The sequence below is a fragment of the Pseudomonas sp. FSL R10-2189 genome, from assembly GCF_009600325.1.
GTDB classification, from domain to species: Bacteria; Pseudomonadota; Gammaproteobacteria; order Pseudomonadales; family Pseudomonadaceae; genus Aquipseudomonas; species Aquipseudomonas helleri.
In genome coordinates, this window is the sequence record NZ_WIVZ01000011.1 from 1 (window position 1) to 115,343 (window position 115,343).

The following is a 115,343-nucleotide window of genomic DNA, read 5'->3' on the forward strand; positions in this document are numbered from 1 at the left end:
GTGGGTGATGACGGGATCGAACCGCCGACCCTCTGCTTGTAAGGCAGATGCTCTCCCAGCTGAGCTAATCACCCTTTGCTTCGTTGAGGCCGCGAAATTTACGCAGGTATTGAACCTAAGTCAAGGACAAGGTTGAGTTTTTTTCAAAAAAAGCAAAAAAACTCAGTTACTCGTCATAAACCATTTTCTTGCTCATGCCACCGTCCACGACAAATTCCTGCCCGGTGACAAAACCGGCATTGCGCGACAGCAACCAGGCGACCATCGCCGCTACGTCTTCAACGGTACCTACCCGGCCAGCCGGGTGCTGCGCGTGATCGGCGTCGGTTAACGGCTCAGCGCGACGCACAGATGGGTCACGTGCGTCGATCCAGCCTGGGCTGACAGCATTGACGCGGATCTCCGGCCCAAGGCTGATGGCCAGCGCATGGGTCAACGCCAACAACCCGCCCTTGCTCGCCACGTAAGCCTCGGTGTCTGGCTCTGACTGGCGGGCGCGAGTGGACGCCAGGTTGACGATCGAACCACAATGCGCGCGCAAATAAGGCGCGCAGTGCTTGGCCAACAGCATCGGCCCGGTCAGGTTGACGGCCAGTACGCGGTTCCAGTGATCCAGATCGAGGCTTTCAAGGGTCTTGTTGTGCGGATCGGCAATCGCGGCGTTGGAGACCAACGCATCGAGACGCCCGAACTGCCCCAACACTTGGGCCACGCACTGAATCACGTCGGCCTCGACCGACACGTCCATGGCCACGAACCAGGCGCTGTCACCCAGCGCCTTGACCACTTTGGAGCCACGCGCACGATCAATGTCGGTCAGCACCACTTGCCAACCTTCACTGATCAACCACGCCGCAATCCCCAGGCCAATGCCGCGTGCAGCACCGGTCACCAGTGCTACACGGCCATTGCCCTCAATCGCTGATTCAAGCGCCCATTCGGTCACAGTACGGCCAAGCCTCGCGACAAGTCAGCTTGCAGGTCAGCCACGTCCTCCAGGCCGACCGCAATGCGGATCAGGCTGTCACGAATGCCGGCCGCTTCGCGCTCTTGTGGCGCCAGACGACCGTGGGAGGTGGTCGCCGGGTGGGTGATGGTGGTTTTGCTGTCACCCAGGTTGGCGGTGATGGAAATCAGGCGGGTGGCGTCGATAAAGCGCCAGGCGCCCTCTTTGCCACCTTTGACTTCAAAGCTGACCACTGCACCGAAACCGCGCTGCTGGCGCTGGGCCAATGCATGCTGCGGGTGGCTTTTGAGGCCCGCGTAGTGAACTTTCTCGACGCCGTCCTGCTGCTCCAGCCACTCGGCCAGGGCCAAGGCGCTGGCGCAGTGTGCGCGCATACGCAGGTTGAGGGTTTCCAGGCCTTTGAGGAAGATCCAGGCGTTGAACGGGCTCAGGGTCGGCCCGGCAGTGCGCAAAAAGCCGACGACTTCTTTCATCAGTTCGCTGCGCCCCGCCACGACGCCGCCCATGCAACGGCCCTGGCCGTCGATGAATTTAGTCGCCGAATGCACAACGATGTCAGCGCCCAGCTTGACCGGCTGCTGCAACGCAGGCGTGCAGAAGCAGTTGTCGACCACCAGCAGCGCACCCTTGGCGTGGGCAATTTCTGCCAGCGCGGTGATGTCTACCAGTTCTGCCAAGGGGTTGGACGGCGACTCTACAAACAGCAATTTGGTGTTCGGCTTGATCGCCGCGTCCCAGCCTTGCAGTTCGGCCAGCGGCACGTAGTCCACCTCAATGCCAAAGCGCTTGAAGTATTTTTCGAACAGGCTGATGGTCGAACCAAAGACGCTGCGCGAAACCAGCACGTGGTCTCCAGCGCTGCACAGACTCATCACCACCGACAATATGGCGGCCATGCCGGTTGCTGTGGCAACGGCTTGCTCTGCCCCTTCCAATGCCGCGATACGCTCTTCGAACGCACGCACGGTGGGGTTGGTGTAACGCGAGTAAACGTTGCCCGGGACCTCACCCGAGAACCGCGCCGCCGCATCGGCAGCCGTGCGGAACACGTAGCTGGAGGTCAGGTACATTGCATCACCGTGCTCGCCTTCTGGCGAACGGTGCTGGCCAGCACGCACAGCCAAGGTGTCGAACGCTACGCCCTCGAGGTCGCTGTCCAGCCGACCGGCATCCCAATCCTGACTCATGCTGCCCACTCCTTGCCTTGTATATAAATGCTTTTAAGTAAGAACAATGCAAACCGGCCCATCAGGGCCGGTGTGTTGAAGCTTAGTTGTTGTACAAGCCTATCGTTGCACCGACGCCTTGAGCAATCACCTTGGAGGCATCATTGCGCGCACGCTCGATGCGGTCCAGATAGTTCTCGTCAATGTCGCCGGTCACGTACTTGCCGTCAAACACCGCGCAGTCAAACTTCTCGATCTTGATCTTGCCGCCACCGACCGCTTCGATCAGGTCTGGCAGGTCTTGATAGATCAGCCAGTCAGCGCCGATCAGGTCAGCCACGTCCTGGGTGGTACGGTTGTGGGCGATCAGTTCGTGGGCGCTTGGCATGTCGATGCCGTATACGTTCGGGTAGCGTACAGCCGGGGCTGCCGAGCAGAAGTAAACATTCTTCGCACCCGCTTCACGGGCCATCTGAATGATCTGCTTGCAGGTGGTGCCACGTACGATCGAGTCATCGACCAGCATCACGTTCTTGCCACGGAACTCCAGTTCGATGGCGTTGAGCTTCTGGCGCACGGATTTTTTACGTGCAGCCTGGCCCGGCATGATGAAGGTACGGCCGATGTAACGGTTTTTAACGAAGCCTTCGCGGAACTTGACGCCCAGGTGGTTCGCCAGCTCCAGCGCAGCGGTACGGCTGGTGTCCGGAATCGGGATGACCACGTCGATGTCGTGGTCTGGACGCTCGCGCAGGATCTTCTCGGCCAGCTTTTCGCCCATGCGCAGACGCGCCTTGTACACCGAAACACCGTCGATGATCGAGTCAGGGCGCGCCAGGTACACGTGCTCGAAGATGCACGGGGTCAGTTGCGGGTTTACTGCGCACTGACGGGTGTGCAGCTTGCCGTCTTCAGTGATGTAAACCGCTTCGCCCGGCGCCAGGTCGCGAATCAGGGTAAAGCCCAGCACGTCGAGCGACACGCTTTCGGAAGCGATCATGTATTCGACGCCTTCGTCGGTGTGACGCTGGCCGAACACAATCGGGCGGATGCCGTTAGGATCGCGGAAACCGACGATGCCGTAACCGGTGATCATCGCCACCACGGCATAACCACCGCGGCAACGGTTGTGCACGTCAGTCACGGCGGCGAAAACGTCTTCTTCGGTCGGCTGCAACTTGCCACGCTGCGCCAATTCATGGGCGAAGACGTTGAGCAGTACTTCCGAGTCCGAGTTGGTGTTGACGTGACGCAAGTCAGATTCGTAAATCTCCTTGGCCAGCTGTTCAACGTTGGTCAGGTTGCCGTTGTGCGCCAAGGTGATGCCATACGGCGAGTTGACGTAAAACGGCTGTGCCTCTGCTGAAGTCGAGCTACCTGCTGTTGGATAACGCACATGGCCGATGCCCACGTTACCAACCAGGCGCTGCATGTGGCGCTGATGAAACACATCCCGCACCAACCCGTTGTCCTTGCGCAGGAATAACCGGCCGTTATGGCTGGTTACAATACCGGCAGCATCCTGGCCGCGGTGCTGGAGGACGGTTAGCGCGTCATACAGCGCCTGATTGACGTTCGACTTACCGACGATACCGACGATGCCACACATGCGACGCAACCCCTACTTAATGGATCTGAACTGAACACCGCTCACTTGGGCTGAATAGCCGGCAAGAGGTGCTCCTTGAACGGTAGATCAGCAGGTGCGCTGATACCGCTGGCCAACCATTGGCTACTCCACCCCAAAATGAGGTTTTTCGACCAATCGGCAACCAATAGAAATTGTGGCATGAGCCTGGACTCCTGCCACCACGAGTCTTGCTGCACCGGCCCCAGGCTCAAAAGCCCGACCCCCACGACCACCAGCAACGCGCCACGCGCAGCGCCAAAGGCCATGCCGAGAAAACGATCGGTCCCGGACAACCCGGTGACGCGAATCAGTTCGCCGATAAGAAAGTTGATCATTGCGCCTACCAGCAAGGTGGCGACAAACATGATGGTGCACCCGGCAATGATGCGGGCGGAAGGTGTTTCGATGTACCCGGCGAGGTACTGTGACAGCGAACCGCCGAACATCCAGGCGACAACCCCGGCAATGATCCAGGTGCACAGCGACAGCGCTTCTTTTACGAAGCCGCGCTTCAAGCTGATCAATGCAGAAATGGCGATGATTGCAACGATCGCCCAGTCAACCCAGGTAAATGGCACAGTTCAGTCTACAGACAGATAAGGCGGCGCATTTTAGCAGAGCGCCGCCTCTCAAGTCAGGCGATTTATCAGTGCATTGGCTATCAGATCCAACCTTTTTATGCGCTTAGCCACGCTCAGGCTGGAAGCGCACCACAAAACCCTTGAGATTTTGCTGCTTGTCGAGAATGTCACGCATCCGATCGGCCTCTGCACGCTCCAGCAACGGCCCTACAAAAACCCGGTTCATCCCGCCAGACGATCGAACGTAAGCGTTATAACCTTGATTACGAAGGGTTTTTTGCAAGTTGTCGGCGCTGGCACGATTGGACAGGCTCACCAACTGGATCGACCAACTGATGGGCAAACCGTTAGGGTCTACACGCTTTTGCGTAGTGTCGAGCTTGGCTGGCGGCTGCGCCACTGCTTGCGCTGGCGTGACTGCAGGCGGCTTGGCTGGCGCTACCGGCTTGCTGACCACGGGTGCAACCGGTGCCGGAGCCGGCGCAGGTTTTGGTGCTGCAACCACGGCCTGCTCGACCGGCAGCTCCGGCTCTTGCTCAATCACTTGCGGCTCCGGCACCGGCACAGGCTCTACCTGAACCTGCGGCATGACGGGCGCTTGTGGCGCCGTCGGTGCATCGACCTGAACCTGGCGCTGTTCATCCTGACGCGAAAACAGCATGGGCAGAAAAATCACCGCCAGAGCGATCAGCACCAGTGCGCCGACCATCCGCTGCTTGAATACCTTATCCAGCAAAGCCATTTGCAGCCTCCTCCTTGGCGCGCCGCTCCAGCCATTCAAGCGCCTGAGCGACACAATAAAATGACCCGAACAGCAAAATTTCGTCTTGCGGCGTAGCCCGTTCGCACTGCGCCTCAAGTGCTGCATCCACACTGTCGTACGGGGTAACCGATGTGCCCAAAACTTGCAGCGCAGCCTGCAACTCAGCCGCAGGGCGCGAACGCCCGGTGTTCAGTGGCGCGACTGCCCAATGTTCGACGACATCAGTGAGTTGCGACACAACGGCATCCAGGTCTTTGTCGGCCAACAGACCAAACACCGCCAAACGCTTGCCCGCCAACGGTCGTTGTTGCAAACGCTTGCGTAAATACTCGGCAGCATGGCCGTTATGGCCGACATCCAGCAACAGGCTCAGCGGCTTGCCGTTCCAGTTGATCTGGCGACGGTCAAGACGCCCGGTGACCTTGGTCGCCAACAGCGCCTCGGTAACCGTCTGCGGTTCCCAAGGCCACTGTGTCAGGGCATAGGCCTGAAGCGCCAGCGCTGCGTTTTCCATAGGCAGATCCAGCAGCGGTAAATCGCGCAGCTCGAGCGTTTGCCCTTGTGCGTCACGCCCCTGCCAATGCCAGACCGTGTCGGCAATGGTCAGGTTAAAATCGCGCCCGCGCAGCAACAGCGGGCACGCCAGCTCTTTGGCTTTGTCGAGCAAAGGCTGAGGCGGGTCAAGATCACCGCACAAGGCCGGCTTGCCCTGGCGGAAAATCCCGGCCTTTTCATAGGCAACGGATTCACGGGTATTACCGAGGTACTCCACATGATCGACGCCAATGCTGGTGACCAACGCCATGTCAGCGTCAACCAGGTTGACCGCATCCAGCCGCCCGCCCAGCCCGACTTCTAGCACCACAACATCCAGTTGCGCGCGCTCGAACAGCCAGAACGCAGCCAGCGTACCCATCTCAAAGTAGGTCAGGGATGTTTCCCCGCGACCGGCGTTCAACGCCTCAAAGGCTTCGCACAGCTGCGAGTCCGAGACCTCAACTCCGTCGATCTGCACACGCTCGTTGTAGCGCAGCAGATGCGGCGAGTTGTAGACCCCGACCTTGAGCCCTTGTGCACGCAGCAACGAGGCAACGAATGCACAGGTCGAACCTTTGCCGTTGGTGCCAGTGACTGTCACCACCCATGGCGCGGGCTTTTGCAAGCCCATGCGGTTCGTTACCTCTCGTGCGCGGTCCAGCCCCATGTCGATGGCAGCCGGATGCAACTGTTCAAGATAGGCGAGCCACTCGCCAAGGGTGCGCTGGGTCATAGGTTTGCAGGTGCCGGCGGGACAACGATGGTTTCAACAGGCGCAGCCACAAACACGGGTGTTGGCAGGCCCATCATTTGTGCCAGCAGGTTGCCCAGACGCGGACGCAGTTCCTGACGCGAAATGATCAGGTCAATGGCGCCGTGCTCCAGCAGGAATTCGCTGCGCTGGAAGCCTTCTGGCAGTTTTTCGCGAACGGTTTGCTCAATCACTCGCGGACCGGCGAAACCGATCAGCGCTTTTGGCTCAGCCACGATCACGTCACCCAACATCGCCAGACTGGCCGAAACACCGCCGTACACCGGGTCAGTCAATACCGAGATAAACGGAATGCCTTCTTCACGCAGACGCGCCAGTACCGCAGAGGTCTTGGCCATTTGCATCAGGGAGATCAGCGCTTCTTGCATACGCGCACCGCCGGAAGCGGAGAAGCAGACCATTGGGCAGCGGTTTTCGAGGGCGTAGTTGGCGGCACGAACAAAGCGCTCACCAACGATGGCACCCATCGAGCCACCCATGAAGGAGAACTCAAACGCCGACACCACAATCGGCATGCCTAGCAGAGTACCGCTCATGGACACCAGGGCGTCTTTTTCGCCGGTCTGCTTTTGCGCGCCGACGATGCGGTCCTTGTACTTTTTGCTGTCGCGGAACTTGAGGCGGTCTACAGGCTCCAGATCAGCGCCCAATTCGTTGCGACCGTCAGCGTCCAGGAAGATATTGATGCGTGCACGTGCGTCGATGCGCATGTGGTGATTGCACTTGGGGCAAACGTCCAGGGTCTTTTCCAGCTCTGGACGGTAAAGCACAGCGTCACAAGACGGGCATTTGTGCCACAGGCCTTCAGGTACCGAGCTCTTTTTGACCTCGGAACGCATGATCGAAGGAATCAGCTTGTCTACCAACCAGTTGCTCATGCTTTTTTTCTCCAGTACCGGCGACCTGAACACTGCGGTTCAGGCCCCGTGTATGCCCTTGAGCTTAATTCAATAAGTGTGTGGCGATGATTGTCCGGGAACAGCGGTCAGCCATGGCAAACCAGCGCATCCCTTTCAACCCTCAGCCTTCCCGACAACACGCCCTGAAGCGGTTGGCGCTTTAATTTCTGCCCGTCTTGTCACCGGGCCCACCCGTATCACTGAGCGGTAATGATGGACGGTGGCAGGCTGCCAACCGTCACATCGAGTATCAGTTTGTTGCGCGTACAGCCTGCATAAAGGCCCGAATCTTATCGTGATCCTTGATGCCTTTGCTCTTTTCTACCCCACCGCTGACGTCAACAGCGTAAGGCTGCACCTGAGCAATGGCTTGCGCCACGTTCTGCACGGACAGGCCACCAGCCAAAATAATCGGCTTGCTTAACCCTTGAGGTATCAGAGACCAGTCAAAGGCCTGCCCGGTTCCACCCGGCACGCCCTCAACGTAGGTATCGAGCAAAATCCCGCTGGCCGAAGCGTAAGCTGCACACGCGGCAGCAATGTCGTCCCCGGCTTTGACCCGCAGCGCCTTGATGTAAGGCCGGTGATAGCCCTCGCACTGCTCCGGGGTTTCATCGCCGTGAAATTGCAGCAAGTCCAGCGGCACAGCGTCCAGCGTTTCGTTCAGCTCACAGGCGCTGGCATTCACAAACAGGCCCACGGTGGTCACAAACGGCGGCAGCGCGGCAATGATGGCCCGCGCCTGCGCGGCAGTCACCGCTCGCGGGCTTTTGGCGTAAAACACAAAGCCAATCGCATCAGCCCCGGCGGCCACGGCGGCCAGTGCGTCATCTATGCGGGTAATCCCGCAGATCTTGCTGCGAACGGCTGACATGTTAGCGATACCCCTGAGCACGAGCGTGAAAGTGCCGGATGTTAACAAATGCTTACCCGTGCGTCAGCCGTCGAGTTCGCTAAAACCGGTCAAGAAATGTGGGCCAATGTAACGCTCGGGCAACGGGAACTCGTCGCGGTATTCCACCTGCACCAGATACAGCCCGTAAGGATGCGCCGTCACGCCGCCTGAGCGACGCTCACGGCTCTCCAGCACTTCTTTGATCCATTCCACCGGACGCTCGCCAGAACCGATGGTCATCAGCACCCCGGCAATGTTGCGCACCATGTGGTGCAAAAAGGCGCTGGCGCGGATATCCAGCACGATCATTTGTCCATGGCGCGTCACACGCAGGTGATGCAGCTCTTTGATCGGCGACTTGGCCTGGCATTGCCCGGCACGGAAGGCACTGAAGTCGTGCACACCAAGCAGGTATTGCGCGGCTTGCGCCATGCGCTCGACGTCCAGCGGGCGGTGGTTCCAGGTGATTTCCTGGTTGAGATGCGCGGGACGAATAGGATCGTTGTAGATCACATAGCGATAACGCCGGGCGATTGCCTTGAAACGTGCATGGAAGTTCGCCGGCATCACCTTGGCCCAACTGACACTGATGTCGTGGGGCAAATTGATATTGGCGCCCATGACCCACGCCTTCAGCGAGCGCTCGGCCTGAGTATCAAAGTGCACCACCTGCCCGCAGGCATGTACCCCGGCGTCAGTACGCCCGGCGCACATCAACGACACCGGCGAATCGGCGACTTTTGACAGCGCGTTTTCCAGGGTTTCCTGAACCGTCAGCACGCCATTGGCCTGACGTTGCCAGCCGCTGTAGCGCGAACCTTTGTATTCCACGCCCAGGGCGATGCGGAAAAAGCCTTCGGCGGCCATTTCGGCTGCCGGGTTATCTATATTTGCCAAGGAGTTACAGCCTGCTCATAAACGCAAAGGCGGCCATTATAAGGCCCACCCGCGAAGACGCCATGAATCAAATGACCGGCGTGAGCAAAATGAGCGTTGTAGGAGCGAGCTTGCCTCGCGATCTTTTGATCTTTTTAAAAGATCGCGAGGCAAGCTCGCTCCTACAGGAGGGGTCAGGCCAGGCGGGAGAGCAGTTCGATGGCCTCGGCCTGTTGCTCCGGGCTGCCCTCGCCCATGACTTCGGTCAGGATGTCACGTGCGCCTTCGTCGTCACCCATGTCGATGTAAGCCTGGGCCAGGTCAAGCTTGGTCGCGGCTTCATCGGCGCCCGACAGGAAGTCGAACTCCGGTTCTTCGTCAGCGCCTGCTACAGCCCCGGCAAACGGCTCGGCCATCGCCGGCTCTTCCAGGCTCTGGGACAAGCGCTGTAACTCGGCGTTAACTTTGTCCAGTTCCATTGAGAAGCTGTCCGGCACGTCTGGCACCGCTGGCGCTTCTTCTGACAGAGACAAATCAAAGTCATCCGGCAGGTCGAGGTCAAAATCTGCTGCCTTGTCCAGCGCTGCCTGGGCTTCAGCCTGCTGCTGAAGCACCGCATCGAAACTCTGCTCGTTCGTCTCAATCAGGTCATCAAGACCCTGCTCGGGTGAGACCTGGGTCGGCGATACCGCTTCCAGATCATCGAGACTCAAGTCAAAGTCGTGGTCAAACTCTTCGGCCGGTGGCGTCACCACCGGTGCCGGCTTGAGTTCGGGCTCAGGCTCGACAACCCGGTCGTCGCGCATCATTTCTTTGACAAAATCAGCCTGGAACTGCGAAGCCACTGCTGCCGCGACAATCCCTGCCGCTACTGCAGCCATGGCCGGGTAGCGCACCTTGAGTTGCGCCACTTCGGCGTAGTTTTTGCCATTGGCAACCAGTTGGCGCTCTTGCGCGATAAAGGCCTCACGCTCACCCAACTCGCCATAGACCTGCATCAATTTCAAACGCAGGTCGCTGCGCTGCGGTGCATGGCTGATGGCACTTTCGAGCAGCCCGGCCGCTTCATGGAACTGGTGCTGCTGAATCAATTGCTCCGCTTCAACCAGTACTTCAGCGCCTGACTTGGCGGGTGCCGCCACCGGCGTGACAGGTGCGACTACTGCGGCCGGAGCCGGGGTCGGCGCGGGCGCTGGAGCGGCGTCCAGATGAACGTTCGGCGATGCCACTTCAATGCCTTCAAAGCTGCTTTCTGGCAGGTCGAAGTCTGCCGCGAACTCAGGCTCTTCTTCCAGCGCCCGCGCCATACGCGCATGGCGCTCGGCCGCTTGCTGGGCCTTGCGCCGACGTACCAGCAACAGCAACAAGAGCAACAGCAACAAGACCGCTGCACCACCCACGGCGGCCGTCAGCATCGGGCTGGCGAGCAGGTCCTGGATCTTGCGTTCATCACTGGGCGTATCGCCCGGTGCCGGTGCTACAGCGGTTGCCGGCGCACCTTCAGTGGCCGGGGCGATGTCGTCTTCAGGTGTGTCTGCCGCCTCACCCACCAAGCTGGCTGGCAACGCAGCGCTGGCGTCGAGCGGCGCGGGAGCTTCGCCCTGCAACTTGGCCAGCTGGTTGTTTTTCAATTCGATCAAGCGTTGCAACTTGTCGACCTGGCTTTGCAGGTCTTGTACCCGGCTTTGCAACTCGGCACTTTGCCGACGGCTGCTGTCGAGGCTTTCCTGGGTCATCGCCAGCTTGTCGCTGACATTCTTGGCGTCACTGCCCGCGCCCTTGCCCGCCTGCCCTGCAACCAGGCTCAAGCCATCTTTGACTTCAGCTTTGGGTTGCGCCGTGGCTGCCGGTTTGCGCGCGGTGGCATCCAGCTGCTGAGCGCGTGGCGCGGTACGCCGACCACTGCGCCAGTCAGCGTTTTGCGTCGCGACTTCGGCAACAGCCTTGGACTGGGCCAACTCGACACTTTGCGCGGCCGTCGGCAAGCGCAGCACCTGGCCGGTTTTCAGGCGGTTGATGTTGCCGCCGATAAAGGCATCGGGGTTAAGTGCCTGAATCGCCAGCATGGTTTGCTGCACCGAACCGCCATTGCGCGCCTTGGCGGCAATTTCCCACAAGGTGTCACGGGCAGACGTGGTGTATTGCCCTGCTTCCCCGCCGGCAGTGCTGGCTGCGCTGGCCGGAGCTGTCGCCGCGGCGGCTGCGGTTTGTGGCGAATACTTGGCGGGGTCCAGCAGGACGCTGTAGTCACGCATCAAGCGGCCATTGGGCCACATGACTTGCACCAGAAATTTTACGAAAGGTTCCGACAACGGCTGGCTGGAGGTAACCCGCAGCACGCTCTTGCCGTTGGGATTAATCACCGGGGTAAAACGCAGGTCTTTCAGATACGCCGGATGCGGCACCCCGGCTTTGGTGAATTCGTCTGCCGGCGCCAGGCTGGGCACTACTTCGGCAGCGCTCAGGTCCTTGACGTCCAGCAGCTCGATCTCGGCCAGCAGCGGCTGGTTCTGCGTCGACTTCAGGGTCAGCTCGCCGAGCCCAAGCGCCTGCGCCATACCGGATGACAGCGCCGAAGCGGCGGCTATTGCTAACACTAATTTGCGAACCTGAACCATAGCCTCTTCCTTATTGGTACAGGCCTCGTCCCACGAGACCTGTAAAGCTGCTGCCTGACGACAGTCGAGGACTGTCATCGGCCCGCGCATTGCCTCATTGAATCTGTAAGCCCTGACAGCAGCTTGACTGCGACGCCGCCTCGGCAAACCTGCCAAATAGCGACGCCAAGTATCTTTTACAGTGGGTCTTTTATCAACAACTCAGCCAGTTGTACGGCGTTCAATGCCGCGCCTTTGCGTACGTTATCTGACGCCAGCCACAGATTTAGTTCACTGCTGTCGTCGACACCGTGGCGAACGCGGCCGACATACACCACGTCTTGCCCCACCGCATCGCCTACGGCTGTCGGGTAGTCATCAGCCTCTACCCACTCAATACCCTCACCGGCTTCAAGCGCAGCATTGACGGCCTGCAGGTCAACCGGCGCAGCCAGTTGTAACGACACACTATAGCTATCGCCAAAAAATACGGGAGCTTGAATGCACGTCACGGAAACTTTCAGGCCCGGCATGCCGAGCACTTCACGCAGCTCGGTGACCAGGCGTTTTTCCAGCGGTACATGGCCCTGCTCATCCGGCTTGCCCACCTGCGCAAGCAGGTTAAACGCCATCTGGCGGTCGAAAAAACGGGTTTCCAGGGGGTGCATGTTCAGCAGTGACGTGGTTTGGCGAGCCAATTCAGACACCGCTTCGCGACCTTGGGCCGAGACCGCCAGGCAGGCGGTGACCGTGACGCGCTGCAAGTCCAGCAGTTGACGCAATGGCGCCAGCACTACCGCCAGCGCGGTGGCCGAAGGGCTTGGGCTGCTGATCTGGAACGGTTGCGCGAGCCCGGCCAGGATATGCCCATTGGACTCAGGCACAATTTGCGGGGCCTCGTCAGTTGGCAATGCGCCGGACAAATCGATCACGCTGCAACCGGCCGCACGGGCCTTGGCGGCAAAGCTCAAGGTCACGGCAGGGCCAGCGGCAAAAAATACGAGCTTGGCTTTGCTGAAGTCGAATTCGTCGACTTCACGCACTCGAACGTTTTTACCCCGAAAAGGCACCGAACTGCCGGCCGACTCGCTACTGGCCAGCAGATGCAAGTTGGCAACCGGGAAGTCGCGCTCTTCAAGGATTTGCACAAGTGTTTCGCCGACAGTGCCGGTGGCGCCGACGACGGCGATATCAAAGGACTGGTTCATGTGTCTACCTCAGGCGAAACGTGGGGAGCGGCACTGTACCGGGAGCCACCGATGGAGGCAACGGACAGCGCCTTGTAGCGCCATGGATGACAATAGCGCATGGATAAAAAAACCCGCGGCCCTTGCGAGACGCGGGTTTTGATTGCAACCAGGGCGATTAACGCTCCAGCAGAATCCGCAGCATGCGTCGCAACGGCTCAGCCGCGCCCCACAGCAACTGGTCGCCCACGGTGAATGCACCGAGGAACTGCGAACCCATGTTCAGCTTGCGCAGACGGCCAACTGGCACGTTCAGGGTGCCTGTAACCTTGGTCGGGCTCAGCTCTTGCATGCTGATTTCACGCTGGTTCGGCACCAGCTTGACCCACGGGTTGTGCTGGCTGATCAAGCCTTCGATGTCCGCAATCGGCACATCTTTGTTCAGCTTGATAGTCAAGGCCTGGCTGTGGCAACGCATCGCACCGATACGCACGCAGATGCCGTCAACCGGAACCGGGCTTTTGAAACGACCCAGGATCTTGTTGGTTTCAGCCTGCGCTTTCCACTCTTCGCGGCTCTGGCCGTTTGGCAGCTCTTTGTCGATCCACGGGATCAGACTGCCAGCCAATGGCACACCGAAGTTTTCGGTCGGGTAGGCATCGCTGCGCATGGCTTCGGCCACACGGCGGTCGATATCAAGAATGGCGCTGGCCGGGTCAGCCAGTTGATCGGCGACCGCAGCGTGGGTCGCGCCCATCTGCTTGATCAGCTCACGCATGTTCTGCGCACCGGCACCGGAAGCCGCCTGATAGGTCATGGCGCTCATCCACTCGACCAGACCGGCCTCGAACAGGCCGCCCAGGCCCATCAGCATCAAGCTGACGGTGCAGTTGCCACCGATGTAGTTCTTGGTGCCTGCATCCAGTTGCTGGTCGATGACCTTGCGGTTGACCGGATCCAGAATAATGACCGCGTCATCCTGCATGCGCAGGCTCGACGCCGCATCGATCCAGTAACCTTGCCAACCCGCCTCACGCAGCTTTGGGAACACCTCATTGGTGTAGTCGCCGCCCTGGCAGGTCAGAATCACATCGAGGGTTTTTAACTCTTCAATGCTGTAAGCATCCTTCAGCGGGGCAATGTCTTTGCCCACGGAAGGACCCTGCCCACCGACATTGGAGGTAGTGAAAAACACCGGCTCAATAAGATCGAAATCCTGCTCTTCCAGCATCCGCTGCATGAGCACGGAACCAACCATACCGCGCCAACCGACAAGACCTACACGTTTCATCGCAACTACACCTTTAACAAAAAGTGGGGTCGTTACTTCCACCAACAGGAAGTAACGGGCCCGAGAGATTACAGATTCTGTAGCGCCGCGACTACTGCATCGCCCATTTCCTGTGTACCGACCTTGGTGCAACCGGTCGACCAGATGTCACCGGTACGCAGCCCCTGGTCCAAAACCAGGCTTACGGCCTGCTCGATGGCGTCAGCGGCAGCCTGCTGATTGAAGCTGTAACGCAGCATCATCGAGACCGACAAAATGGTCGCCAGCGGGTTGGCAATCCCTTTACCAGCGATGTCCGGTGCCGAACCGTGGCACGGCTCGTACATGCCTTTGTTGTTGGCATCCAGCGAGGCCGACGGCAGCATGCCGATGGAGCCAGTGAGCATCGAGGCTTCGTCAGACAGGATGTCGCCGAACATGTTGTCGGTCACGATGACGTCAAACTGCTTGGGCGCACGCACCAGTTGCATCGCCGCGTTGTCGACATACATGTGGCTCAGTTCTACGTCCGGGTAGTCCTTGGCCACTTGCTCGACCACTTCGCGCCACAACTGGCTGGAGGCCAATACGTTGGCTTTGTCGACCGAGCACAGCTTTTTACCACGCACACGGGCCATGTCGAAACCGACGCGAGCAATGCGGCGGATTTCGCTTTCGCTGTACGGCAGCGTGTCATACGACTGACGCTCGCCGTTTTCCAGCTCGCGGGTGCCGCGCGGCGCGCCGAAGTAGATACCGCCCGTGAGCTCACGAACGATCAGGATATCCAGACCAGCAACGATTTCAGGCTTGAGGCTCGATGCGTCAGCCAGTTGCGGGTACAGAATGGCCGGGCGCAGGTTACCGAACAGGCCCAGTTGCGAACGGATTTTCAACAGGCCGCGCTCAGGGCGAATGTCACGCTCGATGGTGTCCCACTTCGGGCCACCCACGGCGCCCAGCAACACAGCGTCAGCAGCACGAGCACGTTCCAGGGTCTCGTCAGCCAGCGGCACGCCGTGCTGGTCGATGGCTGCGCCGCCGATCACGTCGTGAGTCAGCTCAAAGTCGAGCTGAAACTTGTCATTGGCCAGTTCAAGCACTTTGACTGCCTGAGCCATGATTTCTGGACCAATACCGTCGCCTGGGAGAATCAGAATCTGCTTGCTCATGTGTTCCTCTGTCTTGTCGGTTGATGCCCCCGCAGGCGCATCCTGAAAATTTTAAAAAAACCGTGGGAGCGGGCTTGCTCGCGATTCAGGCGCCTCGATTCAAGAGACAAACCGGGGTTTATCCTCGCGAGCAAGCCCGCTCCCACACTTCAAAAAATACGCTTATCAAGCGTCACGGAACAACCATGGCTGGCTTGCGCGGTGCTTGCTTTCAAACGCTGCAATCGAATCGCTGTCCTGCAAGGTCAAGCCGATGTCATCCAGGCCGTTGAGCAGGCAATGCTTGCGGAACGCATCGATCTCAAAGTTCAACACTTTGCCGTCTGGACGGGTCACGGTCTGGGCTTGCAGGTCGATGTTGAGCTGATAACCCGGCGTCGCTTCAACCTGGGCAAACAGCTCATCCACTTCAGCGTCGCTCAAAATAATCGGCAACAGGCCGTTTTTGAAGCTGTTGTTGAAGAAGATGTCGGCGTAGCTCGGCGCGATGATGCTGCGAAAGCCGTACTCTTCCAGGGCCCAAGGGGCGTGTTCACGGCTGGAGCCGCAACCGAAGTTTTCACGGGCCAACAACACGCTGGCGCCCTGATAGCGCTCGGCGTTGAGCACGAAGTCCTTGTTCAAGGGGCGCTTGGAGTTGTCCTGATAAGGCTGACCCACGTCCAGGTAGCGCCACTCGTCAAACAGGTTCGGGCCGAAGCCGGTGCGTTTGATCGATTTCAAAAACTGCTTCGGGATGATCTGATCGGTGTCGACGTTGGCGCGATCCAAAGGTGCGACAAGCCCGGTGTGCTGGGTAAAAGCTTTCATGCTGCGCTCCTTAAATCAATTCACGGACGTCGATAAAGCGACCGTTTACTGCGGCGGCGGCGGCCATGGCCGGGCTCACCAGGTGAGTGCGACCACCGGCACCCTGACGCCCTTCGAAGTTGCGGTTGGAGGTCGAAGCGCAGTGCTCGCCCGACTCCAGGCGGTCCGGGTTCATCGCCAGACACATCGAGCAGCCTGGCTCACGCCATTCAAAACCGGCTTCAAGGAAGATTTTGTCCAGGCCTTCAGCCTCGGCCTGCTCTTTAACCAGGCCCGAACCTGGAACCACAATCGCTTGCTTGATGGTCGAAGCCACTTTGCGGCCTTTGGCAATCACTGCCGCAGCGCGCAAGTCTTCGATCCGCGAGTTGGTGCACGAACCAATGAACACGCGGTCCAGCTGGATGTCGGTGATCGCCTGATTGGCGTTCAAGCCCATGTACTTCAAGGCACGCTCAATCGAGCCACGCTTGACCAAGTCAGCTTCCTGCGCCGGATCCGGCACGTTCTGATCCACGGCCAAGACCATTTCTGGCGAAGTACCCCAGCTCACCTGCGGCTTGATCTGGGCAGCATCGAGTTCAACCACGGTGTCGAACGTGGCGTCGGCATCCGACACCAGGTCTTTCCAGGCTTCTACGGCCAAGTCCCACTCAGCGCCTTTGGGTGCGAACGGACGACCTTTGACGTACGCCACGGTTTTTTCGTCGGCAGCCACCAGGCCCACACGGGCACCGGCTTCAATCGACATGTTGCAGATGGTCATGCGGCCTTCTACCGACAGGTCGCGAATCGCGCTACCGGCAAATTCAATGGCGTGGCCATTACCGCCAGCGGTGCCGATTTTGCCAATCACGGCCAGCACGATGTCTTTGGCAGTCACGCCGAACGGCAATTGCCCTTCGACCAAGACCAGCATGTTCTTCATTTTTTTCGCGACCAGGCACTGCGTGGCGAGCACATGCTCAACCTCGGAGGTGCCGATACCGTGAGCCAATGCGCCAAACGCGCCGTGGGTCGAGGTGTGCGAGTCGCCGCAAACGACGGTCATGCCCGGTAAGGTGGCGCCCTGCTCCGGGCCAATCACGTGCACGATGCCCTGGCGGACGTCGTTCATTTTGAATTCGGTGATGCCGTACTCGTCGCAGTTGTCGTCGAGGGTTTGCACCTGCAAACGGGAAACCTGGTCAGCAATCGCTTCGATCCCGCCCTTGCGCTCTGGCGTGGTCGGTACGTTGTGGTCCGGGGTCGCGATATTGGCATCGATGCGCCAAGGCTTGCGCCCGGCCAGACGCAGGCCTTCAAAGGCTTGCGGCGACGTCACTTCGTGAATGATATGACGGTCGATGTAGATCAGCGCCGAACCATCGTCGCGCTGTTTGACCAAATGCGAATCCCAGAGCTTGTCGTAGAGCGTTTTGCCGGCCATCAGACGGTTTCCTCATCAGCTACTTTCTATGCCAATAACCACTTGGCTTGTGAGGTCGATGCTATGGCGTTACAGTGAATAACTCAAATTCATAATTTTTATGCTTTGGATAACCGACAGGAATTCATACAGATGGATCTCGCGAATCTCAACGCTTTCATCGCCATTGCAGAAACCGGAAGCTTCTCTGGCGCTGCCGAACGGTTGTTTTTAACCCAGCCGGCGATCAGCAAACGCATCGCCAGCATTGAGCAGCAACTCAAGCTGCGGCTGTTTGACCGGCTGGGGCGCGAGGTCAGTTTGACCGAGGCGGGCCGGGCCTTGCTGCCACGCGCTTACCAAATTCTTAACGTGCTGGATGACACCCGACGGGCGCTCAACAACCTTAATGGCGAGGTCAGCGGACGCCTGACCCTGGCCACCAGTCACCATATCGGCCTGCACCGCTTGCCGCCGTTGCTGCGTGAGTTCACGCGCACTTATCCCAAGGTTGCGCTGGATATTCAGTTCCTGGATTCAGAAGTTGCCTACGAAGAAATTCTCCATGGCCGCGCCGAATTGGCGGTTATCACTCTGGCGCCGGAACCCCATTCGCTGATTCGCGCGGTACCGGTGTGGGACGACCCGCTGGATTTCGTGGTGGCGCCCGAGCACAACCTCACTCAGCAAACCAGCGTGAGCATGTCGGACATTGCCCACCACCCGGCGGTGTTTCCGGGCGGCAACACCTTTACTCACCATATCGTGCAGCGCCTGTTTGAAGGCCAGGGCCTCACGCCCAATATCGCCATGAGCACCAACTACCTGGAAACCATCAAGATGATGGTTTCCATCGGCCTGGCATGGAGCGTGTTGCCGCGCACCATGCTCGATGAACAAGTGGCCTCAATCGCCTTGCCGGGCATACAACTGACACGTCAACTAGGCTATATCGTGCACACCGAAAGAACTTTGTCGAACGCCGCACACGCTTTCATGACACTGCTGGATGCCCAAGTCGACACGCTGCACACTGAGCAACCCTGAAAACACTGGTTCAGGCATGGATCGTTTTCAAGATTTTCAGCCCAAGGACTGCAGTTAATGTCAAACCCCACGGATGCGCTGCACCCTGCCCCTGATGCGTCTGATATCGACCTGTCAGCCTTGGACAATTACGCGCTGAGTGCCACACAACTGCTCACGGCCATGAACGCAGCCCAACTGGGCGCCTGGTGCTGGGAACTCAACAGTGGCGACTTGCATTGGTCGAATGGTGCGCACGTTTTTTTTGGCTTTGACTCAGCCCGAGCACTGCCCGGCAATCTTCAGCAATTGGCCACCCTGCCCTTTGATGACTGGCCCAAGGCCCAACAGGCGTTCGAGGCGATCATCAACGGCGAGCCGCTGCTAAAGCCCGTTCATTACCGGGTGCGCTGGCCTGATGGCAGCCTGCACTGGCTGGAGATCCACGGCAGCCAGGTGCCCGGCGATGACCCTAACCCACGGATCATGGGGGTGATTCGCGACGTCACCCTGCAACGTCAGCGCCAGCAAGCGCTGAACAGTTCAGAGCAACGTTTTTCGACGCTGTTTCAGTTGTCACCACACATGGTCCTGCTGGTGCGCATCGAAGACGGCCTGATCAGCGAGGCCAACCATAGCTTCGAAAGCCAGCTGGGCTGGACCGCCGCCGAAGCCATTGGCCGCACCACGGTTGAACTTGGGATCTGGCCCGACCCGGCGCAGCGCCTGCAATTCACCAAGGCCATCAGCCAACAGAACGCCCCGATCACCCTCGAAGTGCAATTGGCCGACCGTCACGGCCACTACCATGAAGGCATGCTGAGCGCGCAAAAAGTCGAACTGGAGGGCGAGGCATACCTGATCAGCACCTTCGTCGACAACCGACTACGCAAAGAAGCCGAGCAAGCGCTGATTGAAAGCCAGGAACGCCTGGACCTTGCACTCGACTCGGCGCAACTGGGCACCTGGGACTGGCACATCCCCACCGGCCGCCTGTATGGCTCGGCCCGCGCCGCGCAGCTGCATGGTTTGCCCGCAGAGCCGTTCAACGAATCATTTGATGCGTTTTTTGAGGGCGTGCCCGAAGAAGAACGCTTCAACATGCGCAATGCCTACCGCTCGCTGCGCGAAGGCCCGGCCGGTAATTACCAACTGACCTACCGCGTACCGCTGGCGCACGGCGCCTCGCGTTACCTGGAAAGCCGTGCCCGGCTGTACCGCGATGCAGCGGACAAACCGCTGCGCATGGCCGGCACCCTGCTCGACATCACCGACCAGGTGGAACGCGAACAGCGCCTGAGCGCCTCAGAAGAAAAGTTTGCCAGTGTCTTCCAGACCAGCCCCGACCCCATTTGCGTGATGCTCGCAGACAGCGCGCACTTCATCGAAATCAACACCAGCTTCACCCAGACGTTTGGCTGGACCGTGGCCGACCTGCAAGAAGGCGCAGACACCAGCAGCGCCCTGACCGATGCCAGCGCCCAGCACCTGCGCCAGTTACAGCGCATTATCCGCGCCCCGGCACAGACCAACCCGGCGTTGACCTTGCACCACAAAAATGGCGAACCGCTGACCTGCGTATTGTCCAGCCGCCATATCGAGGTCAATGGCCAGCCGTGCATCGTCACCACCCTGCGCGACATTACCCAGCAACAGCGGGCAGAAGCCGCGCTCAAGGCCAGCGAAGAAAAATTCGCCAAGGCTTTTCACTCAAGCCCCGACGCCATCACCATCAGCGAACTGGTCAGCGGTCGTTACCTTGAGGTCAACGACGGCTTCACCCGGCTGACCGGCTACAGCAGCGACGAAGTGATTGGCCGCAGCCCGTATGAGCTGGGGATTTGGGGCGACAGCTCGAAACGTCAGGCGCTGCTCGATGAACTGCGTGAAAAGGGCCGCATCAGCAACCGCGAGGTGCTTGGACGGGCCAAGAACGGCAGCCCGCTGACCGTAGAAATTTCAATTGAACTGATTACCCTCAAAGAGGCGCGCTGCCTGCTGTTGACCGCCCGCGACATCAGCCAATTGAAAAGCGCCCAGGCGCAAGTCCGGCATCTTGCCTACCACGACCCTTTGACCAACCTGCCGAACCGGGCCTTGCTGATGGACCGCCTGAGCCAGCAGACCTCACTGCTCAAACGCCATGATTTGCGCGGCGCGCTGTTGTTTCTGGACCTCGATCACTTCAAGCACATCAACGACTCACTGGGGCACCCGGTGGGTGATTCGGTGTTGCGCATCATCACCGCGCGCCTGGAAGCCAGCGTGCGCAGCGAAGACACCGTGGCGCGCCTGGGTGGTGATGAATTCGTGGTGCTGCTGACCGGGCTTAAAGGCTCGCAGCAAGAGGTCACCGACTCGGTGTGCCATATCGCCGACACCATTCGCCAATTGCTCGCCGAACCGATGTTCCTCGACGGCCAGCGCCTGCAAGTGACCCCCAGCATTGGTATCGCGCTGATTCCCGACCACGGCGCCAACCCGGCTGATCTGCTCAAGCGCGCCGACATTGCGCTGTACCGGGCCAAGGATGCAGGGCGCAACACCACTCAACTGTTTCACTTTGAAATGCAGACCGCCGCCAGCCAGCGCATGCGCATGGAAAGCGATTTGCGCCAAGCGCTGGCCCGCAGCGAATTCAGCCTGCACTTTCAACCGCAAGTGGACGCTCGCAGCAACCGCATCGTTGGTGCTGAAGCCCTATTGCGCTGGACGCACCCGGAGTTAGGGCCGCAGTCACCCAGCGAGTTTATTAAGATCCTCGAAGACAGCGGTCTGATTCTGGAAGCGGGCACTTGGGTGCTCGATGAGGCGTGCCGTGCTTTCAGCGAACTGCTCAAAGAAGGCCTGCTCGACCCGGAGGGTTTCAGCCTGTGCGTCAACATCAGCCCACGGCAATTTTTGCAGAGCGACTTTGTTGAACGGGTACAACGCAGCCTGTTGAACCACCACCTGCCCTACTCGATGCTCAAACTGGAAGTCACCGAAGGCATCGTGATTCAGAACCTGGAAGACACCATCGAAAAAATGCACCAGTTGATCGCCCTGGGCGCCAGCTTTGCCATGGACGACTTTGGCACCGGTTATTCCTCCCTGACCCATCTCAAGCGCTTGCCGGTCGACACCCTGAAAATTGACCAGTCGTTTGTACGTGACGCGATCCAGGACCCTAACGATGCGGAGATTATCCGCGCCATCGCCGCCATGGCTCACAGCCTCGGCCTGACCGTGGTGGCAGAAGGTGTTGAGCAACTGGCGCAGTTAACGTATTTGCAAACACTGGACTGCCATTTGTACCAGGGCTATCTGCACAGCAGGCCGGTGCCCCTGGCGCAATTTCGCGAGCTGTTACAAAAAACCCTGTAGTCGCTGACGAGGCACGAAGGCTGCGATGCGGGCCGCAGGACCGCCGATTGGGGTCGCTGCGCAACCCATCGCAGCCTTCGTACCTCGTCAGCGGCTACAAGATCCTGAGTTACATCCGGCCAAACTTGCCCGACTGGAAGTCCCTGAACGCCTGATGAATCTCAGCCTCGCTGTTCATCACAAACGGCCCGTGACCAACGATGGGCTCGTCGATCGGCTCACCGCTGAGAATCAACAACACGGCATCGTGACTGGCGTGCAGTTTTATCTGCGTACCTTCACGTTCGAACAGCGCCAGTTGACCTTCGCCCACTGTTTGCGCGCCATTGACCTCGACCGTGCCGTGCAGCACAACCAGCGCCGAGTTGCGGCCCGCAGGCAGGTCGAAGGTTGCCGACTTACCCGCGTTCAGGCGTATGTCCCACACATCGATATCTGTGAACGTACGCGCCGGGCCATGTGTGCCGTCGAACTCACCGGCAATCAAACGCAAGGTACCGGCATTGTCCTTGAGCGCCAACTGCGGAATCTCGCGGTCCAGAATGCCTTGGTAACCCGGCTCGGCCATTTTGTCCTTGGCGGGCAGGTTCACCCACAGCTGGACCATTTCCAGAGCGCCGCCACTGCGGGCAAACGCCTCGGAGTGGAACTCTTCGTGAAGGATGCCGGACGCTGCCGTCATCCACTGCACATCGCCGGGCCCGATGATCCCGCCGTTGCCGGTGGAGTCACGGTGTTCAACCTCGCCTTTATAGACGATGGTCACCGTCTCGAAGCCTCGATGCGGGTGTTGCCCGACGCCACGACGCTCAGTGGTCGGCGTGAACTCGGCTGGGCCCGCGTAATCCAGCAAAAGGAACGGGCTGATGTGCTTGCCCATAGAGTCGTAGGAAAACAACGTGCGCACCGGGAAGCCATCGCCGACCCAATGACCTCGTGGAGCGGTGTAGAGACCCATAATGTTTTTCATGTTGCACCTCCTGTCATGCATGGCAATCACTATAGATTCGCATCACTCATATCACTAGATGTCAATTTTGAATTAGATCGTTCCACAAATAGAACGATCACTCCAACGCCCCAAACCCCCGTCTAAATTTCTGCGTCATCCCCTCGTCCCCTCCTGATAGCAAAGGCCGTATAGCGGCGGATTTCTACTGAGATGGCGATGACTAAATCACGCAGCAAAAAAGCCCTGTTTATCGGTATTCCTCTGGCGCTGGCCGTGGCCATCGGCGGCGGATTTTTGGCCTGGGACGCGTTTTACAAAGGCAATGCCAGCTACCCGCTGAGCATCGTCAAACAGGCCGATGAACTGCAAAACCGCCTGCTGTCATTCGACAGCCATATCACCGTGCCGCTGGAGTTCGGCAGCGCAGGCAATGAAGCCGACAAAGACGGCCCCGGCCAGTTCGACCTGGTCAAAGCGGCCAAAGGCCGGTTGTCGGGCGCCGCGCTGACGATTTTCGGCTGGCCAGAAATCTGGAACGGCCCGAACGCCCCGCACCGTCCAACCGCAGGCTTTGTCGACGCCGCGCGTAATGATCAAGAGGTGCGCTACACCATCATCAGCGCCATGGTGCGTGACTTTCCCGAGCAAGTGGCCATTGCCTACACCCCGGATGATTTTCGGCGACTGCACGGCGAAGGCAAGTTTGCGATTTTTATCAGCATGCTCAACGCCTACCCATTGGGTAATGACCTGAATCAGCTGGACAAATGGGCTGCGCGCGGCATGCGCATGTTCGGCTTCAGCTATGTCGGCAACAACGACTGGGCCGACTCCTCACGGCCGCTGCCCTTTTTCAATGACACCCCCGACGCCCTCAACGGTCTGTCAGACACCGGCAAGCAGGCCGTCAAGCGCTTGAACGATCTGGGCGTGATCATCGACGTTTCGCAAATGTCGAGCAAAGCGCTGGAGCAAGTCAGCCAGCTCAGCCGCACCCCGCTGGTGGCGTCGCACTCTGCACCCAGGGCGCTGGTCGACATCCCGCGCAATCTCAGCGACAAAGACATGCAACGGATCAAAGACACCGGCGGCGTGGTGCAAATTGTCGGTTTCGGCACTTACTTGCGCCCGCTGAGCCAGGCCAGCCAGGACAAACTCAATACCCTGCGCAGCCAATTTGATTTGCCGCCCTTGCACAACCTCGAAATGGCCCTGATGCCCGGTGACGCGATCATTACCGTGTGGCCAGAACAACGTTTCGGCCAATACGCCAGCGGGCTGTACGACATCGTCGAGCATGAACCCAAAGCCACCTTGAAAGACTACGGCGATGCCATTGACTACGCGGTGAAAAAAATTGGCATCGACCATGTCGGTATCAGCTCTGACTTCAACGATGGCGGCGGCCTGGAAGGCTGGAAAGACGTGAGCGAGACCCGCAACGTCACCGCTGAGTTGCTCCAGCGCGGTTATTCAGAAGCCGACATCGCCAAGCTTTGGGGCGGTAATTTTCTGCGGGTCTGGGACACCGTGCAAAAAGCCGCCAACCCTATCTCCCAGTGAAGTGTTTAACCATGCCCACGCTAAAACCGCTGTATTGCCTGTTGTTCGCCAGTGCCCTGCCCGCCCTGGCCCACGCCGCTCCGGCTGCCGAACCGGGCACGGTCTTTCAAGACTGCAAAAACTGCCCGCAAATGGTGGTGCTGCCGGCGGGCAGTTTCGTCATGGGCACCCCCGACGATGAAGTCGGCCGTGAGCCCGATGAAGGCCCGATGCACACCGTGACCTTCAGCAAGCCGGTGGCGATCAGTCGCTTTCAAGTCACGGCAGGCGAATTTGATGCGTACATCAAGGAAACCGGGGTCAAGATTGCCGACGGCGACGACCGCCCCGGGCGCAAGTGCACCGCGAGCAAACCCAGTTACCCGCAAGGGCCACGTCAGCCTGCGGTGTGCATGGACTTTGAAGACGTGAAGCATTACGTCAGCTGGCTGGCGAAAAAGACCGGCAAGCCGTACCGCATGGTCAGCGAGGCCACCCGCGAATACGCCGCCAGGGCCGGATCGACCGGGCCTTTCCCGTTCCCGATGGATGAAGGCAAGCCCTACAGCATCGCCAAACATGCCAACACCTATGGCCCAGCGGATGGCTACAGCTACAGCTCGCCGGTGGGCAGTTACCCGGCTAACGCCTTTGGTGTGTACGACATGCACGGCAACGTCTACGAATGGCTCGCAGACTGCAAACACAACGACTACGTGGGCGCACCCACCGATGGCAGCGCCTGGGTGACTGAGTGCGCGGGCGAACTGATGCAGATCCGCGGCAATGACTGGGGCGAAGCCCCGGTGTTCTCACGCTCGGGCAATCGTAACGACATCTACCCGCAAACCCGTGGCGACTGGATCGGCTTCAGGGTTGAGCGCGATCTTTAAAGCCCATAACCTTATTGTAGGAGCGGGCTTGCTCGCGATACGGGCGGCTCAGTTTGTCTGTCGTCCCCGGTGATGCTATCGCGAGCAAGCCCGCTCCCACAGGTTCATTCTCAACCTGTTACAGCGGCTAAATCCCCACCCCAATCACTCGTTCACAAGAGACTGCCCTTCCCTTGAGCCAAGGAACTCTTGTTTATGAGCCAGCCTGCCACGCCCCGGACCTCGCCCGGGGTTCTTCGAGAACTGTTTATTCTGCTCAAGCCTTTTCGTTTGATCGTCAGCCTGTCGATCGTGCTGGGCATGATCGGCGGGTTAAGCGTGACGGTGCTGCTGGCGACCATCAACAGTGCCCTGCACGCCGACAGCGGGCTTACCCAACAGGTGGTCGCGCTGTTTGCCGGGCTCTGCGTGCTGGCGCTGATCAGCAGTATTTGTTCAGACATCGGCAGCAATTATGTCGGCCAGCACATCATCGCCACCCTGCGCCGAGAACTCGGCGAAAAGGTGCTTTCGGCACCCATCTCGCACATTGAACGTTACCGCAGCCACCGGCTGATTCCGGTACTGACCCATGACGTCGACACCATCAGCGACTTCGCCTTTGCCTTCGCCCCACTGGCGATTTCGCTGACCGTGACCCTGGGCTGCATGGGCTATCTGGCCATGCTGTCGTGGCCGATGTTTGTGATGATGCTGGTGGCCATTGCCATCGGTACGGTGATCCAGTACATCGCCCGCGGCTACGGCCTCAATGGGTTTGCCGAAGCCCGTGAAGCCGAAGACGAGTTGCAAAAGCATTACAACGCGATTGCCGAAGGCGCCAAGGAACTGCGTATTCACCGCCCCCGTCGGCAACGGATGTTTGTCTCCGGCATTCAGCGCACGGCGCAAAAAATCTGTGACATTCAGGTGCGCTCGATCAACACCTTCGTCATCGCCAAAAGCCTCGGTTCCATGCTGTTTTTCGTGGTCATCGGCCTGGCCCTGGCCATGCAGTCGTTTTGGCCCAGCGGCAACCCCGAGGTCATCAGCGGTTTTGTCCTGGTGTTGCTGTACATGAAAGGCCCGCTGGAACATTTGATCAGCACCCTGCCGATCATCAGTCGTGCGCAAATCGCCTTCCGGCGCATTGCCGACTTGTCCGAACAGTTCAACTCGCCCGAGCCGCACCTGCTGCTCAACGCACAGGACGCCCCTGACAAGACCCTCAACAGCCTGCAACTGGTGGACGTGAGCTACAGCTTCCCGCCCGTGGACGGCAGCGCCCCGTTCCGCCTCGGCCCGGTGAACCTGACGATCAAGCAAGGCGACATTGTATTTATCGTCGGCGAAAACGGCTGCGGCAAAACCACCCTGATCAAGTTGCTACTGGGCCTGTATGCACCGCAACAGGGTGAGATCCGCCTTAATGGCCAGCCCGTGTCAGCTGAAACCCGCGATGACTATCGGCAGTTGTTCACCACCATTTTTGCCGACTACTACCTGTTCGATGACGTGGTGCAAGGTGACATGCACATCCCCCAGGACGCCGAGCAGTACCTCAAACGCCTGGAAATTGCCCACAAGGTCAGCATCACCGACGGCCGGTTCAGCACCACCGACCTCTCGACCGGGCAACGCAAGCGCCTGGCCCTGGTCAACGCCTGGCTGGAAGAGCGCCCGGTGCTGGTGTTTGACGAATGGGCGGCCGACCAGGACCCGACCTTCAGGCGGATTTTCTACACCGAACTGCTGCCGGACCTTAAGCGCCTGGGCAAAACCATCATCGTGATCTCCCACGACGACCGTTATTTCGACGTTGCCGATCAATTGGTGCGCATGGACAGCGGCAAGGTCAGCACGGCGCTGGACGTGGCGTAATTCGCCGTTCCAATAGTTTTGGGAGGTCGACTTATATTTTTCAGGAACTTTTATCCGGTTTTTCAATCGTGCTGCGTCTAATAATTATTCCCATTAACAAGAAAGCATTTTTCTACGGAGCCTAGGCACGACATGCAACGACCAACCTTGAGCCGGACACCTCTCGCGATCGCTACCCAGCGTCAGACTGTGCGCCGCACCCTGTTGTCCAGCGCCTTTGTGGCATCGGTTTTACTAGGCTCTTCACTGGTGCAGGCCGCCCCGGTCGCGGTGAACATTCCGGCACAATCGCTGGCTAGCGCACTGAACGAGTTCGGCAAGCAGGCCAATCTGCAAGTGCTGTACAGCCCGGATCAAGTGCAAGGGATCAAATCGCATTCTGTGTCGGGTTCGCTTGAGCCTATCCAGGCACTGGAAACCCTGCTGCAAGGCAGCGGGATTTCCTATCAGCTCAATGGCAATACAGTGATTATCAACACCCACCAGGGCAAAGGCCTGGAGTTAGGCGCCACGACCATTACCGGCAAGGGCCTGGGCGACACGCTGATCACTGAAGACTCCGGCTCTTACACCACGGGCGCTACGGCCAGTTCGACCAAGTTGCCGTTGTCGATCCGAGAAACCCCGCAGACCGTGACCGTGATCACTCGCCAGTTGATGAACGACCAGGCCGCACAAAGCATCGGTGATGTGCTGCGCAATGCGCCGGGTATTTCGACCCAGGCTTACGACAGTGACCGCATGGAATACTCGGCACGCGGCTACGCCATCACCAACTTCCAGTACGACGGCGTCAACAGCCTGTACGACGGTGTATTCGATGAGGGCGCGACCAAGGTCGACATGGCCTTGTACGACCGCGTCGATATCACCAAAGGGGCGACGGGCCTGTTGTCCGGCTCGGGCGAACCTTCGGCCACAGTCAACCTGATCCGTAAAAAACCGACCCGCGAATTCAAGGCATCGGTCAGCGGCAGCGTCGGCTCATGGGACGACTACCGCACTGAAGGCGATATTTCCGGTCCGTTGAATGAAGACGGCAGCGTGCGCGGCCGTGTGGTGGCGGTGTACCAGGACGCAGACTCGTACCGCGACCATTACTCCAAGAAAAACGACGTGTTCTACGGCATCATCGAAGCCGATCTGACCCCCGACACGCTGTTCACCTTTGGCATGGACTATCAAAAAATAAAGCCGCGCGGCTCGTCCTGGACCGGTAACCCGTACTACTTCTCGAACTACAGCAAGACCGACTTCAGCCGCTCTTTCAACCCGGCCACAGACTGGAGCCGTCGTGATGTCGTCGCGCAAACCACCTTCGCCTCCCTTGAACACACCTTTGCCAACGACTGGAAAGTCAAAGGCACGCTGAACCAGCAAACCAACGATCACGACACCCAACTGGGCTCGGCCAGTGGCGGCACCCCGGACCCGGTGACTGGCGAGGGCATGTTCTTTTACTGGGGCAAGTGGGAAGGCCATCGCGTACAAACCACCGCCGACATCAATGCGACAGGCCCTTTCACCCTGTTCGGCCGCGAACATGAACTGGTTGTTGGCGCCACATCACAATCGTCACGCCAAACCGGCGCGACCTTTGATGGCAGCGCGTTCGGTGAGGTTCCGGGCAGTATCTTTGACTGGAAGGGCCATTACCCGAAACCGGACTTCCCAAAAAACGGCAAGTACGAGAAAAACACCAATCAGAACAGTGCCTATATCGCTGCCCGCTTCAAGCCTGCGGACGACTTGTCGGTCATTGTGGGCAGCCGCCTGAGCGACTTCCAGTACAACGAAACCTACAAATATTACGTGCAGTCGTCTGCATTCAGCGACAACAAAACCAGCTCCAAGCAGCACGGTAAAGTCACGCCTTACGCCGGTGTGGTGTATGACCTGAACGACACCTACTCAACCTATGCCAGCTACACCTCAATCTATAAGCCGGTGACCGAGCGCAGCCAGTCCAACACCAACCTGCCACCCACCGAAGGCAACAGCTACGAAATCGGCTTGAAGGGTGAATACTTTGGTGGCCGCCTGAACGCGACGGTGGCGGTGTTTCGCACCGAGCAGAAAAAACTGCCGATCTTCGCCGGCACAGACGCGGATACCGGTCGCGACTACTACGAGTCGGTTGACGGAGCAAAAACCAAAGGCATCGAGTTTGAACTGGCCGGTGAGTTGATGCCGGACTTGAACATCATGGCGGGCTACACCTACGCCCAGACCAAAACCGATGACGGCAAGCGCCTGTATGGCTTCCCGCTGGAAACCACCAAGCCTGAAAACGTGGCACGGGTGTTCACCACCTATCGCCTGCCAGGCGCGTTGAACAAAGTCACCGTGGGCGGTGGCGTGAACTGGCAGAGCCCGTTCTACGGCCGGATCTGGAACGACCCGAAAGGCGACTACGACATCATCGAGCAGAACAGCTACGCGTTGGTTAACCTGATGACCCGCTACGATTACAACGAACACCTGTCGTTCAACCTCAACGCCAACAACGTATTCGACAAAAAGTACCTGTCCGGCCTTGGTAACTTCAGCACCGTTTACTACGGCGAGCCACGCAGCCTGTCGCTGACGACTAAATACACCTTCTAACCCCGCAAAAAATCTGTAGGAGCGAGCTTGCCTCGCGATCTTTTGATGGTTTAAAAGATCGCGAGGCAAGCTCGCTCCTACAGTGCCAATGTGTTTTTCGCACATTGCCCTTACACTGAGCACCCCTTGCTCACAGGCACGATCATGGACCTCGACCTGGCCCGTACCTTCCTCGAAATCGTCCGCTGCGGCAGCCTCGCGGCAGCCGCCGAAAAACTGCACATCACCCAGACCGCCGTAACCGCCCGCGTGCAAAAGCTCGAAAGTCTGCTCGGCGCCGGATTGTTTGTGCGTAACCGCGCCGGTGCCAAGCTGACCCCGGACGGCGAAGCCTTTGTGGTTTATGCCAATCAACTGATGCAAACCTGGGAAGCCGCCCGCCGTGATGTACCGCGCCCCGAAGGCTTGCACAAAATGCTGCACATCGGCGGCGAAGTCAGCCTGTGTAACCCGCTGATTCTGAGCTGGGCGAAAACCTTGCGAGAACACCTCACGCAGCACGCCTTGCGGATTCAGATTCGCGACGGTGAGTTTCTGTTACGCCAGATCGAAATGGGCCTGCTGGATGCCGCGCTGGTGTATCAGCCTGAGTATTGGCCGGGGATGCAGGTTGAGCAGTTGCTTGAAGAGAAGCTGATTCAGATTCGCCGCCCTGCCCTGCCCGAGCCTTATGTATACGTGGACTGGGGTGAAGACTTCCGCCGTCAGCATGACGCCGCTCTGCCTGACAAAGCCCGGGCGCCGATCAGTTTTAATCTGGGGCCGGTGGCCTTGCATTTCATTCTGGAAAACGGCGGCAGCGGCTACTTTCGCACCCGGGTGGTCAAAAGTTACCTGGACAGCGGCGCCCTGGAGCGCGTGCCCAAAGCCCCGGAATTCAGCTACCCGACCTACCTGGTGTACTCACGCGAACGCGACAGCCCGGCGTTGCAACATGCCATCGAACTGCTGCGCGAACTGGTCAAGGAGGACGGCGACTGGTCGCAGCGCTGGGGCCCGGAGATTTAACCCACGGCGGTGCGACAACCGGGCGTCTTGTGAAGATGAAAGCTTTCAGCTTTTGAGCCAATCTCTTAATCTGCGAGCGCTGAATAACAAGAACCCCACAGGTGGCACATGACCAATCTCACGCGTACCAACGAAAGCTGGCTGACTTCTGCCTCCCATCTACAGTGGCTGCACGACCAGGGGCAAGCGCTGGTGGATTTCGCCAAGGCTGCGCGCGTGCCGCTGGGGTTTGCCGGCCTCGACCGCTTCGGTCAGCGCCCGAACGATGCGCAGGTTGATACTGTGACTACCGCACGGATGGTTCACAGCTTTTCCCTGGCGCATATTCAAGGCCTGCCGGGCTGCGGACCGTTGATAGATCATGGCCTCTCGGCCCTGGCCGGCGCGCTGCAAGACGCCAATCACGGCGGCTGGTTTGCGACCCCCAATGGCGAAGATGGCAACCGCCGCAAGTACGCCTACCTGCATGCGTTTGTCGCCCTGGCCGCCAGCTCTGCGGTGGTCGCCGGACGTCTGGGCGCTGCTGAATTGCTCGCAGAAGCCGTGGGTGTACTGGAGCGTCATTTCTGGTGCGAAGAGCAAGGCGCCTTGCAGGAAAGCTTTGCAGAAGACTGGAGTGACTGCGAGCCGTACCGTGGGGCCAACAGCAACATGCATGGCACCGAAACCTTTCTGGCACTGGCCGATGTGCTCGACGAAGACCTCTGGCTCGACCGCGCCTTGAGCATCGCTGATCGGGTGATTCATCAACACGCCGCGCAGTCCGGCTACTTGCCCATTGAGCATTTCGACGCGCAATGGCAAGCGCTGCCCGACTACAACATCGATAACCCGGCTGACCCTTTCCGGCCTTTTGGCAAGACACCGGGCCATGCGTTTGAATGGGCGCGCCTGTTGCTGCACCTTGAAGCCGCACGCAAGCAGCGTGGCCTGGAAAACCCTGAATGGTTGCTGGACGATGCCCGCCATCTGTTCGCCAGCGCTTGCCGCTATGGCTGGCAGGTGGACGGTGAACCGGGGATTGTTTACACGCTGGACTGGAACCATCAACCGCAGGTGCGTGAGCGCCTGCACTGGACCCTCGCCGAAGCCGCCGCGGCGGCCACGGCCCTGATCCAACGCACCGGCGAGCCTGAATATGACGTGTGGTATCAGCGTTTCTGGGACTACATCGACCTGCACCTGATCGACCGTGAGAACGGCAGTTGGCACCACGAACTGGGCCCGGACAACCTGCCGTCGGCCACTATCTGGCCCGGCAAGGGTGATTTGTACCACGCTTACCAGGCCACGTTGTTGCCGCGCTTGCCACTGGCGATCAGCCTGGCCAGCGCCCTCAAGCTACGTCGTTGAGGACGGGGGGCATCACCAATCGTATTTGACTTCCAGGGCTGCCGTACGCTGTTGGCCGTAGTAGCAGCCAAAGCTGTAGTTACACGACGACACGTACTCGCGGTCAAACAGGTTTTGCACGTTGAGGCTGGTGCTGACGCCTTTGAAGCTTGGGTCCAGCGCCACCAGGTCATAGCTCAGTGTGGCGTCGACCACCACAAATGACGGGGTTTTGAAGCTGTTGGCCGAGTCGCCATAACCTGAGCCGCTGTAGCGCGCACCGCCGCCCAACGTCACGCCCCGCAACAGGTTTGCCGTGAAGTGATAGTCAGCCCACACGCTGGCCGCCCAGGGCGCCTGGGCTTCGCTGCGGTGGCCTTTGTCACTGTAGTTGGATTTGCTGTAAAACGCATCGATGTACGACAGCGAGGCAACCAGATCGACAGCGTTGACGCTGCTCTTGGCTTCCAGCTCGATGCCGCGCGAGCTTATTTCTCCGTTCTGAACCTGATACTCCTGGTATTCCAGGTCGCCGGTCAGCACGTTTTGCTGCTTGATGTCGAACACCGACGCCGTGAGCAACGTGGCGTCGTTGGGCTGGTATTTGACCCCCACTTCATATTGCTTGCCGGTGATCGGTACAAACGACTTGCCGCCACGCTGCGGCGCGGTAGTGCCCACCGACGGCAGGAACGATTCGGTGTAGCTGATATACGGCGCCAGGCCGAACGAGGTCAGGTAGGTCAGCCCCACGCGACCGGTGAATTTATTGTCGCTTTGCGGCTCCCGGGTATGGGCCAGCAGATCGTTGTTTTCAACTTTGGCCCAGTCCTGGCGGCCACCCAGGGTCAGAATAAAGTTGTCGACCTTGATCTGATCCTGAACATACAACCCCGTTTGCTTGACCACGTTGTCCCACTTGGTGGTCAGGGTTGGCACGCCCGTGGTGCGGTAATTGCTCGGGTTGTACAGGTCAATAACTTCGCTGCCGTACAGGTTGTAGCCCTGGTATTTACGGGTGAAGTGGCGGTAATCGAGGCCCACCAGCAAGGTGTGCTGCAACGGGCCGGTGGCGAAGTCGCTTTGCAGGTGGTTGTCAAAGGTGTACGAGTTGTTCTGCTGACGCCAATCGAGCTTGGTACGGCTGGCGTGGGTATCAGACACTCCGTTCACGGTGACAAAACGGTTCAGGTAAAAGCCCTTGTAGCGATCATTGACGTCGATATAGCTGAGGCTCTGGCGATAGGTCATAGCCTCGTTGAAGGCGTGGGAAAACTGATACCCGACCACGTACTGATCGCGCTTGTAATCGTTCCACTTCGAATCGCCGAGGAACGCATCGCGATGAATTTTATTGCCCTGCGAGTTTCGATACAGGCTGCCCACGGCTGGCAGGGCCTGATAATCGGCCAGGCCGTCATCACGCTGCAGTTGCGCGTACACCGTCAGGTCAGTGCTGTCATTGGGCGCCCAGCGCACACTGGGAGCCAGCAGCTTGCGCGAGTCCTTGGTGTGATCCACTTGCTCGCCGCCGGTGTTGCCGACACCGATCAGGCGATAGCTGAGGGTTTTCGCATCGTCCAGCGGCCCAGTGGCATCAAACGCCAGGTTGTACCGGTCAAAACTGCCGGTACCGACTTTGATCTGCTGTTTGGCCTCGGTACTCGGGCGCTTGGACACCAGGTTGATCAAGCCGCCTGGCTGGTTTTGCCCGTACAGCACCGATGAAGGCCCCTTGAGCACTTCGATGCGCTCCAGGGTGTACGGGTCGATTTGCGGCGCGCCGCCCAGGCTGCCGGCTGACGGCAAGTAGGCACCGTCTAGGTAAAGCAGGGTCGGCGCAAAGCCACGGCTGGTGATTTCGTCCGCGATGGTGTTGCGGTCGGTGAAGCCATTGGTGCTCAGGCCCGGCGTGTAACGCAGTGCCTGGGTCAGGTCGCGAGCGCCCTGGATCGCCACTTGGTCAGCGGTGACCACGTTGATGGTTTGTGGGATCTCCAGAATCGGCGTGTCGGTTTTGGTTGCGGTGATTGATCGGGTCGCGACAAAACCGTCCACCGGGCCACGGCCATCTTCGGCCTGATGCGCCGAAACCGTAGTCGCGCCGAGGTTCAAGGCGCCCGTCTCCACCAACGGATAAACACTCAGCGCGCCATTTTCGGTGACATTCAACCCCAGCCCCGTGCCCGCCAGAGCTCGCTCTGCTGCCTGTTGCGGGGTATACCTGCCATGCACCGGTGCCGAAGTCTTGCCTTGCAGCAAGTTTGCCGGGATAGACAGGGTCAGGTTGTTGTCGCGAGCAATCCGGCTCAAGGTCACGCCTAAGGGCGCCGCTGGCAGATCATAAGCCTGGAAGGCATTTTGCTCATTGGCCAGCGACTGCGCCACCGCACTCAGCGGGTGCCCGGCAATGCTCAGGGTGATGGTCAATGCCAGCAGGCACGGTCTTAGAGGGGCGTACGACATGTGGGGTCCTTTCTCGTTGTAGTGAAGGCAGTTGTAACCTTGACTAACGAGCAGGACGTTCCCCTCACGCCATTTGAAAATAATTCGTATTTATTGGTTTTTTAGCGACGCACGTCAATCACCGTCAACCACGGCCCATAGCGCGTGACTTTGAGCGGCAGGGTTTGCGCCAGTGCACTCAAGGTATGCGCGGTATTGTCCAGCGGGAATACCCCAAAAACCCGCAACCGCGCGGCGTCCGGGCTGATGCGCAACAAGCCGGTCTGGTAAGGGCGCATGGCATCGACCAAGGCTGACAGCGGCTCATCGTGCAGCTCGACCCGGCCTTCCAGCCAATCGGCCTGACTGCGTGAGGTCGGGGTTTGCGGGTCGATCTGGTTGGCAGTGAACGACACCGCCTCGCCGGTTTCGATTTTCCGTTGCAGCCCACCCAAGGTGTCGAGTTGCACGCTGTGCTGCTGCACGCTGGCCAGGCTTTCGTCGATGCCTTGGCGAACCGTAAAGCGCGTACCCAGGGCTCTGACCTGGCCTTGGTCGGTCGCCACCACAAACGGGCGTTTGGCATCGGCGGCAACATCTACCTGCAATTCGCCTTCTCGCAGCCGCACACGGCGCTGGCCGGCACTGAACTCGATATCGACCGCACTGCGGGCATTCAACGTGAGGCGGCTGCCATCGGCCAGCTCGATGGTTTTGCGTTCGCCGGTGCCGGTGTGTTGATCGGCCATCAAGCCTGCCAATGGCACCACGCGATCTACCACCCCGGCGGCGCCCAGCCCGAGTAGCAACAGCAGCACACCGCCTTGCAGGGCTTTTTTGCGCACCGGCGAAGGCGTATCAAGCAAGGCCTTGCGTGCCGCCTGCAACTGACCGGGGCTTCGCCGATCAACCGATTGCAAGTCGGCCAATGGATTTTTCAGCAGCCCGGCGACCCGTTGCCAGGCGGCCTTGTGCTCCGGGTTTTCGGCCAGCCAGGCTTTGAACACCTGGCGCTCGGATGAACAGGCGTGGCCTGACTCAAGGCGCAGAACCCAGTCAATGGCATCACGGGTGATGGGGTCGAGTTTGGTTTTGCTCATGAGCATTACGCCGTGTGTGACAAGCAATGAACAAAGGCACGGCGTAGATCACGTTCTACCGTCGCCAGCGAGACGCCCAATTGATCCGCGATGGCCTGCTGCGGCATGCCCTCCAGGCGGTTCAGCAAAAAGGCCCGTTTAACTCGACGCGGCAGGCCTTCGAGGACCCGATCAATAGCCTCAATGGCTTCGCGCACCAGGGCAATGTCTTCGGCTGAAGGGGCGTAGCCTTCTGGCAGTTCAGCCAGTTGCTCAAGGTACGACTGCTCCAGCTTGCGTCGCCGCCAGAGCGTGCACAGCAGGCGCCGGGCCACGGTGCTGAGGTAGGCGCGGGGTTCTTTGATACGGTCCAGTTGCTGCGCGTCGAAGGCGCGCAAAAAAGTGTCTTGGGTCAGATCCGCGGCATCTTGCGGGCAACGCACCTGACGCGACAGCCAGCCGCGCAGCCAGGCATGGTTGTCATGATAGAGGCTCGCCAGCAGGGCTTTAGGATCTAGAGGTGCAGACACGATAGATAACCAGACTTAAATAGCAATAAGTCGCATTATCGGCAGATTGAACGCAATTGCAATCCGCTTGTTTAGAACAAATCGTGCGCCCCGCGATCTTTTGATCGTTTAAAAGATCGCGGGGCAGGCTCGCTGCTACAGTCGTTTAACGCCCGCCGCCCAAATCCAGGAAGGTGCCGGTGGTGTAGGAGGCTTTGTCCGAGAGCAGCCAGATGATGGCTTCGGCCACTTCTTCCGGGCGCCCGCCTCGGCCCATGGGGATGAGGGGTTCGAGTTTGCTCACCCGACCCGGGTCGCCACTGAGGGCGTGGAAGTCGGTGAAGATGTAACCCGGCCGCACGGCGTTGACCCGGATCCCCTCGCCGGCCAGTTCTTTGGACAAGCCCAGAGTGAAGGTGTCGAGCGCGCCCTTGGAGGCCGCGTAATCGACGTACTCGCTGGGCGAGCCCAGTCGCGCGGCCACCGATGACACGTTGACAATGTTGCCGCCCTGGCCGCCGTAGCGCGGTGACATGCGCAGCACCGCGTGCTTGGCGCACAAAATCGGGCCCAATACGTTGGTTTTAAGGGTATGCATGATGCGCACTTGCGACATTTCGTCGACCCGGGATTTTTGCCCCACGGTGCCGGCATTGTTGACCAGCGCCGTGACCGGGCCCAGTTCCAGGTCAACCCGCGAGAACAGGCTGATGACTTCATCTTCGTCGCTGACGTCTGCCCGAACGGCAATGGCTTGTGCCCCCAGCGCACGCACCTCGTCCAGCACTTGATGCGCCGCGGTGTCGTCAGACTGGTAGTTGATACAAATCCGGTAACCCTGTTGCGCCGCCAGCACGGCAGTGGCTGCGCCAATGCCGCGACTACCACCGGTGATCACGATGACTCTATCCATAAATACGCGCTCCCCATTCAACCAGTGGACATGAGCACAAGAGTAACCGCGATGCACCGGTTTTGTCAGGCCGAAGCCGGGTTGCCAGCGACGGGCTGTTCAGCGCGGTGAATATCCACCATAAATTGCTCGGCTGGCAGGGGCTGACCCAGCAAAAAACCTTGCAGGGAATCACAGCCCAAGGTGGTCAGGAAGCTTTGCTGGGTGTCGGTCTCAACACCTTCAGCAACGATCCGCAAGCCCAGCGCCTGACCCAACGCCACAATGGCCGAGACAATCGCCGCATCATCGCTGTCATGTTCCAGGTCGCGCACGAAACCACGGTCGATTTTCAGCTCGTTGGCAGGCAAGCGCTTGAGATACATCAAGCTGGAATAGCCCGTACCAAAATCATCAATGGACAGGTCGACGCCCATGTGCGAGAGCTTTTGCAGCACCGTCATGCTCGCATCAGCGTCACTCATGGCGGTGGTTTCGGTGATTTCCAGGGTCAGGCTGTTGGCGGGCAATTGGTTGCGTTCCAGCGCCGAGACCACGCTGTCGACCAGCCCGGAGTAGCAAAACTGCAAGGCCGACAAATTGACCGCGATGCGCCAGTGGCTGTAGCCCTGGTCAAACCAGATGCGCATTTGCCGGCATGCCTCGTTGAGCACCCACTCGCCAATCGGGATGATCAGGCCGGTTTTTTCGGCCAGCTCGATAAAGTCGTCCGGTTGCAGCAAACCCTGTTGCGGATGCTCCCAGCGCAGCAAGGCTTCGGCCCCGACCGGCTTGCCGTTGCTGGCATCAAATTTGGGCTGGTAGTGCAGGCGGAACTGGTTATGTTCCAGCGCCTGCCGCAGGTCCTGCAACAGTTGCAGTTGTTTGCGCGCGTTGGTGTTCATCGACACGTCAAAGAAGCTGTAGCCGTTTTTACCGCCACCTTTGGCGTGGTACATCGCGGCGTCAGCGTTCATCAGCAGTTCTTCGGCGCTCTGGCCATTGCCGGGGTACAGCGCAATACCGATGCTCGCAGAGATCTGCAAGTCATGCTCATCCACCCTAAAGCTCTTGGCCAACAGGCTGACTTGGCGGGTGGCCACTTGCGGTGCGTCGTCGGGCCCGGTCAAACGCACCAGCAACACAAATTCATCGCCGCCAATGCGCGCCAGGGTGTCCTGGCTGCGCAACTGCTCGCGCAAACGCAAGGCCACTTCACGCAGCAAGCGGTCGCCCACGTGATGGCCAAACGCATCGTTGACCGGTTTGAAGCCGTCCAGGTCGATAAACATCAGCGAAAAGCAGCCGCCCTGCTCCGCGACCTTGGCCATGGCCTGGCTGATCCGGTCAGCCAGCAGGATGCGGTTCGGCAGCCCGGTCAGGGTGTCATGCAGGGCCAGTTGGGTGAGTTCTTCGTTGGCCAGGGTCAATGAGTCTGCCAGCGCCGCTGTGCGGGCGTCCAGGCGGGCATCGAAGATCGAGGTCAGCAGCGCTATCACCAGCACCGCGAGGCTGGACACCAGCACCAGGTTGTCCAGGCCTTTGCCACTCAGGCCATCAACCAGCGCGCCGCAAAAACTGCCCACCGGGAAGTTCGCCGCCGCCATGCCGGTGTAGTGCATGCCGACAATCGCCAGGCCCATGACCACCGACGCCCCGCCGCGTATCAGGCGCACATAAGGGGTTTGCTTGCGCAGGCGAAAGGCAATGGACAGCGCAGCCGCCGAGGCGCCGACTGCGATTACCAGCGACAGGCCAAACAGCGTCGGGTCATAGTAAATGCCCGGCTGCATCTTCAAGGCCGCCATGCCGCTGTAGTGCATGGCGCTGATCCCGGCGCCCATGATCAAGGCGCCCAACAGTAATTGCAGTGCTGGCAGGCTGGGCTGGCTGACCAGCCACAAGGCAAACCCGCAAGACAGAATCGCCACCAGCAATGACCACAGGGTGAGGCCCAGGTCGTAACCCAGCTCCAGCGGCAATTCCAGGGCGAGCATGCCAATAAAGTGCATCGACCAGACCCCGAAACCCATGGCCAGCGCCCCGCCCCCCATCCACAAATAGGCCGTTCGCCCACGCGCGGTAGCGATTCGTCCTGTCAGGTCAAGTGCGGTATACGAAGCCAGAATGGCCACGCAAAGGGAAATAAACACCAGGGCGGGAGAGTACGTTGCAGCAACCATGAGCTTTCTCTTGAACGATCCGGACCAGCATCCATGCCCAGTGAAAAATGCGCGATTGTACTGCTTCCTGAAACGAACGCACGCAAATGCTAACCCGCTTCACGCTTGACCTTGTCGATATAACGCACGACTGCCGCGGACTTTTCAAATCGGCGATAGATCAACGACAACCAGGAGGTCGCGTCACACCCTTCGATAGTCCGGTACAGCACATTCGGCAGGCTGATATGCCCCACCACCGAGGCCGGCACCACCGCCACGCCCCGGTTCAAAGACACTAAAGCGATGACAGCCACCAGTCCGCCGGGCTGCGCGCCCAGTTTAGGGGCATAGCCACCTTGGGCCGCCACGTGCAATGTGCCGCTGATCTGCTCGGGCAAGATGAAGGTCTCGTGCTGCAAATGCTCGGCACTGATGTGCTTGAGGCGAGTGAGCCACGCGTCGGCGGCTATCGCCAAGACAAAGCCTTCGCTATTCAGACGAATGGCTTCCAGTTCCGGGGGCAGCGCCATCGGTGAGCGCACATAGCCCAGGTCAAAACGCCCTTCGGCCACCATCGTCGGCAAACTGGCCATCGGCGCTTCGCGCACGCTCAAGCTGACTTCAGCAGACGCTTGAGCGTAAGCCTGCACCTGGCGCTGCAACACGCCGGAATACACCGCAGAAGCCACATAACCCAATTCGATGTGCCCGGTTTCGCCGCGCCCGGCACGTTGCGCATGGCGCTGCGCCAGTTCGAACTGGCGTACGGTAGCGTCTGCTTCGGGCAGTAACGCCTGCCCCGCCTCGGTCAAGCTGACCTGACGCTGCTCGCGCACAAACAAGCGCACCCCCAGGGCACTTTCAAGGTCCTGGATTTGTCGGCTCAGGGTCGGGGGTGCAATGCCCAGCACTTCGGCAGCTCGAGTGAAATTGCAGTGCTGTGCAACGGCCAAAAAGTAGCGAAAGTGGCGTATTTCCATAGCAGCATTAGCTCAAAGGTAATGAAGTCCGAGCAGCCAGCTAACGCAACTAAGCCGGTGCAGCGATACCCTGTTGACACCGCCATACGAGAGAGACTCGCACATGTCCGTCAACTTGATTACTCACAAAGTAACGCCCTTGGTTGGCACAGGGCAACGCCCATGAAAACAGTAAGCCCACGTCTGACCCTGCTGACTGCCAGCGGGGTGTGTTCATTGATCGTGCTCGACACCAATATCGTCGCGGTCACCTTGCCCACCATCGCCCGTGATCTGGGCGCCAACTTTGTCGACATCGAATGGGTGGTCAGCGCGTATATGCTGGCGTTTGCCGCTTTGCTGCTGCCGGCCGGGAGCATTGCCGATCGTATTGGGCGCAAAACCACCTTGATCTTGGGGCTGTGCATTTTCATCCTCGCGTCACTCGGTTGCGGGGCGGCGCCCAATAGCCTGCTGCTGGAAATCGCCCGGGCGGTCAAAGGCGTTGGTGCGGCGTTGCTGCTGACCTCGGCGCTGGCCTCCATCGGGCATGCTTTCCATGATGAAGTTGAACGGGCCAAGGCCTGGGCGTTTTGGGGCGCGTGCATGGGGGTGGCCATGACCGCAGCGCCAACCTTGGGCGGGCTGATCACCGAGTACCTGGGCTGGCGCTGGATTTTCTACCTCAACTTGCCGGTCGGCCTGGTCCTGATGGCGCTGGTGCGCCACGCTATCAGTGAATCCCGTGACCCGCTGTCCGCACGCCTCGACCCGTGGGGCAGCCTGGCCTTCAGCGCCAGCTTGCTGTGCCTGATCTGGGGCCTGATCGAAGCTAACCGGATTGGCTGGGATAACCCGCTGACCTATGCCCGCCTCTGCGGCGGCGCCTTACTGCTGGCGCTGTTTGTGTGGATCGAGTCGGTGCAACAACGGCCTATGATCGACCTGCAACTGTTCCGTCACCCGCGGTTTATCGGCGCATTGCTGGGCATGTTTGCCTATGCCGGGTGCGCTCAGGTGATGATGACCTTGCTGCCGTTCTACCTGCAAAACGGTCTGGGCCTGACGGCTATTCTCTCGGGGTTGGGCATGCTGCCGTTTGCCCTGACCATGTTGATCTGCCCACGAATTGGCGCGCGCATGGCGTCACGCTACACCCCGGCGAGCATGATGGCCCTGGGGCTGACCCTGGTGGGCTGTGGCAACTTGCTCAGCGCCTGGGCCGTGGATTATGGCGGCTACCTGAGTTTCGCCCTGGCCACCGCCGTGACTGGCGCGGGTGCCGGGCTGCTGAACGGCGACACGCAAAAAAACATCATGGCCTGCGTGCCGCGAGACCGGGTGGGCATGGCGTCCGGCATGAGCACCACCATGCGCTTTAGCGCCATCGTATTGGCCATCGGCGTATACGGCGCCTTGCTGGGCGGGCACACCGAGCAAAACCTGCAAGCCAGCCTTGCACAGGTGGCGGGACCCTGGCTGGAGCAAAGCCACTTTATAGCTTCACGGGTGGTCGCCGGCGACATGTCAGGGGCGCTCAGCCAGTTACCGCTGGCGGCACAAGCGCAGATTCAACCACTGGCGACCCAGGCGTTTGTCGCGGGCTTCAGTACCTTGCTGTGGGTGGCCGGGTTACTTGCGCTGGTGGGCTCGCTGCTGGTGGGCACACTGATGCGTAAACCGATACCGCGGTTTGTCGTTGCCACCTGAAAAGGCTGCGCCCCACTCACGGTGATGCTGGCATACCTTCCTGCAAACGCTGCAGTTCGCGGCGAACCATGCTGGCGTATTCGGCGGGGCTCAAACTGTACAGTTGCCCCGCCACCCAGCCCAGCCAGGCACCTTTGAGTTCCGTGCGCCGGGCAAATAACTCGGCAGCCTTGGCATGGGCTTGCTCAAGATGCTGCTGATGAAACTCGCTGCGAGTCAGCGTCACTCTTTGCTGGCCTTGAAGGTCAACTCACCCTTGCGCCATTTGGCCGCTTTGGTAGTGACCGCCTTCAAGGTTTTGCTCAGGCCAGCTTCAAGTTGCTCGGTGGCCGCAAACACCAGCATCACGGTTTGGCCTTCCTTGAAAACAATACCTTCGCCTAACGGCGAGCTGACGTAGGCATAGTCACCAATGCCATACACCGTCATTTTGATTTCACGAAACTTGATGTCCAGCTTGCCACCTTCACGGCTCGGCATGACGGCGGCACTGAAATGATCGCCAACCTTGAGTTTCAGGCCGGGTTTGTCGTCTACCACCAACGCTGTTTCGGTATCGATTTCAGCGATGTAAATACCTTCTGCTGTTTGTTCGGTGACGTATACAAAGCGCGACTGGAACAACTTGACCAACCGGGCCCGCAAGTCACCCAACACAAATAAAGCGTGCATCTCCAAATTGCTGACTGCCAACGAAAAGCCCTCAATAACAAAAAAAATTAATCTGCCTGCTAAAAGGCAGGCAGCAAAAAAGACCTCACCCACCCACTTAAAAACCGAGTACGGGAAATTCAACTGACGGCTGGGGTCAGGGATGGCCTGTGATGTAAAAGTAATGGATTCCCGCCTGGTTTGCCCTGACAAAAAGGCGCCAGAACTTGAAGGAAATTAACCAGGGCATGTGCTCGCGCACAGCGGTTTGTACTCAGTTGGGCGGCTATTCTACCGACTCATGCACAGGAATGGGTATACACATCCTGTTCCCGATTTTGCCAACGGCTTATTTTCTGCCTGATTGGCCCCATATTCAACAGGGCTTTCGTCGCACCGATGCGTTAACTGCGCCACAACCCGCCAACTGCTGCCATACTGGCGCGAAAAATTGGCCTGGCCCATGCCGCCAGGTTGTCTGCACTCCATTACTTGCAAGGAATCATGACACGTGACGGAATTTGATATTGGCGAGTATTTCATCCGTGGTGACGTCAAAGATGTCGACGGAGAGTTTCAGGCAGTGATCGTGATGCGCCCAAAACCACCGTTGACCAAAGTCAGTTACTACCAGGTTGAAAAGGACCGTTGGTTCAAGACCGCCGAGCTGGCAAAAATAGCCGGCATGGAATCGGCGCGGCAATTAAAAGAAGCCGTCGACGCAGGCGCCCTCAACGCTTAAACGCAATTTAAACAACACGTTTCATGTTTCTATTCTAGGCTTGGCCTCGAACTCTTTGCTCTCGCAGGCCTCAAAGCAGAGCACCCACTCAAGGAAATGAACATGGACGATACCCCTGTCACCCTGCAAGCATTGTTTGAACAACTGGGTCTGGACGCTGATCAAGCGTCGATCGACACGTTTTTCCTCAAAACCCCGACACTGGCTGAAGACGTCAAGCTGGCCGATGCGCCTTTCTGGACCGCGGCTCAAGCGCAGTTCCTAAAAGAAAAAATCGCCGCTGACGATCACTGGGCCATTGTTATCGACGAACTGAACGAGCGCCTGCATCAAGCACGCTGAGCGCGCTCTAGCCGTGTGCCAAGGTTGGCGCCCAGTTGCGCCAACCACGCCGTACGACATTCCTCTGCTTCGACCCGGCTTGAGAAGGCCGTCCCCCGCTGTTCACCATTCACCAGCACTACCCAGCAAGCCTTCTGGCCCAGAGCGCGCAAGCTCTTGGGAACACCGCTACCAATCATCACGGCTACATCGACCTGGTTGGTCATGAGGGTCACTCCGCTAATTAGTTAGTCTCCTAACGATGCCGGCTATGTTAGTGCTTCCGTGACAGCGGAAAAAGCTATGTACCGAATAGATGCATTGCATCACCTGTAACAATCCCGGTGCACGCTTACCCGTACACGGGAGCCGTTTGCTCATAGATCAAACGCCCCCCCTCCTGCGGTCGATTGAAAAAAGCCTGATCGACAATCCCTTCTCCCGACCCCACCGAGGCATTCCAGTTCGCCGATTGGTGGACGTAGCGCTGGCGCAAAACCCGCTCTTGCTCATCGCTCAAATCGATAGCGCCAAGACGCACTTGCGCCTGAAGCCTTGCCTCAATGGGCAGCAGCTCATCAGGCAGTGCGCAAGCAGCCTGCATCAGTACCCTGAACGGCACGCCTTGCTCGCACGCCAGGCTGTGCATGATGCGCAGGTACACCCGCGCCAAATCACCGAATACCCGGCGTTGCATAAACACCGCAGCCAGCACTTGTTGCATAGGGTCTTCGCGGCTGCCCTGGCGGCGTGAATCACTGCGCACTTGCAACAAGCCGTCCGGGTCAGCAGGGTCCAACACGTCCCGGGCCTGCCACTGTGTCAGTTCTGCACTCGCGCGCTGCCAAGCGTGTGTCAGGTTGATGGGTGTGGACGGGCTGACCAGATTGGTTTGCCAGCGCGTCAGGAATACCTGCTCGGACATCAACGCCGGATACCCGCCCCCCACATCGGCATGCGCGCCGGGGACGGCGATTTCCATGGGCCACTGCCCAGCGATGCTGTTCAGCGCAAAATTGCGCCGCTGCTCATCACGCGCAGCCAACTGCACAACATACTTCGCGCAGTCTGGGCTCAGGTACAGGTTAAGGCCGGGATTGATGTCGTCACTGATATCGCCGCCGTCTGCCAGCCCACCCATGGCGGCGACAGTATCGAACAAGCCGATAAAGGCGATCTCGCACTCAAAATCTGCGGCCAGGCTGAACTGCGACTTAAAGGATCCGCTGAGGACGAGGTTGGCAAAGTGCCGGGCGGCGGCCGCGCCACGACTGAATCCAAAAATATCCAGCTGTAACTGGCCCAAAGAAGCCGCTGGTGTAGCCTGAATAAAATGCTTCATGCACTCGAGCAGTTGCGCGTAAGCCTGCTCTGCCTTGCCCACTACGCCGCTGCTGCCACGGCCGTAGGTCTGGGCCGGAAAACGCGTATCGGCCGAACCTGTGGTGGTCCCTATACCGCCAATATAGAGAGACGTCACGGCGTTGCCGTCGGTATCGAAGGTCTGTTGCGCCGGGTAATGCTGGTACAGCGCGGCAATATTGGTTGTTGCGTTGGCGTAGCTGCTGTCGCTCTCGACCCTCAGCCCTTGCGCCATTCGGGCCTGACCCGTTGCACTGTTGTACTGGTTATTGGCGGTGCCATCAAAGAACACACCCACCCGCAACACGCGTTTTGTGTTGCTTGAATCACCCATGAATTTCACCCTCGATCAAATCGGCCACGCGTAAAAATGCCGCGCAACTATAAGGTGCTTCACCGGTGGAACTCACTCAACGCGCGGAGATTGTTGTACAAGGTTTTACAAGGCGGAACGGGCAGCAAGGCGAATGCTCGCAGAACCCAAAAGCTACCGGGGCCGTGCGGCCCCGGCAAGGTCAGGCACTCAGGCTTGACGCTGGTGCTTGTCGATTTGCTCGTGACGCTCTTGAGCTTCGATGCAGTACTTGGTGGTCGGGCTGATCAGCAGGCGCTTAAGGCCAATGGCCTCGCCGCTGTCGTCGCACCAGCCGAAGCTGTCTTCTTTGATGCGCTCCAGCGCTTGTTCCAGCTGAGGCAGCATGCGCTGGTCACGATCGATTGCGTTCACCAGCCACGTACGTTCTTCTTCAACCGAAGCGGCATCCGCAGGATCGGCCGGGGTGTCCAGGCTCTCGATCGCAATGCGGTTTTGCTCGATGCGTTCGTGGGTTTCAACCTTCATACCTTGCAACAACTCAGTGAAAAAAGAGTGCTGCTCGGCATTCATGTAGTCATCCGCCGGCATGGCCAGCAACTGTTCCTTTGTCATTGATTTCTCTATAAAAAATACGTGCATTAAGGCGAAATGGGGAGCGATCGGATCGTTCTTTATCCAAACCCGTTAGGTGCCATCTATCTCAAGCGCCACCCGGCACTCAATTTACGAGGGGCGGCAGTCTAAGGCCGACTTATCGAGTCAGCAACTGAAATGACAGCTATTTGTCCAGCTAAACGTGTAAAGAGACGAAAAAACCGTTCGGAGGGGCTAATGGAGTGCGTTTATAGCAAGAAATTCAATCGTGCTGCTGAAAATCATCACCCTTTGAATAAAGGCCTCGCTCAGGCAGCCGAGCCCTGACCTTTCACCCTCAGCCGAAAATACTTCGGATTGTTACGTCAGAGTAAAAATCAGTAAGACCTTGGCTCAACACGCGAGCGTTTGCAGTCATCTCTACGTGCGACTTTAACGCGCTACGTCTCCCGCTTCTTGGGTTGAAAAATCCTACAAACTTCTCCGTAAATCTTATTGGTAGTTACGCACTGCCTGACAATACTGCGCGGGAAACGCGCTTTACAATCACTCGACCAAATCCCATATCCCACGCCAAGTAAATGATCGATATGTCACTGCTTGTATCGCCAGCGCATAACGCTTTAACCGAACCGACTGCCAGATAATAAATAGCCTTTGTTCAGGGGTACGACGTGATGAGTTATTCCTTGTTTGCCGACGATCAACCCGCACGGGCGCCAAGTGTGCCAATTATCCCTCTGCCAGAGCACGTGGTGAGCCTGCCCCAACTGGAGCGATTGAGCACACTGCGCGATGCCCTGTTGCTGCTAAAAGTGCCGCTGGCCAACAGTTGCGGGTTGCGTGGCCTGATTGAGAGGCAGTTGCTGAGCAATGATGTGTATGACCGCGTGCTGGGCAAATCATCAACCTCGGACCTACCCGCCAGCGCACCGACACTGCCGTAGCCTGCACAGCTGCGCTCTAACTCAATAAAATTGCAGTTAAGCATCATTATTATGAATTTGCGGACTGCAAACGGTGCGAGCACACTGCGCACGTTCCTCCCCCAATAAAGGAACACTTTTAAGGGCTTGCCGGGAAACCCGCACGGCCCTTTTTTTATCCCTTCGTTGCCAGATACCGGATTTCCCCACCATGCAAAACAGCTGGATCAGCCGCCTGTTGCCTGCGGCCACGAATACCCGCCCCACCGAATGGAGCCGCGCTGCAATAGGCGTCTCACTGGGCACACTGCTGTGTGTCTGGGTCTGTAGCCTGTTCTTTGGCCTGCCCGTGGCCATGCACCTGATTGGCCCTTTGGGAGCCTCGGCCATTTTGCTGTTTGCCGTGTCCTCCGGGGCATTGGCGCAACCCTGGTCGATTGTCGGCGGCTACCTGTGTGCAACGGTGGTGTCATTGGGCGTGGTGCATTTTTTCGGCCGCAACCTGGACAGCGCCTGCCTGGCCGTAGGCCTGGCGATGCTCATCATGTGCTTGCTGCGCTGCCTGCATCCGCCGGCTGGGGCGCTGGCCTTGCTGGTAGTCCTCGCAGACCCGGACAGCGCCCGCCTGGGCTGGGGGATGCTCGCCCCCGTGATGCTCAGCGCTGTGTGCATGCTGCTGGCTGCATTGGTCTACAACAACCTGACACGCGTGCGTTACCCGAAAAAAAATGCTGAGCCGGCACCGGCCATTGTGGCTCCGCATATCCCCGGCGAAGCCGGCATTACTGCCGAAGACCTACAAAAAGCCATGGAGCAAATGGACGCGTTTATCGACGTGACCCCCGAAGACCTCGAAGCCCTGGTGCGCGCCAGCGAGCACAATGCACGCCGACGCAGTGTGCGCGAGGTATTTGCCGAAAGCGCGTGACGCACAAGCGAGCCTCATGCCTGATACGGCGACTGTCGAAAACCTGCAGACTCCTGCTAGGGTTACTGAAACGTCGTCCGGGCAGCCTGTATTCACACACAGTTGATCACTCGGATACCCCACTCCACGTGATCAAGGCTCGCAATGCTCAGAACCATCGAGAACGAAGTCTCCAGGCAAGCCGCCCCACCCGCCTTGCAAGCTGAATTTGCCCAGCATGACTTTGAGAAGCTGCGCACGTTTTGCAGCCTGACCTATATCGCCAGCACCATTATCTGGCTGATGTTTGACCTGATTGTCAGCACCAAGGGCGGTCAGGGGTTTACCGGGCTTTCCATGCTGTTCATCGCCACCATGGTCGGCCTCACCCTTCTTATCGGCTTTCTGCGCACGGCTCAACAATTCAACCTGCTGAACGTGGTCTTTGTGCTGGTGATCAGCATCGGCATACGCCTGCTGGTTGAGGGCCTGCCAGAGACCGAACAAGCCGTGTGGCTGACCCTGGCGACCTCAAGCATGCTGTATTGCGCCTCGATCCTGCCCTTGAGCCGCTGGGCATTCATCAGCACCCTGGCCATAACCGTCGTAGTACTTAACCCGTTTGTGCTGACTGAAATATCGTTAATGGACCTGCGGGGCAGCATGCTCCTCTGCTATTACTCTTTTCTGGCCTGCCTGACGACTTACAGTTTTTTCAAATTACGCCGTGTGAAGCTGCTCAACTACACCCTGTCCAAACTGCTGATTGAGCAGGCCTACATCGACACCCTGACCGAGATCCCCAACCGCCGCTCCTTTATGGCGCGGGCTGGCAGCGAACTGGGTATCCGGCCCCGTGAGCACGATCATTACCTGGCGATGATCGACATCGACAACTTCAAGAAAGTGAACGACCTGTACGGCCATGACATTGGCGACGAAGTGCTCAAACGCACCGCGGCGAATATCAAAGCCGTGGTGCAGGGCTATGAATATGCGCGCCTGGGCGGGGAAGAGTTTGCCGTGTACGTTTCAGGCGTACGCCGGGATGACGTTGAAGTGCTGATGGATGCATTGTGCCGCCAGGTACGCGAAGACTCGCATCAATACCCGGTGACCATCAGCATCGGCTTGACCCGGGTTGACGACCACGACACCCTCAACCAGGCCCTGGCCAAGGCGGACAAAGCGCTTTATGCGTCCAAAAATAGTGGCAAGGACCGGTTTACGTTTCATGCTGATTGAGGCTGCAGAGCGTACTAAGTCTCACGATCCTTAATTTTCGCCGCCTTCGTGCCTCGTCAGCGACTACAGAACGCGTTAAACCTGAGCAGGCCCTAGCGCTCGCTCACTTCCATTTTCCCGTCCCAGCCACCGCCCAGTGCGGCGATCAATTGCACGCTGGCGATCAAGCGGCTTTGCAGCAGGTTCAAGACGCTGCGCTCGGTGCTCAAGGCTGTGGTTTGAACGTTGACGACATCCAGATACGCAATCAAACCCGCTTTGTACTGGTTGGTGGTCAGGCGCAGTGATTCACGGGCCGATTCCAGCGCCTGCTCTTGCACCACGGTTTCATCACCCAGCACTTTCAACTGGATCCTGTAGTTTTCCACTTCACGGAAACCATCAAGCACGGTCTGGCGGTATTTGGCCACGGTCTGGTCGTACACGGCTTCATTACGGTCCACTTCGGCCGAACGCTGGCCACCATCAAACAATGGCAATGAAATTTTTGGCCCCACCGACCAGAACCGGTTTGGCACGCTGATCCAGTCCTGATACTGGCTACTGCTGTAGCCGCCTGACAGGCTCAGGCTGAAGTCCGGGTAGTACGCCGCCTTGGCCACGCCTATGTTGGCGTTGGCGGCAATAATCGAGCGCTCTGCCGAGGCAATGTCCGGGCGCCGTTCCAACAGTTGCGAAGGCACGCTGACCGGGATCGCCGGCAGCTTGGGGATGTCGTTTATTTCTACCAGTTTGAAGCCCGTAGGCGGTTGACCGGTGAGCACTGCAATGGCGTTTTCAAATTGGGCACGCTGCCAGATCAGGTCAATCAGGCTGGCCTGGGTATTGCGCAATTGGGTCTGCGCTTGCGCCACCGCATCTTTGCCGGAGATCCCGGCACGGTACTGGTTTTCGCTCATTTTTAGCGACCGTTCATACGCCTCGACGGTCGCTTCCAACAAACGTTTCTGCTGATCAATCACCCGCAGTTGCAGGTAGTTCTGCACCAGCTCCGATTGTTGGCTCAAGCGCATGGCCGCCAGGTCGGCATAGCTGGCTTCGGCGCTGGCTTCATTGGCCTCAAGGCCGCGGCGCAATTTGCCCCAGACATCGGCCTCCCAACTGACCCCGACTTGCGCATTCAAGGTGTCGCGAATACCGCTGCTGGAACTGGTCAGGCTGGAGTTGGAGCTGCCAGTGCCCTGGCTGGAGCGGGTTTTACCTACGCTTAAATCAGCACTCGGCAAGAAGGCTCCACGGGCATTGCGCACCAGCGCCTGGGCCTGGCGAAATTGCGCTTCGGCCTGCGCAACACTTTGGTTGTTGCTGTTGAGCTTGGCCACCAGCGCGTTGAGCTGCGGGTCAGCGTACAACTCCCACCAGGCGCCCCGCTCCAGCGCATCACTCGGGTTGGCCTGGGTCCAGCCATCAACCGCGTTGAACTGCTGCGGCACGGCCAGCTCAGGGCGCTGGTAATCCGGCCCCACCGCACAGGCACTGAGCAGCACGCCGGTCAGCACCAGGCCCAACAGACGCGAGCCACGGGCGAGCGCCCAACGTTGTGGCGACAATGCCGGAGCAAGATTAAGCAAACGAGAGGTCATAGCGGAGTTTCCAGAGCAGCATCAGTACGTACGCCACGCCATTGGTTGAAACGATGGCGCGCACGGTCGAGATAGAGGTAAACCACCGGGGTGGTGTAAAGGGTCAGGATCTGGCTGAAGACCAGCCCGCCGATGATGGTCAGGCCCAATGGCTGGCGCATCTCGGCGCCTTCGGCATGGCTGAGCATCAACGGCAAGGCGCCAAGGATGGCCGCCAAGGTGGTCATCAGGATCGGCCGCAAACGTTGCAGGCAGGCGCTGCGGATGGACTCTTGCGGGCCCATCCCCGAATGCCGTTCCAGTTGCAGGGCCAGATCGATCATCAAGATGGCGTTTTTCTTCACCACGCCGATCAGCAGGAAGATCCCGAGCAACGAAATCAAGCTGAATTCCCCGCCGGTGAGGTAAATGCTCAACAGCGCCCCGACCCCCGCCGACGGCAAGGTCGAGAGGATAGTCAGCGGGTGAATATAGCTCTCGTAAAGAATGCCCAGCACCAGATACACCGCCACCAGCGCGCCCAAAATCATGAAAGGCTGGCTCTTTTGCGTGGCGGCAAAGGCATCGCCAGTACCGGCCATTTTCACGATCACTTCTTCGGGCAAGCCCAATTTGGCGATCTCGCGTTCAATCGCTGCGGTGCCCTGCTCCAGGGAAACGCCGGGGGCCATGTCAAAGGAGATGGTTTCAGAGGCAAACTGGCCTTCATGTTCAACCCGGTCGTCTTGCAGGCTGTTCTCATAGTGAGCAATGGCCGACAACGGAATCCGTGCACCATCGGCCGTAATGACCTGCACCTGGTCCAGGGTTTGCGGATCCTGGGCGTATTTGGGGTTGACCTCCATTACCACTTGATACTGGTTCAGGCTGTCGTAGATGGTCGAAATCTGCCGCTGGCTGTAAGCGTTGTTCAGCACCGCAGTGACCATGTCCATATCGACCCCGAGGCGCTTGGCCTGATCGCGGTCTACCACCAAGGTGACTTGCTGCGCACCCCGCCCTTCACGGGCGTCAATGGCAGTGAGTTCGGGCAGGGACTTGAGAGCAGCCACCACTTTAGGGTACCAGGTGCGTAATTCACCCAAGTCGCCGCTTTGCAGGATGTAGGAATACTGTGAGCTGGTTTGCTCACGGCCACCGCCAAATTGCAGGTCCTGGTCGGCCATCAGCATCAGGCGCCCGCCCGACACTTTGGGCATGTTTTCACGCAAACGCTCGATAACTTTTTGCGCAGAAATTTTGCGCTCAGTGATCGGCTTGAGACGCACGATCATCACCGCGTTGTTGGTGCCGCTGTTACCGCCAATAAAGCCCGCCACGCTGTCCACTGCCGGGTCTGCCAACACAGCCTTGCGGAAGATATCCATCTTGGGCTGCATCACGCTGAACGACAGACCGTCATCGCCGCGCACAAAGCCAATCAGTTGCCCGGTGTCTTGCTGCGGCATAAAGGTCTTGGGCACCACTACATACAGCGCCACGTTTACGCCGATGGTCAGTAACAGGCTGAGCAGGGTCAGGCGCTTGTGCCGCAAGACCCAATCCAGGCTGCGAGCATAACCCAGCACCATGCGGTCGTTAAGCCGGATGCTCCAGCGCTGCATGGCGTTTTCAGTACCCGGCACATGGGGTTTGAGCCAACGCGCGCAGAGCATCGGGGTCAAGGTCAGCGAGACCACCAGTGACACCACAATCGCCGCCGCCAAGGTGATCGAAAACTCCCGGAACAGGCTTTCAATGATCCCGCCCATAAACAGGATCGACAAAAACACCGCCACCAGCGAGACGTTCATGGAGAGCAAGGTAAAGCCGACTTCCTTGGCCCCCAGGTACGCAGCCTTCATGGGCGAGATCCCGGCATCAATATGCCGTGAGATGTTCTCAAGCACGACGATGGCGTCGTCCACCACCAGCCCGGTGGCCAGGATCAGGGCCATCAGCGACAGGTTGTTCAGCGAAAAGCCGAACAGGTACATGATGGCAAAAGTACCCACCAGCGACACCGGCACCGCCAGGGTCGGGATCAGCGACGCACGAAAATTACCGAGAAACAGGAACACCACCAGAATCACCAGCGCCACGGCAATCAGCAAGGTCATCTCGGCTTCATGCAGCGTGGCCTTGATGACCGGGGAGCGGTCCATGGCCAGGTTCAGTTTGACGCTGGCCGGCAGGACCGCCTGCAAAGCAGGCAACTGGGCCTTGATCGCGTTGACGGTTTCAATAATGTTGGCGCCAGCCTGACGGTTGATCACCAGCAACACCGCAGCATCATGGTTGAAGAAGCCACTGTTGTAGCGGTCTTCAACGCCGTCCTGGACCTTGGCCACATGGCCCAGACGCAAAGCTGCTCCGTCCTGGTAACGGATGATCAGCGGCTCGTAATCCTTGGCTTTTTCCAGTTGATCATTGGCCTGTATTTGCCAGTTATGCTCGTCATTCGACACAGCCCCCTTGGGCCGGCGAACGTTGGCGTTGGCAATGGTGTTGCGCACGTCATCCAGTGCCACGCCGTACTGGTTCAGCAGTTGCGGCTCCAGTTCGATACGCACGGCAGGCAGGGAACTGCCGCCGATTTGCACCTCGCCCACCCCCGGCACTTGCGACAGGCTTTGCGAGAGGATGGTCGAAGCCAGATCGTAAAGTTCGCCCTTGGCCAACACATCGGACGTCAGCGACAAGACCATGATCGGTGCTTGTGACGGGTTAACTTTTTTGTAGGTCGGCATGCTGCGCATACCGCTGGGCAACAGGTTACGCGAGGCGTTGATCGCCGCCTGTACCTCACGGGCCGCGCCATTGATGTCGCGGTCCTGATCGAACTGCAAAATCACCCGCGTCGAGCCCTGGCTCGAGCGGCTGCTCATGGTATTGACCCCGGCAATCGCGCCAAAGGATCGCTCCAGCGGCGTGGCCACGGTTGAGGCCATGACCTCGGGGCTGGCCCCCGGCAAACTGGCAGACACCACGATCACCGGAAAATCCATTTGCGGCAGCGGCGACACCGGCAGCAAACCAAAGCTCACACCGCCCAGCAACATGATTGCCAGACTCAACAGCATGGTCGCTACCGGGCGCTTGATGAACGGGCCGGACAGGTTCATAGCGACGCCTGCTCAGCGGTTACCGTGTTACCGCGCCAGCGGCGGCCCAGTCGATCAAAGTACAGATAGATCACCGGGGTGGTAAACAAGGTCAATACCTGGCTCACCAGCAGACCGCCAACCATCACCAGACCCAGCGGTTGACGCAGCTCCGCGCCGGAACCGGTCGCCAGCATCAGCGGCACGGCACCAAACAAGGCGGCCAGAGTGGTCATCAGGATCGGCCTGAAGCGCAGCAACGCCGCCTGGTAAATCGCGTCATGGGGGGCCATGCCCTGGTTTCGCTCCGCGTCGAGGGCGAAGTCGATCATCATGATCGCGTTCTTCTTGACGATGCCGATCAGCAAGATGATGCCGATGATCGCGATCATGCCCAAGTCATTGCCGCTGAGAATCAGCGCCAACAAGGCGCCGACGGCCGCCGAAGGCAAGGTCGAGAGGATGGTGATCGGGTGGATGTAGCTCTCATAGAGCACACCCAGCACGATGTACATGGTCACCACCGCCGCCAGGATCAGCAGCAAGGTGCTCGACAACGACGCCTGGAACGCTTGTGCAGCGCCCTGGAACTCGGTTTGCACGCCGACCGGCATGCCGATGTCTTTTTGCACCTGATCAATCAGCTCGACCGCCTGCCCCAGCGCCACGCCGGGCGCCAGGTTGAACGAGACCATCACCGACGGGAACTGCCCGATGTGAGAAATGGACAGTTGCGACTGACGCTCTTCAACCCTGGCCAGGCTGGACAGCCGAACCTGACCGCCATCCGTGGTTTTGACGTGGATCTGCTCCAGCGACTGCGGGCCGATTTTCTCGCCATCTTTGGCCTGCAATACCACGCGGTACTGGCTGGCCTGGGTGTAAATGGTCGAAATCTGCCGCTGGCCGAAGGCGTCGTAGAGTGCGTCTGTGATGTTCGCCACCGACACCCCGAGGCGCGACGCGGCATCGCGGTCGATCACCAGAAACACCTGCAAGCCTTTGTCTTGCAAATCGCTGGCGACATCGGTCAGTTCAGGCTGGTTGCTCAAGGCCGTCACCAGTTTTTGGCTCCAGGTACTGAGCAACTCCGCATCCGGCGATGACAAGCTGAATTGGTACTGAGTGCGGCTGACGCGGTCTTCGATGGTCAAGTCCTGCACCGGCTGCATATACAGGCGAATCCCGATCAGCTTGTCCACCTGCGGTTGCAGACGCGCAATCACTGCCGAAGCACTGTCGCTGCGCTCGCTGTGGGGCTTGAGATTGATCAGCATGCGCCCGCTGTTGAGGGTGGCGTTATCGCCGTCCACACCGATGTAAGACGACAGGCTCTCAACATCCGGGTCTTGCAGGATGATCTTGCCCAGCTCTTGCTGACGCTGGCTCATGGCGCTGAACGAAATCGACTGCGGCGCCTCGGAAATCCCTTGAATCACGCCCGTGTCCTGCACCGGGAAGAACCCCTTGGGCACCACCATGTACAGAAACACCGTGAGCGCGAGGGTACCGATGGCCACCAGCAATGTCAGTGGCTGATGCTTGAGCACCCACTGCAACATGCGCCCGTACTCGGCGATCATCCAGTCAATAAAGGCACCGCTGGCCCGGTAGAAACGGCCCTGCTCTTCTGGCTTGGGCTCGGCTTTGAGCAAGCGTGCGCACATCATCGGGGTCAGGGTGAGCGACACCACCAACGAGATCAAAATCGCCACCGCCAGAGTGATGGCAAATTCACGGAACAGCCGACCGACCACATCCGCCATGAACAACAGCGGGATCAGCACGGCAATCAGCGACAGGGTCAGCGAGATCAGGGTAAAGCCTATTTGCTTGGCGCCCTTGAGGGCGGCCTGCATCGGGGTTTCGCCCTCCTCGATGTAGCGTGAAATGTTTTCCAGCATGACGATGGCGTCATCGACCACAAAGCCGGTGGCAATGGTCAGGGCCATCAGCGTCAGGTTGTTGACCGAAAACCCGGCCAGGTACATCACGCCAAAGGTCCCGATCAGCGACAACGGCACCGCAATCGACGGAATGATCGTGGCGCTGGCACGACGCAGAAACAGGAAGGTCACCATCACCACCAGCGCGATGGCAATCAACAACTCATGCTGCACATCGCGTACCGAGGCGCGGATGGTTTGCGTGCGATCGGTCAGCACGGTGACATCGATACCGGCTGGCAGGTTGTTGGTGATGCTCGGCAACAGCGCCTTGATCCGGTCCACCACTTCAATCACGTTGGCACCGGGTTGACGCTGGATATTGAGCAATACCGCCTGATTTTCATTGGCCCAGGCGGCCAGACGTTCGTTCTCGGCCCCGTCGACGATTTCTGCCACGTCTTTGAGTCGCAACGGCGCGCCGTTGTTGTAGGCCAGAATCAGTTCGGCGTACTCCTGCGGGGTTTTCAACTGGTCGTTGGCGTCCAGCATCGACACCCGCGTCGGGCCGTCAAAGTTACCCTTGGGCTGGTTGACGTTGGAGGCGCCGATCAGGGTGCGCACATCCGCCAGGTTCAAACCATTGGCGGCCAGCGCCTCGGGGTTGACCTTGATCCGTACGGCCTGGCGCTGACCGCCGGCAATGCTGACCATGCCCACACCATTGATCTGGGCAATTTTTTGCGCCATGCGGGTGTCGACCAAATTGTTGAGCTTGGGCAACAGCATGGTTTTAGAGGTAATCGCCAGGGTCAGCACCGGGGTGTCGGCCGGGTTGACCTTGTTGTACACCGGCGGTGCCGGCAAGTCCTTGGGCAGCAGGTTGGTCGCGGCGTTGATCGCGGCCTGCACCTGCTGCTCGGCGACATCCATGTTCATGTCCAGGTTAAAGCGCAGGGTCAACACCGAGGCGCCACCGGAACTGGTCGAAGCCATCTGTGTAAGGCCGGGCATTTGCCCGAACTGGCGCTCAAGGGGCGCCGTCACCGCACTGGTCATGACATCCGGGCTGGCGCCGGGGTAAAGCGTCATCACACGGATGGTCGGGTAGTCGACCTGAGGCAAGGCCGACACCGGCAGCAGGCGATACGCGATGATCCCGGACAAGACGATGGCAATCATGCACAGCGTGGTTGCCACCGGGCGCAGGATAAACAGCCGCGACAGATTCATTCGCCAGCCTTGCCCTTGCCCGTACCCTGGGCTTTGGCAGCACTTGGGTCGGCGTCCGCATCCGGACCACCTTGCAGTTGCCCTGCGGCCGATGTCGGTACTTCGCTGCTGTTGCTGACCACTTCGACCAGGCTACCTTCGCGCAAGCGATCGGTGCCTTCGAGCACCACGCGATCACCCGGTTCCAGGCCTTCTTTGACAACGGTCAAGTCGCCATCGGTCGCCCCCAGCTTGAGGGTGCGGATCTTGACCTTTTTATCGCCGTCCATTGCATAGACAAACGAGCCATTGGTGCCGTACTGAAGCGCTGCGGTCGGGGCCAGAATCACACCTTTGAGGGTGTCAGCCAGCAGACGCACGTTGACGAACTGGTTGGGGAACAGCGCCTGATCGCGGTTCTCGAACAGCGCCTTGAACTTCAAGGTGCCGGTGGTGACATCAATCTGGTTATCGATACTGCTCAACACACCGCTGGCCAACTCTTTCTGATCACCGCGATCCCAAGCTTGTACCGGCAGTTTTGCACCGCTGCGATAGCGCTCCAGCACCAGGGCCAGGTTGTTTTCCGGCAAGGTGAAGCTGACCACAATCGGCTCGGTCTGGGTAATCACCACCAACGCAGTGGTGTCGTTGGCTGCAACCAGGTTGCCGACGTCCAGCTGGCGCAAGCCCACGCGGCCGCTGATCGGTGCACGAATCTTGGTGAACTCGAGGTTGAGCTTGGCATCATTGACGGCCGCCTGATTGGTCTTGACCGTGCCCTGATATTGGCTGACCAAAGCTTCGGCCGTGTCCAGCGTTTGCTTGGCGATGCTGTCCTCGGCGTAGAGACCGCGATAACGCTGCACATCTACCTGGGCGTTTTTAAGCTGAGCCTGGTTCTGCAACAACGTGCCTTCGGCTTGCAGCAGCGCGTTCTGATAGCTGCGCGGGTCGATTTCTGCCAGCAATTCACCAGCCTTAACCATCTGCCCTTCTTTGAAGTAGACCTTGACCAGTTCGCCTGCCACGCGGCTGCGCACATTGATCGTGTTCAGTGCAGTGACCGTGCCCAACGCTTTGTAGTAGATCGGGAAATCCCCCCGTGTCACTTCTGCGACCAGAACCGGCACCGGCAACGTTGAGCCACCAAAGCCCGGGCGCATCACCGCCGTGCGGCTGGTGTGCCCGGCGGGTTGCGCGTTCTGGCCTTTTTTCGCCGATGCGGGCCAAAGCAACCAGCTCACGCCAGCAACGATCAGCAAAATCAGCAGGCCAACCAGCCAGCGACGAGAAGTGCGAGAAACAGAGGATTGCATTGAGTGATCAACCAGTTGGGCGCGAGCGCTTAATTTCAGGAGCCTGAAAGATAAGCAGTGCAGACAGTTATGAAAAGGCTCTTTACCGGCTATTTACGTTATAGCGCGTCAAAGACCTGCTTTACATTCACGACAAGGGCCTGCCCGGACTTTGATTTGTCTAATGTGCAACACCAACACTCAACCTCAAATAATCCAGACTTAAGGCAGCCCTTGCCTCAATTGTGCCGCGCAGAGTGTCTAGAACCTGTGTGACATTACGTAGGCCGGTTTGATTATTTGATCTTTACGGGCAATAAAAAACGGCCTGGCATTCAATGCCAGGCCGTTTTCGGTGTTGCTGTACGACTTACTTCAAAACAGCCAGCGCTGCTTCGTAGTTAGGCTCTTCAGCGATTTCTTTAACCAGTTCGCTGTGCAGCACAGTGTCGTTTTCGTCCAGTACAACCACTGCGCGAGCAGTCAGGCCTTTGAGCGGGCCATCAGCGATTGCCACACCGTAGTTCTTGATGAACTCGGCACCGCGCAGAGTCGACAGGTTTTGTACGTTTTCCAGACCTTCGGCACCGCAGAAACGCGCTTGAGCGAATGGCAGGTCAGCCGAAATGCACAGCACCACGGTGTTGGCCAGTTCGTTGGCTTGTGCATTGAACTTGCGTACCGATGTTGCGCAGGTCGGGGTGTCAACGCTTGGGAAGATGTTCAGCACTTTACGCTTACCGGCAAAACTGGCCAGCGTTACATCGGACAAATTACCGGCAACCAGCGAAAACGCTGGCGCTTTGGAACCTACTGCAGGCAGCACGCCGTCGACTTGAACAGGGTTGCCTTTAAGCGTCACTTGAGCCATGAACGATGTCCTTTTTAACTGTTTTTGAAGAGCCGGAAGTTAAACACGAAACGCGCACGCGACCTATGCCCGGAGCACAAATTGTCATGCCGGGTGTGACAAAAAGAGGGGCCCGGCATTGCCAAAGGGATCACGCCGCGTGCTTGGGGTCTTCTAATCCTTGACCTTCTGAAATGACTGGCGCATGTCCGACGCCCAGCCATCGATCACTGCTTTCACGTCATCTGCCTTCATCACCTGGCTGGCGTTGCTCAGCGGCTTGCCCGTGCCTTTGCGCACCACTTGAGCAATCACATGCTGATCTTTCCCGTCGATAAAAACGGCCTCGGTGGACAACCGGGTTTCTTGATCGCGGATCCCCGAGGCCGTCGTCACCGCTGCCGCCACCAGAGCGACAGGGATGTACTCATAAGGGGCCAGGCTTTCAGTTTGACTGCTGACGGCTGTAATGGCCGGGCGTACCACAATCACCCCCGGACCTGGCGCACTGGCCAACGGCAGCACTTTACTGATCTCACGTTTGAGCGCCTGATCGTAGTAGGCCGTAATCGCGTTCAACGTGCTTTGCGGAATTTTCTCGGTAGGTTTTGGCGCCGGATAGAGCTGGCTCGGTTCTATGTACACGCTGGTGTATTGGTCGACCTTGATCGTGGGATCAACCCAGCGCATGACCTCAGCCCCCGAAGGCGACCGGGCTTCTTTAAGTCGGCTGTAATCTTTTAAAAAGCCGGAGTATTCATCCGGTTGCTGAACCTTGCTGGCGCATCCGGCCAGTACCAGCGTAGCCAGGCATAACGTACCGATCATCAACCCAGGTTTCATGGTGAAACTCCTGTATGAGACGCAACCGTTTGAACATGGAGTTGTAGGTATAGCCAATCCTCCACAGATTGCTTTTCTTGCGATTAAATCTCCTGATCGGTTGCACAACGACCTTGTTCGGCGGCATTCTGCCACTTACCGTTTAAAGAACTTTTGCTCGACGACGTACTCCATCTGTACAGCCATTAATACCTTTGAGACAGAGACGCTCATGACTTCCAAGCTGGAACAACTCAAGCAGTTCACCACCGTGGTCGCAGACACCGGCGACCTCGACGCGATTACCCGCCTCAAACCCGTTGATGCCACCACCAACCCTTCCCTGCTGCTCAAGGCCGCAGCCCTGCCGGGTTATGCCGACCTGCTGAAAAACGCTATTACCCACGCCAAAGGTGATGTTGGCCTGGCCTGCGATCTCTTCGCGGTGTCGGTGGGTAGCGGTATCTTGAAGGTCATTCCGGGCCGTATCTCCACCGAAGTCGATGCGCGCCTGTCGTTTGACGAGCCAGCCCTGCTGCAAAAAGCCAATCAATTAATCGAGCTGTATGACAAGGCCGGCGTAAGCCGCGACCGCGTACTGATCAAACTGGCGTCGACCTGGGAAGGCATCCGTGCTGCCGAGAAGCTGGAAAAAGCCGGTATCCAGACCAACCTGACCCTGCTGTTCTCGTTTGCCCAAGCTGCAGCCTGTGCCGATGCCGGGGTGTTTTTGATCTCGCCGTTCGTGGGCCGCATCTACGACTGGTACAAGAAGTCCACCGGGATTGATTACACCGGCTCAGATGATCCGGGCGTGCAGTCAGTAACCCGCATCTACAACTACTACAAGGCCAATGACTACAAAACCGTGGTCATGGGCGCGAGCTTTCGCAATACCAACCAGATCGAGCAACTGGCAGGCTGCGATCGCCTGACCATCAGCCCGGACCTGCTGGAAAAACTGGCGCAGGACGACGGCGCACTGGCGCGCAAACTCAGCCCCGGCGCGACCGGCGAGCCGCGTTTGACCCTCAACGAAGCGCAATTTCGCTGGGCCTCTAACGAAGACGCCATGGCCACTGAAAAACTGGCCGAAGGCATCCGCCAATTCGCCCGTGACCAGGAAAAACTTGAAGCCCTGCTGTCAGGTAAATAACAGCTGCCCCCCCCCTTCTGTTGGCGCGTCTCGCGATCTATTGGCCATAACACAGATCGCGAGGCGCGCTGGGCCTTTACCAAGAGCCATAAGGCACCCCGTATTTTTCGATGTAGGCTTTTGTTTCTGGTTTTAAGGGCAAAGCATAATTGCCACCAGATCGACCGCCATCAGGTCCTTCTTTAACGACTTCGCCCTGAACCCTGGCCACTTCGATTGGGCTGACACAAGGGCCTGAAATCCACACTTTGGCAATACCGCCGGGGGCCAACCCTACGGTCACGCCTTTGCGGTAACCGGTGATCCATTTGGCATCGGCGGCACAAAAAGCTTTTTCAGGCTTGACCATGGCCTGCTGAATGGCTTCGGGGATCACGATATAAGCCTCGTAGGTTTGCGGCTCCACCAATGATTGCCAGCGCACATAGATCAAGCGCGGTACCGCAGCTCCGTAAACATATTTACCTTTGCCCCAGCCGGGATAGCTGGGCCAGCCGCGCGGGTTGCCCTTGAGGTTTTTAGGGGTCTGTATGGCTGAAGTTCCGCTCATGGCTCGCTTGAATACACGATCCCGCACATCCACCGCGTCTGCGGTTTCGATCCATACTTGCATGTAGTTGGGAGCAAACAGCCCAAGACGCCACCCCTCATAGGGCAACCCGTTGTTGCCCTTGGCACAGCCCACCATTAACCCAAATACACCGCACATCGCTAGCAGCTTGAATGTAGTCATTGGGATGCTCCGCACGTGTGCGGCGGCCCTTTACCAAGAGCCATAAGGCACCCCGTATTTTTCGATGTAGGCTTTTGTTTCTGGTTTTAAGGGCAAGGCATAATTGCCACCAGATCGACCGCCATCAGGCCCCTCTTTAACGACTTCTCCCTGAACCCTGGCCACTTCGATTGGGCTGACGCAAGGGCCTGAAATCCACACTTTGGCAATACCGCCAGGGGCCAACCCTACCGTCACGCCTTTGCGGTAACCGGTGATCCATTTGGCATCGGCGGCACAAAAGGCTTTTTCAGGCTTGACCATGGCCTGCTGAATGAGTTCGGGGATCACGATGTAAGCCTCGTAGGTTTGTGGCTCCACCAGCGATTGCCAACGCACATAGATCAGGCGCGGTACTGCTGCCCCATAAACATACTTGCCTGCGCCCCAACCGGGATAGCTGGGCCAACCGCGCGTGTGGCCCTTGAGGTTTTTAGGTGTATTGATAGCGGCTACTCCGCTCATAGCTCGCTTGAAGACACGGTCTCGCACATCTACTGCATCTGCGGTTTCGATCCACACTTCCATATAATCAGGGGCTCCCAGCCCTAAGCGCCATGCATCATAGGGCAACCCATTGCTGCCCTTGGCACAGCCGACCATCAACCCAAGCACAGCGCACAACCATAGCAGCTTGAATTTATTCATTGGGGTGCACCGTCCAAGTGCAGAGGCGGACCTTTACCAAGAGCCATAAGGCACCCCGTATTTTTCGATGTAGGCTTTTGTTTCTGGCTCTAACGGCAAGGCATATTTGCCATTAGTCTGGCCGCTAGAAGGCCCTTCCTTAACGACTTCGCCCTGAACCCTGGCCACTTCGATTGGGCTGACGCAAGGGCCTGAAATCCACACTTTGGCAATACCGCCGGGTGCCAACCCTACGGTCACGCCTTTGCGGTAACCGGTGATCCATTTGGCATCGGCGGCACAAAAAGCTTTTTCAGGCTTGACCATGCCTGCTGAATGGATTCGGGGATAACGATATAAGCCTCGTAGGTTTGTGGCTCCACCAATGATTGCCAGCGCACATAGATCAGGCGTGGTACCGCAGCTCCGTAAACATATTTACCTTTGCCCCAGCCCGGATAGCTAGGCCAGCCACGAGGATTACCATTGAGGTTTTTAGGTGTATTGATAGCGGCTATTCCGCTCATGGCTAGCCTGAATTCACGGTCCCGCACATCAACCGCATCTGCGGTTTCGATCCATACTTCCATGTAATCGGGGGCTCCCAGCCCTAAGCGCCATGCATCATAAGGCAACCCATTGCTGCCCTTGGCACAGCCCGCCATCACCCCAAGTACACCGCACACGACTAAAAATTTTAGTTTATTCATTAGGATGCACCGCCCGTTTACCGCCCGCAGCCGGCCGATTGATAAACAGCACCTCAATGTCGCTGTTGTTCTTGCCGCTGGCAGCATTCCAATTGCCTGACAAGTGGATGTATTTGCGCTGTAGTAAAGCCACCTCTTCATGGGTCAGTCCGGGAAAGCTGTCGCCGACGGCATACGCCTGAAGTTTTACAGCGATAGTGTGCAGGTCTGCCGGTAAGGCAAACGCAGAAGTGTCTGGAACCACATCAAATGGAACCCCGTTTCGTATTCCCAGCTCGCGCATGGCCCGCAAGTAAATCAGTGACAACTGGCCATGCACTTGCCGCTCACTGCGTAGGGAGGCATACACGCGTTTCTCGGCGAACATGTCACGGCGTTTGTTGTAAGGCAGAACCACCGCCCATGTGTCGATACTCCAGCGCTGCAGATAGGGCTCCAGGTCCGGCAGCATAACCCCCATCAACTGCCGGGCTCGGTCATAAGCGACCGTGGAGGTTTCTGGCATGTCGACAGGCACCTGACTGCTCTGGGGTCTGCTCAGCAGCACTTTTTCGGTGGCCAGAGGCAAATAACCGCCTCCAAGATCGGAGTGGACGCCGGGCAGCTCGATGTCATTGTCGGTACGAACCAGTGAGAAGTTATGACGATATTCGTGGCGCGCCACAAATTGCACCACATGGCGTGCAATGCCGGGCGCAAGGTACAGGTCAAGGCCCGGGTTACTGGCGTTGTGCGGGCTAAAGTCGCCGCTTAAGGGTGCAACCACCCCAGGCACCGTATCAAACAGGCCGATAAAGTTGAGGTTGAAATCTGTTCGGTGGCGCCATTTGAAGCTGGCTACCAGCAAGGGTGACCCGGCGGGCAGGGCTTTGGCCAACAAACTGTCAGCTCCCTTCACCAGATCATTGGCGCAATGCCGTGCGGCAGCGGCACCGCGACTGAAGCCAAACAGGTCGAAAACGATTCGCCAAATGATCAGGCCGGGATTGTTGTCTTGCAGCCTTCGAATCTGCTCCAAAATCAGGGCAGGTGCTTGCTCAACTCGCGCCACAATCCCAGTGCTGCCTTGACCGCTGGCTTGGCCATAGACCGAGTCAGCTTGCCCCGTGACTGTACCGATACCTTCTAGGTAAACACTGAGAAACGCCTCTTCAGCTCCTTGCGGCAATTGCGTATCCGCATGATCCGGATACAAGTCATAAAGCCGCGCCACATTGGTGACATCGTTGCTATAGCTGTTATCCGGCGAGTTTCCTTTACCGTCAAAGCCAAAGCTCGCGCAATGCTGACGTATATCCTCGCCTTCCTTTTGACCAATACCCAAGCTAATGGCCAGGCACCCTTTCGCCGCTTCACTGTTGCCCTGGTTGTTGCCGGTGCCATCGAAGAACAAGCCCACATGCAGGGTGATGCCGGACTCCAGTTCCTCTTCTTCGTCCTCTTCTTCCAGCTCGGGATTGGCACTGGCGGGGGCTGTTTTTTTAGGTGCCGGCGATTCGGGCCACTGAGCCAAATACTCCATGTAACTCTGCTGAGGCCCTCTGGCATCTCCCAACACCTGGCCTCTGATGTATTGGTCAGGGATCAGTCGCGGCGCAGGGCGGCACAGGCACTGGCACAAGTCGCCTTCCAGCGCGGCTTGCCGCCCTCCCAGTGATTCATCATGGCGCGGGCCGCACAGTACGATAACGCCCGTGCTGCCGCACACCGGACACTCGATGCTGTCACCTTCGCGGGCCAGAATCTGGTCGTTGATTGTCATCAGCTCCCAGCCCGTCACCACCACGCCGCCCACCGTGGTCCTGGACCCGACGGTGATGTTCATGCGCTTCATACGCAGGCACCGGGCAAGGCGTGAGCGTTGTTGTGTAATAGGGTCATGTCGGCATCCTGGTGGAGGAAGGTTGAGTGCCCGCTAACTGTCAAATTGCCAGTTAGCGGCGCCCAGCCAGTATGCCGAGGGGGTGCGGAACTACCCTGTCAGAAGGATCCGTTTGGTTTGTAGTACGCGTAGCTTTCCGAAAATTAAGAGGGGATCACGTCAGTTTCTGCGTGACAAACGCGTAAGTGATGTATGGCACGCTGACTTCTCCGCCGTGATTCAACACGCTGTGTGACACGACAAACTCACGCAACTGCTGCTCCACCTTTTCCCGCTCATCTGGCGCCAGTGCCGAGATAAAACTGGTGGAACGCACGCGATTGAAAATCACGTCCTCAACCGGCCCGTTGTGAGGCTGAACGAACCGTTGCTCTTGCAGCGGCCCAAGGCCGTCATACGGAAACGACTGACGCCAGGCGCCGGTGTAAAAGCGTGGCGCGTCGGCTTCCCATTGATTGACCAACGCATCGAGCTCCGCCACCCACGGTACGCTGGCATCTCGCAGATTCCAGATCAGCCCCAGGCGCCCGCCCGGTTTAAGCACGCGATGGATCTCGGCCAGGGCTTCATGGTTGGCAAACCAGTGAAAGGCTTGTGCGCACACCACCACGTCGACACTGGCATCAGCCAGTGGAATGGCTTGTACGGTGCCTTGATGCGCTTCGACCTCAGGATGGGCCTTTGACAGTTTGGCGAGCATGGCCTGGACCGGCTCAAGCACGATCACCCGTGCGCCGGTCTGCAACAGGCGCGGGGTGAATTTGCCAGTTCCGGCACCCACTTCGAGTACCGTCTGGCCAGGCTGCAGGCCCAGGGTGTCAGTCAGCCAGGCGCTGACCTGGGGCGGGTAATCAGGGCGCCCGCGTACATAAGTGTCAGCGCCCTGGGCATAGCCCTCAGCCGCAGCATGATGAAGGGTTGAGTCGCTCATCGTCTGGCTCCGCTTGGAATGGTTGCCCAACCATAGCCCAATCGTCCCCGCTGCGACATGAACCCCTTCTCAGAAGCTGTACTTCATCCCCAGCATCAGGTTGCGCGGATCGCCATAGTAGTAGGTCGAGTACAGGCCATAACCGCTGAGGTATTCGCGGTCAAAGACGTTGTTGAGGTTGACCGTGGCGCTGAGGTTTTGGCTGATGTCATAACGCGCCATCAACCCCACCACCGCGAAACTGCCTTCTTTGGCGTCGGCTTTGATCGATGAGTCCAGCTCACTGTAAGTCGAACCTTGCCAGGACACATTACCGCCCACGGTCAGGTCCTTGAGGTCACCGTCCAGTTGGTAACTGGTGGCCAGTTTGAACAACTGCTCGGGGTGATTGCTGTTGATGCGTTTGCCGTCCTTGTCCCGGGGTTGAGCGTAAGTGTAGCCCGCCAGCAATTGCCAGCCGCGTGCCACTTCACCGGAAATCTCGGCCTCAAAGCCCTTGGTTTTAGTGCCGTCGATGGCCTTGTAGGCATCTTCGCCGTTATCGCGCACACCATCGTATTCGGCGTAGTTGTCCTGTTTGATCAGGAACACGGCAAAACTGGTATTCAGTGCACCGTCGAAATACTCCGACTTCAAGCCCGCCTCGTAGCTTTTACCGGTCATCGGTGCGAGCACTTTATCGTTGCGATCGAAATAGCTTTGCGGGGTAAAAATCTCGGTGTAGCTGGCATAAACCGAGTGATTGGCGCTCAGGTCGTAGACGATCCCTGCATAGGGAATCGGCTTGCCGGTCTTTTTCGAATCATCCAGCGTAGGGACCGTTTGCGCAGCGTTGTAGGTCATTGTCCCCTTGCGGTCGTAGTCGACCACGCGAGCACCGAGAATGATCGATAAATCATCCGTCGGCTTGAGACGCAAGGCGCCATAGAGCGCCGATTCCTTCGTCTTATAGCGCTGTTTCAAGCCTTGACTCAATTGAGCAGGGCCCGGACGCGGCGCATCGTTGTTCCAATTTTGGTAATTGATGGTCAGGTCGTCAGCATTCTCGGCCAGGTAGTCGTTGCGACGATTACTGACATTGGCACCCAGCACCAATTCATGGCTGCGCCCCAAGAACTCAAAGGGTCCGGTGGCATAGGCGTCCAGCGTATCGGTGTTGATCTCGAAGGTTTTGGTGCCGCTCATAAACTGCGCTTCACCCGTGGTTTTGTCCGGGAACGGTCCCCAGCCCACGATATTGCCCTGCAACTGGTCGGTGCTGCCCTTCCAGTGGCTGGCTTCGACTTTCAACAACCAATCGTTATCGAAACGCTGTTCGACCCCGGCGAAATACTTAGTGCTTTTACTGTCGGCATACGCCCACTTGGCGGCCGGGTTCATGGAGCGCTTGAAGTGGGTTCGGCTGCCATCGCTGTAGTACAGCGGCAACTGGCCAAAACTTGAGCCATTGGAGTTGATTTTTTGATAGTCGATACCGGCATACAGCGTCGTATCGTCGGTCAGATCAGCCTCAGCGATGCCATAGAACACATCTTTGATGGACGAATACCTGTCGATAAAGGAGCGTCCGTCTTCATGGGCGGCCACCACACGCCCGCGCACCGCGCCGTTTTCAGTCAAGGGGCCCGACAGGTCCAATTCACTGCGATAGCGGTCCCATGAGCCACCGCTGCCCGACACATAGCCCTGGAAGTCTTTGGTCGGGCGTTTGCGCACCAGATTCACCGCCCCCGACGGGCTGCCCACACCGCTCATCAAACCGGTGGAACCGCGCACCACCTCTACCCGGTCGTAAATGGCCATGTCGCGCATGCCCAGACCGTTGGTATTGGTGGTGAAGTCCGAGGTTGGCACGCCGTCGTACTGGAAGTTATCCAGGGTAAAGCCGCGGGAGTAGAAGTTGTAACGCTCGCTGTCATCGTGCATCACGGTTATGCCCGGCGTTTGCTCCATCACTTGGGCAATGCTGCCCAGCCCTTGATCGGTCATTTGCTGACGGGTAATGACGGTGACTGACTGCGGTGTTTCACGCAGAGAAAGCGGCAATTTGGTTGCCGTACTGGTTTCGCCCGTGGTGTAGGAATTGCTGCCTTCGGTTGTCCCGCCCAATGCCACGCCGGTCACACTGGTGGCCTGCAGTTGCAACTTGCCGTCTGCGCTGCCAGAGGTCAGCGGGTACAGCGTCCACACCCCGTTGGTCCCTTCGGTGGCGGTCAGGCCGCTGCCTTTGAGCAATTGCTGCAACGCTTGCGGCACCTCAAAACGGCCCTTGAGCGCTGGCGCCTGTTTGTTCTGTACCAGTGCCGGGTCGTAAGGCAGCGAAATATTGGCCTGCCGGGCAAAGCGGTTAAGCGCGTCTTCCAGCGTACTTGCCGGCACATCGAAACTGCGTTGCGCACTGACCGATGCGGCCACCGTCATCGAAAACGGTTGCACGGCTGCCAGCACAGCACCGCCCAGCAAGACCGCCTGCAGGGCAATGGCCAAGCGGCTACGCGCGGGCAAGAAAAGAGGTTGAACGGCAGCGGACATGGGTTTTGCTCCTGCAATTAAAAGGTCTTATGCCTAGTTGTCGAAGGACGCGAAAAAACCCGCAAAGAAATTTGATAATTATTCGTATTGACCTGGACGCGAGCTTGCCTCGCGATCTTTTGATCTTGGCTAAACCGCCACAATCCGCGTCCAGAACCGCGTTCTGCGCTCGATGCGCACCGCCAGCGTCTGGCTCAAGCCCTGCAATGCCTGGTCGATATGCTCGAGTTGAAATACCCCGGACACGCGCAAATCACTGACCGCAGAATCACACAACAACCAGCCCTGGCGATAACGCGACAGTTCGGCCGCCAAGTCTTCCAGGCGCATGTTTTTCGCCACCAGCGCCCCGCTCGTCCAACTGCTGACGTTCAAGGCCGAAGAGGTTTGCAATCGGGCCGACTGCCCATCGATCACATATTCCTTGCCCGCCTGCACCAACACCGGCTGCGCCGCCGGCAGATGGATAGCCACCATGCCCTCTTCAACCATCAGCCGGGTACGGCCAGATTCCTGGCGCACGTCAAACGCGGTGCCAATGGCCTGTAACCGCGCCTCACGGGTGTGCACCCAAAACGGTCGGCGCCCGGCCGAGGCGTCAGGGTCATTGCCGGTACGGATAAAAACCTCGCCGTCACGCAACACAATCAAGCGCTGTTGCTCGTTGAAGACAACGTCCGCAGCGCTGTCGGTATTGAGTTGCAGCCGTGTGCCATCGGCCAGATTAAACACACGGCGCTCGCCCACGGAGGTGGCATAGTCAGCGCCAAAGGTGCGCCACGGTTGCTGTTGCCACACCAGCGCTCCCGCCCCGGTGCCCAGCACGCCTAGCCCAAGGACCTTGAGCGCGTGACGCCGTGAGCGCAGCCGACCGCTGCCACTTAACGTGTCCAGCGCTACCCGCCCCGACAAGGCTGACGCCTGGCGAAAAGTCGACTCGGTCACTTGCAGGGCTTGCCAGGCCGCCTCATGGCTGACATGGGCGGCGCGCCATTGCTGGCAGGCTGCGTGCACCTGCGGATCAGCAGCCCCGGACTGAGTTTTCACCAGCCAGTTAATCGCCGCATCCAGCACCTCGGATGAAAACTCGACAGAACCCGACATGGCGCCGCTACCCCCGCTCACAAGGCCGCGCGCGCCAGGAAGCAATGACGAATCGCCGTCGCCATGTACTTCTCGACCGAACTCACGCTCACCTCCAACCGCTCGGCAATCGCCTGATAGCCAAGGCCTTCGAGCCGTGACAGCAAAAAAGCAGTGCGTACGTTGGGTTTCAGGCCATCGAGCAAGGCATCGATACGGGTCAGGGTTTGCAGCAGGATCAAGCGTTCTTCCGGTGACGGCATGTCCTGTTCAGGCACGTGTGCAAGCGCCTGCAAATACGCCTGCTCCACCTGCTGACGACGATAACGGTCAATCATCAAGCCTTTGGCAATGCTGCTCAGCCAGGCGCGCGGTTCACGCAACTGCGCTACCTGCTCCGGTTTGCCGAGTACATAAAGGAACGTGTCCTGCGCCATGTCGTCCGCATTCTCGGCATTGCGCAGCCGCCGTCGCAGCCAATTCACCAGCCAGTGGTGATGGTCGCTATACAGATTGCGAACGTCGGTGTGCAGCAGCGATGAGTTGGACGGTGATGACGACACAAGAGCCCTCGATGCACACTGAAAATAAAATGCGAATAGGAATTTGTCGCAATAGTATTCAGAGTGCAGCCCAGACTCAAGCGTTGCACGACAAGAGACGATCAATCAGTGGCCTGTCGCCGCGCAGAACGGCAGCGACAGGCCCTGGATCAAGGGATCAGCGAGTAGACCAGCGACGAAATCGCCACCAGGCCGACCACGGTGACAAACACGTTGGAGATTTTGCCCGCGTGCTGACGCATGCTCGGCACACGACGAATCGCGTACATCGGCATCAGGAACAGAATGGCCGCAATCACCGGGCCGCCGAAGCTTTCGATCATGCGCAAAATGCTGGGGTTGAGGGTCGCAACCGCCCAGCACACCAACAACATGAAGGCCGCCGTCAGGCGCTCCAGGGTTTTACCGGCCGGACGCTTGCCGGTCTTCAGGATCAACCCTTTCAGGCCCTCATTGGCACCGATGTAGTGGCCCAGGAAGGACTTGGCAATCGCCACAAACGCAATCAGCGGCGCGGCAAAGGCGATGGTCGGGTTGCTGAAGTGGTTGGCCAGGTAAGACAGGATCGACAGGTTCTGCGCCTTGGCTTCAGCCAGTTGCTCAGGGGACAGCGTGAGCACGCAACTGAACACGAAAAACAGCACCATCACCACCATCAGCAGGTGCGCGCGCGACAGGATCTGCGAGCTGCGCTCATCCGCACTGGCGCCATAACGGCGTTTTTGATCTACGGCAAATGCCGAGATGATCGGCGAGTGGTTAAACGAGAACACCATCACCGGGATCGCCAGCCACAGGGTGTGCAGCAAGGCCGATGGCTCTGGCAGGGTGTTTGCCGTGGCCAGAATGCCGCCATTCCAGTGCGGGATCAGAAACACTGCCAGAAACAGCAGCGCGGCAATGAACGGGTAGACCATCATGCTCATGGCCTTGACGATCACTTGCTCACCGCAGCGCACCACCGTCAGCAGGCCGAGGATCAGCACCAACGACAAAATGGCCCGGGGCGGCGGCGTGATGTGCAACTGATTGAGCATGAAGCTGCCGACCGTGTTGGTCAGCGCCACGCTGTAGATCAGCAGAATCGGGAAAATCGCCAGAAAGTACAGCAGCGTGATCAACGCCCCGGCCGTCAGGCCGAAGTGTTCTTCCACCACGTCAGTGATGTCTGAGCCTTCACGACCGGACAATACAAAACGGGTCAGGCCGCGGTGCGCATAAAACGTCATAGGGAACGCCAGCAGCGCCAGGATCAACAGCGGCCAGAAGCCACCAATGCCTGCGTTGATGGGCAAAAACAAAGTGCCTGCGCCAATGGCCGTGCCAAACAGGCCCAGCATCCAGGTAGTATCGTGGCGGTTCCAGCGACTGAGGGTCGCAGGTGTCGCGTCGTCAAAGCGTTCATCGACGCTGTTAGCCTGGTCATTCATCCGGTCAAATCTCCGCTAGCCGGTCGTTACCACGCAGCCGGGGCGGACAAAACACACCTTACTGACCGCGCCCCAGCCATAAGAGGGCCGCGATTGTCCGGGATTAGACATAAGAAGCAAAGGTTTAGCTGAGGAATGGTGAAAATGATTGATCACACTAAAGCAAGACTTTGACACCTATTGATACACTATCGCCTTTCAAAACCTGCGCTCAAGGCCTGTTGCCCATGACTGTTTGTCACCGTTACACCGCATTTGCCGGACTGCTGCTGGCCCTGTCGCTGCCTGCGGCCAACGCCGACAGTTTGATGATTACCTGGCCGGGGGGCTGGGACGTGCAAGCCGTGCCGGCCGAGGCCGACAGCACTGCTCAGCGCCAGCGGGCGGTGAAAAACGACGCCAATGGTGACCCGCAGATGGTCATGGAACTGACCCACTCGACCCTCGCGCCTGAGCACCAGGTGAACATGGAGGCTGTGTTGCTGGAAATGCGCAAGACCTTGCAGAAGAACTTCGCGCAAGGGGGTTATCAGAGCGCCTGTAACAAAATCCACGCCAGCACCTTGGGCGGTCTGAAAGCGCTGGAAACCACCTGCAAAATCACCCAAAACGGCAACCACGTGATCACCCAGACCCTGGTCGCAGCGACTCAGGGCCAAAGCGCTTACGCCCTCTCCTACGCGGGCCCGGCTGACGGATACAAAGCAAACGAGCCTGAAGTCCAGGGGATCCGCGCCAGCTTGCGATTGGGCCAGACCCAGCCGTAAACCTTGTAGGAGCGAGCTTGCCTCGCGATCTTTTGATCTTTAAAAGATCGCGAGGCAAGCTCGCTCCTACAGGTTGATTATTTATGGAATCAGCACCACTTTGGTGCTCGCCCCGGCATTGACTTCAGCGTAGCTGGCCAGCCCTTGCACCAGCGGGGCTTGTTCAAGGTCGCGGGGCGCGGGCAGTAATCCCTCATCGAAATACTGGCCAAATTGGTTAAGCATGCGTGCGCACTCGGTGCTGCTGTACAGCAGGCTGTTGACGCCAATCAGTGAGCCGCCTTTGCGGTACAGCGCCAGCGCCGGTAATTGCACGTGCCCGTCCAGCGGCGCGGCAATAATGGCCAGCCGACCAAACACCGCCAGCGCTGGCACCGCTGCCGGCAACCAGTGCCCAGTGGTGTCAAAAATCACGTCGGCGCCCCCTGCAAACACCGCATTGACCTCACCCGCCAACGCTTCGGGCTGCGTGAGCAGGATCACGTCATAACCCTGCTCGCGCAGCACACGCGCCTGCTCAGGGCGACGCACGGCAGCCAACACCTGCGCACCCAGTACGTTTGCCAGGCCCAAGGTGGCCGAGCCCACCGCGCCATTGGCGCCAATCACCAGCAAACGCGTACCGGCCACTACGCCACTGCGCTGCAAGGCATCCCAGGCCGTGGTGTAAGGCACGCCCATGCTGGCGGCCTGTACAAAGCTCAATGTCTCAGGTTGGTGCGCGACGCCACTGGCGGGCAGGGTCAAATACTCAGCGTGGGAACCGTCACGGTTAAACCCCAGGTCCTTGCCGGTGCCCCAGACCTTCTGCCCTATTAAGGCTTTGGGCCCCTCAACGACGACACCGGCAAAATCGCGCCCCGGAATCCTCGGCAAGGTGGTGTAAGGGAAACGCCCCAGCACATTCTTGACATCGCTAGGGTTCAAACCGGCGGCCTTGACCTGCACCAGTACCTGGTCAGCAGTTGGCGTCGGGGTGGGCACGTCGACCACCTGCAAGGCGGCCAGATCACCGGTTTTGGAAAATTGCAGCGCTTTCATGTTCTAGCCTCCGGGTCATTGAGATGGCCATGAGTCTATGACCGGCAAACACCGAGCGTCGGCCAAACCCTTCTGCCTGTCGGTCAGATTCAAGCGTCTGGCAGTTGGCCCTGCCCATATAAAGACGGCGTAACACCCAACTCGCGGCGGAACATGTCACTGAAGCTGCTCGGTGAATACCCCAGCGAACGGGCGATCTGGCTCACCGACACGCCCTGGATCAGCTCCGCCGCCGCCGTGGCCAACTGCACTTGGCGCCGCCATTGCGCAAAGCCCATGCCCAACTCCATCTGAAACAACCGCGCCAAAGTACGCACGCTGGCCCCGGCATGGTCGGCATGTTGTTCAAAGGCGATGTCCAGCGTCGGATTGGCCATCACCGATTGACACAGATTGAGCAGCCGCCGATCCGCAGCGTCAGGCATCGGCACCTTGAGCAGCGTGCGCCGGGCGCGCTGCAGCTCAAGCAAGGTCAGATTGAGCAACGCGTCGGTGTAGGCCGGTGGCGCATCGGGCTGATCCACCAGATTGATGATCAACTCGCGCAACAGCCGCCCGACTTCAAGCACTTGCACGCTACTGTCGAGCGTGCTCGCTGTGGCCTGGGGCAAATATAGATTGCGCATCTGTAAATCCGACACCACGCGAATCCCGTGGGGCACGCCCGGTGGCAGCCAGACCGCCCGTTGCGGCGGCACAGCCAAGGCTTCATCCGGGGTATCGACCCACATCACGCCGCTCATGGCATACAACAACTGGCCCCATTCATGCTGATGCGGCTCAATGTACAAGCCACGCGGGTAAGTGCGCGCCAGCGGCTGTACCGGCACGGCGGGATCAGACAAATCAGGCGGGGCAGCAAGAGCCATAAGCAGTTCACGTCAGAAAAGTGAGTGGGCATGTTACATCAGCGTGTTTGTGCCTAAAGTGTCGGCACCTGACAAAACTGTCATCTGAACATCAGTTGCCTGACAGGCCGCGCAGTCCAGGCTGAATTATTTCATCAAGAGGTCATCAATGAAGAACCCGTTACGTATTTTTGCGCTCTCTACACTCTTTATTACGTCATTCGCCAACGCTGCTGAACAACTGACCATGGACGTACACCGCGATGCCAACTGCGGTTGTTGCAAGGCCTGGATCTCGCACCTGCAGGCCAATGGCATCAAGGTCAATGACCACGTTGAAGACGACATGAGCCGCGTCAAACAAGCGCTCGGTGTACAACCGCGGCTGGCTTCGTGCCACACCGGGGTGATCAACGGTAAATTCGTTGAAGGTCACGTGCCGGCCGAACAGGTGATTGCCCTGAGCAAGCGTCATGATTTGAAAGGTATTGCGGTTCCGGGCATGCCCATGGGCTCGCCAGGCATGGAAATGGGCGATCGCAAAGACGCATTCCAGGTGATTGGCTTGCGCAACGACGGCCGCGACGAAGTGGTTGCCGAATACCCGTAACCCCCGCATGAGCCAGCAGGAGCGAGCGCGGGGTTTTGAGCTCTAAAGCTCGCTCCTGCTGTTTGTCTGAAAATTCCTCATTACCCAATATTCTTGCAATCTCGCCTAGCCCCTTGCGGCATCTCTCCTACACTCATCGCTGTCGTGTATACGACACGCGACGTCGTTTTAAACAAAGCGAACCTTCTACCCCTCTGACAGGTCAACCTGATACAGGGCTGCCTGCTTGGTGCATTCCTTGCAGCACTTTTTTCACCTTCTGCGCCTTTGGCCAAGGTGACCTTTATCAATTTGAACGTGGAGGCTGACTGGCCCCAAGGCCGATAGCAGCTCAAATAAGTACAACGGGAGAGAGTCATGATCAGTGCTGCTGCTCCACATCAAGACGAACGGCTAAATCCGCCAGCGGCGTCTTCGATCACGCTCTCCGGGTTGGCACCTGCGGGTAGGGCTGTACCGCCAGTGGTGAATACCAACCCCAATAAAAAGAAAGTCCTGTTCGTGACCTCCGAACTGGCAGACCTGGTCAAAACCGGTGGCCTTGGCGATGTCTCAGCCGCCCTGCCCCGGGCCATGCGCCATTTGCACGATGTGCGGGTGTTGATCCCCGGCTATCGGCAAGTGCTGCACAGCGATAACCCGATCCACATCATCGGCGAACTCGGCGGCCATGCCGCGCTGCCTGCGTGCAAAATCGGGCGCATGGACCTCGCAGACGGCTTGGTCATTTATGTGCTGATTTGCCCGGAACTGTACGAGCGCGAGGGCACGCCCTACGGCGCCAATAATGGCCGCGACTGGCCCGACAACCATATTCGGTTTGCCCGCCTGGGCCTGGCCGCCGCTGATATCGCCGCCAACCTGGCGCAGATCCACTGGCAGCCCGATTTGGTGCACGCCCACGATTGGCCAGCCGGCCTGGCCCCGGCTTATATGCACTGGCGCGGCCAACGCACGCCCACGCTGTTTACCATTCATAACCTGGCCTACCAGGGTGTATTCAGCCGCGCGTGCTGCCCGGAATTGGGCATTCCCCCCCATGCCCTGCAACAGGACGGCATGGAGTTTTACGGCAAGCTGTCGTATCTCAAGGCAGGCATGGCGTATGCCAGCCACATCACCACTGTCAGCGCGACCTATGCTCAGGAAATCACTACCCCGGCCTTTGGCTGCGGGCTGGATGGCTTTTTGGCCAGCAAGACCCAGCAAGGTTTGCTCAGCGGCATCCCCAACGGCATCGATGACACGTGGGAAGCCTCGACCGATCCGCACCTGGTCGCGCCGTTCAGCATCGGTGACTGGGAAGGCCGGGCGGTCAATACCGCTTACGTGCGCGACTTGTTTGGCCTGCAACCGTCTGCCGGGCCTTTGTTCGCCGTGGTGTCGCGGCTGGTCTATCAAAAGGGCCTGGACCTGACGGAAGCAGTAGCCGATTTCATCGTCGCCTCGGGCGGGCAGATCTGCATCATTGGTCGCGGCGAGCCCGAAGAAGAACAGGCCATGCGTGAACTGGGGCTGCGCTTTCCAGGGCAAATCGGCGTACGCATCGGCTTCAACGAGGCCGACGCCCGACGCATGTTCGCCGGCAGTGACTTTTTATTGATGCCCTCGCGCTATGAGCCTTGCGGCCTGAGCCAGATGTACGCGCAACGCTTTGGTTCGCTGCCGGTGGCGCGCAACACCGGCGGTTTGGCCGACACCATTGAAAATGGCGTCACCGGCTTTTTATTCGATGAGTCCACCGTCGAAAGCTACACCGAGGCCCTGACCCGCGCCTTCAAGGTCTTTGCCTTCCCCGAGCTGATGAACGCCATGCGTTGCCGTGCAATGGCGGCGCCGTTCAATTGGTGCAACGCCGTGGAGCCCTACGCCGAGCTTTATGAACGCCTGGTGGCGCAGTCCATGGTGCGTACCAGCAAGTTTTAGCACCGCAACACCCTGATTTGCACGACGTTCGATAGCCACTCGCCAGCCTTCAAGGGAGCCCGCCAATGAGCGAAGCGCAATTGGAAATACTCGCCGGCCGAGCCGGACTGGCCGTTGACTGGATTGATGCCAACGGCCAACCGCAAAGGGTTACGCAACCGGTGCTGGAAGCCATTCTGGCCGGTTTGGGGCTGCCAGCCGACAGCCCTGAGGCCATTGAAACCAGCTTGCTCAACTTGCAGTTGGAGCAACAAAACAAACGCTTACCGCCCTTGCTCACCGCTGACGTGGGCAAGGCGCTGGACCTGTCGCGGTATTTCCACGCCCACAGCCATTGCACGGTGTACCTGGAAAACGGCGGCTCCCTGCCCATCCAGCTGGACGCCGATGCCATGCTGCCGGGCATGATTCCTGTCGGTTATCACCGGGTGCAGGTCGAGGAACAGCTCTTTACCCTGGCCGTGGCACCGGCCAAATGCTTCAGCATCGCCGATGCCCTGCAACAGTCAACGCCCAGAACCTGGGGCTTGAGCGTGCAGCTGTATTCATTGCGCCGCGCCGGTGATGGCGGTTTCGGCGATACCCGGGCGCTTGAAGTGCTGCTCCAGGCCGCTGGCGAACGGGGTGCAGACGCACTGGCCATCAGCCCGCTGCATGCCATGTTCAGCAGCGCGCCGAAACACTACAGCCCGTATTCGCCCTCCAGCCGTCTGTTTCTTAACTGCCTGTACGCGACACCCGCAAGTATTCTGGGCGGCGATGCCGTAGACCGGGCGATTGAAACCACAGGGCTAAAAGACGAATTTGAGCGCCTTGAGCAGTTGCCGCTGATCGACTGGCCTGCGGCGACCCACGCCAAGCAAACGTTGCTGCGCCAGCTCTACGAAGACTTCATCAACGAAGACTCGCCACTGCTCAGTGATTTCCAGCGCTTTCGCGACGTCGGCGGCGAAGCACTGGAGAACCACTGCCGCTTCGAGGCCTTGCAAGCGGTCAGCGCCGCCGAGCAACGCAGCCTCGACTGGCGCGACTGGCCCGAGCAGCTACGCAACCCGGACAGCCCGGCCCTGCTGCGCTTTGCTGAAGAGCACCAGCACCTCATCACCTACTACGCGTTCTGCCAGTGGCTGATCGCGCAAACCCTCGACCGCGCGCAAGCCACGGCGCGGGCCAGCGGCATGGCCATCGGTTTGATCGCCGACCTGGCGGTGGGCGCCGACGGTGCAGGGAGCCAGGCCTGGTGCCGTCAGGACGAACTGCTGGCGCAATTGACGGTGGGCGCCCCACCCGACTTGCTCAACCGCGCGGGGCAAGGCTGGGGCATCTCGGCTTTCTCCCCCGAGGGCCTGAAACGCAGCGGCTTCCGCGCCTTTATCGAAATGCTGCGCGCCAACTTTGCCCATGCCGGTGGCTTGCGCATCGACCATGTGCTGGGGCTGCAACGCTTGTGGGTCATCCCGCTGGGCGCCTCGCCTGACCAAGGCGCTTATTTGTACTACCCGGTGGATGACCTGCTGCGTCTGGTCGCCCTTGAGTCGGTGCGCCATCAGGCCATCGTCTTGGGTGAAGACTTGGGTACGGTCCCTGAAGGCCTGCGTGAAAAGCTCAGCGAACGGGCCATTCTCGGCATGCGTGTGTTGTTGTTCGAGCAGGACTACGGCGCGCACTTCAAGCCCATCCTGGCCTGGCCGGATGACGCCCTCGCCACCACCAGCACCCATGACCTGCCAACGCTCAACGGCTGGCTGCAAGGCCGTGACATTGACTGGAACGAGCGCCTTAACCTGATCGATCCGGTCACCGCCAATGACTGGCGGCGCAACCGCCAACGTGAATGCGAAGGGCTGGACCGCGCATTGCGTCAGGACCCGCAGAATTTTCAGGAAGAAACCCTGGGCAACGCCCCCACGCTGGACGCGAGCATCCGTTTTCTCGGCCACACCCGCGCGCCGCTGGTACTGCTGCCTATTGAAGATGCATTGGGCCTGGAAGAACAGGCCAACCTGCCCGGCACCGTCAGCGGCCACCCCAACTGGTGCCGCCGCTTGCCGGCAGATTGCAACACCCTGCTGGACACCCTGGATGCAACGCGGCGCTTCGAGTTACTCGCCTGCGCACGTTTGCAGGCCCATGAACGAGACCGATAACCCGAGGAGCCATTGCCATGAGTCACGACGATAAGCGTATCCGTGAGTTTGCCTACCAGATCTGGGAGTCCGAAGGCAGGCCTGACGGCCAGCATGATCGGCACTGGGAAATGGCCCGCAAGCTGGCCCAGGCCGAAGCGTTGGCACCGACTAAACCGGCGCCGAAAGCGGCCAAACCCAAAGCGCCTGCCAAGCCCAAACCCCCTGCCGAGAAAAAACCGCGGGCGCCACGCAAACCTGCGGGGTCTTGAAGCCATCGGCTGTGAACGCGATGGAGTATGCACGGCGTTGAGAAACGCCTGAGCACCGGCACTTATCAAGGAGCGACCATGAGCACGAGCACGTCAGCAGCACCGCAGCCCTCACGCATTCGAGAAGGCCTGCCCTTCCCGCTGGGGGCAACTTGGGATGGACTGGGGGTCAATTTCGCGCTGTTTTCCGCCAACGCCACCAAGGTTGAACTGTGTCTGTTCGACGCTGCGGGTGAAGTCGAACTGGAACGCATCGAACTGCCGGAATACACCGACGAAACCTTCCATGGCTACCTGCCCGATGCGCACCCGGGGCAGGTCTACGGCTATCGCGTGTACGGCCCGTACGACCCCGAAAACGGCCACCGTTTCAACCACCATAAATTGCTCATCGACCCGTATGCCAAGCAATTGGTGGGTGAACTCAAATGGTCCGAGGCGCTGTTTGGCTACACCATCGGCCACCCGGATGCCGACCTGAGTTTTGACGAGCGCGACAGCGCCCCTTTTGTGCCCAAGTGCAAAGTCATCGACCCGGCCCACACCTGGGGCCATGACCACCGCATCAGCGTGCCGTGGGAGCGCACGATCTTCTACGAAACCCATGTGCGCGGTATCAGCATGCGCCACCCGGCGGTGCCCGAGGCGGTGCGCGGGACCTTTGCCGGGCTGATGGTCGATGAGGTGATCAAACATATTCGCAACCTGGGCGTGACCAGTGTCGAGCTGCTGCCGATCCACGGTTTCGTCAATGATCAGCACCTGCTGCAAAAAGGCATGACCAACTACTGGGGCTACAACACCCTGAGCTTTTTCGCGCCCGACCCGCGCTACTTGGCCAGCGGCAAAATTGCCGAGTTCAAGGAAATGGTCGCGCACCTGCATGAAGCCGGGCTGGAAGTGATTCTGGACGTGGTTTACAACCACACCGCCGAGGGCAATGAACAAGGCCCGACCCTGTCCATGCGCGGCATCGACAACGCCTCTTATTACCGGCTGATGCCCGATGACAAGCGCTTCTACATCAACGATTCGGGCACCGGCAACACCCTCGACCTGAGCCACCCGTGCGTCTTGCAGATGGTCACCGACTCGCTGCGCTACTGGGCCGGCGAGATGCACGTCGATGGCTTCCGGTTCGATCTGGCGACCATTCTGGGCCGTTATCACGATGGTTTTGATGAGCGCCACAGCTTTCTGGTGGCCTGCCGCCAGGACCCGCTGCTGCGTCAGGTCAAGCTGATTGCCGAGCCTTGGGACTGCGGCCCCGGAGGCTATCAGGTCGGCGGCTTCCCGCCGGGCTGGGCTGAGTGGAATGACCGCTTTCGCGACAATGTGCGGGCGTTCTGGAAAGGCGACGAAGGGCAACTGGCCGAGTTTGCCGGGCGCATGACCGCCTCTGCCGACCTGTTCAACCGACGCGGACGTCGCCCTTATACGTCCGTCAATTTTATTACCGCCCACGACGGCTTCACCCTTAACGATCTGGTGTCGTACAACGACAAGCACAACGAAGCCAACGACGAAAACAACCAGGACGGCAGCAATAACAACCTGTCATGGAACCACGGTGTCGAAGGCCCCACCGACGACCCCGAAATCAACGCGCTGCGCCAGCGCCAGATGCGCAACTTCATGGCCACCTTGTTACTGGCCCAGGGCACGCCCATGCTGGTGGCGGGTGACGAGTTCGCCCGCACCCAGCACGGCAACAACAATGCGTATTGCCAGGACAGCGAAATCGGCTGGGTCAACTGGGAACTGGACGAGCCCGCCAAAACGCTGCTGGCCTTTGTCAAACGCCTGATCAAGCTGCGCCTGCACTACCCGATCTTGCGCCGCGGGGTGTTTCTGGTGGGTCATAGCAGCGAACAACCCGAGGTCAAGGACGTCACCTGGCTCACCCCAGAAGGCAGCGAGATGACCACCCAAGACTGGGAAGACCCGCAAAACCGTTGCCTGGGCATGCTGCTTGATGGCCGTACACAAATCTCCGGCGTACAGAAATCCGGGGCCGATGCCACCTTGCTGATCATCGTTAATGCGGGCCACGACACACTGGACTTCAACTTGCCCGAAGTCGACCATGGCGGCAGTTGGGTGTGCAAGCTCGACACCACCGACCCTGAACTCAAAACCTCGCCTGCCCTGGCGTTCAACACGCCCTACAGCGTGACCGGCCGCTCACTGGTGCTGCTGGAACTGCAACACGCCAAGCCGTCTTGAAACCGTCAGCCACGCCCGTGCCAGACACGTGCGTGGCTAATCACGCAAAGCTTGATAAACATCAGTCACGTCCCCATTCCTTAAGCTATAACCCTGTGATTGACATGCGGCATGCCGCCTAAAAGGACAGGAGCGACCATGACCATTGATGTAGTCGGCAACACTCGGGCGCCCATAGCCTCAGTACCCGAACCTGCCGTGCACCGAATCAAAGTACTGACCGTCAACACCCACAAGGGCTTTACCGCGTTCAACCGCCGCTTCATCCTGCCAGAGCTGCGTGAAGCGGTGCGCAGCACGTCGGCCGACCTGGTGTTTTTGCAAGAAGTGCTCGGTGAGCATGAGAAACATGCCTCGCGCTATGAAGAGTGGCCGAAAACCTCGCAATACGAATTCCTCGCCGACAGCATGTGGACTGATTTTGCCTACGGCCGCAATGCGGTGTACCCGAACGGGCATCACGGCAATGCACTGCTGTCCAAATACCCGATCAAATCGTCGCGCAACCTCGACGTTTCAATCACCGGCCCTGAGCGGCGCGGCTTGCTGCATTGTGTGCTGGACGTACCGGGGCATGAAAACGTGCATGCGATCTGCGTGCATTTGAGCTTGCTCGAAAGCCATCGTCAGCTACAAATCGTATTGCTTCACCAACTGCTCAAGTCCTTGCCGCCCCATGAGCCGGTGATCATTGCCGGAGATTTCAATGACTGGAAGCTGCAAGGCAATGCCGCCCTCTCGCAGCGTGATGACCTGCATGAAGTGTTTGAACGCCATCACGGCCAATTGGCCAAGACCTACCCGGCGCGCTGGCCTTTGTTAAGGCTTGACCGGATTTACCTGCGCAATGCCACCGGGCATAAACCCATCATTCTGGGCAACAAGCCCTGGACGCACCTGTCGGACCATTTGCCGCTGGCGGTTGAAGTGCATTTATAAACCGGGGCCCACCCTCGCGATCTTTTAACAATCAAAAGATCGCGAGGCGAGCTCGCTCCTACAGAGGGCAACGCGAGTTTTTACTCAGCCCGCAGTATCAACACCCCCAACGGCGGCAGGTTCAGGGCCAGTGACACTTCCTGGCCGTGGCTCGGTTGCGGGTCTGTGTTCACACCGCCGCCATTGCCGTAGTTGGACCCGGAATAGACCCCGGCGTCGCTGTTGATGATCTCGTGCCAGATCCCGGCCTCGGGCACGCCCACGCGGTAGGCTTCACGGGGTACGGGGGTGAAGTTGGCGACGACCAGCACCGGCTTGCCGGCTTTGCTCCAGCGCAACCAAGCGTAGACGCTGTTGGTCGCATCGTCACCAATCAACCATTGAAACCCTTGCGGCACGTCGTCCTGCTCATGCAGCGCCGGCTCTTCGCGGTAGAGCTGGTTAAGGTCACTGACCAGTTTCTGCACACCCCGGTGTTCAGGGTATTGCAGCAAGTACCAGTCCAGTTGCTCATCATGGTTCCACTCGCGCCACTGGCCGAACTCGCAGCCCATAAACAGCAGCTTCTTGCCCGGATGCGCCCACATAAAGCTCAAGTAAGCCCGCAGGTTGGCGAACTTTTGCCAGCGGTCTCCGGGCATTTTGTCGATCAGTGAATGTTTGCCGTGTACCACTTCGTCGTGGGAAATCGGCAGGATGAAATGCTCGTGCCAGGCGTACACCAGGCCAAAGCTCAACTCGTTGTGGTGGTGGGCGCGGTACACCGGGTCTTGCTGGATGTAATGCAGCGAGTCATGCATCCAGCCCATGTTCCATTTGTACGAGAAGCCCAGGCCGCCCTGCTCGGTCCCTTGGGTAACGCCGGGCCACGCGGTTGACTCTTCGGCAATGACCAGCGCGCCGGGGACTTCCAGCGCGACCACGTCGTTAAGGTGCCGCAAAAAGTCGATCGCTTCGAGGTTTTCCCGGCCGCCGTGAATATTCGGCACCCACTCGCCAGCCTTGCGCGAATAGTCGCGGTACAGCATCGAGGCCACCGCATCGACCCGCAAACCGTCAACGTGATAATGCTTGAGCCAGTGCAAGGCCGAAGCCAGCATAAAACCGTGCACTTCAGTGCGGCCCAGGTTGTAGATCAAGGTGTTCCAGTCTTGATGAAAACCTTCACGGGGGTCGGCATATTCATACAACGCGGTGCCGTCAAACTGCGCCAGGCCGTGGGTGTCATTGGGGAAGTGCGCGGGCACCCAATCCAGAATCACCCCGATCCCGGCTACGTGGCAGGCATTCACAAAAGCGCCAAAGGCCTCTGGGGAGCCGTACCGAGCGCTGGGGGCGAACTGCGACAGCGGCTGATAGCCCCACGACCCGCCAAACGGGTGTTCCATGATCGGCATCAGTTCGATGTGGGTAAAACCCAACTGCTGTACGTAAGGGATCAAGCGCTCGGCCAACTCTCGCCAGCCGTACTGACGCGACACATCCCCCACGTCATCGACTTCACACTGCCACGAGCCCACGTGCAGCTCATAAATAGACAAGGCGGCGTCGGTACGCTGATGCCGGGCACGGGCGTGCATCCAGTCAGCGTCCTGCCAGTCAATGTTCAAGGGCGCCGCCACGATGGACGCGGTGAGCGGCGGCAGTTGGGTCTGCAGCGCCATGGGATCGGCCTTTAACGGCAGGATGCCCTCGGCCCCCAGTATTTCGTATTTGTACGCTTCACCGGCCAGCAAACGCGGCACAAACAGTTCCCATACCCCGCTCGGATGGCGCAAGCGCATCGGGTGACGGCGTCCGTCCCAGCCGTTGAAATCACCGACCACCGACACCCGCCGCGCATTCGGCGCCCACACCGCGAAACGCACGCCTGGCACACCGTCAACGTGGGTCAGTTGCGCCCCCAGGCAATGGCTCAAATCACGATGATTGCCTTCTGCGAACAAATACAGATCCATCTCACCCAGCAACGGGCCAAAACTGTAGGGATCTTCACTGATTTGCTGAACATCGCCCCAATCGACTTGCAACAGATACGCCTGCGCCTGCGCAAAATGCCCCACAAACAAGCCCGGCGTTTGAGCCTGCTCAAGTCTGCCCAGCAGCGCTTGACCCTCGCGCGCCAGCACCTGAACACTCACCGCCCCAGGCAGAAACGCCCGAATAAACTGACCGCCTTTGCCATCCGCATGCGGGCCCAAGACTGAAAACGGGTCCGGATGCTCGGCCCGGACCAGTGCTTGAATGTCCACAATCGCGGGTAACAGCGCGTCCTTACCCCCACCTGACTGCCCACTCGAACTCATGCTGCTCTCCGTACGCTAAAGGTTTCGCATGACGCTGCATGCCGCTGAACCATCCCCTGAGCTGTACCTACAACTCGCAGTCAGTTCCTAGCCTAGTCGTGGTTGGCGTATCTGTATCGCCCGGCGCTCGACTTGCGTTGGATAACACCTCGCGCCAGCGGTGTCATGGCAAAACACTTGCAACTCTTATACCCATACTGCGTGCAGGGTTACGAGCGCAACGCCAGGGTTAAAGTTCAAACCATTGGGCGGAGCCTGAAGTCCATGCCGTTGATCGGTGGCTTCAATGCACGTGATCAAGATCAGTTCATCTGCCCGGCGCCATGCCCGTACATGTCACGTAACTCGGGACCTGGCCCCGCTGCGGTAGAGTGTCGCAGCTTGCCAAAAAATCTTTCTGATCTGCTTTTTAATCAACCAGCTGAGCCTGTTATGCAAACAGTTGGCGGGGGATAGTGCCTTGGCCTGATGGAGGCTGATGAGCGAAAGACCATGAGCAGACACATTCCCGTGCAGAGACTTGAACCTGTTGCAGCGTCGCCTGGCCGCGCTGCACCGAGAAAAAACAAGCCTGCCGACGCACAGATCCACACCCGCAGTTTTATCGGGCTGTTCCGTTCGATTCGAATCGCGGGCAGCGGCTTTTTGTTTTTACTGTTTTTCGGCACGGTCTGGTTGCATTGGGATGGCCGTCAGGCGGTGCTTTGGGACTTGTCCGAGAGCAAGTTCCATATTTTCGGCGCGACGTTCTGGCCGCAGGATTTCATCTTGCTATCAGCGCTGTTGATCATCGCGGCCTTTGGCCTGTTTGCGATCACGGTGTTTGCAGGCCGGGTGTGGTGCGGCTACACCTGCCCGCAAAGCATCTGGACCTGGCTGTTTATGTGGTGTGAAAAAGTCACTGAAGGTGACCGAAACCAACGCATCAAACTGCAGGCCGCGCCCTGGCGCATCAACAAGATTGCCCGGCGCACGGCTAAACACGCACTGTGGCTGGCGATCAGTGTGATGACCGCGCTGACTTTCGTCGGCTATTTCACCCCCATCCGGCCGCTGGCCACCGAGTTGCTGACCCTGGAAATAGCCGGCATCAGTTTGTTCTGGGTGGTGTTTTTTAGCGGTGTCACTTACCTCAGCGCCGGCTGGCTGCGTGAAGCGGTGTGCATGCACATGTGCCCGTATGCACGTTTTCAGAGCGTGATGTTTGACAAAGACACCCTGGCGATTGCCTATGACGCCAGCCGTGGCGAGAGCCGTGGCCCGCGCAAACGCGGGGTTGAACCGGCACAGGCCGGGCTCGGCGACTGCATTGATTGCACAATGTGCGTGCAAGTGTGCCCGACCGGGATCGATATCCGCGACGGCTTGCAGATGGAGTGCATTGGCTGCGCCGCCTGTGTCGATGCCTGCGATTCGGTGATGGACAAAATGGGCTATGCCCGTGGCCTGGTGCGTTACACCTCTGAACATGAATTGCAGGGCGGCAAAACCCACCTGCTGCGGCCCCGGCTGATTGGCTACGCTGCGGTTCTGGTGGTCATGATCGGCGCGCTGATCATTGCCTTGAACCAACGTTCGATGGTGTCACTGGACGTGATCAAGGACCGGGGCCTGTTTCGCGAAAACAGCCTGGGCCAGATCGAGAACATTTACAGCCTCAAGATCATCAACAAAACCCAGCAGCCACAGCACTACCGGGTGGCGCTGCAACAGGGCGATGACTTCCAGTTAAACGGCAAAACCGAGCTGACCCTGGCCCCCGGTGAGATTGCTGAAGTGCCCGTGTCTGTCGCGTTATTGGCCGAACCACCGAAAAGCAGCTCCCAGACCCTTGAGTTTGTGGTCACCGACACCGCAGACCCCGGCGTGCGCAGCGTGGCCCAAAGCCGGTTTGTTGCACCGATAAATCGTTAAATCACACATTCTCCTGTGGGAGCGGGCTTGCTCGCGATAGCATCGACCGGCCATACCGGCAAACCGCGTCGTTAACATCGCGAGCAAGCCCGCTCCCACAGGATTAGCTGAGCTTTAGTTCATGAAACGCTACGAAAAATTTGCTGACGATATTGCTGAACTGATCCGTTCCGGGGTGCTCGGCCCCGGCCAGCGCGTGCCCTCGGTGCGCTATGCCAGCCAGACCTACGGCGTGAGTCCGTCTACGGTATTCCAGGCCTATTACCTGCTCGAACGCCGTGGCCTGATTCGCGCCAAGCCGCGTTCGGGGTATTTCGTCAACACCCATGCGCCCAGCCCGTTTTCCGAGCCGGAAGTCAGCAGCCACCCCACCGAGTCCACCCAGGTCGATGTGAGTGATTTGGTGTTCTCGGTGCTGGACTCCATCAAAGACCCGCACACCGTGCCGTTCGGCTCGGCCTTCCCCAGCCCGATGTTGTTTCCGCTGCAACGCCTGGCCCGCTCCATGGCCACCGCCAGCCGCGAAATGGACCCGCGCATGGTGGTCACCGACATGTCACCCGGCAACCCGCAATTACGTCGCCAGATCGCTCTGCGTTATATGGTCGGCGGCCTGATGCTGCCCATGGAGGAGTTGCTGATCACCAACGGCGCGCTGGAAGCCTTGAACCTGTGCCTGCAAGCGGTGACCGAACCCGGCGACCTGGTGGCCATTGAAGCCCCGGCCTTTTACGCCTGCCTGCAAGTGCTGGAGCGGCTCAAGCTCAAGGCCGTGGAAATCCCCGTGCACCCGCGTGACGGCATGGACCTCGACGCACTCGCCCATACCCTTGAACGGCACACCATCAAGGCCGTGTGGAGCATGACCAGTTTTCAAAACCCGATTGGCGCGACCATGCCCGAAGCCAAAAAGCAGGCGCTGGTCGAGCTGTTGCGCGAGCATCAAGTGCCGCTGATTGAAGACGATGTGTACGCCGAGCTGTACTTCGGCCAGCACGCGCCGAAACCGGCCAAAGCCTTTGATACCGAAGGGCTGGTGATGCATTGCGGTTCGTTCGCGAAAAGCCTGGCGCCGGGTTATCGGGTTGGCTGGGTGGCTGCCGGGCGTTTTGCGCAGAAGGTAGAGCGGCTGAAACTGATGACCTCGCTGTGCCCGTCGATGCCCGCCCAAGCGGCGATTGCCGATTACTTGCAGCACGGCGGCTACGACCGTCACCTGCGGCGCCTGCGCGATGCTCTGGAAGACCAGCAAAGCGCGATGCTGGCAGCGATTGCGCGGTATTTCCCGGCGCAGACCCGGGTCAGCAAACCGGCGGGCGGGTACTTTTTGTGGCTTGAACTGCCTGAGCAGATGGACTCGCTCAAGCTGTTCCAGATGGCCCTGGCTCAAGGCATCAGCATTGCGCCGGGGCCGATCTTCTCGGCGACCCAGCGCTTTAGAAACTGCATCCGCCTGAACTACGGCAGCCCGTGGGATGAGACCACTGAAAAGGCCATGGAAACCTTGGGCAAGATCGTTCGTTCTTTTTAAAGCCCCCTTAAAACCAACTGTGGGAGCGGGCTTGCTCGCGATTAGAACAACGCGTTTCAATCTTCAAGCGCGTCGATTCTATCGCGAGCAAGCCCGCTCCCACATGGTTCCGCACCCGCGGGGGGGGGTGGGGGATTAGCCCGGCATGCAGTTGAAGTCGGCGGTGTGGGCCACTTCTTTACCGCTTGCGTCCACTAGGGTGGCGCTTACGTGAGTACCAAGGCTCGACTCAACCAGCTTGTAGCGCTCGCCCGCCTTGAAGTTCTGGTAGTTGACATTGCCTTGGCAATCCACCTCGTTTTCATCACCTGTAGCGCCTTCATACAAGGTCACGTCCAGTTTGTGGGCGCCCGGGGTGACTTCAAAGTAGCGGCCATCATTGATGTTCTTGCCGTCTACGCGCTCGGCCATCAGGTCGCTGTTACCTTCTTCCTGCAGACCAATCCAGGCTTCACCCGGATCTTGCTTTGGCATGGGGCCGGCACAGGCTGTCAATAGCAGGGCCAAGCTCAGGGTCGGGATAAGCAGCAGTGGTTTAAGGTTCATTACGGTATGCCTCACACAGGGAACCAAAGAGTGCGACTGGCCGAGAGTCAACCCGTCGAGTGGTTCCAAGCTTGGCCCCGTAAACCGCTCTAGCCCAATGAATCTAGGTGAAGGGAGTTTAAGGACTTTACTAACGCAACCTTCATGTTGGTGAAAGCTGAAAGTTAAGGTGTGACGGTAAGACTGCCCGTGTTTGCAATTTTCACTCCTTTGGAGGTTCAGGCATGCTCGGGCTGGTAAAGACCGCACTGCACAAGCCCTACACGTTTATCGTGTTGGCGATTTTTATCTGCATCATCGGGCCTCTCGCGGCTTTGCGCACCCCGACGGATGTGTTCCCTGACATCGGTATTCCCGTGGTTGCCGTGGTGTGGCAATACACAGGGCTGGCGCCTGCCGACATGGCAGGTCGAGTTATTTACACCTACGAACGCTCACTGAGTACCACCGTTAACGATATCGAACACATCGAGTCTCAATCTTTACCCGGCATGGGCATTGTGAAGATCTTCTTCCAGCCAGGCGTCGATATCCGCACGGCCAACGCGCAAGTGACCGCCGTGTCACAAACCGTGCTCAAGCAGATGCCGCCTGGCATCACCCCGCCGCTGATTCTTAACTACAGCGCGTCGACGGTGCCGATCCTGCAACTGGCGTTTTCCAGCCCGACGCTCTCGGAAGCGAAAATTCGCGACCTGGTACAGAACAACATTCGCTTGCCCCTGAGCGCCCTGCCCGGCCTGGCCATGCCCACGCCCATGGGCGGCAAGCAGCGCCAGATCACCCTTGACCTCGACCCGCAGGCCCTTGCGGCCAAAGGCCTGTCGGCGCAAGACGTGGGCAACGCGCTGGCCGCGCAGAACCAGATCATTCCGGTGGGCACGGCCAAGCTCGGCACTTACGAATACACCGTGATGCTGAACAACAGCCCCACGGCGATTGATGAGCTCAACGACTTGCCCATCAAGACCGTTGACGGTGCGCTGATCACCATTGGTCAAGTGGCCCACGTGCGGGATGGTTCGCCGCCACAGACCAACATCGTGCGAGTCGACGGCCATCGCGCCGTGCTTATGCCCGCACTGAAGAACGGCAATATCTCGACCCTGTCGATTGTCGACGGGATTCGCGGGATGCTGCCGCGCATCAATGAAACCTTACCGCCCTCGCTGAAAACTTCCTTGCTGGGCGACGCTTCGGTGTTCGTTAAACAGTCAGTAGGCAGCGTGGCGCAGGAAGGGATCATTGCCGCCCTGCTCACCAGCGCCATGATTCTGCTGTTCCTTGGCAGCTGGCGTTCGACCCTGATCATTGCCGTGTCGATCCCCTTGGCTGTGCTCTCGGCGATTGCTCTGTTGGCCGCCACCGGGCAAACCCTGAACGTGATGACGCTCGGGGGGCTGGCGCTGGCGGTGGGGATATTGGTCGACGATGCGACGGTGACCATCGAGAACATCAACTGGCACCTTGAGCAAGGCAAGACGGTGCGCAAGGCGATTCTCGATGGTGCCAAACAGATCGTTGGCCCGGCGTTTGTCTCGCTGCTGTGTATCTGCATCGTGTTTGTGCCGATGTTCATGTTGCAGGGGATTGCCGGTTACCTGTTCCGCCCCATGGCACTCTCGGTGATTTTCGCGATGGGCAGCTCGTTCATCCTCTCGCGGACCCTGGTGCCGACCCTGGCGATGTTCCTGCTCAAGCCACACAACCCTGAGCAAGGCCCCGGGCATCACCCGGAAGACGGCTACATCAACCATCACGAGGGCGATCAGCCGACCCGGACACACTCGGCGCCAGTGCGTGCGTTGCTGAACTTCCAGCAAGGTTTTGAACGGCGCTTCTCGGCCGTGCGCGATGCGTACTACGGCGTGCTGGAACTGGCGCTGGCCAATCGCAAACGCTTTTTGCTCGGCTTCATGGCCTGTGTGCTGGCGTCCTTTGTCTTGCTCCCGACCCTGGGCCAGGACTTTTTCCCGGCAACCGATGCCGGGGCGCTGGCCTTGCACGTGCGCTTGCCATTGGGGACGCGGATCGAGGAAAGCGCAGCGGCGTTTGACCATATCGAATCGCGCATTCGCGAGATCATCCCGGCCGACCAACTGGACACCATCATCGATAACATCGGCATCCCGTTGAGCGGTATCGACATGGCGTATAGCAGCAGCGGCACCATTGGCCCGCAGGATGGCGATATCCAGGTCACCCTCAAAGCCAATCACGGCCCGACCGCCGAGTATGTCAAACGCTTGCGCGAAGCCCTGCCCGAGAGCTTCCCCGGCAGCCAGTTCGCCTTCATGCCCGCCGACATCAGCAGCCAGATCCTCAACTTCGGTGCCCCGGCGCCGCTGGACGTGAAGATTTCCGGGCGTGACGACGCGGCCAACCGGGCCTACGCCCTGGAACTGCAACGGCGCCTGCAACATGTACCGGGCATTGCCGACCTGCGCATCCAGCAGTCCGTGGGTTACCCGTCACTGCAAGTCAAGGTCGACCGTCTGCGGGCCAATGGCCTGGGGATTACCGAGCGCGACGTGACCAACAGTATGGTGGCCTCGCTGGCCGGCAGCTCGCAGGTGGCACCAACGTTCTGGCTCAACCCGCAAAACGGTGTGTCTTATGGCGTGGTAGCCGCCACGCCGCAGTATCGCCTCGACAGCCTGCCGACGCTGGAAGCCTTGCCGGTGACCGGCAGCAATGGCCAGTCGGCGATTCTCGGCGGGCTGGCAACCATCAGCCGAGTGGACAGCCCGGCCGTGGTCACGCACTACAACATCCAGCCCACCCTGGACCTGTACGCCAACATTCAGGGCCGCGATCTGGGCTCGGTGGCAGCGGATGTGCAAAAGGTCATCGACGGTGCGTCGGACCTGCGCCCCAAAGGCGCGATCATCTCCCTGCACGGCCAGATCGACGCACTGCATGAGGCGTTCAGCGGCCTGAGTTTTGGCCTGCTCGGTGCGGTGGTGCTGATCTACCTGCTGATCGTGGTCAACTTCCAGTCCTGGCTTGACCCGTTTGTGATCATCACCGCCCTGCCCGCCGCCCTGGCCGGGATCGTGTGGATGCTGTTCCTCAGCGGCACCTCGCTGTCGGTCCCGGCCTTGACCGGCGCGATCTTGTGCATGGGGGTGGCCACCGCCAACTCGATTCTGGTGGTGAGCTTCTGCCGAGAGCGCCTGGCCGTTCACGGCGATGCCCTCAAGGCTGCACTTGAAGCGGGCTACACCCGTTTCCGCCCGGTGTGCATGACCGCCCTGGCGATGATGATCGGGATGCTGCCGCTGGCCATCTCGGAAGAACAGAACGCCCCGCTCGGACGCGCCGTGATCGGTGGTCTGATGCTGGCAACCGTCGCCACTCTGCTGTTCGTGCCCGTGGTATTCAGCCTGGTGCACGGCCGTGAAAAAAATCGCGCTGCTGCTGGAGAAACTACCCATGTCGTCTGATCAAAAACCTTCGCGCAAGCGCCTGATGCTGCTGGGCATCGGCGGCCTGACACTGGCCGCGCTGCTGGTCGCCAATGGCCTCGCCGCGCGCAGCCGGCATGAGCAGGCGGTGGTCGGTTGGACCGAAGCCGCCGCCCTGCCCGTGGTCAACGTGTTCCAGCCTTTGCAAAACGCCCACGGCGACACCCTGCGCCTGCCCGCGCACCTGGAAGCCTGGAGCAAGGCGCCGATTCACGCCCGGGTGAACGGTTACCTGAAAAGCTGGACCAGCGACATCGGCAGCAAGGTCACGGCCGGTCAGGTGTTGGCGGTGATTGACAGCCCCGATCTAGACCAGCAACTGGCACAGGCTCACGCGCACATGTTGCAAGAGCAATCCAATGCCAAGCTCGCCGCGACCACCGCGACGCGCTGGCAAAACCTGGTGGACAGCCATTCGGTGTCGCGTCAGGAGGCCGACGAGAAGCAGTCCAACGCCGCTGCCGCAAAAGCCAACGCGCAGGCCGCCGAAGCGGACTACGCACGGCTGTCTTCGCTGGAAGACTACAAAACCATCCGCGCGCCCTTTGCTGGGACCATCACTGCGCGCAACACCGACATTGGTCAACTGGTGAAGGCCGACACCGACAGCGATCCGGAACTGTTCGACATTGCCGACACCCATCAACTGCGTCTGTACGTGCCGGTGCCGCAAAACTACGCCAGCGTGATTCGCCCCAACATGCAGGTGCAACTCAATGTGCCTGAGCATCCGGGGCAAACCTTCAGCGCCACGCTGGTGGGCAACTCGACCTCGATTGACCGGCGCTCCGGCACCCTGACCGCACAGTTCGTGGTGCAAAACCCCAACGACGCCCTGCTGCCCGGCGACTACGCCGAAGCGGTTTTGTCGATTCCGGCAGACACCCATGGCGTCAGCATTCCGGCCAGTGCGTTGATCTTCCGCGCCCAGGGCACCCAGGTGGCCGTGTTGGACACCGCGCAACACGTGCACTTGCAGGACATTCATATCGGCATGGACCTGGGCGACAAACTGGTGATCGATCAGGGCCTGAAACCCACTGACACCGTCATCGATAACCCGCCTGATTCTTTGCGTGACGGCGACTCGGTCAAACTTGCCGATGCGGGAGCCCCTCATGTCGCCAAAACTTAAACGCAGCGCCTTGCTGCTGGCGCTCGCGCTGCAAGGCTGCTCATTGGCCCCGACGTACAAACCGCCGGTGCTGGACCTGCCGCAGCACTACCGCGAGCAGACCAGCGATGGCCCGTGGCACAGTGCGCAGCCGGGTGACAGCGTGTCGCCACAGTGGTGGCGCGCTTATCAGGATGAGCGCTTGAACGACCTGCAACAGCGCTTGCTCAACGCCAACCCGGACCTTGCGGCGGCCCTCGCGCACTTCGATTCGGCGCAGGCGTATGCCAGCCAGTTGCATGCCGGGTTGTTCCCGCAAATCACCGCCAGCGAGCAAACCTTGCGCCAGCGCCAATCGGACAACCGACCGTTGCGCGGCAGCACCCAGCCATCGGTGTACAACAGCAACACCGCAGGCTTTGCGCTGAGCTTCGACCTGGACCTGTGGGGCAAAATCCGCAACCAGGTCGCCGCCGGTGATGCACAGGTTCAGGCCTCGGCCGACGACCTAGCGGTGGCACGCTTAAGCTTGCAGAAGCAACTGACCGGCCTTTACGTTCAGCTCGATGGCCTGGATGCGCAAAGCCGCATCCTGTCCAAATCGCTGGACGATTACCGACAGGCCCTGGACCTGACCAAGGCACGTTATCAAGGCCAAATTGCCTCGGAGATGGACCTGACCCGCGCACAGAACCAATTGGCTCAGGCCGAAGCGCAACTGGACGATGTGCGCGGTCAACGCAACCTGACCGAGCATGCCATTGGTGAACTGGTGGGCGTGCCCGCCAGCCAGTTCCAGCTGGCCGCGCGCAACGAGACCTTAAACCTGCCGCAGCCACCGCAAGCCCTGCCCAGCACCCTGCTGCAACGCCGCCCCGATATCGCTGCGGCTGAGCGTCGGGTATTTGCCGCCAACGCGCAAATCGGCGTGGCCAAGGCCGCCTGGTACCCGGACTTTAGCCTGACCGGCCTGTTTGGCGGGCAGAATCAGGGCGCTGGCAACCTGCTGGCGGCGGGCAACCACTTTTGGGCGCTGGGCCCGCTGGTCAGCTTGCCGATTTTTGACGGCGGCAGGCTCGATGCCCAGGAGCGCCAGGCCAAGGCCGAGTTCGAAGAAGCCTCTGCGCATTACCGCAGCCAAGTGCTGCGCGCCGTGCGCGAAGTCGAAGACAACCTGGCGCAATTGCGTGACCTGCAACAGGAAAACCTCGACGAACAAGCCGCAGCCAATGCCGCGCAACACACCCAGACCCTGGCCACTAACAGCTATGAAGCGGGCGCCGTGAGCTATCTGGATGTAGTGACCGCGCAAACCGCTGCATTACAGGCCGAACGCCAGGTACAAGCCCTGCGTACCCGGCAATTGCAAGCCAGTGTCGGGTTATTAACCGCGTTGGGGGGCGGTTGGGAGGGGCAGCAGTAGATCAAAAATCTCTGTAGGAGCGAGCTTGTCTCGCGATCTTTTGATCTAGATCTTGCTTTTGATCTTGATCTAAAAGGCCCCATTAAACCACGCTGGCCGAACGCAGGTTTTGCGCAGTGGGTAACCCGGCAGGACGCCGGGTTAGCCGCGACACGGCCATGGATGGCCGATCGCGGCGGGCCTACGGAGCAAGGCCTGTGGTGAGGGCATGCCGAGCCAAAGCGAGGCACCGAGGGGTAGGGGCAAAAGCGTTTTGGTTACTTTGCCGCTTTTGCAAAGTGACGCGGCGTAAGGCCGGAACCCTAAGTGGCCGTTGCCGCAGCAACGGATATGTACTCAAGTCAAAAGCCCCCTCACCCTAGCCCTCTCCCGAAGGAGAGGGAACCGATTGGGGGATGCTGAAGATACTCGGCGGCCTGTTTGCTGCGCGACAGCGCGGCGTCGAAGACGGGGCGGCCCCTCCTACAGGGCAATTAGTGCTGGGCAGCTACAGTTTCGGAGGCTGCCAGCATGGCTTTGAGCAGCACCGCGCAACCCGCCGCCAGGTCTTTGGGGTCGGCGTTTTCGATTTCGTTGTGGCTGATGCCGCCTTCACACGGCACGAAGATCATGCCCGCCGGGCCCAGTTCGGCGAGGAAGATCGCGTCGTGCCCTGCTCCGCTGACGATGTCCATGTGGCTTAAGCCAAGCTCGCTCGCCGCGTTGCGCACCGCGTTGACGCAATCGGGGTTGAAGTACAGCGGCGGGAAATCCGCCGTCGGGGTGAGTTCAAAACTCAAACCGTGCTTGGCGCACGTCGCCTCAATCACGTCGCGAACTTCGCTGATCATCGAGTCCAGCCGTTCCGGCCGAAGGTGACGAAAATCCAGGGTCATGCGCACTTCACCGGGGATGACGTTGCGTGAGCCGGGGTAAGCCTGCAGGCAACCCACGGTGCCGCAGGCATGGGGCTGATGGCCCAGGGCAGCTTTGTTGACCGCCGCGACCACGGCCGCCGCGCCGACCAGCGCGTCTTTGCGCAAGTGCATGGGGGTTGGCCCGGCATGGGCTTCGACGCCGCGCAGGTTGAGGTCGAACCATTTTTGACCCAGCGCCCCGAGCACCACACCGATGGTTTTGCGTTCGTCTTCCAGAATCGGCCCCTGCTCGATGTGCGCTTCAAAGTAAGCACCCACCGGATGCCCGCTGACCTTGCGGCTGCCTGCATAGCCAATGGCGTTGAGTGCTTCGCCAACGGTGATGCCTTGGGCATCGGTTTTGGCGAGGGTTTCTTCGAGGGTGAATTTTTCGGCAAACACCCCCGAGCCCATCATGCACGGGGCAAAGCGCGAGCCTTCTTCGTTGGTCCATACCACCACTTCAATCGGCGCTTGTGTCTGGATGTTCAGGTCATTGAGGGTACGCAGCACTTCGACCCCGGCCAGCACGCCGAAACAGCCATCAAACTTGCCGCCCGTAGGTTGGGTGTCGATGTGACTGCCGGTCATCACTGGCGGCAGGTCAGGATTAAGCCCCGGTCGGCGGGCGAAGATATTGCCCACGGCATCGACGCTGACGGTGCAACCGGCGTCTTCGCACCAGCGTACAAAAATGTCCCGGGCCTGACGGTCGAGGTCGGTCAGGGCCAGGCGGCACACACCGCCTTTGACCGTAGCGCCCAGCTTGGCCAGTTCCATCAGTGACGCCCACAGGCGTTCACCGTTGATCGACTGAGTGGCTTGCTGCTGAAGGGGATGTGCTGCGTTCATTTTTTTATTCCTCAGGCAGTTTTTATTGGGTCAGATCGTGCTTTTGGCAGCCGCTGTTTGCGGGCTGCTCAGGCGGCACAAGCCGTAGTAAATCGCGGCACCGAGCAGCGACCCGGTGAACCAGCCGTAGTCATAAAACCAGCTGAAAGCGCTGCTACCCAACGACATCAGGGTCAAGACCACCGGCACGCCAAAGGCGATAAAACCGTTCCAGTTCCAGGCCGGGTACACGCCGTCGCGGTAGAGCCCGGCGAGGTCGAGTTTTTGCTGACGAATGATGAAATAGTCGACCACCATGATCCCGGCAATCGGCCCCAGCAGGCTGGAGTAACCCAGCAACCAGTTGGAATACACGGTTTCGAGGCTGACATCCGAGACCAGCAAGCCGAGTTTTTTCAGCAGTTCATGGGCCATCAGCGCCAGCCCCACCAGCCCGGTCAAAATCACCGCTGTGGTGCGGTTGATCAGCTTGGGCGCGATGTTCTGGAAGTCATTGGTCGGGGAAACGATGTTGGCGGCGGTGTTGGTCGACAAGGTGGCGATGATGATCAACGCCATGGCCAGCGCGACCCAGCCGGGGCTTTGAATATGGCCGATCAGGCTGACGGGGTCGGAGACGGTCACGCCCACCAGTTTCTGCGAGGCGGCAGTCATGATCACACCCAGCGCGGCGAACAGAAACATGGTCAGCGGCAGGCCAAATATCTGCCCCAGAATCTGGTCTTTCTGGCTTTTGGCATAGCGACTGAAGTCGGGAATATTCAGCGACAAGGTAGCCCAAAAACCCACCATCGCCGTCAGCCCGGCAAAAAAGTAGCCATACACGCTGGCCCCTTCAGGGCGTTTCGGCGGCTGGGCCAACAGTTCGGTCATCGACACATTCGGCAAGGCCCACACCAGCAGGCCCAGCCCTACCAGCACCAACAGCGGCGCAGACAGGGTCTCAAGCCATTTGATCGACTCGGCTCCGCGTAGTACTACCCACAGGTTGAGTGCCCAGAACAGCATGAAACCGATGACTTCACCGATGCCCCCCAGGCTTTTCCAGCCTTCGAACACCGATCCCAGAAACAAGTGGATGGCCAGGCCACCGAACAGGGTCTGGATCCCGAACCAGCCACAGGCCACCAGTGCCCGGATCAGGCACGGGACGTTGGACCCGAGGATGCCGAACGAGGACCGCAACAGCACCGGAAAGGGAATGCCGTATTTGGTGCCGGCAAAAGCGTTGAGCGTCAGCGGGATCAGCACCACGATATTGGCCAGCAAAATCGCCAGCAGCGCCTCACCGACGGACAGCCCGAAGTAAGCGGTCAATACTCCGCCCAGGGTGTAAGTCGGCACACAAATCGACATGCCCACCCACAGCGCGGTGATGTGCCATTTATTCCAGGTGCGCTCATGCACGCGGGTGGGGGCAATGTCATGGTTGTATCGGGGGCTATCGAGAACTTCAGGCCCGGCTTCCAATTCGTACAAACCATCGCGTTCGGTGACTTGGGATCTGCTCGGTTGCATGCTCATTCACTCTCTTTTTTATGGTGATTAACCCTGCGCACGGACGCAGAGCGATTCTCTGTGCAATCACCGCGGACCAAGGCCGCGAGGTAATGGCAGCGACAATCAAAAACTGTGCCGTGTTAATTATTGTGTTCACGGACAGTTGTGTTCACACCTTACAACTCGCTGGTTTATAAGCACTTTTAAACCGCACACAACACGCCGATAAACCCTTATCAAGAATAGTTTGCATTGCCGGATAGAACTAAACGAAACATATCGGTGCACGCTTATTTATTTTTGTTTGGCTCTGGCTGTTCTCCGAAGACTTCAAGCGCCTGATTTAGCATAAGAAACTTCACCCATATTTAATTCCTGTCAAGTGCGCCGAAATGGTGAAAGCGCGCACCAATTTGGTGATTTAAAGATTAAACCTATATAAATCAATAAATTAAGTCACACATGCATACTTGAAAATAATATTTGCTCATTCCTTAACAACCCACTAGATTTTATTCCTGTCACCAGTGACAGGAATAAAAACCTGTACTACGGTCGTAATAACAACATTAGAACCGGCCCCAGCCGGTCTGCCTGCGAGGAACTTGGTATGTCGCTGTTAATCCGTGGCGCTACGCTAGTGACCCATGATGAAAGTTACCGCGCTGATGTTTATTGCGCAGACGGTCTAATCCGCGCAATTGGCACTGATCTTGAAGTTCCGCCCAGTTGTGAAGTGCTGGATGGCAGTGGCCAATATTTACTCCCCGGCGGTATCGATCCCCACACGCATATGCAGTTACCGTTTATGGGCACTGTTGCCAGTGAAGACTTTTTCAGTGGTACGGCGGCAGGTCTGGCAGGCGGGACAACGTCGATTATTGACTTTGTCATTCCCAACCCTCAGCAGTCGTTGCTGGAAGCCTTTCACCAGTGGCGCGGCTGGGCTGAGAAGTCCGCGTCGGACTACGGTTTCCATGTCGCCATCACGTGGTGGAGCGAGCAGGTCCGCGAAGAAATGGCCGAGCTGGTGAGCCATCACGGTATCAACAGTTTCAAACATTTCATGGCCTACAAAAACGCGATCATGGCCGCCGATGACACCTTGGTCGCCAGCTTTGAACGCTGCCTGGAACTGGGCGCGGTGCCCACCGTGCACGCAGAAAACGGCGAACTGGTGTATCACTTGCAACGCAAGCTGCTGGCACAGGGCATCACCGGCCCGGAAGCCCACCCGTTATCGCGGCCTTCGCAAGTTGAGGGTGAAGCCGCCAGCCGGGCCATTCGCATTGCGCAAACCATTGGCACACCGTTGTACCTGGTACACGTCTCGACCCGTGAAGCGCTGGACGAAATCACCTATGCCCGCAGCCAGGGCCAGCCGGTGTACGGCGAGGTGCTGGCCGGGCACTTGCTGCTCGATGACAGCGTGTATCAAAACCCCGACTGGCAAACCGCCGCCGGCTATGTGATGAGCCCGCCCTTCCGTCCACAGGGCCACCAACAAGCGCTGTGGCACGGCCTGCAATCCGGCAACTTGCACACCACCGCCACTGACCATTGCTGTTTCTGTGCTGAGCAAAAGGCCGCCGGGCGTGACGACTTCAGCAAAATCCCTAACGGCACGGCGGGTATCGAAGACCGCATGGCCGTGCTCTGGGATGAAGGCGTGAACACCGGGCGCTTGTCGATGCAGGAGTTCGTGGCGCTGACCTCGACCAACACCGCGAAAATTTTCAACCTGTACCCGCGCAAAGGCGCAATCCGCGTCGGCGCCGATGCCGATCTGGTGCTGTGGGACCCGCAGGGCACACGCACCATTTCCGCTAAAACCCACCACCAGCAGGTCGACTTCAATATTTTCGAAGGCAAGACCGTACGCGGAGTGCCCAGTCACACCATCAGCCAGGGCCGGGTGGTCTGGGCCGATGGCGATTTGCGGGCCGAACGCGGCGCCGGGCGTTATATCGAACGCCCGGCCTACCCCGCCGTGTTCGACCTGTTGAAAAAGCGCGCCGAGCATCACCAGCCCGTTGCTGTTAAGCGCTGAGTACACCACCACTGCCCGTCAGAGGCAGACGCTTCCCACAACCGTGAGGCAATTCCTGTGATCAAGTCCCTGAATCATCTACCGCACCCCCATGAAAATGCGCTGGTGCTGGCCAGTCACTTCACTGATCTGGCGCCACCGCTCAGCGCCCGTCAGGCTGAACTGGAAAGCTCGCGTTGCCTGTATTGCTACGACGCACCGTGTGTAAATGCGTGCCCAAGCGACATCGACATTCCGTCTTTTATTCGCAATATCCAGCAGGAAAACGTTCAAGGCGCTGCGCAGAAAATCCTTTCGGCCAACATTCTCGGCGGCAGTTGCGCCCGCGTATGCCCCACCGAAGTGCTGTGCCAGCAAGCGTGTGTGCGCAATAACGCGCAGGAATGTGCGCCGGTATTGATCGGCTTGTTGCAGCGCTATGCGATTGATAATGCGCAATTCAACGAGTACCCGTTCACCCGCGCCGCCTCAACCGGCAAGCGCATTGCCGTGGTCGGCGCGGGCCCGGCCGGACTGGCCTGCGCCCATCGGCTGGCCCTGCACGGGCACGAGGTGGTGATTTTCGAAGCCCGGGAAAAATCCGGCGGTCTCAATGAATACGGCATCGCCAAATACAAGCTGGTGGATGATTTCGCTCAGCGTGAAGTGGATTTTGTCTTGCAGATCGGTGGCATCGAAGTTCGCCACGGCCAGCGCTTGGGCGACAACCTGAGCCTGAGCGACCTGCACCAACAATTTGATTCGGTATTTCTGGCCATCGGCCTGGCCGCCAGTCGGCAGCTCGGTCTGGCCCACGAAGAGGCACCCGGTGTATTGGCTGCCACTGACTACATTCGCGAGCTGCGCCAAAGCGACGACCTGACCCAACTGCCACTGGCCGAACGTTGCATCGTGTTGGGCGCGGGCAATACCGCTATCGACATGGCCGTACAAATGGCCCGTCTGGGCGCCCGCGAGGTGAACCTGGTGTATCGCCGTGGTCAGGAAGACATGGGTGCGACCGGCCATGAGCAAGACATCGCCAAGGCCAATCAGGTGCGCCTGATGACCTGGGCCCAACCCGATGAGGTGTTGCTCGACGATCAGGGCCAAGTTCGCGGCATGCGCTTTGCCCGCACCCGCCTTGCAGACGGTCGCCTGGTGAAAACCGGCGAAACCTTTGAGCTGGCCGCCGATGCGGTATTCAAGGCCATCGGCCAAACCTTTGACGAAGCCACCCTGAGTGACCCGCTGGCCCATTCACTCCAGCGCACAGGCGATCGGATCACCGTGGATGAGCACCTGCGCACCAGCATCCCCGGCGTGTATGCCGGTGGCGATTGCACCTCGCTGGGCCAGGACCTGACCGTGCAAGCGGTGCAACACGGCAAGCTGGCCGCGCAAGCCATTCATGCCCAACTCATGCTCACTCAGGAGGCTGCGTAAATGGCCGATCTCTCGATTAACTTCGCCGGTATCAAAGCCCCCAATCCCTTTTGGCTGGCCTCTGCGCCGCCGACCGACAAAGCCTATAACGTGGTCCGCGCTTATGAGGCAGGCTGGGGCGGCGTGGTCTGGAAAACCCTGGGCGAAGACCCGGCGGCGGTCAACGTATCCTCACGCTATTCGGCGCACTTCGGGCCTAACCGTGAGGTCATGGGCATCAACAATATCGAGTTGATTACCGACCGCTCGCTGGAAATCAACCTGCGTGAAATCACTCAGGTCAAGAAAGACTGGCCAGACCGCGCACTGATTGTGTCGCTGATGGTGCCGTGTGAGGAGCAAGCCTGGAAGTACATCCTGCCGCTGGTTGAAGCCACGGGTGCTGATGGCATCGAGCTGAACTTTGGGTGCCCCCACGGCATGCCGGAACGCGGCATGGGCGCGGCCGTTGGCCAGGTGCCGGAGTACGTGGAAATGGTCACGCGCTGGTGCAAGACGTACTGCTCGCTGCCGGTGATCGTCAAGCTGACGCCCAATATCACCGATATCCGCCTCAGCGCCCGGGCGGCCCATCGCGGCGGTGCCGATGCGGTGTCGTTGATCAACACCATCAATTCGATCACCAGTGTCGACCTTGATCGCATGGTCGCCCTGCCTGTGGTGGGCAGCCAGAGCACTCACGGAGGTTACTGCGGCTCGGCCGTCAAGCCGATCGCGCTGAACATGGTGGCCGAAATTGCCCGCGACCCACAGACCCAAGGTTTGCCGATCTGCGGGATTGGCGGCATTGGCAGTTGGCGCGATGCAGCGGAATTTATCGCCCTGGGCTGTGGCGCCGTGCAAGTGTGCACCGCGGCCATGCTCCACGGGTTTCGGATTGTTGACGAGATGAAAGACGGTTTGTCGCGCTGGATGGACAGCCAAGGCTATTCGAGCCTGGAGGACTTTTCGGGTCGGGCCGTGGGCAATACCACTGACTGGAAATATCTGGATATAAATTACCAAGTCATCGCCAAGATCGACCAAGAGGCATGCATTGGCTGTGGTCGTTGTCACATCGCCTGCGAAGACACCTCGCACCAGGCCATTTCCAGCCAGAAACTGGCTGACGGGACGCACCGCTATGAAGTGATTGACGATGAGTGCGTAGGGTGCAACCTGTGCCAGATCACCTGCCCGGTAGACGACTGTATCGAGATGGTGCCGCAAAACACCGGCAAGCCGTTCCTGGACTGGAACCACGACCCGCGTAATCCGTACCACGTGGCTTCTTGAACCCCTGTGAGAGCGGGCTTGCTCGCGATCGCTTGCTCTTGATCGCAGCCTCGCTCCGCTCCTCAGCGACTACGGGTCGGAGGGGAGAATCTTTCAGGGTTCCAGCCCGATGCCGCGCAGGATGATGCTGGTGACACTGTGTATGGCGCGCTCGAACTGGATGTCACTCAACGGCTGATGCTCGTTGATGATATTCACCTGGTGATCGAAGTCTGCGTAGTGCTGGGTTGAAGCCCAGATCATGAACAACACGCTGGACGGCTCTACCGGCAATATCCGTTTGTCTGCCACCCACTGGCGGATTTTGGCTTCTTTCATTTTTGCCCAATCATAGAGACTCGCATCCAGCGTGAGCCCCAGTGTGGGCGCGCCATGGATGATTTCGTCTGCCCAGACTTTCGAGCCGTAGGGGCGCGTACGTGAGTGGGTCATCTTGGCGCGAATGTAACTGCTGAGGACCAGGCGCGGGTCATCATAGGTTTCAAAACACAGCGCATCTTGCTTCCACACCTCCAGCAAACCCAGCAAAACCGCGTTATACAGCTCGGTTTTGGTACTGAAGTAGTAGTGCAAGTTGGAACGAGGCAGCTCAACTTCAGCGGCAATATCCGCCATGGCGGTGCCCGCAAAGCCTTTTTCGGCAAAGACCTTTTCGGCTCCGAGAAGGATTTTTTCGACATTGCTGCGACGAATTTCGATCTTGTGATTGCTCATTACGTGCGGCCCTTGTCGTCACGATTCGTCGATATGTGTCCAGATAAAACTTGCGCCATCTGCCCGCTGCACGCAAGGGCTGAGTCTGGAATAAGGGGTCAGTCAGGGGGCGAAGCAATGCGGTGCCTCGCCTGCCGGTCCGAGATCAGAAATGTACTCGGACTGTTATTTTTGACAGGTTCCAAACACCTGAGAACGGTTTATAAATAAGCCCATAGCAAGGAAAAACCCTACGGGATACTCCTCTCACACAGAGAGATTTCCTACAACCCACTTACGTTTTTTGATCTATGGGAGCGTCTTGCCATGCATCAGCCTCAATCAGCGAGCAGTGGACAATCAACATACCTCCAGCCCGACGCCCAGACCAAAGAGAACCCGCTGAACGCTATCAAACTCACCCCCAAAGAAAAGGAAGTGCTCGCTTGGGGGGCTCAGGGCAAAACCTCCTGGGAGATTGCGCTGATCCTCAAATGCACGGAGTCGGGAGTCAACTTTCATTTCAGCAATATTCGTCTTAAATTCGGCGTTTCGAGCCGTAGCGCTGCGTTGATCAAAGCAACGGCCCTGGGGCTTGTTACACCTTTCTAAACGCTGAACAACTTGCATGTCCAGATTGCCGTCGACACGCGCTTAATGTGCGTGTAATCAGGGCATCGTATTGCTGTAATCCTGCTCACGCCTGGACCGGTAGCGCCGGGCACGCTTAAAAAAACAGGTGCCGACATTCGCGTAGTGCCCGTTGGGCACTACGCTTGAACCATGGCTGACAGGTAGTCGATCAAGGCGAAGGCGGCAGCTCTATCACGTCGGTTTCAATGCCTTCGAGCTTGGGTTTGAGCTTGATCTGTTCTTGCACGGCCCGGGCTTGAGCCTCGGTCGCATAAGGGCCGATCAAGAAATGTTGCACACCGTCTTTTTCGAGAATGTAGGGAACAAAGCCATTATCCAGCAGCCTGCCAGTGGTATCCGTAATCGTCGCTCTCTGCCCTTCCGTGAGCTCCAGCGCCCAGTGAGCAACAGGCACCTGGACCACCGCAGAGTGAGAAGCCGCTTTAGCCTGCTCGATTTTATCGTTAGACTCCTGACCGCAAGCCGTCAAGGCCAATATTGCTGTCATCACGATGACTTTACGCACTGCGTTTCCCCTATCTGTATGAGTGGGTCGATTTTATCACTGGGGCAGTGGCCTTTGCTCTCCTTGAACAAATCAAATCCGCCCTTATTTAAGCTTCATAGGCATGAGCTTCCCTCGTTCGGGGAATTTTACCTCTGGCCATGACGTCTGTAATGAGCGGCGCATTTATATGCACTTAGCAGTATTCTGTAGCCATGACCGAAGCCGCACCGTCTCAGAGACGTGCCTTACAAAGCCATCAAGGAGAAAAAAATGCTGATACTCACCCGTAAAGTTGGTGAAAGCATAAACATCGGTGACGATATTACGATCACTATTTTAGGAGTCAGCGGGCAGCAGGTCAGAATCGGCATCAACGCGCCGAAAGACGTCGCAGTACACCGCGAAGAAATTTATCAACGCATCCAGGCAGGTCTGAATGCTTCGGACAAAGGCAACCAGTCTTAATTCTCCGAGGTATCAGCCCTTGGAGTGAGTGTCAGGGCTGCCTAGCCAGCCCTCCACGATTGAAACCATCCCCGTTTTTTTCTGCAATCATGCCCCGTGATTACTTGCAGTGATGCGCTGCTGACTTGACATATCCAGGTTTGCGACCACGCTCTATCCTCGCAGAAGACTCAAATTCTCTGAATCACTGCGGCCACGATGCCCCTGCATCATGGCAACTGAGCGACTCCTTTTAATATCAGCCCCTCTGGGCTGGACCTGTATTGTCAAGGAATGAAAGACATGTCCGATCTAATCGTAGTGGGATTTTCAGACACCCAAACCGCCGACCGCGCGCTCACCGAGCTGGTGTCGTTGAGCAAAGAATATCTGGTTGAGCTCGAAGACTCGGTCATTGTTACGCGCAACGGTGAAGGCAAGCTCCATGTCAAACAAAGCGTTAACCTGACCGCCATTGGCGCCACCTCGGGCCTGGTCACTGGCGGGCTTTGGGGCGCACTGGTTGGCCTGCTGTTTCTCAACCCGCTGGCCGGTTTTGCCATTGGTGGCGCCCTGGGCGCTGGCGCCGGTGCACTGTCTGGCTCGTTGAGCGATTACGGGATCGACGACAAGTTCATCAAGAATCTGGGCGAAACCATTCCGAACAACTCTTCGGCGCTGTTTGTGCTGTTGCGCAAATACCAACCGGAGAGAGTGCTGGAAGAACTGCAAAAAGCAGGCTTCGAGGGCAAAGTTCTGCGCACCTCGTTGTCCCCTGAGCAAGAGAAAAAACTTCAGGAAGCCCTGTCCCATCATGTCCAGGCCCAACCGGCTGCCTGATCGTTAAAAACGGCACCGCCGTATTGACGATTCGACTGCCCCTGCCGGGCAGTCGAAACCTTGAATCTGCGCATCCATGCCTGTAAATCCCCGCTTAAAACCGTGCCCAGACCCTACCGTTGACCGCCCCTTGCAGACACCGTAATTGCTCAGAGACCTGGGCTTAAGTTAGCCGATCGATAGGTGGTCTTCTGCGTGCGCGGTGTTACTGTAGCCAGCGCGACCCGCGTAAGGTGGATCGCTCTGCGACATGCCTGCACAGAGGCACTATGCTTTAATCGAATGAATCCAAAGACGTAAGAGTTGGGACCTCTCGCTCGGCCAATGCGAAGTGCTGATATGAACTCATAAAGCTGCGCCACGCCATTTTTGATCCCGCTCACAGGAAGCCCACAATGGTTCAAAGACAAGTCATCAATGCTTCGGTCAGCCCGAAAGGCAGCCTGGAGACGCTCTCGCAACGTGAAGTGCAACAACTGAGCGAAGTCGGCTCAGGCCGCAGTTACACACTGTTCCGCCAATGCGTACTGGCTATTCTCAACACCGGTGCTCACGTCGACAACGCCAAAACCATTCTTGAAGCCTATAAGGACTTCGAAGTCCGGATTCACCAGCAAGACCGTGGCGTTCGCCTTGAGTTGCTAAATGCGCCAGCCGATGCCTTTGTCGACGGCGAAATGATCGCCAGTACCCGAGAGATGCTGTTCAGCGCCCTGCGCGACATTGTCTACACAGAAAGCGGTCTGGAAAGTACACGTGTTGACCTGAGTTCTTCTGCCGGCATCACCGACTACGTCTTCCATTTTCTGCGCAACGCCCGCACCCTGCGCCCAGGCGTAGACCCCAAGATCGTGGTGTGCTGGGGTGGCCACTCGATCAACACCGAAGAATACAAATACACCAAAAAAGTCGGCCATGAACTGGGCTTGCGCAGCCTGGACATCTGTACCGGTTGTGGCCCCGGCGTGATGAAAGGCCCGATGAAAGGCGCCACCATTTCACACGCCAAACAACGCCTGGTGGGGGGGCGTTACCTGGGCCTGACAGAGCCAGGCATCATCGCCGCCGAAGCCCCTAACCCAATCGTTAACGAACTGGTGATTCTGCCCGACATCGAAAAACGCCTCGAAGCGTTTGTGCGTGTAGGGCACGGCATCATCATCTTCCCGGGCGGTGCGGGCACGGCTGAAGAGTTTTTGTACCTGCTCGGGATTCTGATGCACCCGGACAACAAGGACGTGCCCTTCCCGGTCATTCTGACCGGCCCCAAAGAAGCCGAACCTTACCTGCAACAGCTGCACGAATTTGTCGGCGCTACCCTGGGCGAGGCGGCACAACAGCACTACCAGATCATCATCGACAACCCGCCTGAAGTGGCCCGCCAAATGACTGCGGGGCTTAAAGAAGTGAAGCAGTTCCGCCGCGAGCGCAATGACGCGTTCCACTTCAACTGGCTGCTGAAAATCGATGAAGGGTTCCAGCGCCCATTCGACCCGACCCATGCCAACATGGCCAACCTGCAATTGCGCAGCGGCCTGCCACCCCATGAGCTGGCCATCAACCTGCGCCAGGCTTTCTCCGGGATCGTGGCCGGCAACGTCAAAGAAAAAGGCATTCACCTGATCGAAAAGCACGGCCCGTACGAGATTCACGGTGACGCTGCGATCATGAAGCCGCTGGACAAACTGCTGCATGCCTTCGTTAAACAACACCGCATGAAGCTGCCCGGCGGCGCCGCTTACGTACCCTGCTATCGCGTCGTCAGTTAAAGCGCCACACATGGCCTGTTGAGGTTTCATGGCGTCAGCTGCGAAACCTTGCAGTCCCGGGGACTCATCGAGCAGTTCAGCACTGCCGAGTGCATCACTGCTCATGACTCTCGGCCAGTAAACGCTGAATAAATTGTTCCTGCTGCTGATACATACCCTCGCCAAAATGCGTGGCCCGCACTCGGCCTTTGGCATCAACAAAATAGTGAGCGGGCCAATACTGGTTATCAAAGGCACGCCAGATCACGCTGTTATTGTCGATTGCAACCGGGTATTCAATACCCAACGTCTTCACCTGCTGACGTACGTTCTCGACCACTCGCTCTTCTTCATATTCAGGCGTATGCACGCCAATCACCACCAGCCCTTCTTTGGCGTACTTTTTTGCCCATGCATTGACATAAGGCAGACTGCGCTGACAGTTGATACAGCCATAGGTCCAGAAATCCACCAGCACCACTTTGCCGCGCAAAGACTCGCGTGTCAGCGGCGGTGAGTTGAGCCATTCAACGGCGCCGGACAACGCCGGCATCGGCACACCGCCTTCTTGGGCCGCGAACGCTCCTCCACTCGCGGCCATCGCACCCAGCAACGCCAGCCAACGCGCTGCCCGGCCAACACCTGCAAACTTGCCAGTCATGGACTAGCCGCCCTCGTTGCAGTTTTGCGAAACTTTCAGGTAGTTGAGTTGCTGGGTTTGCCCCTTGGAGTCAAGGTAGGTCATGTGCGATTTGACCACCTGGCAGTCGTAACCTGGGTCTTCAGTGATAGCCAGCACCTTCTTCACATCCAGATGCGTGCCGTAGGTGTAGTTTTGCGCAACCGGCATTTCTTGGGCCTGGGCACCCAGGGCAAACAGGCTTAACGCGGCAAACACACCGGCAGCACAGGTAGCTTTAATGTTCATGATCAGTCCCTCACAGTCTTGGTTAAGAGTCATCGAGGCTTGGTATCTCGATGGGTCCTATTCAAAGCCCGTGACGTATCGCGAATGTGTCGAGAATCGGCCTCGATGACTCTTTGCGTATCTGGAGAGCGTGCAGATACACAGCGATACATTCCAGGCCAAGGCCGGGTGAGAGCGGCCTGAAGATTTTTGCCTCAGGATGTATCTGTAAAACCTCAGATACACTGAAATACAAAGGCCTGCAGGCAAGAGCGCGGTCTCTGGCTATGATGCGCCTCACCAACCACCCGCGAGAGATTAAAGCCATGGAGCATGTCGATCACATCCTGATCGTTGACGATGATCGTGAGATTCGCGAACTGGTGGGCAATTACCTGAAAAAGAATGGTCTGCGCACCACCGTGGTTGCCGACGGCAGGCAAATGCGCAGCTTTCTGGAAAGCACACCTGTCGACTTGATTGTGCTGGACATCATGATGCCCGGTGATGATGGCTTGTTGTTGTGCCGCGAACTGCGCGCCGGCAAGCACAAGGCCACGCCGGTATTAATGCTGACGGCACGCAGTGACGAAACCGACCGCATTATCGGCCTCGAAATGGGCGCCGACGACTACCTTGTCAAACCCTTCGCGGCCCGTGAACTGCTTGCTCGGATCAACGCCGTTTTGAGGCGTACGCGCATGTTGCCACCCAACTTGCAGGTTACCGACAGTGGCAGCTTGTTGGCTTTCGGCCGTTGGCGGCTGGACACCAGCGCCCGCCATTTACTGGATGAGGACGACACCATGGTCGCCCTCAGTGGCGCCGAATACCGCCTGCTGCGGGTGTTTCTTGATCACCCTCAACGGGTCCTCAGTCGCGATCAATTGCTCAACCTGACACAGGGCCGTGATGCCGACTTGTTTGATCGATCCATCGACCTGCTGGTCAGTCGTTTGCGTCAACGCTTGCTCGATGATGCCCGCGAACCGGCCTGTATCAAAACCGTGCGCAGTGAAGGCTATGTGTTCTCACTGCCCGTGAAAATTCTCGGTGCATCACTATGAAATGGCTGCGCTGGCCCAAAACCCTGGCGTCGCAATTGTCGCTGATCTTTCTGGTAAGTCTGCTGCTGGCTAATGGTCTGTCGTTCAGCGTGCAGTTCTATGAGCGCTATTTGAGCGCCCGTTCGACCATGCTCAACAACATGGAAAACGACATTTCAACGTCCGTTGCCATCCTCGACCGCCTGCCCGCAGAAGAGCGTCAGGCCTGGCTCTCGCGCCTGAATCGGGAGCATTACCAGTACCTGCTGACCAAAGGTGACAGCGGTGTGCCCATGGACACTGCAGATCCGCCCATGTCGGCCTCCTCGATCAAAGACACGCTGGGCCAACATTACGCCCTGACTTTTGCCGACATCCCCGGCGTGCGCCCGCACTATCAGGTGTTTTTGCAACTGGCTGACGGCAACCCCGTGACCATTGACGTGCGCCCGGCCGACATTCCCGTGGCCCTGTGGCTACCGGTGGTTTTGGTGCTGCAACTGGCGCTGCTGCTGGGCTGCACCTGGATGGCGGTGAGGCTGGCGATACGCCCGCTCAGCCGGCTGTCGCGCGCGGTAGAAAGCCTGGACCCGAATGCCCGCATCCAGCATCTGGACGAAAGCGGCCCGACCGAGGTCGCCCATGCCGCCGTGGCCTTTAATGCCATGCAGCAGCGCATCGCAGACTATCTCAAAGAGCGCATGCAGATTCTCGCGGCCATTTCCCACGATTTGCAGACCCCCATTACTCGCATGAAACTGCGCGCCGAGTTTATGGACGACTCGATCGAGCGCGACAAACTGCTGAGTGATCTGGGGGAAATGGAACATCTGGTCCGCGAGGGTGTGGCCTACGCCCGCAGCGTGCACGGCTCAACCGAGGCCAACTGCAAACTCGACCTGGATGCCTTTGTCGACAGCATCGTGTTCGACTATCAAGACGTGGGCAAAGCGGTCAACCGCAGTGGCAGCTATGGCTCCCCCATCGAAACCCGACCCCATGCCCTGCGCCGGGTACTGATCAACTTGCTGGACAATGCCTTGAAATTTTCTGGAGCGGCCGAGTTGGTCGTCAGCGCTGAAGCCAACGGCAATGTATCCATCAAAGTGCTTGATCGCGGGCCGGGTATTTCAGCCGAAGAACTGCGCGAAGTACTGAAACCGTTCTACAGGGTAGAAAGTTCGCGCAACCGCGACACGGGCGGCACCGGGCTCGGGCTGGCGATAGCCCAGCAACTGGCAATAGCCTTGGGGGGCTCGCTTAGCCTGAGCAACCGCCAAGGGGGCGGACTGTGCGCTGAACTCTTGCTGCCTAAAAGCTCGCACTAGAAAAAATTGCATCTGCTTGAGAAATAACAAAGATAATTCTTACGTTAAAAAACGAATTAACAGCATCAGAGGAAGGACAACTACACCGACAGCACCTAAGTTAAGGCTCTAATCTTCAGCTATTCACCCCATGAGAAGGATCTCAAAAATGAATAGCAAATTCAGCGACACACTTATAGTTAACCTGCGCGTTATCAACAACACAGCGCATGAATTAAAAAGAATAGAAGGCACCCACAGCGGCAGAGAGGGAAGCTTCCCTCCTGAGTTTTCCGCCCACAGCAGAAATGTTTTCCAATTCCATGCAGCCCCCCACTTCAAGGGCGACATATTGATTGAATACGGTGTCAAAAAACCCTTCTTTGAAACCCGGTTCGCCTACAGCATTGGCAATGACATACTGCAGTTTGAAACCAGCTTTTTATACGCCTATGAACAGTCGTATCTTCATCAGTCGCCAAGAGTTAATTACTTCTGGACTCACAGCGTCATCGGCCCAGGAGATTGTAATTCCCGGTTAAGACAACACTCGGATATCTACCCCTATAACTACGCAGTCGATTTTACGATCGAATAAACGCATTCATCATACGTGCGGGCGTAGTCGGAGTGCTGCTGGCAGAGCGGGCAACACCGGTATGCCCGCATCTGAGTGGAAACATCTGATCAACCCGGCGGAATGGTCGCCAAAATACCGATACCGATGGTCAGTATTAAAAAACCGCCTAAAAACCACGCCATCTTACCCATCACATTTCCCCGTCAAACCTACGTAATAAAACAGGTGCAGCACATCGGGCGGCAAGAGGCGAGTACAGCTTGGGTCTCACGTTCTTACCTGTCTCGAGAGGTTGATGGGAATTGTGCGCCTTGATCTGCACTCATAACAGACGCAGATATGGCGAAAAAATACGGATCAGTTGTCAGGCAATACGAAGTGGTCGTGTGACACGCTGCGCTGATAATCCGCGACCACGCTCTGACACAGATTGACCACCGCTTCGTTCAGTTCCAGCCCCGCTCCGACGCGCCAACTGGCAAACACCGCAAACCCTGGTGGCGCCTCCATGGGCAACGCAACCATGGCTTGGCTGTGTAATTCACGGCTGACCAGCACCGGTGGCAACGCGCCTATGCCAAAGCCATCAGCCACCAGTTTGATGATCGCCGCCACTGAGTTGATGCAACTGACCCTGGGCGTCGCAATGCCTTGCTGATGCAGGAAATTAAGCATGTCCTGATGTGGCCGCGATAACCGCGAAAAGGTCAGCAAGCGTTCCTGACAGAGGTCTGAAAGGCTTGCATAGCTGCGATCAAGCGGGCTGCCCTTGGCCACGACCCAGCTCAGCGCGTAACTGGCCAGTTGCACATTGCGCACCCCGTCGGCACGCACCAGATCAGTTTGAAAAATAAGGTCCAGATGCCCCTTGAGCAGTTGCTCGTTGAGATTCAACGCCGTATCCGCCGTCAGCTCGACTTCAACCTGAGGGTAATCGCGGCTTATGGCGCTGATCAGATCGCTGAGCCAACTGTGGATCACCGTGTCCATGACCCCGATACGCAAGCGTCCGGCGAAACTGTCAGTCTGGCCGAGCGACTGCAACAAACGCTGCTGGGTCGCGAGCATCTGTTCGGCATAGCCCAACACCTTCTGACCTTCGCGCGTGAGGCTCACCCCACGCGAATCACGCTGAAACAACTGCACTCCAAGCTCGTTTTCAAGCACTGAAATGCGACTGGAAACCGCCGCTTGGGTGGTTGAAAGCTTCTCTGCGGTCAGGCGAAAACTGCCAAGCCGTGCGACCCAAATGAAGGTCTGCAGAAATCGAATATTCATAACGCCGTGCTCGCCCGATCCAAACCCAAGCACCACTCTAAACCTTTGTCGTTGCCTCAGGCCAGACGGCTTAAGTCAGTGACAGGTAAAACTTTTTTTGTTCAGGGGTGACAACTTTTATTGACTGGACGCACGCTTCAAAGCCGCCAAACATAGGTGCTACCAATCATAAAAAAACGCTGAGTCCGGCAGCGAACCGATTATGCAAAAGTGCGCCAGACCGCTTTTGCCTTGCTCACGCCAGCCTGCCCTGGCGCTGCGGCAACCAGCCAAGGGACACCCCCTTCATGCAAACCGTCGTAAACCTGTGGCCCCTGATGGGCGTTTTCGTCATCGTCATTGGCTTTGTGCTGCGCTTCAATCCACTGCTGGTGGTCAGCGTGGCGGGTATTGTCACCGGCCTTGCCGCGCATTTTCCGCTGGAAAAGATAATCAGCGAAATGGGCTCGGGGTTTCTGCAAACCCGGGCGCTGCAACTCATTCTGCTATTACCCCTGGCCGTCATCGGCCTGCTGGAGCGCCACGGCTTGCGTCTTCACGCACAGAACTGGATCGCCGGCTTTCAACGTGCCACCGTCGGCCGGCTGCTAATCATGTACTTGTTTGTGCGCGAGACCACGGCAGCCGTGGGTCTGACCAGTCTCGGCGGTCACCCGCAAATGGTCCGCCCGCTGCTCGCCCCCATGGCTGAAGGGGCTGCCGAAAACAAGTACGGCAAACTACCGGCGGCAGTGCGGCACAAAGTGCTGGCCATGTGCGCTGCCACTGACAATGTGGGGCTGTTTTTTGGCGAAGACGTGTTTGTGGCCTTTGGCGCCATCGCCCTGATGCATACTTTTTTGCTCAGTGCCGGGCTTGATGTCGAGCCGCTGCACATTGCCTTCTGGGGAATTCCGACGGCCATCTGTGCCTTTATCGTGCACGGGCTAAGGCTGTACCGCTTCGATCTGATGCTGTCACGCACATTGACAAAAGCTACCCAGCCTGACGCAACCACGCAGGTGGCTCGATGATCATTTCGATTGAGTATTTCTACTGGCTGGCCGGTGTTCTGCTACTGATCACGTCCGGCATGATCCTGTGTGATCGAACTCACCCAAAACGCTGGACCAGCGGCCTGTTCTGGATGCTGTTCGCGCTGGTTTTTCTGATTGGCGACCGGCTCTCACCATTTGTCATCGGCATTGGCGTATTGGTGATGGCCGTGATCGCAGGCATCGGTGGCGTAGGCCGTGGCGCGCATGCCGAACTGCATGTAAAAGCAGCGCGGGCCAGCGCCGGCCGCCTTGGCCACCGGCTGTTCATTCCGGCCTTGTCGATTCCATTGGTGACCGTTATTGGCTCCGTGCTGCTCAAGCACACCGAGATCGGTGGCGTACCCTTGCTGGACCCGAAAAACACCACCTTTGTTTCTCTCGGCATGGGCTGCATCGTGGCGCTGGTATTGGCGTGCATGTTGACTCGCGACACGCCCTTGCAAGCGTTACGCGAATCGCGACGGCTGACCGAAGCACTTGGCTGGACCATGGTGCTGCCGCAAATGCTGGCCATGCTCGGCCTGCTGTTTAATGATGCGGGTGTTGGCACGGCCGTGGCTCACGTCACTACGGCCTATATCAATATGGATTTTCGCTTGGTCGCGGTAGTGGTGTACGTGCTGGGTATGGCGTTGTTTACCGTGATTATGGGCAATGGCTTTGCCGCCTTTCCCGTGATGACCGGCGGCGTGGGAGTGCCAGTGCTGGTGGGCATGTACGGCGCCAACCCGGCGTTGATGGCAGCGATCGGGATGTTCTCGGGTTACTGCGGCACGCTGATGACACCGATGGCCGCCAACTACAACATCGTGCCAGTAGCGCTTTTGGAGTTGCCGGACAAATACGCCGTGATCAAAGCACAAATACCCACCGCCTTGATGATGCTGCTGGTCAACATCGTACTGCTCTACACGCTGATGTAGTCCGCTTGGCAAAACGACTTGTTGTAGGAGCGAGCTTGCCTCGCGATCTTTTGATCTTGAAAGGCTCGCCCCTAAGACAACAATGATCAGAAGTGGAACGAAACACCGGTAGTGACGTTGAACGGGTCGCCCGGATAAAAGTTGGCCGAGTCCTGACCCTTGGCGTCATACGCGGTGTTGGTCGCCGTGGCGTAGCGCTGGTTGGTCAGGTTGCGGGCATCCACAAACACTTCCCATTTTTTGCTCGGAGCTTCGTAACCGACTTTAGCTCCCCACAAGGTGTAGGACGGCGCGCTCAGGGTGTTAGCAAAATCGACGTAATAACTGGAAGCCGCGCGCGCATTGAGTTGTGCGTAGAAGCCACCCGCTTGCCGATATTGCAGCTCGGCCTGATACACCTGACGCGGCAGCCCCGGCAACTGGTTGTCTCCAAACGTTGAGTCGTGACGGTAGTAGAAGTCGTTCACGGTGTAGGCCTGACGCAACGACACCGTGTCGCCATTCTTGCCTTCCCAAAGCAATGCGTTGAGCCCCGCCTCTATCCCTTGGTGAATGGTCGGGCTGCCGTTAGAGGTGGCCACCAATTGGTCCTGAGTCGCCGTGGCCTGACGCACGACCACCGAGAGCAATTCTTTTTGCACCCACGAACGGTACACGGTCAGGCTGCCATCAAAGATGCCATGACCGCCGCGAATCCCGAACTCCACGGTGTTGGCCTTTTGCGGGCGAACATCGCGAATGTAAGGGGTCCCGGTGCTGCCCAACTGCCAGGTCACGGGTGGATCGACCGAACGGCTGACGTTGCCGAACAGCTCGAATTCAGGCGTCAGCTGATAGCGCAAGCCCAGACGCGGAGCCAGATCGGTTTCGGTGTATTCAACACCGTTGGGGAAGGCGCTGGTATTAATGCCGGTGGTGTATTTAATGTCGGCCTTGCGTTTGACATTGATCAGCGAGAGACCGCTGGACAGCCAGGTTTTCTCGCC

At 58.7% G+C, this 115,343-nt stretch carries 92 protein-coding genes, 1 tRNA gene and 1 pseudogene (1 of these 94 running past the window's edge); 39 read left to right on the top strand and 55 right to left on the bottom strand.

The annotated features are described in order from the left end of the window. Position 1: 1 nt before the first annotated feature. The 16 genes from GHO32_RS10515 to leuC all read right to left on the bottom strand — a co-directional run bounded on the left by GHO32_RS10515 (position 2) and on the right by leuC (position 17,551). Positions 2–74, bottom strand: a tRNA-Val gene (locus tag GHO32_RS10515). A gap of 92 nt (positions 75–166) precedes the next feature. Beyond that, on the bottom strand, positions 167–946 hold the full coding sequence (locus GHO32_RS10520; protein ID WP_123748712.1) for an SDR family oxidoreductase: 780 nt from the start codon (positions 944–946) through the stop codon (positions 167–169). After that, entirely contained in the window at positions 943–2,154 is a 1,212-nt protein-coding gene (locus tag GHO32_RS10525; protein ID WP_048369020.1) for an O-succinylhomoserine sulfhydrylase, read from the bottom strand. The genes GHO32_RS10520 and GHO32_RS10525 overlap by 4 nt, the downstream gene beginning before the upstream one ends. A gap of 82 nt (positions 2,155–2,236) precedes the next feature. Further along, entirely contained in the window at positions 2,237–3,742 is a 1,506-nt protein-coding gene (gene purF, locus GHO32_RS10530; protein ID WP_048369019.1) for an amidophosphoribosyltransferase, read from the bottom strand. A 41-nt stretch (positions 3,743–3,783) separates the two neighbouring features. Then, a complete protein-coding gene (locus GHO32_RS10535) occupies positions 3,784–4,341 on the bottom strand; it encodes a CvpA family protein (RefSeq protein WP_282364663.1) in 558 nt (185 codons plus the stop codon). A gap of 106 nt (positions 4,342–4,447) precedes the next feature. Then, complete coding sequence (locus GHO32_RS10540; RefSeq protein WP_123748711.1) at positions 4,448–5,086, bottom strand: SPOR domain-containing protein; 639 nt, start codon at positions 5,084–5,086, stop codon at positions 4,448–4,450. Continuing rightward, positions 5,070–6,377, bottom strand: coding sequence for a bifunctional tetrahydrofolate synthase/dihydrofolate synthase (gene folC / locus GHO32_RS10545; protein WP_153334804.1), 1,308 nt, complete (start codon positions 6,375–6,377; stop codon positions 5,070–5,072). Before folC ends, GHO32_RS10540 begins: the two co-directional genes overlap by 17 nt. Further along, complete coding sequence (gene accD, locus GHO32_RS10550) at positions 6,374–7,294, bottom strand: acetyl-CoA carboxylase, carboxyltransferase subunit beta (protein WP_153334803.1); 921 nt, start codon at positions 7,292–7,294, stop codon at positions 6,374–6,376. Before accD ends, folC begins: the two co-directional genes overlap by 4 nt. A gap of 271 nt (positions 7,295–7,565) precedes the next feature. Continuing rightward, the gene (locus GHO32_RS10555) at positions 7,566–8,189 is read right to left on the bottom strand and encodes a phosphoribosylanthranilate isomerase (RefSeq protein WP_123748709.1); all 624 of its coding nucleotides are present in this window, start codon (positions 8,187–8,189) and stop codon (positions 7,566–7,568) included. 63 nt (positions 8,190–8,252) lie between these two features. After that, entirely contained in the window at positions 8,253–9,077 is an 825-nt protein-coding gene (gene truA, locus GHO32_RS10560; protein ID WP_153334809.1) for a tRNA pseudouridine(38-40) synthase TruA, read from the bottom strand. 203 nt (positions 9,078–9,280) lie between these two features. Beyond that, positions 9,281–11,704 carry a FimV/HubP family polar landmark protein gene (locus GHO32_RS10565; RefSeq protein WP_153334802.1) on the bottom strand — a complete coding sequence of 808 codons (2,424 nt, stop codon included), beginning with the start codon at positions 11,702–11,704 and terminating at the stop codon, positions 9,281–9,283. Positions 11,705–11,880: 176 nt separating this feature from the next. Further along, positions 11,881–12,891 (bottom strand): aspartate-semialdehyde dehydrogenase, encoded by a 1,011-nt coding sequence (locus GHO32_RS10570; protein ID WP_153334801.1) that lies wholly within the window; start codon positions 12,889–12,891, stop codon positions 11,881–11,883. A gap of 157 nt (positions 12,892–13,048) precedes the next feature. Next, complete coding sequence (gene asd / locus GHO32_RS10575) at positions 13,049–14,161, bottom strand: aspartate-semialdehyde dehydrogenase (RefSeq protein ID WP_153334800.1); 1,113 nt, start codon at positions 14,159–14,161, stop codon at positions 13,049–13,051. A gap of 68 nt (positions 14,162–14,229) precedes the next feature. Next, positions 14,230–15,312, bottom strand: coding sequence for a 3-isopropylmalate dehydrogenase (leuB, locus tag GHO32_RS10580; RefSeq protein ID WP_153334799.1), 1,083 nt, complete (start codon positions 15,310–15,312; stop codon positions 14,230–14,232). A 165-nt stretch (positions 15,313–15,477) separates the two neighbouring features. Continuing rightward, positions 15,478–16,122, bottom strand: a complete 645-nt coding sequence (leuD, locus tag GHO32_RS10585) for a 3-isopropylmalate dehydratase small subunit (RefSeq protein WP_048369008.1) — start codon at positions 16,120–16,122, stop codon at positions 15,478–15,480. A gap of 10 nt (positions 16,123–16,132) precedes the next feature. After that, entirely contained in the window at positions 16,133–17,551 is a 1,419-nt protein-coding gene (leuC, locus tag GHO32_RS10590; protein ID WP_123748704.1) for a 3-isopropylmalate dehydratase large subunit, read from the bottom strand. 132 nt (positions 17,552–17,683) lie between these two features. Between leuC and GHO32_RS10595 the strand changes: the two genes are divergently transcribed. Both GHO32_RS10595 and GHO32_RS10600 read left to right on the top strand, forming a co-directional pair. Then, positions 17,684–18,577: a LysR family transcriptional regulator gene (locus GHO32_RS10595; protein WP_153334798.1), complete on the top strand. Its 894-nt coding sequence runs from the start codon at positions 17,684–17,686 to the stop codon at positions 18,575–18,577. A 57-nt stretch (positions 18,578–18,634) separates the two neighbouring features. Continuing rightward, the gene (locus tag GHO32_RS10600; RefSeq protein WP_153334797.1) at positions 18,635–21,922 is read left to right on the top strand and encodes an EAL domain-containing protein; all 3,288 of its coding nucleotides are present in this window, start codon (positions 18,635–18,637) and stop codon (positions 21,920–21,922) included. A gap of 109 nt (positions 21,923–22,031) precedes the next feature. On the opposite strand, the gene GHO32_RS10605 is transcribed toward GHO32_RS10600, so the two are convergent. Further along, entirely contained in the window at positions 22,032–22,892 is an 861-nt protein-coding gene (locus GHO32_RS10605; RefSeq protein WP_153334796.1) for a pirin family protein, read from the bottom strand. A gap of 198 nt (positions 22,893–23,090) precedes the next feature. Here GHO32_RS10605 and pvdM point away from each other — a divergent pair, with 198 nt between their 5' ends. From pvdM to GHO32_RS10635, 6 genes are all read left to right on the top strand, one after another. Next, positions 23,091–24,437, top strand: coding sequence for a pyoverdine-tailoring dipeptidase-like protein PvdM (gene pvdM, locus GHO32_RS10610; protein ID WP_153334795.1), 1,347 nt, complete (start codon positions 23,091–23,093; stop codon positions 24,435–24,437). An 11-nt stretch (positions 24,438–24,448) separates the two neighbouring features. Further along, complete coding sequence (locus GHO32_RS10615; RefSeq protein WP_153334794.1) at positions 24,449–25,309, top strand: formylglycine-generating enzyme family protein; 861 nt, start codon at positions 24,449–24,451, stop codon at positions 25,307–25,309. A 195-nt stretch (positions 25,310–25,504) separates the two neighbouring features. After that, complete coding sequence (locus GHO32_RS10620) at positions 25,505–27,169, top strand: cyclic peptide export ABC transporter (RefSeq protein ID WP_153334793.1); 1,665 nt, start codon at positions 25,505–25,507, stop codon at positions 27,167–27,169. 132 nt (positions 27,170–27,301) lie between these two features. Continuing rightward, positions 27,302–29,776, top strand: coding sequence for a TonB-dependent siderophore receptor (locus tag GHO32_RS10625; protein ID WP_153334792.1), 2,475 nt, complete (start codon positions 27,302–27,304; stop codon positions 29,774–29,776). Between the two features lie 144 nt (positions 29,777–29,920). Beyond that, entirely contained in the window at positions 29,921–30,784 is an 864-nt protein-coding gene (locus GHO32_RS10630; protein WP_153334791.1) for a LysR family transcriptional regulator, read from the top strand. A 108-nt stretch (positions 30,785–30,892) separates the two neighbouring features. Continuing rightward, positions 30,893–32,137 (top strand): AGE family epimerase/isomerase, encoded by a 1,245-nt coding sequence (locus tag GHO32_RS10635; protein WP_153334790.1) that lies wholly within the window; start codon positions 30,893–30,895, stop codon positions 32,135–32,137. A 12-nt stretch (positions 32,138–32,149) separates the two neighbouring features. Here GHO32_RS10635 and GHO32_RS10640 read toward each other — a convergent pair whose 3' ends face one another. The 6 genes from GHO32_RS10640 to GHO32_RS10665 all read right to left on the bottom strand — a co-directional run bounded on the left by GHO32_RS10640 (position 32,150) and on the right by GHO32_RS10665 (position 40,186). Further along, entirely contained in the window at positions 32,150–34,582 is a 2,433-nt protein-coding gene (locus GHO32_RS10640; protein ID WP_153334789.1) for a TonB-dependent siderophore receptor, read from the bottom strand. Positions 34,583–34,683: 101 nt separating this feature from the next. Further along, positions 34,684–35,661, bottom strand: a complete 978-nt coding sequence (locus GHO32_RS10645; protein WP_153334788.1) for a FecR domain-containing protein — start codon at positions 35,659–35,661, stop codon at positions 34,684–34,686. 5 nt (positions 35,662–35,666) lie between these two features. Next, positions 35,667–36,170, bottom strand: a complete 504-nt coding sequence (locus tag GHO32_RS10650) for a sigma-70 family RNA polymerase sigma factor (protein WP_278938410.1) — start codon at positions 36,168–36,170, stop codon at positions 35,667–35,669. Positions 36,171–36,315: 145 nt separating this feature from the next. Further along, complete coding sequence (locus tag GHO32_RS10655; RefSeq protein WP_123748692.1) at positions 36,316–37,062, bottom strand: SDR family oxidoreductase; 747 nt, start codon at positions 37,060–37,062, stop codon at positions 36,316–36,318. Positions 37,063–37,127: 65 nt separating this feature from the next. Further along, the gene (locus GHO32_RS10660; RefSeq protein WP_153334787.1) at positions 37,128–39,224 is read right to left on the bottom strand and encodes a bifunctional diguanylate cyclase/phosphodiesterase; all 2,097 of its coding nucleotides are present in this window, start codon (positions 39,222–39,224) and stop codon (positions 37,128–37,130) included. Between the two features lie 89 nt (positions 39,225–39,313). Further along, positions 39,314–40,186 (bottom strand): LysR family transcriptional regulator, encoded by an 873-nt coding sequence (locus GHO32_RS10665; RefSeq protein ID WP_153334786.1) that lies wholly within the window; start codon positions 40,184–40,186, stop codon positions 39,314–39,316. A gap of 162 nt (positions 40,187–40,348) precedes the next feature. On the opposite strand from GHO32_RS10665, the gene GHO32_RS10670 reads away from it, so the two are divergent. Beyond that, positions 40,349–41,875: an MFS transporter gene (locus GHO32_RS10670; protein WP_153334785.1), complete on the top strand. Its 1,527-nt coding sequence runs from the start codon at positions 40,349–40,351 to the stop codon at positions 41,873–41,875. 16 nt (positions 41,876–41,891) lie between these two features. On the opposite strand, the gene GHO32_RS10675 is transcribed toward GHO32_RS10670, so the two are convergent. Next, positions 41,892–42,095, bottom strand: coding sequence for a hypothetical protein (locus tag GHO32_RS10675; RefSeq protein WP_153334807.1), 204 nt, complete (start codon positions 42,093–42,095; stop codon positions 41,892–41,894). Between the two features lie 2 nt (positions 42,096–42,097). Beyond that, on the bottom strand, positions 42,098–42,568 hold the full coding sequence (locus tag GHO32_RS10680) for a hypothetical protein (RefSeq protein WP_048388414.1): 471 nt from the start codon (positions 42,566–42,568) through the stop codon (positions 42,098–42,100). 469 nt (positions 42,569–43,037) lie between these two features. Here GHO32_RS10680 and GHO32_RS10685 point away from each other — a divergent pair, with 469 nt between their 5' ends. After that, positions 43,038–43,268 (top strand): hypothetical protein, encoded by a 231-nt coding sequence (locus tag GHO32_RS10685; protein WP_048368991.1) that lies wholly within the window; start codon positions 43,038–43,040, stop codon positions 43,266–43,268. Between the two features lie 102 nt (positions 43,269–43,370). Then, positions 43,371–43,610: a DUF2789 family protein gene (locus GHO32_RS10690; RefSeq protein WP_153334784.1), complete on the top strand. Its 240-nt coding sequence runs from the start codon at positions 43,371–43,373 to the stop codon at positions 43,608–43,610. On the opposite strand, the gene GHO32_RS10695 is transcribed toward GHO32_RS10690, so the two are convergent. The 3 genes from GHO32_RS10695 to GHO32_RS10705 all read right to left on the bottom strand — a co-directional run bounded on the left by GHO32_RS10695 (position 43,598) and on the right by GHO32_RS10705 (position 45,879). Next, positions 43,598–43,816: a hypothetical protein gene (locus tag GHO32_RS10695; RefSeq protein WP_153334783.1), complete on the bottom strand. Its 219-nt coding sequence runs from the start codon at positions 43,814–43,816 to the stop codon at positions 43,598–43,600. The two genes, GHO32_RS10690 and GHO32_RS10695, sit on opposite strands and share 13 nt — an antisense overlap. A gap of 125 nt (positions 43,817–43,941) precedes the next feature. Continuing rightward, positions 43,942–45,285 (bottom strand): DUF2235 domain-containing protein, encoded by a 1,344-nt coding sequence (locus GHO32_RS10700; protein WP_153334782.1) that lies wholly within the window; start codon positions 45,283–45,285, stop codon positions 43,942–43,944. 189 nt (positions 45,286–45,474) lie between these two features. Then, the gene (locus GHO32_RS10705) at positions 45,475–45,879 is read right to left on the bottom strand and encodes a TraR/DksA family transcriptional regulator (protein WP_048368987.1); all 405 of its coding nucleotides are present in this window, start codon (positions 45,877–45,879) and stop codon (positions 45,475–45,477) included. Between the two features lie 659 nt (positions 45,880–46,538). Between GHO32_RS10705 and GHO32_RS10710 the strand changes: the two genes are divergently transcribed. The 3 genes from GHO32_RS10710 to GHO32_RS10720 all read left to right on the top strand — a co-directional run bounded on the left by GHO32_RS10710 (position 46,539) and on the right by GHO32_RS10720 (position 48,939). Beyond that, positions 46,539–46,808: a hypothetical protein gene (locus tag GHO32_RS10710; protein WP_153334781.1), complete on the top strand. Its 270-nt coding sequence runs from the start codon at positions 46,539–46,541 to the stop codon at positions 46,806–46,808. Between the two features lie 190 nt (positions 46,809–46,998). Continuing rightward, positions 46,999–47,715, top strand: a complete 717-nt coding sequence (locus GHO32_RS10715; RefSeq protein ID WP_153334780.1) for an HPP family protein — start codon at positions 46,999–47,001, stop codon at positions 47,713–47,715. A gap of 144 nt (positions 47,716–47,859) precedes the next feature. Then, entirely contained in the window at positions 47,860–48,939 is a 1,080-nt protein-coding gene (locus GHO32_RS10720; protein ID WP_153442828.1) for a GGDEF domain-containing protein, read from the top strand. Positions 48,940–49,031: 92 nt separating this feature from the next. Here the strand turns inward: GHO32_RS10720 and GHO32_RS10725 are convergent, their stop codons facing one another. The 6 genes from GHO32_RS10725 to GHO32_RS10750 form a co-directional block, all read right to left on the bottom strand. Next, complete coding sequence (locus GHO32_RS10725; protein WP_153334779.1) at positions 49,032–50,522, bottom strand: efflux transporter outer membrane subunit; 1,491 nt, start codon at positions 50,520–50,522, stop codon at positions 49,032–49,034. Then, positions 50,519–53,626, bottom strand: coding sequence for an efflux RND transporter permease subunit (locus GHO32_RS10730; protein ID WP_153442829.1), 3,108 nt, complete (start codon positions 53,624–53,626; stop codon positions 50,519–50,521). The genes GHO32_RS10725 and GHO32_RS10730 overlap by 4 nt, the downstream gene beginning before the upstream one ends. Then, positions 53,623–56,724, bottom strand: a complete 3,102-nt coding sequence (locus GHO32_RS10735) for an MdtB/MuxB family multidrug efflux RND transporter permease subunit (RefSeq protein ID WP_123748679.1) — start codon at positions 56,722–56,724, stop codon at positions 53,623–53,625. The genes GHO32_RS10730 and GHO32_RS10735 overlap by 4 nt, the downstream gene beginning before the upstream one ends. Next, on the bottom strand, positions 56,721–58,022 hold the full coding sequence (locus tag GHO32_RS10740; protein WP_153334777.1) for an MdtA/MuxA family multidrug efflux RND transporter periplasmic adaptor subunit: 1,302 nt from the start codon (positions 58,020–58,022) through the stop codon (positions 56,721–56,723). Before GHO32_RS10740 ends, GHO32_RS10735 begins: the two co-directional genes overlap by 4 nt. 349 nt (positions 58,023–58,371) lie before the next feature. Beyond that, positions 58,372–58,872, bottom strand: coding sequence for a thiol peroxidase (tpx, locus tag GHO32_RS10745; protein WP_153334776.1), 501 nt, complete (start codon positions 58,870–58,872; stop codon positions 58,372–58,374). A gap of 153 nt (positions 58,873–59,025) precedes the next feature. Beyond that, positions 59,026–59,694, bottom strand: coding sequence for a DUF3313 domain-containing protein (locus GHO32_RS10750; protein ID WP_153334775.1), 669 nt, complete (start codon positions 59,692–59,694; stop codon positions 59,026–59,028). Positions 59,695–59,905: 211 nt separating this feature from the next. Between GHO32_RS10750 and tal the strand changes: the two genes are divergently transcribed. Next, positions 59,906–60,829 (top strand): transaldolase, encoded by a 924-nt coding sequence (gene tal / locus GHO32_RS10755; RefSeq protein WP_153334774.1) that lies wholly within the window; start codon positions 59,906–59,908, stop codon positions 60,827–60,829. Positions 60,830–60,905: 76 nt separating this feature from the next. Here tal and GHO32_RS10760 read toward each other — a convergent pair whose 3' ends face one another. The 9 genes and pseudogenes from GHO32_RS10760 to GHO32_RS10800 all read right to left on the bottom strand — a co-directional run bounded on the left by GHO32_RS10760 (position 60,906) and on the right by GHO32_RS10800 (position 71,359). Beyond that, positions 60,906–61,562, bottom strand: a complete 657-nt coding sequence (locus GHO32_RS10760; RefSeq protein ID WP_153331535.1) for a DUF2931 family protein — start codon at positions 61,560–61,562, stop codon at positions 60,906–60,908. A gap of 30 nt (positions 61,563–61,592) precedes the next feature. Further along, positions 61,593–62,249 (bottom strand): DUF2931 family protein, encoded by a 657-nt coding sequence (locus GHO32_RS10765; protein WP_153334773.1) that lies wholly within the window; start codon positions 62,247–62,249, stop codon positions 61,593–61,595. Between the two features lie 33 nt (positions 62,250–62,282). Continuing rightward, positions 62,283–62,938: pseudogene (locus tag GHO32_RS10770) on the bottom strand (DUF2931 family protein). Then, a complete protein-coding gene (locus GHO32_RS10775) occupies positions 62,931–64,772 on the bottom strand; it encodes a phospholipase effector Tle1 domain-containing protein (protein ID WP_153334772.1) in 1,842 nt (613 codons plus the stop codon). The pseudogene GHO32_RS10770 and the gene GHO32_RS10775 overlap by 8 nt, the downstream one beginning before the upstream one ends. 202 nt (positions 64,773–64,974) lie before the next feature. Next, entirely contained in the window at positions 64,975–65,751 is a 777-nt protein-coding gene (locus GHO32_RS10780; protein WP_153334771.1) for a class I SAM-dependent methyltransferase, read from the bottom strand. A gap of 69 nt (positions 65,752–65,820) precedes the next feature. Next, a complete protein-coding gene (locus tag GHO32_RS10785) occupies positions 65,821–68,283 on the bottom strand; it encodes a TonB-dependent receptor (protein WP_153334770.1) in 2,463 nt (820 codons plus the stop codon). A 129-nt stretch (positions 68,284–68,412) separates the two neighbouring features. After that, positions 68,413–69,387: a FecR domain-containing protein gene (locus GHO32_RS10790; protein WP_153334769.1), complete on the bottom strand. Its 975-nt coding sequence runs from the start codon at positions 69,385–69,387 to the stop codon at positions 68,413–68,415. 17 nt (positions 69,388–69,404) lie between these two features. Continuing rightward, positions 69,405–69,929, bottom strand: a complete 525-nt coding sequence (locus GHO32_RS10795; protein ID WP_368668409.1) for a sigma-70 family RNA polymerase sigma factor — start codon at positions 69,927–69,929, stop codon at positions 69,405–69,407. A gap of 149 nt (positions 69,930–70,078) precedes the next feature. After that, complete coding sequence (locus tag GHO32_RS10800; RefSeq protein WP_153334768.1) at positions 70,079–71,359, bottom strand: serine/threonine transporter; 1,281 nt, start codon at positions 71,357–71,359, stop codon at positions 70,079–70,081. A gap of 227 nt (positions 71,360–71,586) precedes the next feature. Here GHO32_RS10800 and GHO32_RS10805 point away from each other — a divergent pair, with 227 nt between their 5' ends. Continuing rightward, the gene (locus tag GHO32_RS10805) at positions 71,587–72,126 is read left to right on the top strand and encodes a DUF4946 domain-containing protein (RefSeq protein ID WP_153334767.1); all 540 of its coding nucleotides are present in this window, start codon (positions 71,587–71,589) and stop codon (positions 72,124–72,126) included. A gap of 81 nt (positions 72,127–72,207) precedes the next feature. On the opposite strand, the gene GHO32_RS10810 is transcribed toward GHO32_RS10805, so the two are convergent. Beyond that, a complete protein-coding gene (locus tag GHO32_RS10810) occupies positions 72,208–73,167 on the bottom strand; it encodes a zinc-binding alcohol dehydrogenase family protein (RefSeq protein ID WP_153334766.1) in 960 nt (319 codons plus the stop codon). An 89-nt stretch (positions 73,168–73,256) separates the two neighbouring features. Next, the gene (locus GHO32_RS10815) at positions 73,257–74,036 is read right to left on the bottom strand and encodes a helix-turn-helix transcriptional regulator (protein ID WP_153334765.1); all 780 of its coding nucleotides are present in this window, start codon (positions 74,034–74,036) and stop codon (positions 73,257–73,259) included. 148 nt (positions 74,037–74,184) lie between these two features. Between GHO32_RS10815 and GHO32_RS10820 the strand changes: the two genes are divergently transcribed. The 6 genes from GHO32_RS10820 (at position 74,185) to GHO32_RS10845 (ending at position 82,114) form a co-directional block, all read left to right on the top strand. After that, the gene (locus tag GHO32_RS10820) at positions 74,185–74,625 is read left to right on the top strand and encodes a DUF411 domain-containing protein (RefSeq protein WP_153334764.1); all 441 of its coding nucleotides are present in this window, start codon (positions 74,185–74,187) and stop codon (positions 74,623–74,625) included. 357 nt (positions 74,626–74,982) lie between these two features. Further along, positions 74,983–76,551 carry a glycogen synthase GlgA gene (gene glgA / locus GHO32_RS10825; RefSeq protein WP_153334763.1) on the top strand — a complete coding sequence of 523 codons (1,569 nt, stop codon included), beginning with the start codon at positions 74,983–74,985 and terminating at the stop codon, positions 76,549–76,551. 65 nt (positions 76,552–76,616) lie between these two features. Continuing rightward, positions 76,617–78,698: a 4-alpha-glucanotransferase gene (gene malQ, locus GHO32_RS10830; protein ID WP_153338173.1), complete on the top strand. Its 2,082-nt coding sequence runs from the start codon at positions 76,617–76,619 to the stop codon at positions 78,696–78,698. 17 nt (positions 78,699–78,715) lie between these two features. Continuing rightward, positions 78,716–78,949, top strand: coding sequence for a DUF2934 domain-containing protein (locus GHO32_RS10835; RefSeq protein WP_048368964.1), 234 nt, complete (start codon positions 78,716–78,718; stop codon positions 78,947–78,949). A 78-nt stretch (positions 78,950–79,027) separates the two neighbouring features. Continuing rightward, the gene (glgX, locus tag GHO32_RS10840; RefSeq protein WP_153335166.1) at positions 79,028–81,175 is read left to right on the top strand and encodes a glycogen debranching protein GlgX; all 2,148 of its coding nucleotides are present in this window, start codon (positions 79,028–79,030) and stop codon (positions 81,173–81,175) included. A gap of 138 nt (positions 81,176–81,313) precedes the next feature. Next, positions 81,314–82,114, top strand: a complete 801-nt coding sequence (locus GHO32_RS10845) for an endonuclease/exonuclease/phosphatase family protein (RefSeq protein ID WP_153335165.1) — start codon at positions 81,314–81,316, stop codon at positions 82,112–82,114. 80 nt (positions 82,115–82,194) lie between these two features. On the opposite strand, the gene glgB is transcribed toward GHO32_RS10845, so the two are convergent. Further along, positions 82,195–84,420, bottom strand: a complete 2,226-nt coding sequence (glgB, locus tag GHO32_RS10850) for a 1,4-alpha-glucan branching protein GlgB (protein ID WP_153335164.1) — start codon at positions 84,418–84,420, stop codon at positions 82,195–82,197. 492 nt (positions 84,421–84,912) lie between these two features. On the opposite strand from glgB, the gene ccoG reads away from it, so the two are divergent. Beyond that, the gene (gene ccoG / locus GHO32_RS10855) at positions 84,913–86,334 is read left to right on the top strand and encodes a cytochrome c oxidase accessory protein CcoG (protein WP_153335163.1); all 1,422 of its coding nucleotides are present in this window, start codon (positions 84,913–84,915) and stop codon (positions 86,332–86,334) included. Positions 86,335–86,455: 121 nt separating this feature from the next. Beyond that, positions 86,456–87,865, top strand: a complete 1,410-nt coding sequence (gene mapR / locus GHO32_RS10860; protein WP_153335162.1) for a GntR family transcriptional regulator MpaR — start codon at positions 86,456–86,458, stop codon at positions 87,863–87,865. Between the two features lie 135 nt (positions 87,866–88,000). Here the strand turns inward: mapR and GHO32_RS10865 are convergent, their stop codons facing one another. Then, entirely contained in the window at positions 88,001–88,411 is a 411-nt protein-coding gene (locus tag GHO32_RS10865) for a hypothetical protein (RefSeq protein WP_048368958.1), read from the bottom strand. Between the two features lie 224 nt (positions 88,412–88,635). Here GHO32_RS10865 and GHO32_RS10870 point away from each other — a divergent pair, with 224 nt between their 5' ends. Genes GHO32_RS10870 through GHO32_RS10880 form a run of 3 tightly spaced genes read left to right on the top strand, consistent with a single transcriptional unit; the run spans position 88,636 to position 94,415 of the window. Beyond that, on the top strand, positions 88,636–91,857 hold the full coding sequence (locus GHO32_RS10870) for an efflux RND transporter permease subunit (protein ID WP_153335161.1): 3,222 nt from the start codon (positions 88,636–88,638) through the stop codon (positions 91,855–91,857). Next, positions 91,847–93,013, top strand: a complete 1,167-nt coding sequence (locus tag GHO32_RS10875; RefSeq protein ID WP_153335160.1) for an efflux RND transporter periplasmic adaptor subunit — start codon at positions 91,847–91,849, stop codon at positions 93,011–93,013. The genes GHO32_RS10870 and GHO32_RS10875 overlap by 11 nt, the downstream gene beginning before the upstream one ends. Further along, a complete protein-coding gene (locus GHO32_RS10880; protein WP_153335159.1) occupies positions 92,997–94,415 on the top strand; it encodes an efflux transporter outer membrane subunit in 1,419 nt (472 codons plus the stop codon). Before GHO32_RS10875 ends, GHO32_RS10880 begins: the two co-directional genes overlap by 17 nt. 473 nt (positions 94,416–94,888) lie before the next feature. Here GHO32_RS10880 and GHO32_RS10885 read toward each other — a convergent pair whose 3' ends face one another. Continuing rightward, positions 94,889–96,163: a Zn-dependent hydrolase gene (locus GHO32_RS10885; RefSeq protein ID WP_153335158.1), complete on the bottom strand. Its 1,275-nt coding sequence runs from the start codon at positions 96,161–96,163 to the stop codon at positions 94,889–94,891. Positions 96,164–96,193: 30 nt separating this feature from the next. Continuing rightward, positions 96,194–97,681 carry an NCS1 family nucleobase:cation symporter-1 gene (locus tag GHO32_RS10890; RefSeq protein WP_153335170.1) on the bottom strand — a complete coding sequence of 496 codons (1,488 nt, stop codon included), beginning with the start codon at positions 97,679–97,681 and terminating at the stop codon, positions 96,194–96,196. Between the two features lie 592 nt (positions 97,682–98,273). On the opposite strand from GHO32_RS10890, the gene hydA reads away from it, so the two are divergent. The 3 genes from hydA to preA are packed head-to-tail and all read left to right on the top strand — an operon-like array spanning position 98,274 to position 102,413. After that, positions 98,274–99,713, top strand: a complete 1,440-nt coding sequence (gene hydA, locus GHO32_RS10895; RefSeq protein ID WP_048368949.1) for a dihydropyrimidinase — start codon at positions 98,274–98,276, stop codon at positions 99,711–99,713. Positions 99,714–99,770: 57 nt separating this feature from the next. After that, positions 99,771–101,138 (top strand): NAD(P)-dependent oxidoreductase, encoded by a 1,368-nt coding sequence (locus tag GHO32_RS10900; protein ID WP_262124543.1) that lies wholly within the window; start codon positions 99,771–99,773, stop codon positions 101,136–101,138. Further along, complete coding sequence (preA, locus tag GHO32_RS10905) at positions 101,139–102,413, top strand: NAD-dependent dihydropyrimidine dehydrogenase subunit PreA (RefSeq protein WP_048368947.1); 1,275 nt, start codon at positions 101,139–101,141, stop codon at positions 102,411–102,413. A 93-nt stretch (positions 102,414–102,506) separates the two neighbouring features. Here preA and GHO32_RS10910 read toward each other — a convergent pair whose 3' ends face one another. Next, entirely contained in the window at positions 102,507–103,127 is a 621-nt protein-coding gene (locus GHO32_RS10910; RefSeq protein ID WP_048368946.1) for a TetR/AcrR family transcriptional regulator, read from the bottom strand. A 306-nt stretch (positions 103,128–103,433) separates the two neighbouring features. Between GHO32_RS10910 and GHO32_RS10915 the strand changes: the two genes are divergently transcribed. Then, on the top strand, positions 103,434–103,718 hold the full coding sequence (locus tag GHO32_RS10915; RefSeq protein WP_153330590.1) for a helix-turn-helix transcriptional regulator: 285 nt from the start codon (positions 103,434–103,436) through the stop codon (positions 103,716–103,718). 190 nt (positions 103,719–103,908) lie between these two features. Here the strand turns inward: GHO32_RS10915 and GHO32_RS10920 are convergent, their stop codons facing one another. Further along, positions 103,909–104,265: a hypothetical protein gene (locus GHO32_RS10920; protein WP_368668408.1), complete on the bottom strand. Its 357-nt coding sequence runs from the start codon at positions 104,263–104,265 to the stop codon at positions 103,909–103,911. Between the two features lie 252 nt (positions 104,266–104,517). Here GHO32_RS10920 and csrA point away from each other — a divergent pair, with 252 nt between their 5' ends. The 3 genes from csrA to ppnN all read left to right on the top strand — a co-directional run bounded on the left by csrA (position 104,518) and on the right by ppnN (position 107,300). Then, positions 104,518–104,712, top strand: a complete 195-nt coding sequence (csrA, locus tag GHO32_RS10925) for a carbon storage regulator CsrA (RefSeq protein WP_048368943.1) — start codon at positions 104,518–104,520, stop codon at positions 104,710–104,712. Between the two features lie 282 nt (positions 104,713–104,994). Then, entirely contained in the window at positions 104,995–105,531 is a 537-nt protein-coding gene (locus tag GHO32_RS10930; RefSeq protein ID WP_048368942.1) for a DUF1269 domain-containing protein, read from the top strand. Positions 105,532–105,926: 395 nt separating this feature from the next. Next, a complete protein-coding gene (gene ppnN, locus GHO32_RS10935; protein ID WP_153335157.1) occupies positions 105,927–107,300 on the top strand; it encodes a nucleotide 5'-monophosphate nucleosidase PpnN in 1,374 nt (457 codons plus the stop codon). Between the two features lie 94 nt (positions 107,301–107,394). Here the strand turns inward: ppnN and GHO32_RS10940 are convergent, their stop codons facing one another. Beyond that, positions 107,395–107,940, bottom strand: coding sequence for a thioredoxin family protein (locus GHO32_RS10940; RefSeq protein WP_153335156.1), 546 nt, complete (start codon positions 107,938–107,940; stop codon positions 107,395–107,397). 3 nt (positions 107,941–107,943) lie between these two features. After that, positions 107,944–108,207, bottom strand: coding sequence for a DUF2790 domain-containing protein (locus GHO32_RS10945; RefSeq protein WP_048368939.1), 264 nt, complete (start codon positions 108,205–108,207; stop codon positions 107,944–107,946). Between the two features lie 305 nt (positions 108,208–108,512). On the opposite strand from GHO32_RS10945, the gene GHO32_RS10950 reads away from it, so the two are divergent. The 3 genes from GHO32_RS10950 (at position 108,513) to GHO32_RS10960 (ending at position 111,137) form a co-directional block, all read left to right on the top strand. Continuing rightward, positions 108,513–109,253 (top strand): response regulator, encoded by a 741-nt coding sequence (locus tag GHO32_RS10950; protein WP_048369095.1) that lies wholly within the window; start codon positions 108,513–108,515, stop codon positions 109,251–109,253. After that, positions 109,250–110,560 (top strand): HAMP domain-containing sensor histidine kinase, encoded by a 1,311-nt coding sequence (locus GHO32_RS10955; RefSeq protein ID WP_153335155.1) that lies wholly within the window; start codon positions 109,250–109,252, stop codon positions 110,558–110,560. The genes GHO32_RS10950 and GHO32_RS10955 overlap by 4 nt, the downstream gene beginning before the upstream one ends. Positions 110,561–110,708: 148 nt before the next feature. Beyond that, on the top strand, positions 110,709–111,137 hold the full coding sequence (locus GHO32_RS10960; protein WP_153335154.1) for a hypothetical protein: 429 nt from the start codon (positions 110,709–110,711) through the stop codon (positions 111,135–111,137). A gap of 339 nt (positions 111,138–111,476) precedes the next feature. On the opposite strand, the gene GHO32_RS10965 is transcribed toward GHO32_RS10960, so the two are convergent. Beyond that, positions 111,477–112,397 (bottom strand): LysR family transcriptional regulator, encoded by a 921-nt coding sequence (locus GHO32_RS10965; protein ID WP_153335153.1) that lies wholly within the window; start codon positions 112,395–112,397, stop codon positions 111,477–111,479. A 287-nt stretch (positions 112,398–112,684) separates the two neighbouring features. Between GHO32_RS10965 and GHO32_RS10970 the strand changes: the two genes are divergently transcribed. Both GHO32_RS10970 and GHO32_RS10975 read left to right on the top strand, forming a co-directional pair. After that, on the top strand, positions 112,685–113,410 hold the full coding sequence (locus GHO32_RS10970; protein WP_153335152.1) for a DUF969 domain-containing protein: 726 nt from the start codon (positions 112,685–112,687) through the stop codon (positions 113,408–113,410). Continuing rightward, entirely contained in the window at positions 113,407–114,357 is a 951-nt protein-coding gene (locus GHO32_RS10975) for a DUF979 domain-containing protein (RefSeq protein ID WP_153335151.1), read from the top strand. The genes GHO32_RS10970 and GHO32_RS10975 overlap by 4 nt, the downstream gene beginning before the upstream one ends. Before the next feature lie 86 nt (positions 114,358–114,443). Here the strand turns inward: GHO32_RS10975 and GHO32_RS10980 are convergent, their stop codons facing one another. After that, positions 114,444–115,343: the end of a TonB-dependent receptor domain-containing protein gene (locus GHO32_RS10980; RefSeq protein WP_256665496.1), read on the bottom strand. Its footprint extends 1,149 nt past the window's final position; only the last 900 of its 2,049 coding nucleotides appear in the window; its start codon lies off the right edge, out of view — the gene reads right to left on this strand; its stop codon occupies positions 114,444–114,446.

Coding starts and splice junctions, on each gene's coding strand:
- GHO32_RS10735 (WP_123748679.1), bottom strand. CDS start 56,724: ATGAATCTGTCGCGGCTGTTTATCCTGCGCCCGGTGGCAACCACGCTG.
- GHO32_RS10715 (WP_153334780.1), top strand. CDS start 46,999: ATGCAAAACAGCTGGATCAGCCGCCTGTTGCCTGCGGCCACGAATACC.
- GHO32_RS10940 (WP_153335156.1), bottom strand. CDS start 107,940: ATGACTGGCAAGTTTGCAGGTGTTGGCCGGGCAGCGCGTTGGCTGGCG.
- GHO32_RS10790 (WP_153334769.1), bottom strand. CDS start 69,387: ATGTCGGGTTCTGTCGAGTTTTCATCCGAGGTGCTGGATGCGGCGATT.
- GHO32_RS10660 (WP_153334787.1), bottom strand. CDS start 39,224: ATGGTTGCTGCAACGTACTCTCCCGCCCTGGTGTTTATTTCCCTTTGC.
- pvdM (WP_153334795.1), top strand. CDS start 23,091: ATGACTAAATCACGCAGCAAAAAAGCCCTGTTTATCGGTATTCCTCTG.
- ppnN (WP_153335157.1), top strand. CDS start 105,927: ATGGTTCAAAGACAAGTCATCAATGCTTCGGTCAGCCCGAAAGGCAGC.
- glgX (WP_153335166.1), top strand. CDS start 79,028: ATGAGCACGAGCACGTCAGCAGCACCGCAGCCCTCACGCATTCGAGAA.
- GHO32_RS10525 (WP_048369020.1), bottom strand. CDS start 2,154: ATGAGTCAGGATTGGGATGCCGGTCGGCTGGACAGCGACCTCGAGGGC.
- GHO32_RS10565 (WP_153334802.1), bottom strand. CDS start 11,704: ATGGTTCAGGTTCGCAAATTAGTGTTAGCAATAGCCGCCGCTTCGGCG.
- glgB (WP_153335164.1), bottom strand. CDS start 84,420: ATGAGTTCGAGTGGGCAGTCAGGTGGGGGTAAGGACGCGCTGTTACCC.
- GHO32_RS10695 (WP_153334783.1), bottom strand. CDS start 43,816: ATGACCAACCAGGTCGATGTAGCCGTGATGATTGGTAGCGGTGTTCCC.
- GHO32_RS10605 (WP_153334796.1), bottom strand. CDS start 22,892: ATGAAAAACATTATGGGTCTCTACACCGCTCCACGAGGTCATTGGGTC.
- GHO32_RS10700 (WP_153334782.1), bottom strand. CDS start 45,285: ATGGGTGATTCAAGCAACACAAAACGCGTGTTGCGGGTGGGTGTGTTC.
- GHO32_RS10845 (WP_153335165.1), top strand. CDS start 81,314: ATGACCATTGATGTAGTCGGCAACACTCGGGCGCCCATAGCCTCAGTA.
- GHO32_RS10775 (WP_153334772.1), bottom strand. CDS start 64,772: ATGAAGCGCATGAACATCACCGTCGGGTCCAGGACCACGGTGGGCGGC.
- GHO32_RS10890 (WP_153335170.1), bottom strand. CDS start 97,681: ATGCAACCGAGCAGATCCCAAGTCACCGAACGCGATGGTTTGTACGAA.
- hydA (WP_048368949.1), top strand. CDS start 98,274: ATGTCGCTGTTAATCCGTGGCGCTACGCTAGTGACCCATGATGAAAGT.
- GHO32_RS10820 (WP_153334764.1), top strand. CDS start 74,185: ATGAAGAACCCGTTACGTATTTTTGCGCTCTCTACACTCTTTATTACG.
- GHO32_RS10710 (WP_153334781.1), top strand. CDS start 46,539: ATGAGTTATTCCTTGTTTGCCGACGATCAACCCGCACGGGCGCCAAGT.
- GHO32_RS10880 (WP_153335159.1), top strand. CDS start 92,997: ATGTCGCCAAAACTTAAACGCAGCGCCTTGCTGCTGGCGCTCGCGCTG.
- GHO32_RS10835 (WP_048368964.1), top strand. CDS start 78,716: ATGAGTCACGACGATAAGCGTATCCGTGAGTTTGCCTACCAGATCTGG.
- GHO32_RS10810 (WP_153334766.1), bottom strand. CDS start 73,167: ATGAAAGCGCTGCAATTTTCCAAAACCGGTGATCTGGCCGCCTTGCAG.
- GHO32_RS10945 (WP_048368939.1), bottom strand. CDS start 108,207: ATGAACATTAAAGCTACCTGTGCTGCCGGTGTGTTTGCCGCGTTAAGC.
- tal (WP_153334774.1), top strand. CDS start 59,906: ATGACTTCCAAGCTGGAACAACTCAAGCAGTTCACCACCGTGGTCGCA.
- GHO32_RS10885 (WP_153335158.1), bottom strand. CDS start 96,163: ATGAACGCAGCACATCCCCTTCAGCAGCAAGCCACTCAGTCGATCAAC.
- GHO32_RS10785 (WP_153334770.1), bottom strand. CDS start 68,283: ATGTCCGCTGCCGTTCAACCTCTTTTCTTGCCCGCGCGTAGCCGCTTG.
- GHO32_RS10540 (WP_123748711.1), bottom strand. CDS start 5,086: ATGGCTTTGCTGGATAAGGTATTCAAGCAGCGGATGGTCGGCGCACTG.
- GHO32_RS10600 (WP_153334797.1), top strand. CDS start 18,635: ATGTCAAACCCCACGGATGCGCTGCACCCTGCCCCTGATGCGTCTGAT.
- ccoG (WP_153335163.1), top strand. CDS start 84,913: ATGAGCAGACACATTCCCGTGCAGAGACTTGAACCTGTTGCAGCGTCG.
- GHO32_RS10615 (WP_153334794.1), top strand. CDS start 24,449: ATGCCCACGCTAAAACCGCTGTATTGCCTGTTGTTCGCCAGTGCCCTG.
- GHO32_RS10630 (WP_153334791.1), top strand. CDS start 29,921: ATGGACCTCGACCTGGCCCGTACCTTCCTCGAAATCGTCCGCTGCGGC.
- preA (WP_048368947.1), top strand. CDS start 101,139: ATGGCCGATCTCTCGATTAACTTCGCCGGTATCAAAGCCCCCAATCCC.
- GHO32_RS10870 (WP_153335161.1), top strand. CDS start 88,636: ATGCTCGGGCTGGTAAAGACCGCACTGCACAAGCCCTACACGTTTATC.
- GHO32_RS10725 (WP_153334779.1), bottom strand. CDS start 50,522: ATGACCTCTCGTTTGCTTAATCTTGCTCCGGCATTGTCGCCACAACGT.
- GHO32_RS10760 (WP_153331535.1), bottom strand. CDS start 61,562: ATGACTACATTCAAGCTGCTAGCGATGTGCGGTGTATTTGGGTTAATG.
- truA (WP_153334809.1), bottom strand. CDS start 9,077: ATGGCCGCCGAAGGCTTTTTCCGCATCGCCCTGGGCGTGGAATACAAA.
- GHO32_RS10970 (WP_153335152.1), top strand. CDS start 112,685: ATGCAAACCGTCGTAAACCTGTGGCCCCTGATGGGCGTTTTCGTCATC.
- leuC (WP_123748704.1), bottom strand. CDS start 17,551: ATGGCCGGCAAAACGCTCTACGACAAGCTCTGGGATTCGCATTTGGTC.
- GHO32_RS10815 (WP_153334765.1), bottom strand. CDS start 74,036: ATGGCTCTTGCTGCCCCGCCTGATTTGTCTGATCCCGCCGTGCCGGTA.
- GHO32_RS10800 (WP_153334768.1), bottom strand. CDS start 71,359: ATGAATGACCAGGCTAACAGCGTCGATGAACGCTTTGACGACGCGACA.
- GHO32_RS10865 (WP_048368958.1), bottom strand. CDS start 88,411: ATGAACCTTAAACCACTGCTGCTTATCCCGACCCTGAGCTTGGCCCTG.
- GHO32_RS10665 (WP_153334786.1), bottom strand. CDS start 40,186: ATGGAAATACGCCACTTTCGCTACTTTTTGGCCGTTGCACAGCACTGC.
- asd (WP_153334800.1), bottom strand. CDS start 14,161: ATGAAACGTGTAGGTCTTGTCGGTTGGCGCGGTATGGTTGGTTCCGTG.
- GHO32_RS10950 (WP_048369095.1), top strand. CDS start 108,513: ATGGAGCATGTCGATCACATCCTGATCGTTGACGATGATCGTGAGATT.
- leuD (WP_048369008.1), bottom strand. CDS start 16,122: ATGAAAGCTTTTACCCAGCACACCGGGCTTGTCGCACCTTTGGATCGC.
- GHO32_RS10740 (WP_153334777.1), bottom strand. CDS start 58,022: ATGCAATCCTCTGTTTCTCGCACTTCTCGTCGCTGGCTGGTTGGCCTG.
- GHO32_RS10765 (WP_153334773.1), bottom strand. CDS start 62,249: ATGAATAAATTCAAGCTGCTATGGTTGTGCGCTGTGCTTGGGTTGATG.
- GHO32_RS10655 (WP_123748692.1), bottom strand. CDS start 37,062: ATGGATAGAGTCATCGTGATCACCGGTGGTAGTCGCGGCATTGGCGCA.
- GHO32_RS10570 (WP_153334801.1), bottom strand. CDS start 12,891: ATGAACCAGTCCTTTGATATCGCCGTCGTCGGCGCCACCGGCACTGTC.
- GHO32_RS10720 (WP_153442828.1), top strand. CDS start 47,860: ATGCTCAGAACCATCGAGAACGAAGTCTCCAGGCAAGCCGCCCCACCC.
- GHO32_RS10955 (WP_153335155.1), top strand. CDS start 109,250: ATGAAATGGCTGCGCTGGCCCAAAACCCTGGCGTCGCAATTGTCGCTG.
- GHO32_RS10625 (WP_153334792.1), top strand. CDS start 27,302: ATGCAACGACCAACCTTGAGCCGGACACCTCTCGCGATCGCTACCCAG.
- GHO32_RS10875 (WP_153335160.1), top strand. CDS start 91,847: ATGTCGTCTGATCAAAAACCTTCGCGCAAGCGCCTGATGCTGCTGGGC.
- GHO32_RS10750 (WP_153334775.1), bottom strand. CDS start 59,694: ATGAAACCTGGGTTGATGATCGGTACGTTATGCCTGGCTACGCTGGTA.
- GHO32_RS10670 (WP_153334785.1), top strand. CDS start 40,349: ATGAAAACAGTAAGCCCACGTCTGACCCTGCTGACTGCCAGCGGGGTG.
- malQ (WP_153338173.1), top strand. CDS start 76,617: ATGAGCGAAGCGCAATTGGAAATACTCGCCGGCCGAGCCGGACTGGCC.
- GHO32_RS10635 (WP_153334790.1), top strand. CDS start 30,893: ATGACCAATCTCACGCGTACCAACGAAAGCTGGCTGACTTCTGCCTCC.
- GHO32_RS10640 (WP_153334789.1), bottom strand. CDS start 34,582: ATGTCGTACGCCCCTCTAAGACCGTGCCTGCTGGCATTGACCATCACC.
- GHO32_RS10965 (WP_153335153.1), bottom strand. CDS start 112,397: ATGAATATTCGATTTCTGCAGACCTTCATTTGGGTCGCACGGCTTGGC.
- leuB (WP_153334799.1), bottom strand. CDS start 15,312: ATGAGCAAGCAGATTCTGATTCTCCCAGGCGACGGTATTGGTCCAGAA.
- GHO32_RS10975 (WP_153335151.1), top strand. CDS start 113,407: ATGATCATTTCGATTGAGTATTTCTACTGGCTGGCCGGTGTTCTGCTA.
- accD (WP_153334803.1), bottom strand. CDS start 7,294: ATGAGCAACTGGTTGGTAGACAAGCTGATTCCTTCGATCATGCGTTCC.
- GHO32_RS10645 (WP_153334788.1), bottom strand. CDS start 35,661: ATGAGCAAAACCAAACTCGACCCCATCACCCGTGATGCCATTGACTGG.
- GHO32_RS10805 (WP_153334767.1), top strand. CDS start 71,587: ATGACTGTTTGTCACCGTTACACCGCATTTGCCGGACTGCTGCTGGCC.
- glgA (WP_153334763.1), top strand. CDS start 74,983: ATGATCAGTGCTGCTGCTCCACATCAAGACGAACGGCTAAATCCGCCA.
- GHO32_RS10690 (WP_153334784.1), top strand. CDS start 43,371: ATGGACGATACCCCTGTCACCCTGCAAGCATTGTTTGAACAACTGGGT.
- mapR (WP_153335162.1), top strand. CDS start 86,456: ATGAAACGCTACGAAAAATTTGCTGACGATATTGCTGAACTGATCCGT.
- GHO32_RS10595 (WP_153334798.1), top strand. CDS start 17,684: ATGGATCTCGCGAATCTCAACGCTTTCATCGCCATTGCAGAAACCGGA.
- GHO32_RS10930 (WP_048368942.1), top strand. CDS start 104,995: ATGTCCGATCTAATCGTAGTGGGATTTTCAGACACCCAAACCGCCGAC.
- GHO32_RS10910 (WP_048368946.1), bottom strand. CDS start 103,127: ATGAGCAATCACAAGATCGAAATTCGTCGCAGCAATGTCGAAAAAATC.
- GHO32_RS10960 (WP_153335154.1), top strand. CDS start 110,709: ATGAATAGCAAATTCAGCGACACACTTATAGTTAACCTGCGCGTTATC.
- tpx (WP_153334776.1), bottom strand. CDS start 58,872: ATGGCTCAAGTGACGCTTAAAGGCAACCCTGTTCAAGTCGACGGCGTG.
- GHO32_RS10705 (WP_048368987.1), bottom strand. CDS start 45,879: ATGACAAAGGAACAGTTGCTGGCCATGCCGGCGGATGACTACATGAAT.
- GHO32_RS10915 (WP_153330590.1), top strand. CDS start 103,434: ATGCATCAGCCTCAATCAGCGAGCAGTGGACAATCAACATACCTCCAG.
- csrA (WP_048368943.1), top strand. CDS start 104,518: ATGCTGATACTCACCCGTAAAGTTGGTGAAAGCATAAACATCGGTGAC.
- purF (WP_048369019.1), bottom strand. CDS start 3,742: ATGTGTGGCATCGTCGGTATCGTCGGTAAGTCGAACGTCAATCAGGCG.
- GHO32_RS10780 (WP_153334771.1), bottom strand. CDS start 65,751: ATGAGCGACTCAACCCTTCATCATGCTGCGGCTGAGGGCTATGCCCAG.
- GHO32_RS10620 (WP_153334793.1), top strand. CDS start 25,505: ATGAGCCAGCCTGCCACGCCCCGGACCTCGCCCGGGGTTCTTCGAGAA.
- folC (WP_153334804.1), bottom strand. CDS start 6,377: ATGACCCAGCGCACCCTTGGCGAGTGGCTCGCCTATCTTGAACAGTTG.
- GHO32_RS10730 (WP_153442829.1), bottom strand. CDS start 53,626: ATGAACCTGTCCGGCCCGTTCATCAAGCGCCCGGTAGCGACCATGCTG.
- GHO32_RS10555 (WP_123748709.1), bottom strand. CDS start 8,189: ATGTCAGCCGTTCGCAGCAAGATCTGCGGGATTACCCGCATAGATGAC.